109 protein-coding genes, 6 tRNA genes, 1 other RNA gene and 1 riboswitch (2 of these 117 cut by a window edge) are annotated in these 115343 nt (G+C 39.0%); of the genes, 68 read left to right on the top strand and 48 right to left on the bottom strand.

Features of this window, described 5'->3' with window-relative positions:
* From KIP84_RS14680 to KIP84_RS14665, 4 genes are all read right to left on the bottom strand, one after another.
* Positions 1-458, bottom strand: partial view of a pyridoxal-phosphate dependent enzyme gene (locus KIP84_RS14680; RefSeq protein ID WP_213688812.1) — the 5' portion only. The gene continues 424 nt to the left of window position 1, outside the view; the window shows 458 of its 882 coding nt (coding positions 1-458); it begins with the start codon at positions 456-458; its stop codon lies beyond the left edge, outside the window.
* 65 nt (positions 459-523) lie between these two features.
* Complete coding sequence (locus KIP84_RS14675) at positions 524-1639, bottom strand: HlyD family secretion protein (RefSeq protein WP_213688811.1); 1116 nt, start codon at positions 1637-1639, stop codon at positions 524-526.
* A gap of 40 nt (positions 1640-1679) precedes the next feature.
* Complete coding sequence (locus tag KIP84_RS14670; RefSeq protein ID WP_213688810.1) at positions 1680-3323, bottom strand: MFS transporter; 1644 nt, start codon at positions 3321-3323, stop codon at positions 1680-1682.
* The gene (locus tag KIP84_RS14665; protein WP_213689854.1) at positions 3320-3889 is read right to left on the bottom strand and encodes a TetR/AcrR family transcriptional regulator; all 570 of its coding nucleotides are present in this window, start codon (positions 3887-3889) and stop codon (positions 3320-3322) included. Before KIP84_RS14665 ends, KIP84_RS14670 begins: the two co-directional genes overlap by 4 nt.
* 179 nt (positions 3890-4068) lie before the next feature.
* Here KIP84_RS14665 and KIP84_RS14660 point away from each other — a divergent pair, with 179 nt between their 5' ends.
* The 3 genes from KIP84_RS14660 (at position 4069) to KIP84_RS14650 (ending at position 5359) form a co-directional block, all read left to right on the top strand.
* Complete coding sequence (locus KIP84_RS14660) at positions 4069-4692, top strand: LysE family translocator (RefSeq protein WP_068565957.1); 624 nt, start codon at positions 4069-4071, stop codon at positions 4690-4692.
* Positions 4693-4854: 162 nt separating this feature from the next.
* Positions 4855-5043, top strand: a complete 189-nt coding sequence (locus tag KIP84_RS14655) for an NF038215 family lipoprotein (protein ID WP_068565954.1) — start codon at positions 4855-4857, stop codon at positions 5041-5043.
* Positions 5012-5359, top strand: a complete 348-nt coding sequence (locus KIP84_RS14650; protein ID WP_081309825.1) for a calcium-binding protein — start codon at positions 5012-5014, stop codon at positions 5357-5359. Before KIP84_RS14655 ends, KIP84_RS14650 begins: the two co-directional genes overlap by 32 nt.
* Before the next feature lie 82 nt (positions 5360-5441).
* Here KIP84_RS14650 and metG read toward each other — a convergent pair whose 3' ends face one another.
* Positions 5442-7508: a methionine--tRNA ligase gene (gene metG / locus KIP84_RS14645; RefSeq protein ID WP_213689853.1), complete on the bottom strand. Its 2067-nt coding sequence runs from the start codon at positions 7506-7508 to the stop codon at positions 5442-5444.
* A gap of 284 nt (positions 7509-7792) precedes the next feature.
* Between metG and KIP84_RS14640 the strand changes: the two genes are divergently transcribed.
* The 3 genes from KIP84_RS14640 (at position 7793) to KIP84_RS14630 (ending at position 10646) form a co-directional block, all read left to right on the top strand.
* Positions 7793-8293, top strand: a complete 501-nt coding sequence (locus KIP84_RS14640) for a hypothetical protein (RefSeq protein WP_213688809.1) — start codon at positions 7793-7795, stop codon at positions 8291-8293.
* Between the two features lie 145 nt (positions 8294-8438).
* Complete coding sequence (gene apbC / locus KIP84_RS14635) at positions 8439-9629, top strand: iron-sulfur cluster carrier protein ApbC (RefSeq protein WP_017399777.1); 1191 nt, start codon at positions 8439-8441, stop codon at positions 9627-9629.
* Positions 9630-9773: 144 nt separating this feature from the next.
* The gene (locus KIP84_RS14630; RefSeq protein ID WP_005803256.1) at positions 9774-10646 is read left to right on the top strand and encodes a 5'-methylthioadenosine/S-adenosylhomocysteine nucleosidase; all 873 of its coding nucleotides are present in this window, start codon (positions 9774-9776) and stop codon (positions 10644-10646) included.
* 32 nt (positions 10647-10678) lie between these two features.
* Here the strand turns inward: KIP84_RS14630 and KIP84_RS14625 are convergent, their stop codons facing one another.
* A complete protein-coding gene (locus KIP84_RS14625; RefSeq protein ID WP_063098197.1) occupies positions 10679-11245 on the bottom strand; it encodes a DUF2062 domain-containing protein in 567 nt (188 codons plus the stop codon).
* Positions 11246-11607: 362 nt separating this feature from the next.
* Between KIP84_RS14625 and KIP84_RS14620 the strand changes: the two genes are divergently transcribed.
* The 7 genes from KIP84_RS14620 (at position 11608) to KIP84_RS14590 (ending at position 21084) form a co-directional block, all read left to right on the top strand.
* Positions 11608-12201: a LysE family transporter gene (locus KIP84_RS14620; RefSeq protein ID WP_005071033.1), complete on the top strand. Its 594-nt coding sequence runs from the start codon at positions 11608-11610 to the stop codon at positions 12199-12201.
* Between the two features lie 114 nt (positions 12202-12315).
* On the top strand, positions 12316-12885 hold the full coding sequence (dcd, locus tag KIP84_RS14615; RefSeq protein ID WP_003653416.1) for a dCTP deaminase: 570 nt from the start codon (positions 12316-12318) through the stop codon (positions 12883-12885).
* A gap of 304 nt (positions 12886-13189) precedes the next feature.
* Positions 13190-14530 carry a hypothetical protein gene (locus tag KIP84_RS14610; RefSeq protein WP_068565948.1) on the top strand — a complete coding sequence of 447 codons (1341 nt, stop codon included), beginning with the start codon at positions 13190-13192 and terminating at the stop codon, positions 14528-14530.
* 217 nt (positions 14531-14747) lie between these two features.
* Complete coding sequence (locus KIP84_RS14605) at positions 14748-16784, top strand: hypothetical protein (RefSeq protein WP_068565946.1); 2037 nt, start codon at positions 14748-14750, stop codon at positions 16782-16784.
* Positions 16785-16799: 15 nt separating this feature from the next.
* Complete coding sequence (locus KIP84_RS14600) at positions 16800-17525, top strand: DUF6160 family protein (protein WP_068565944.1); 726 nt, start codon at positions 16800-16802, stop codon at positions 17523-17525.
* Positions 17526-17557: 32 nt separating this feature from the next.
* Positions 17558-19969, top strand: coding sequence for a DUF6160 family protein (locus tag KIP84_RS14595; protein WP_213688808.1), 2412 nt, complete (start codon positions 17558-17560; stop codon positions 19967-19969).
* A 161-nt stretch (positions 19970-20130) separates the two neighbouring features.
* Complete coding sequence (locus tag KIP84_RS14590; protein ID WP_174724227.1) at positions 20131-21084, top strand: DUF6160 family protein; 954 nt, start codon at positions 20131-20133, stop codon at positions 21082-21084.
* A gap of 83 nt (positions 21085-21167) precedes the next feature.
* Here KIP84_RS14590 and KIP84_RS14585 read toward each other — a convergent pair whose 3' ends face one another.
* Both KIP84_RS14585 and ccsA read right to left on the bottom strand, forming a co-directional pair.
* Complete coding sequence (locus tag KIP84_RS14585) at positions 21168-22112, bottom strand: tRNA-dihydrouridine synthase (RefSeq protein WP_025465414.1); 945 nt, start codon at positions 22110-22112, stop codon at positions 21168-21170.
* 84 nt (positions 22113-22196) lie between these two features.
* On the bottom strand, positions 22197-23006 hold the full coding sequence (ccsA, locus tag KIP84_RS14580) for a cytochrome c biogenesis protein CcsA (RefSeq protein WP_068526718.1): 810 nt from the start codon (positions 23004-23006) through the stop codon (positions 22197-22199).
* Between the two features lie 140 nt (positions 23007-23146).
* On the opposite strand from ccsA, the gene ffh reads away from it, so the two are divergent.
* The gene (gene ffh / locus KIP84_RS14575) at positions 23147-24559 is read left to right on the top strand and encodes a signal recognition particle protein (protein ID WP_002120334.1); all 1413 of its coding nucleotides are present in this window, start codon (positions 23147-23149) and stop codon (positions 24557-24559) included.
* Positions 24560-24608: 49 nt separating this feature from the next.
* Here ffh and KIP84_RS14570 read toward each other — a convergent pair whose 3' ends face one another.
* Both KIP84_RS14570 and KIP84_RS14565 read right to left on the bottom strand, forming a co-directional pair.
* Positions 24609-25343 carry a pantothenate kinase gene (locus KIP84_RS14570; RefSeq protein WP_005071015.1) on the bottom strand — a complete coding sequence of 245 codons (735 nt, stop codon included), beginning with the start codon at positions 25341-25343 and terminating at the stop codon, positions 24609-24611.
* A gap of 15 nt (positions 25344-25358) precedes the next feature.
* Positions 25359-26111, bottom strand: coding sequence for a biotin--[acetyl-CoA-carboxylase] ligase (locus tag KIP84_RS14565; RefSeq protein ID WP_068565938.1), 753 nt, complete (start codon positions 26109-26111; stop codon positions 25359-25361).
* A 30-nt stretch (positions 26112-26141) separates the two neighbouring features.
* On the opposite strand from KIP84_RS14565, the gene KIP84_RS14560 reads away from it, so the two are divergent.
* The 7 genes from KIP84_RS14560 (at position 26142) to KIP84_RS14530 (ending at position 36739) form a co-directional block, all read left to right on the top strand.
* On the top strand, positions 26142-26945 hold the full coding sequence (locus tag KIP84_RS14560) for a sulfite exporter TauE/SafE family protein (RefSeq protein WP_014205929.1): 804 nt from the start codon (positions 26142-26144) through the stop codon (positions 26943-26945).
* A 256-nt stretch (positions 26946-27201) separates the two neighbouring features.
* Positions 27202-27897 carry a GntR family transcriptional regulator gene (locus tag KIP84_RS14555; RefSeq protein ID WP_002120391.1) on the top strand — a complete coding sequence of 232 codons (696 nt, stop codon included), beginning with the start codon at positions 27202-27204 and terminating at the stop codon, positions 27895-27897.
* 10 nt (positions 27898-27907) lie between these two features.
* Entirely contained in the window at positions 27908-31357 is a 3450-nt protein-coding gene (gene smc, locus KIP84_RS14550; RefSeq protein WP_213688807.1) for a chromosome segregation protein SMC, read from the top strand.
* A 1-nt stretch (position 31358) separates the two neighbouring features.
* A complete protein-coding gene (locus tag KIP84_RS14545) occupies positions 31359-32405 on the top strand; it encodes a cell division protein ZipA C-terminal FtsZ-binding domain-containing protein (RefSeq protein ID WP_213688806.1) in 1047 nt (348 codons plus the stop codon).
* 94 nt (positions 32406-32499) lie between these two features.
* A complete protein-coding gene (ligA, locus tag KIP84_RS14540; RefSeq protein WP_213688805.1) occupies positions 32500-34539 on the top strand; it encodes an NAD-dependent DNA ligase LigA in 2040 nt (679 codons plus the stop codon).
* Positions 34540-34791: 252 nt separating this feature from the next.
* Positions 34792-35256, top strand: coding sequence for a bacterioferritin (gene bfr / locus KIP84_RS14535; RefSeq protein WP_001214863.1), 465 nt, complete (start codon positions 34792-34794; stop codon positions 35254-35256).
* A 289-nt stretch (positions 35257-35545) separates the two neighbouring features.
* On the top strand, positions 35546-36739 hold the full coding sequence (locus KIP84_RS14530; RefSeq protein WP_079381147.1) for an MFS transporter: 1194 nt from the start codon (positions 35546-35548) through the stop codon (positions 36737-36739).
* 69 nt (positions 36740-36808) lie between these two features.
* On the opposite strand, the gene KIP84_RS14525 is transcribed toward KIP84_RS14530, so the two are convergent.
* Together KIP84_RS14525 and otsB are read right to left on the bottom strand one after the other, a co-directional pair.
* Positions 36809-38242, bottom strand: coding sequence for a trehalose-6-phosphate synthase (locus tag KIP84_RS14525; protein ID WP_213688804.1), 1434 nt, complete (start codon positions 38240-38242; stop codon positions 36809-36811).
* Positions 38230-39081, bottom strand: a complete 852-nt coding sequence (gene otsB, locus KIP84_RS14520; protein WP_213688803.1) for a trehalose-phosphatase — start codon at positions 39079-39081, stop codon at positions 38230-38232. Before otsB ends, KIP84_RS14525 begins: the two co-directional genes overlap by 13 nt.
* Positions 39082-39437: 356 nt before the next feature.
* Here otsB and KIP84_RS14515 point away from each other — a divergent pair, with 356 nt between their 5' ends.
* From KIP84_RS14515 to bioD, 5 genes are all read left to right on the top strand, one after another.
* Entirely contained in the window at positions 39438-40169 is a 732-nt protein-coding gene (locus KIP84_RS14515; protein WP_104075517.1) for an alpha/beta fold hydrolase, read from the top strand.
* Positions 40170-40262: 93 nt separating this feature from the next.
* Positions 40263-41543, top strand: a complete 1281-nt coding sequence (bioA, locus tag KIP84_RS14510) for an adenosylmethionine--8-amino-7-oxononanoate transaminase (RefSeq protein ID WP_213688802.1) — start codon at positions 40263-40265, stop codon at positions 41541-41543.
* A gap of 1 nt (position 41544) precedes the next feature.
* Positions 41545-42702 carry an 8-amino-7-oxononanoate synthase gene (locus KIP84_RS14505; RefSeq protein WP_213688801.1) on the top strand — a complete coding sequence of 386 codons (1158 nt, stop codon included), beginning with the start codon at positions 41545-41547 and terminating at the stop codon, positions 42700-42702.
* Entirely contained in the window at positions 42699-43448 is a 750-nt protein-coding gene (gene bioC, locus KIP84_RS14500) for a malonyl-ACP O-methyltransferase BioC (RefSeq protein ID WP_213688800.1), read from the top strand. The genes KIP84_RS14505 and bioC overlap by 4 nt, the downstream gene beginning before the upstream one ends.
* Positions 43449-44093, top strand: a complete 645-nt coding sequence (gene bioD, locus KIP84_RS14495; protein ID WP_213688799.1) for a dethiobiotin synthase — start codon at positions 43449-43451, stop codon at positions 44091-44093.
* Between the two features lie 59 nt (positions 44094-44152).
* Here bioD and rluB read toward each other — a convergent pair whose 3' ends face one another.
* The 5 genes from rluB to KIP84_RS14470 form a co-directional block, all read right to left on the bottom strand.
* The gene (gene rluB / locus KIP84_RS14490) at positions 44153-45076 is read right to left on the bottom strand and encodes a 23S rRNA pseudouridine(2605) synthase RluB (RefSeq protein WP_002120431.1); all 924 of its coding nucleotides are present in this window, start codon (positions 45074-45076) and stop codon (positions 44153-44155) included.
* A 41-nt stretch (positions 45077-45117) separates the two neighbouring features.
* The gene (gene scpB, locus KIP84_RS14485) at positions 45118-45714 is read right to left on the bottom strand and encodes an SMC-Scp complex subunit ScpB (protein WP_002120355.1); all 597 of its coding nucleotides are present in this window, start codon (positions 45712-45714) and stop codon (positions 45118-45120) included.
* A complete protein-coding gene (locus KIP84_RS14480; RefSeq protein WP_017387236.1) occupies positions 45711-46502 on the bottom strand; it encodes a segregation/condensation protein A in 792 nt (263 codons plus the stop codon). Before KIP84_RS14480 ends, scpB begins: the two co-directional genes overlap by 4 nt.
* Before the next feature lie 224 nt (positions 46503-46726).
* Complete coding sequence (locus KIP84_RS14475; RefSeq protein WP_002120255.1) at positions 46727-47344, bottom strand: L-threonylcarbamoyladenylate synthase; 618 nt, start codon at positions 47342-47344, stop codon at positions 46727-46729.
* Positions 47345-47434: 90 nt separating this feature from the next.
* Positions 47435-48097 (bottom strand): elongation factor P hydroxylase, encoded by a 663-nt coding sequence (locus tag KIP84_RS14470; protein WP_002120452.1) that lies wholly within the window; start codon positions 48095-48097, stop codon positions 47435-47437.
* A gap of 96 nt (positions 48098-48193) precedes the next feature.
* On the opposite strand from KIP84_RS14470, the gene KIP84_RS14465 reads away from it, so the two are divergent.
* The 6 genes from KIP84_RS14465 (at position 48194) to lysM (ending at position 51864) form a co-directional block, all read left to right on the top strand.
* Positions 48194-48754: a YceD family protein gene (locus KIP84_RS14465; RefSeq protein WP_002120393.1), complete on the top strand. Its 561-nt coding sequence runs from the start codon at positions 48194-48196 to the stop codon at positions 48752-48754.
* Between the two features lie 74 nt (positions 48755-48828).
* Complete coding sequence (gene rpmF, locus KIP84_RS14460; RefSeq protein WP_000290730.1) at positions 48829-49014, top strand: 50S ribosomal protein L32; 186 nt, start codon at positions 48829-48831, stop codon at positions 49012-49014.
* Positions 49015-49165: 151 nt separating this feature from the next.
* Positions 49166-50152, top strand: coding sequence for an ACP S-malonyltransferase (fabD, locus tag KIP84_RS14455; RefSeq protein ID WP_002120357.1), 987 nt, complete (start codon positions 49166-49168; stop codon positions 50150-50152).
* The gene (gene fabG, locus KIP84_RS14450; RefSeq protein ID WP_002120395.1) at positions 50149-50883 is read left to right on the top strand and encodes a 3-oxoacyl-ACP reductase FabG; all 735 of its coding nucleotides are present in this window, start codon (positions 50149-50151) and stop codon (positions 50881-50883) included. Before fabD ends, fabG begins: the two co-directional genes overlap by 4 nt.
* Positions 50884-50967: 84 nt before the next feature.
* Entirely contained in the window at positions 50968-51204 is a 237-nt protein-coding gene (gene acpP, locus KIP84_RS14445; protein WP_001279871.1) for an acyl carrier protein, read from the top strand.
* A gap of 186 nt (positions 51205-51390) precedes the next feature.
* A complete protein-coding gene (gene lysM / locus KIP84_RS14440; protein ID WP_002120434.1) occupies positions 51391-51864 on the top strand; it encodes a peptidoglycan-binding protein LysM in 474 nt (157 codons plus the stop codon).
* A gap of 44 nt (positions 51865-51908) precedes the next feature.
* On the opposite strand, the gene KIP84_RS14435 is transcribed toward lysM, so the two are convergent.
* Positions 51909-52676: a hydroxymethylpyrimidine/phosphomethylpyrimidine kinase gene (locus KIP84_RS14435; RefSeq protein WP_213688798.1), complete on the bottom strand. Its 768-nt coding sequence runs from the start codon at positions 52674-52676 to the stop codon at positions 51909-51911.
* A 97-nt stretch (positions 52677-52773) separates the two neighbouring features.
* Between KIP84_RS14435 and KIP84_RS14430 the strand changes: the two genes are divergently transcribed.
* The gene (locus tag KIP84_RS14430) at positions 52774-53448 is read left to right on the top strand and encodes an HAD-IA family hydrolase (RefSeq protein WP_130119750.1); all 675 of its coding nucleotides are present in this window, start codon (positions 52774-52776) and stop codon (positions 53446-53448) included.
* 58 nt (positions 53449-53506) lie between these two features.
* Here KIP84_RS14430 and ribB read toward each other — a convergent pair whose 3' ends face one another.
* The gene (gene ribB / locus KIP84_RS14425; protein ID WP_005070969.1) at positions 53507-54166 is read right to left on the bottom strand and encodes a 3,4-dihydroxy-2-butanone-4-phosphate synthase; all 660 of its coding nucleotides are present in this window, start codon (positions 54164-54166) and stop codon (positions 53507-53509) included.
* A 90-nt stretch (positions 54167-54256) separates the two neighbouring features.
* A riboswitch (FMN riboswitch) is annotated at positions 54257-54407 on the bottom strand.
* Positions 54408-54583: 176 nt separating this feature from the next.
* Between ribB and KIP84_RS14420 the strand changes: the two genes are divergently transcribed.
* The gene (locus KIP84_RS14420) at positions 54584-56368 is read left to right on the top strand and encodes a DUF2157 domain-containing protein (protein ID WP_213688797.1); all 1785 of its coding nucleotides are present in this window, start codon (positions 54584-54586) and stop codon (positions 56366-56368) included.
* Positions 56365-56925, top strand: a complete 561-nt coding sequence (locus KIP84_RS14415; RefSeq protein ID WP_213688796.1) for a GDYXXLXY domain-containing protein — start codon at positions 56365-56367, stop codon at positions 56923-56925. The genes KIP84_RS14420 and KIP84_RS14415 overlap by 4 nt, the downstream gene beginning before the upstream one ends.
* Before the next feature lie 45 nt (positions 56926-56970).
* Here the strand turns inward: KIP84_RS14415 and panD are convergent, their stop codons facing one another.
* From panD to KIP84_RS14360, 11 genes are all read right to left on the bottom strand, one after another.
* Positions 56971-57351, bottom strand: a complete 381-nt coding sequence (gene panD / locus KIP84_RS14410; RefSeq protein ID WP_002120296.1) for an aspartate 1-decarboxylase — start codon at positions 57349-57351, stop codon at positions 56971-56973.
* A gap of 131 nt (positions 57352-57482) precedes the next feature.
* Positions 57483-58064 carry an aminoacyl-tRNA hydrolase gene (gene pth, locus KIP84_RS14405; protein ID WP_213688795.1) on the bottom strand — a complete coding sequence of 194 codons (582 nt, stop codon included), beginning with the start codon at positions 58062-58064 and terminating at the stop codon, positions 57483-57485.
* Between the two features lie 20 nt (positions 58065-58084).
* On the bottom strand, positions 58085-58381 hold the full coding sequence (gene rplY, locus KIP84_RS14400; protein ID WP_002120443.1) for a 50S ribosomal protein L25: 297 nt from the start codon (positions 58379-58381) through the stop codon (positions 58085-58087).
* Between the two features lie 96 nt (positions 58382-58477).
* The gene (locus KIP84_RS14395; protein WP_002120445.1) at positions 58478-59428 is read right to left on the bottom strand and encodes a ribose-phosphate pyrophosphokinase; all 951 of its coding nucleotides are present in this window, start codon (positions 59426-59428) and stop codon (positions 58478-58480) included.
* Between the two features lie 36 nt (positions 59429-59464).
* Positions 59465-59539 (bottom strand) — tRNA-Gln (locus KIP84_RS14390).
* 91 nt (positions 59540-59630) lie between these two features.
* Positions 59631-59705 (bottom strand) — tRNA-Gln (locus KIP84_RS14385).
* A gap of 20 nt (positions 59706-59725) precedes the next feature.
* Positions 59726-59800 (bottom strand) — tRNA-Gln (locus KIP84_RS14380).
* A 26-nt stretch (positions 59801-59826) separates the two neighbouring features.
* Positions 59827-59901: transfer RNA gene (locus tag KIP84_RS14375), tRNA-Gln, on the bottom strand.
* Entirely contained in the window at positions 59900-60733 is an 834-nt protein-coding gene (ispE, locus tag KIP84_RS14370) for a 4-(cytidine 5'-diphospho)-2-C-methyl-D-erythritol kinase (protein WP_213688794.1), read from the bottom strand. The genes KIP84_RS14375 and ispE overlap by 2 nt, the downstream gene beginning before the upstream one ends.
* Positions 60734-60751: 18 nt before the next feature.
* Positions 60752-61330 (bottom strand): lipoprotein insertase outer membrane protein LolB, encoded by a 579-nt coding sequence (lolB, locus tag KIP84_RS14365; protein ID WP_005070955.1) that lies wholly within the window; start codon positions 61328-61330, stop codon positions 60752-60754.
* Between the two features lie 4 nt (positions 61331-61334).
* A complete protein-coding gene (locus KIP84_RS14360; RefSeq protein ID WP_213689852.1) occupies positions 61335-63044 on the bottom strand; it encodes a tetratricopeptide repeat protein in 1710 nt (569 codons plus the stop codon).
* A gap of 88 nt (positions 63045-63132) precedes the next feature.
* Here KIP84_RS14360 and hemA point away from each other — a divergent pair, with 88 nt between their 5' ends.
* A complete protein-coding gene (gene hemA, locus KIP84_RS14355; RefSeq protein ID WP_213688793.1) occupies positions 63133-64416 on the top strand; it encodes a glutamyl-tRNA reductase in 1284 nt (427 codons plus the stop codon).
* Here the strand turns inward: hemA and KIP84_RS14350 are convergent.
* Positions 64413-66281 (bottom strand): DNA primase, encoded by a 1869-nt coding sequence (locus tag KIP84_RS14350; protein ID WP_213688792.1) that lies wholly within the window; start codon positions 66279-66281, stop codon positions 64413-64415. The genes hemA and KIP84_RS14350 overlap by 4 nt on opposite strands.
* Positions 66282-66438: 157 nt before the next feature.
* Entirely contained in the window at positions 66439-67602 is a 1164-nt protein-coding gene (locus KIP84_RS14345; RefSeq protein ID WP_213688791.1) for an outer membrane protein assembly factor BamD, read from the bottom strand.
* Between the two features lie 71 nt (positions 67603-67673).
* Between KIP84_RS14345 and rluD the strand changes: the two genes are divergently transcribed.
* From rluD to KIP84_RS14330, 3 genes are all read left to right on the top strand, one after another.
* Complete coding sequence (gene rluD, locus KIP84_RS14340) at positions 67674-68726, top strand: 23S rRNA pseudouridine(1911/1915/1917) synthase RluD (RefSeq protein ID WP_005075271.1); 1053 nt, start codon at positions 67674-67676, stop codon at positions 68724-68726.
* Positions 68727-68736: 10 nt separating this feature from the next.
* Positions 68737-69474, top strand: coding sequence for a peptidoglycan editing factor PgeF (gene pgeF, locus KIP84_RS14335; RefSeq protein ID WP_213688790.1), 738 nt, complete (start codon positions 68737-68739; stop codon positions 69472-69474).
* Between the two features lie 188 nt (positions 69475-69662).
* Entirely contained in the window at positions 69663-70214 is a 552-nt protein-coding gene (locus tag KIP84_RS14330; RefSeq protein WP_005075275.1) for a flavodoxin family protein, read from the top strand.
* 48 nt (positions 70215-70262) lie between these two features.
* Here the strand turns inward: KIP84_RS14330 and smpB are convergent, their stop codons facing one another.
* Positions 70263-70739, bottom strand: a complete 477-nt coding sequence (gene smpB, locus KIP84_RS14325; protein WP_002120348.1) for an SsrA-binding protein SmpB — start codon at positions 70737-70739, stop codon at positions 70263-70265.
* Between the two features lie 134 nt (positions 70740-70873).
* On the opposite strand from smpB, the gene coaD reads away from it, so the two are divergent.
* From coaD to KIP84_RS14300, 5 genes are all read left to right on the top strand, one after another.
* Positions 70874-71365, top strand: coding sequence for a pantetheine-phosphate adenylyltransferase (coaD, locus tag KIP84_RS14320; protein ID WP_005070938.1), 492 nt, complete (start codon positions 70874-70876; stop codon positions 71363-71365).
* A gap of 1 nt (position 71366) precedes the next feature.
* Positions 71367-71630: a YfhL family 4Fe-4S dicluster ferredoxin gene (locus tag KIP84_RS14315; RefSeq protein WP_005070936.1), complete on the top strand. Its 264-nt coding sequence runs from the start codon at positions 71367-71369 to the stop codon at positions 71628-71630.
* A 27-nt stretch (positions 71631-71657) separates the two neighbouring features.
* Positions 71658-72013, top strand: an RNA gene (rnpB, locus tag KIP84_RS14310) — RNase P RNA component class A.
* Positions 72014-72077: 64 nt separating this feature from the next.
* A tRNA-Met gene (locus KIP84_RS14305) sits at positions 72078-72154 on the top strand.
* 148 nt (positions 72155-72302) lie between these two features.
* The gene (locus KIP84_RS14300) at positions 72303-73487 is read left to right on the top strand and encodes a porin (protein WP_213688789.1); all 1185 of its coding nucleotides are present in this window, start codon (positions 72303-72305) and stop codon (positions 73485-73487) included.
* Positions 73488-73540: 53 nt separating this feature from the next.
* Here KIP84_RS14300 and KIP84_RS14295 read toward each other — a convergent pair whose 3' ends face one another.
* Complete coding sequence (locus KIP84_RS14295; protein WP_213688788.1) at positions 73541-74521, bottom strand: LysR family transcriptional regulator; 981 nt, start codon at positions 74519-74521, stop codon at positions 73541-73543.
* Between the two features lie 103 nt (positions 74522-74624).
* Between KIP84_RS14295 and KIP84_RS14290 the strand changes: the two genes are divergently transcribed.
* The 7 genes from KIP84_RS14290 (at position 74625) to KIP84_RS14260 (ending at position 82307) form a co-directional block, all read left to right on the top strand.
* Positions 74625-75737 carry a tartrate dehydrogenase gene (locus KIP84_RS14290; RefSeq protein ID WP_126645151.1) on the top strand — a complete coding sequence of 371 codons (1113 nt, stop codon included), beginning with the start codon at positions 74625-74627 and terminating at the stop codon, positions 75735-75737.
* Positions 75738-75757: 20 nt separating this feature from the next.
* Entirely contained in the window at positions 75758-77410 is a 1653-nt protein-coding gene (locus KIP84_RS14285) for a BCCT family carnitine transporter (RefSeq protein ID WP_002120258.1), read from the top strand.
* Positions 77411-77421: 11 nt separating this feature from the next.
* Positions 77422-78396 carry an alpha/beta hydrolase gene (locus tag KIP84_RS14280; RefSeq protein WP_213688787.1) on the top strand — a complete coding sequence of 325 codons (975 nt, stop codon included), beginning with the start codon at positions 77422-77424 and terminating at the stop codon, positions 78394-78396.
* Positions 78397-78438: 42 nt separating this feature from the next.
* Positions 78439-79554 (top strand): carnitine monooxygenase subunit alpha, encoded by a 1116-nt coding sequence (cntA, locus tag KIP84_RS14275; RefSeq protein ID WP_213688786.1) that lies wholly within the window; start codon positions 78439-78441, stop codon positions 79552-79554.
* A gap of 63 nt (positions 79555-79617) precedes the next feature.
* Complete coding sequence (locus tag KIP84_RS14270) at positions 79618-81069, top strand: NAD-dependent succinate-semialdehyde dehydrogenase (protein WP_206258760.1); 1452 nt, start codon at positions 79618-79620, stop codon at positions 81067-81069.
* Positions 81070-81116: 47 nt separating this feature from the next.
* Positions 81117-82073, top strand: coding sequence for a carnitine monooxygenase, reductase subunit CntB (cntB, locus tag KIP84_RS14265; protein WP_206258758.1), 957 nt, complete (start codon positions 81117-81119; stop codon positions 82071-82073).
* Between the two features lie 157 nt (positions 82074-82230).
* Positions 82231-82307 (top strand) — tRNA-Met (locus KIP84_RS14260).
* A 43-nt stretch (positions 82308-82350) separates the two neighbouring features.
* On the opposite strand, the gene KIP84_RS14255 is transcribed toward KIP84_RS14260, so the two are convergent.
* The 5 genes from KIP84_RS14255 to KIP84_RS14235 form a co-directional block, all read right to left on the bottom strand.
* Positions 82351-83379, bottom strand: coding sequence for a hypothetical protein (locus KIP84_RS14255; RefSeq protein ID WP_086266018.1), 1029 nt, complete (start codon positions 83377-83379; stop codon positions 82351-82353).
* Entirely contained in the window at positions 83372-84997 is a 1626-nt protein-coding gene (locus KIP84_RS14250) for an NAD+ synthase (protein ID WP_014205965.1), read from the bottom strand. The genes KIP84_RS14255 and KIP84_RS14250 overlap by 8 nt, the downstream gene beginning before the upstream one ends.
* A gap of 385 nt (positions 84998-85382) precedes the next feature.
* On the bottom strand, positions 85383-85943 hold the full coding sequence (locus KIP84_RS14245; protein ID WP_213688785.1) for a hypothetical protein: 561 nt from the start codon (positions 85941-85943) through the stop codon (positions 85383-85385).
* A gap of 157 nt (positions 85944-86100) precedes the next feature.
* Positions 86101-86553, bottom strand: a complete 453-nt coding sequence (gene hemJ, locus KIP84_RS14240) for a protoporphyrinogen oxidase HemJ (protein ID WP_002120291.1) — start codon at positions 86551-86553, stop codon at positions 86101-86103.
* An 18-nt stretch (positions 86554-86571) separates the two neighbouring features.
* Positions 86572-87801, bottom strand: coding sequence for a beta-ketoacyl synthase N-terminal-like domain-containing protein (locus KIP84_RS14235; RefSeq protein WP_057070405.1), 1230 nt, complete (start codon positions 87799-87801; stop codon positions 86572-86574).
* A 300-nt stretch (positions 87802-88101) separates the two neighbouring features.
* On the opposite strand from KIP84_RS14235, the gene KIP84_RS14230 reads away from it, so the two are divergent.
* The 8 genes from KIP84_RS14230 to rimI all read left to right on the top strand — a co-directional run bounded on the left by KIP84_RS14230 (position 88102) and on the right by rimI (position 96996).
* Positions 88102-89421, top strand: coding sequence for an EcsC family protein (locus tag KIP84_RS14230; RefSeq protein ID WP_213688784.1), 1320 nt, complete (start codon positions 88102-88104; stop codon positions 89419-89421).
* A gap of 200 nt (positions 89422-89621) precedes the next feature.
* Positions 89622-89996: a 30S ribosomal protein S12 gene (gene rpsL / locus KIP84_RS14225; protein WP_002050319.1), complete on the top strand. Its 375-nt coding sequence runs from the start codon at positions 89622-89624 to the stop codon at positions 89994-89996.
* A 160-nt stretch (positions 89997-90156) separates the two neighbouring features.
* Positions 90157-90627: a 30S ribosomal protein S7 gene (gene rpsG / locus KIP84_RS14220; RefSeq protein ID WP_001138055.1), complete on the top strand. Its 471-nt coding sequence runs from the start codon at positions 90157-90159 to the stop codon at positions 90625-90627.
* 177 nt (positions 90628-90804) lie between these two features.
* Positions 90805-92943 (top strand): elongation factor G, encoded by a 2139-nt coding sequence (gene fusA / locus KIP84_RS14215; protein ID WP_002120436.1) that lies wholly within the window; start codon positions 90805-90807, stop codon positions 92941-92943.
* A 95-nt stretch (positions 92944-93038) separates the two neighbouring features.
* Entirely contained in the window at positions 93039-94229 is a 1191-nt protein-coding gene (gene tuf / locus KIP84_RS14210; RefSeq protein ID WP_005065785.1) for an elongation factor Tu, read from the top strand.
* Between the two features lie 204 nt (positions 94230-94433).
* Positions 94434-95315 carry a metal-dependent hydrolase gene (locus KIP84_RS14205; protein ID WP_213688783.1) on the top strand — a complete coding sequence of 294 codons (882 nt, stop codon included), beginning with the start codon at positions 94434-94436 and terminating at the stop codon, positions 95313-95315.
* 235 nt (positions 95316-95550) lie between these two features.
* Positions 95551-96426, top strand: coding sequence for a metal-dependent hydrolase (locus KIP84_RS14200; protein WP_002121736.1), 876 nt, complete (start codon positions 95551-95553; stop codon positions 96424-96426).
* Positions 96427-96534: 108 nt separating this feature from the next.
* Complete coding sequence (gene rimI, locus KIP84_RS14195; RefSeq protein WP_005075296.1) at positions 96535-96996, top strand: ribosomal protein S18-alanine N-acetyltransferase; 462 nt, start codon at positions 96535-96537, stop codon at positions 96994-96996.
* On the opposite strand, the gene KIP84_RS14190 is transcribed toward rimI, so the two are convergent.
* The 3 genes from KIP84_RS14190 to trxB all read right to left on the bottom strand — a co-directional run bounded on the left by KIP84_RS14190 (position 96982) and on the right by trxB (position 99618).
* Complete coding sequence (locus tag KIP84_RS14190) at positions 96982-97797, bottom strand: arginyltransferase (RefSeq protein WP_004703325.1); 816 nt, start codon at positions 97795-97797, stop codon at positions 96982-96984. The genes rimI and KIP84_RS14190 overlap by 15 nt on opposite strands.
* 18 nt (positions 97798-97815) lie before the next feature.
* Positions 97816-98547, bottom strand: coding sequence for a leucyl/phenylalanyl-tRNA--protein transferase (gene aat, locus KIP84_RS14185; protein WP_213688782.1), 732 nt, complete (start codon positions 98545-98547; stop codon positions 97816-97818).
* A 123-nt stretch (positions 98548-98670) separates the two neighbouring features.
* Positions 98671-99618, bottom strand: a complete 948-nt coding sequence (gene trxB / locus KIP84_RS14180) for a thioredoxin-disulfide reductase (RefSeq protein WP_002121722.1) — start codon at positions 99616-99618, stop codon at positions 98671-98673.
* A 269-nt stretch (positions 99619-99887) separates the two neighbouring features.
* On the opposite strand from trxB, the gene KIP84_RS14175 reads away from it, so the two are divergent.
* On the top strand, positions 99888-102941 hold the full coding sequence (locus KIP84_RS14175; RefSeq protein WP_213688781.1) for a DNA translocase FtsK: 3054 nt from the start codon (positions 99888-99890) through the stop codon (positions 102939-102941).
* A 149-nt stretch (positions 102942-103090) separates the two neighbouring features.
* Positions 103091-103711 (top strand): threonine export protein RhtC, encoded by a 621-nt coding sequence (gene rhtC / locus KIP84_RS14170; RefSeq protein ID WP_005803155.1) that lies wholly within the window; start codon positions 103091-103093, stop codon positions 103709-103711.
* Positions 103712-103752: 41 nt separating this feature from the next.
* Here rhtC and KIP84_RS14165 read toward each other — a convergent pair whose 3' ends face one another.
* The 6 genes from KIP84_RS14165 to KIP84_RS14140 all read right to left on the bottom strand — a co-directional run bounded on the left by KIP84_RS14165 (position 103753) and on the right by KIP84_RS14140 (position 108116).
* A complete protein-coding gene (locus KIP84_RS14165; protein ID WP_005070896.1) occupies positions 103753-104040 on the bottom strand; it encodes a PA4642 family protein in 288 nt (95 codons plus the stop codon).
* A gap of 83 nt (positions 104041-104123) precedes the next feature.
* Entirely contained in the window at positions 104124-104396 is a 273-nt protein-coding gene (gene minE, locus KIP84_RS14160; protein ID WP_000896934.1) for a cell division topological specificity factor MinE, read from the bottom strand.
* 2 nt (positions 104397-104398) lie between these two features.
* Positions 104399-105211, bottom strand: a complete 813-nt coding sequence (minD, locus tag KIP84_RS14155; RefSeq protein WP_002121719.1) for a septum site-determining protein MinD — start codon at positions 105209-105211, stop codon at positions 104399-104401.
* 66 nt (positions 105212-105277) lie between these two features.
* Positions 105278-106006 (bottom strand): septum site-determining protein MinC, encoded by a 729-nt coding sequence (gene minC, locus KIP84_RS14150; protein ID WP_005075304.1) that lies wholly within the window; start codon positions 106004-106006, stop codon positions 105278-105280.
* 120 nt (positions 106007-106126) lie between these two features.
* Complete coding sequence (locus KIP84_RS14145; protein WP_213688780.1) at positions 106127-107173, bottom strand: preprotein translocase subunit SecA; 1047 nt, start codon at positions 107171-107173, stop codon at positions 106127-106129.
* 16 nt (positions 107174-107189) lie between these two features.
* A complete protein-coding gene (locus KIP84_RS14140; RefSeq protein WP_213689851.1) occupies positions 107190-108116 on the bottom strand; it encodes an acyltransferase in 927 nt (308 codons plus the stop codon).
* Positions 108117-108362: 246 nt separating this feature from the next.
* On the opposite strand from KIP84_RS14140, the gene KIP84_RS14135 reads away from it, so the two are divergent.
* The 7 genes from KIP84_RS14135 to KIP84_RS14105 form a co-directional block, all read left to right on the top strand.
* Positions 108363-109016, top strand: coding sequence for an OmpA family lipoprotein (locus tag KIP84_RS14135; protein WP_005070886.1), 654 nt, complete (start codon positions 108363-108365; stop codon positions 109014-109016).
* 193 nt (positions 109017-109209) lie between these two features.
* Positions 109210-111249: a UvrD-helicase domain-containing protein gene (locus KIP84_RS14130; protein ID WP_005070868.1), complete on the top strand. Its 2040-nt coding sequence runs from the start codon at positions 109210-109212 to the stop codon at positions 111247-111249.
* Between the two features lie 24 nt (positions 111250-111273).
* On the top strand, positions 111274-111726 hold the full coding sequence (dut, locus tag KIP84_RS14125; RefSeq protein WP_002121799.1) for a dUTP diphosphatase: 453 nt from the start codon (positions 111274-111276) through the stop codon (positions 111724-111726).
* 199 nt (positions 111727-111925) lie between these two features.
* Positions 111926-113344 (top strand): phosphomannomutase/phosphoglucomutase, encoded by a 1419-nt coding sequence (locus KIP84_RS14120; protein ID WP_086400215.1) that lies wholly within the window; start codon positions 111926-111928, stop codon positions 113342-113344.
* Between the two features lie 15 nt (positions 113345-113359).
* A complete protein-coding gene (argB, locus tag KIP84_RS14115; RefSeq protein WP_002121716.1) occupies positions 113360-114265 on the top strand; it encodes an acetylglutamate kinase in 906 nt (301 codons plus the stop codon).
* A 122-nt stretch (positions 114266-114387) separates the two neighbouring features.
* The gene (locus KIP84_RS14110; protein WP_213688779.1) at positions 114388-115170 is read left to right on the top strand and encodes a GNAT family N-acetyltransferase; all 783 of its coding nucleotides are present in this window, start codon (positions 114388-114390) and stop codon (positions 115168-115170) included.
* A 107-nt stretch (positions 115171-115277) separates the two neighbouring features.
* Positions 115278-115343: the 5' portion of a class II glutamine amidotransferase gene (locus tag KIP84_RS14105; protein WP_213688778.1), read on the top strand. Its footprint extends 783 nt past the window's final position; only the first 66 of its 849 coding nucleotides appear in the window; it begins with the start codon at positions 115278-115280; the stop codon falls past the right edge of the window.

The following is a 115343-nucleotide window of genomic DNA, read 5'->3' as shown; positions in this document are numbered from 1 at the left end:
CAACCTTGAACTGCCAATTCATTGGTGCCGCCTTCAGGAATAATATAGGTCTGTGGAAATTGGCGTTGTAATTGTTGAAGATATTTTACTTCATCTCTCAAGCGATATTCATTGCGGGAGACAAAATGTAGATGCATTCCTAAACTTTGAGCTTTTGCTAGGGTTGGATTCAGAGGTTTGTCAGCTAACTCTTCACCACGAATAATTCCTATACTTTTTAAGCCAAAAAGATGAGCAGCATAGGCAGTCGCGGCAATATGGTTGGAATAAGCTCCACCAAAAGTCAAAATGCTCGATAAACCTTGTTGTTTTGCGGCAAGCAAATTGTATTTTAATTTATAAAACTTATTGCCCGAAATTTGAGGATGAACTAAATCTAAACGCTTAATGTCGAGATGAACTAAAGAGGGAGGGGCAATGTGTTGATAGAAAACAGGTTGGGCAATGTGATCAAACATTAGAAATTGAGAAAAATAATGATTGATCACATTGTAGCTTTTTAAATAGAGCTTTAAAAATCTGTTTACGAACTTGTATCGACAGAAGTAATTACTGACATGCCAGGGCGTAAGTGTTCCATTCCTTCCTGATTTGGATCAATGGTAATGCGTACGGCAATTCTTTGGACCACTTTGGTAAAGTTTCCTGTTGCATTGTCAGGCTTTAATACACTGAATTCAGAACCAGCAGCAGGTGAAATCTGCTCAACATGTCCTGTAAATTTTTTATGTTTCATAGCGTCGACTGTAAACCATGCTTTTTGGCCAATCCGCATATTGGTAATTTGGGTTTCTTTAAAGTTGGCAATCACCCAAGTTTGCTGTGGAATCAGATAGAGTAATTGTGACCCTGCTGCTACATATTGCCCAACACGAGGGTTCACCTCACCAAGTTGGCCATCCATTGGAGCAACAATGACACTGTAGTCTTTGGTAGTTTGTGCTTGGTCTAACTGTGCTTTAGCACTCGAAACTTGTGCTTCTAATCCAGCTTCTGCCACTTGCGCTGTTTTAAGCGCTTCTTTGGCAACTAAAACATTGGCCTCTGCCTGCTTCAGTGCTGCAAGGTTATTTTCAGCATCTGCTGCGGCTTTATCCTGCTCAGATTTAGAGGCTGCTCCACTATTTCCTAACTGTTGATAGCGTCTAAGCTGTGCTAAAGAAAGCTCATATTGAGCCCTAACTTGTTCAACTTTTGCTTGTGCAGCCACAATATCAGCTTGTTTTTGAGCAATAGACTGTGTCTGATTGGCTAAAGTATTTTTAGCTTGTTCAACTCCAGAAGCCGCTTGCGCTACTTTTTGGTCGTAAGTGGTGGCATCGATATGCATGAGCACTTGACCCTTTTTAACGTGGTCAAAGTCCTTAACTAATACATCTTTAACATAGCCATTAATTTGCGACGATAAAATCGTTGTTTTACCTTTAACATAACTATTGTCAGTTTGCTGAACGCTCGTTGCGAAAGGTCCGATTCTCCATGCCCACAAAATCACTAAAATACCGACAATGAGCACAACTAGCATCCATAATAAAGTTGAACGTTTTGTGGGAATTAGTTTACTTGCAGGTGCAGGTGCAGGTGCAGGTGCAGGTGCCTGAGCAGGTGATTGTTCCGGTTTGTTTTGATCATCTGACATATATCAATCTCAATTTCTATTTCATCAATAACAAAAGCCTTTAAGGACGGCTAATTCCTCTACGTTGTAGATATTTACTACGCGTAATGTTAAATCCACCCCATAAGAGCAGTGCGATAGCAAAAATACCGTTTAACGCAATAACATCATTGTAGGCGCGCACTTGGGCTTCACGGGTGACTACTTGATTGAGTGTGCGCATGGCCTGAGTCGTTTGTAATGCCGGGTCATTTGTTGTGATGGCTGCACTACGTTGATAGGTGGAGAGCCTTTGAGAAACTAACGGATCTGATTGTTCTAAATCTTTAATAATCTCGACTTGATAGTTTTGTGTGCGGTGTTGTTGATAGGTCGAGAAGAAAGAAGACCCAACAAGACCACCAAAAGTTTGGGTAGCAGAAAATAATACGATAAAGGTCACTACGTAAGATGGGCCTTTAGCAAGTGTTTGTGCAAAGCCAATCAGAAGCAGTGGGCCAATAAATAGACCACCAGCAAAACCGACTAAAAACTGACTTGCAAAGAAATTCACAGGTCGAACATCACTGGTTAGGTGATAATCTAGTCCACAAGCAACCAAAATCAGGAACTCTGCAAAAAGTAAATGGAAGATAATTCGTTCGCGTGAAAAAGTAAGTGCACTAAAAAGTGTTCCAGTTAAAATCCCCACTAATATGACAACATAGAGTGGAACAAATTGGTCAGGACCCATTCCCATTGTTTTTAAAAAGTTAACAGCAGCATAGCTTTGCTCTGACATTAAAAGTCGAATAGCAAAAGCACCAAAAATGAAGCGTAGGGTCGAAGCGGCACCTAACCAGCGTGTCATAATTAATGGATTGGCGCGATAGTGCTCATAGAGCAAACCCAAAACAACTAAGCTAAAACCTGCAATTAATACATAGGCAAGCCATTCACTGTTAAACCACCATAAAATTGGACCTTGCGTGAGCACAATACATAAGCAGGCAAAGCCAGGCGCTAATAAAGCAAAGGTAAAGAAATCTTGCTTCTCAAAAACATAAATTCTTAAGCTACGTGGTAACTTCAATGAAACGACCATGGCTAAACAACAAAGTGCTAAGCCGAGCTCAAACGTATATAGAACAGACCAACTATCTGTATTTACGAGAAATGGAGAAATAATCCAAGCTAACGGCACGCCAAGTTGCTGAAAACCAAAGGCAATATATATACCTTTTGCCATGTCTGCTTTTTTAAAAGCTTGCATGGTGTAATACATACCTAAAGAGCTTAATGGCGCACCAGCTAAACCTGCCACGACCCGTGCAAATAAAGCCATTTCATAGGTATGCACAAAAATATGTAAAACCAGCACGGCAATAAAAATGACAAGCCCTATTTCCGAAAATACTCTCAGGCCATACTGTTGACGGGCTTTAAATAAAATCAGGTTTGAGCTGACATTTGCCATGACATATGCCGCAGGCAGCCAAGCCGCTTCGGAAGGAGTTAGTCCATACTCACCTTGGATTAAAGGTAAATTTGCCGTAATAAAACCATTACTTAAGCTTGCCGAAAGGGCGATAAATAAACCAATAAAAAAGTAAATAAACCGCTTAGGTACAGAGTGTGCAATAGTTGCTGGTGAACCAGGTAAAGTCGGTTGCTCTTCTGGGGTCCAGTCTGGTGGTGTTTCTAAGTAACGAGGCGTTTTACTCATTCTATCCCTCGAATTTTTTGTATTTGAATACCATGAAATAGTAATTCAATTGCTCGTTTTGCTAAGCGAGTCTGTTCTTCTGGCTCATGTCCTTGAAATGAAGAACCCAACATTGCTGTGACCATTGCATAGTCATCGGCGGTCAGATCAGCTCGGCACAATTTTTGTTCTATCGCATTTTCAATCAGTGGGTTAAGTGCATTATTTCGCCGTTCATAAATTTTTAACATAATTGGATCTTGTCGATCAATCACTCTCCAAAAATCTTGCAAAATTGCGAGTTTGGGAAGTTGTCCAATATGTCCTTCAATTAAACGAAATAAACCGTCCTCGAACTGTTGAAAATGAGCTGCTTTTTGCTCTAGCTGCGTAATCGCGCGTTCTAAAAGTGCACTAATTAAAGCTTTTCGATCACCAAAGTTACGATAGAACGTCGCTCTGCCTACACCAGCGTGGTCAATCACAACTTGTAAGGGGACATTAATGCCATGAATACGAAAACATTCTTCGGCTGCATTGAGTAATTCATCCCGGTTCTGGGCAGCAATTTTTTGACGTTTACTCATGTCATCGGTTTGAGGAGTTTTAAAGGTTATATATTTAACGGACATTTTTGTCCGTTGTGAATATCTAAATTGTAAAAACATGAAAATTCAATTTTCATCATTTATATCTTCGCCATTTTTATATGTGTCATAAAAAGCTGTTAGAATACCGCGCAATTGCATGATGCTAGGTCAATACAATGTTTGAGTCCCTTATTCCTCTTTTTTCAATTGCGATGGCATTGATGCTTGGAGCAATAAGTCCTGGGCCAAGCTTTATTTATGTTGCACAAAATTCAATTTCTAAATCACGTAAACATGGTTTGTTTACCGCTTTAGGGACGGGGACAGGTGCAGCGCTTTTTGGTCTATTAGCAGTTATGGGATTGCAAGCAGTTTTATTGGCGGTGCCTTCTGCTTATCTAATTTTAAAAATTGGTGGTGGTCTATATTTACTTTGGCTGGCCTTTAAAATTATTAAACATGCTAAAGAACCAATTGCGGTGGAAAACGATGGCAAATCGAAAATGACCTATAAACAGGCATATCGATATGGCTTAATTACCCAGTTAAGTAATCCAAAAATCGCAGTTGTATTAGCCAGCGTATTTACGGCTTTACTACCAAAAGAAATCCCAAATTATTACTATGTGGCATTACCAGTGATTTGTTTTATGATTGATGCTGGATGGTATTCATGTGTTGCGATGCTGTTATCTTCAGAGAAGCCTCGAAAAATGTACTTAAAAGCAAAAACAGGGGTGGATCGAGTTGCTGGAAGTATTGTGACTTTATTGGGTTTAAAATTAATTTTCTTCAAATGATTACTCTTTAATTAAAATATCTACAAAATCCAAAGCCAGCTGTTTATAGTCTGGCTTTATTTTCGCGTAAAATATATACAAATTGAAATATCTTTTTTAGCACTTAAATACTTTAAAAGTGGTAACTTAATAAATAAAACAAAAAGAAATGAGGATCACGTTATGAAAAAACTAATGGTGAGCATTTCTGTAGTTTTTCTCATCTTAACTACAGGATGTGAGATGAGAACGATGAGTAAGCAACAACCGGCAAATGAGCGGGCCATGAGTATTGCTGGTTCTCCAGTTCACGAAAAGGACTATAAGATTTCCGATTTACATGCCAACAATCATGAGCAATCTAATTATTAAGTTACTTGCTGGATGTGCAACTTACTGTATTTTGAATATGGTAAATGCATGTGAGCCTGCTTCTTTAGATTGGGAGCTTTTTCAAGAGAAATATGATTTAAATCATGATGGCATGTATAGCCTAAAAGAGTTTCAACGTGTTGAAGACTTTTATCCCTATAACTGGCCGAGTGATAAGCGTTTTCAAGGTGAAAACAAGCAGACAGAGCTATTTCATTATTTAGATGAAAATAAGAATGGCTATTTAACAAATGAAGAGTTGGGAAATATACACGTTTTATTTAATAACCCTTGCGAAGGGTGGCCGTGGTCCTAATTTAGTAAGCCTCTTTTAAACCTATTCAAAGTCCTTAAAAACAAAAAAGCTCCCAATTTAGGGAGCTTTTTTTGAAAGCAGATTAAGAAACTTTATCGCCAGGTTTCGCACCGCTGTCTGGAGAAATAATGAAAATACCTTCACCATTTCCGGCAGCAAGTACCATGCCGTTTGAAATACCAAAACGCATTTTTCGTGGTGCAAGGTTAGCAACCATAACAACCAATTTACCTTTTAGGTCTTCTGGTGTGTATTGACTACGAATACCACTAAATACATTGCGTGGTTCAGCTTCACCAACGTCTAAAGTAAGTTGTAGTAGTTTATCTGAACCTTCAACTGTACCTGCTTCAATGACCTGAGCAACACGTAAGTCAACTTTTAAGAAATCTTCAATACCGATAATTTCAGCTTCACCAACTGCTGGAGTAGGCGCTGCTTTTTTCTCAGCTGCTTTGTCTTTTTTCACTGCCGCTTTTGTTGCTTCTGGAGCAGGAGCACCTAAAGACTCTTTAGAAGCATCAACCATAGCTGCAACAGCTTTTGGATCAACACGCTGCATAAGCGGTTGGAACTGCGTAATCTCATGGCTTACAAGAATTTGTTTGCGTGACTCGAAATCGAAGCTTTCAAGTTTTAAGAAATCTTGAACTTGTTGAGCTAAAGTTGGCAGGACTGGAGCCAAGTACACTGCGAGTTGACGGAATAAGTTGATACCCACAGAGCAGACGTCAAGAACTTGTTGCTCTTGACCTTCTTGTTTAGCAAGTGCCCAAGGCTTTTTCTCATCAATATATTGGTTTGCACGGTCAGCTAGCGCCATAATTTCACGGATCGCCGTAGAGAATTCACGTGCTTCATATGCAGCAGCGATTGAATCGCCAGCATCAATAAAACTTTGTACTAAATCAGTTTCTGCACATTGAGCAGATAACGTATTGTTAAAGTTGCTGTTGATGAATTTCGCACAACGGCTAGCAATATTAACGACTTTACCGACTAAGTCTGAATTTACTTTTTGAACAAAGTCATCAAGATTTAAGTCAGAGTCTTCAACTTTATCTGAAAGCTTAGATGCAAAGTAATAACGTAAATATTCTGGGTTTAAATGCTGTAAGTAAGTCTCGGCCTTAATGAAAGTACCACGTGACTTAGACATTTTTTGTCCATTTACAGTCAAGAAACCATTTACAAACAAGCCTGTTGGGGTGCGATAGTTCGCACCTTCAAGCATTGCAGGCCAGAATAAAGCATGGAAGTAAACAATATCTTTACCAATAAAATGATAAACATCATTTTGGCTGTCTTTTTTCCAGAAATCATCAAAGTTTAAATCTGGGCGTTTAGTTTTGATGTAGTTTTCAAAACTAGACATATAACCGATTGGGGCATCTACCCAAACATAGAAGTATTTATTTGGTGCGTCTGGAATTTCAAAGCCAAAATATGGTGCATCACGAGAAATATCCCAATCTGCTAAACCTGCTTCAAACCATTCATCTAACTTGTTTGCAATCGAAAGAGGTAAACGACCTTCATCACGCGTCCATTTTTGTAAATATTCAGAGAAGTTTGGAAGCTTGAAGAAATAGTGATCTGATGATTTTTCAACTGGTGTTGCACCACTTAAAGTCGAACGCGGGTTAAGTAACTCGGTTGCATTGTAAGTTGTACCGCACACCTCACATGAGTCGCCGTATTGATCTTCTGACTTACATTTTGGGCATGTACCCTTAATGAAACGGTCAGACAAGAACATCCCTTTTTCTGGGTCAAATAATTGAGTTACAGGACGAACTGCAATATTTCCAGCTTCACGGTTCTTAATATAGATATCTGTTGAACGTGCTTTGTTTGCATCGCTATGCGTTGAATCGTAATGATCGAAATGTACGCCAAAACCGTCAAAATCACGGATATGTTCTTTTTGAACATTCGCAATTTGCTCTTCTGGGCTAATACCATTTGCTTCGGCACGTAGCATAATTGCTGTACCGTGAGCATCATCCGCACATACATAAGTCACATCATGACCCATTGCTCGCATGGCACGAACCCAGATATCTGCCTGGATGTAACCGAGTAAATGACCCATATGAATTGGACCATTAGCATAAGGGAGGGCATTAGTGACTAAAATTTTACGCACGGATTTCATTCTCTCATTCGTATTTATAAGGTGGAAGATTTTAACTGATGCACGGAGATAAGCAAAGATTAATAATCTCCAGCTTGGCATAAGCGATTTCTATTAAAATGGATTTTGGTCAGGCATGGTTTCTCTTTAGAACAGATAAACAAATCAAAAAATATTTGAATCTTCCTGTATTGTCTTTGTTTCAAATTGCAGTTACGGTCAGAAAATAAGCCATAACGATGTATAACTAATAACTTATTCAGGTAATTTTTTAATTAACTATGAGGATAACAACGATGACTACAGAAAATAAATTAGATGAATTAAAGGCAAAAGCGGCTGATGCAAAAGTACAAGGTGAAAAAGCTTTGGACGATTTAAAGGAAAATGTAAAAGAGAAGCAAGCTGCTGGTAAAGAAGCAGTTGAAGATAAGGTAGACCAATTAAAGGCAAAAGCAGCTGATGCGAAAGTACAAGGCGAAAAAGCTTTGGACGATTTAAAGGAAAATGTAAAAGAGAAACAAGCTTCTGGTAAAGAGGCTCTTGAAGAAAAAGCAACTGATTTAAAAGGTAAACTTGAGGATGCTCAGCACACTCTACAAGATAAGTTTGATCATTTGCGTACAGAAGCAGCTCATAAACTTGACGATGCTAAAGCCAAAGCTGCGGAATTAAAGGAAGAGGCTGCTACAAAATTGGATGAGTTGAAAACGCAAGCAACCGCAAAATTTGATGAGTTGAAGAAAACTGCGACCGATAAACTCAATAAATTAAAGAACCATGATTCTGCTGAATAAGCTGATTTAAACTAAAATCTGCACTCCTTACCTAAAAGATGAGATGTGAAGTTAGTAATTATTCATCCCAAGGTGAGCGAGTGCGGAGCAATACTGTTACACTATCTCCATTAAGCTGTAATGATCTGTTTTTGGAGTAAACAATATGTCTTGGCTTTCTTCATTAAAGTCCGTTTTTTCACCCGCACAAGAGGTGAAAGAAGATGAAATCCAAACCGTACTCCAAAATTATTTATTACCGCATTCAAAAGATGCTTTAAAGGAGCGTATTAGTCAGCTTCAAGTTCAGGGTCGTGTATTACAACTTACGATTAATACATTTCCTGATGAAAAAGAGCATTTGCAGCAAATCCATGATGATTTAGCGGGTGCATTAGAAAAGTGCGGTATTGAAGAACTTAATTTACACGTGGTTCAACAAAAGCGCCCTACACAAGAAAGTTCAAATTTACCTCCTGTACTTGACGCCTCACCTAAATCAGAACCAGATCCAAATAATCCACCGATTCAAAAAGCCGCTCCGCAACAAAGAGATGTGCCACTTCACCCTCGCATTAAGAATGTTATTTTAGTTTCATCTGGAAAGGGTGGCGTTGGTAAATCGACAACTACCGTCAATTTGGCGCTTGCCTTGCAAAAAATGGGTCTTAAGGTTGGGGTATTAGATGCTGACATCTATGGTCCAAGTATTCCCACAATGCTAGGAAACGCTGGCAAAACTCCACTTATTGAAAGTGAAAATTTTGTACCTTTAGATGCTTATGGTATGGCTGTGCTTTCTATTGGACATTTAACTGGTGATAACAACACACCTGTTGCATGGCGTGGACCAAAGGCAACAGGCGCTCTAATGCAATTGTTTAATCAAACACTTTGGCCTGATTTAGATGTACTCATGATTGATATGCCACCAGGTACTGGTGATATTCAGCTTACGCTTGCACAGCGTATTCCGGTTACAGGCTCCATCATTGTGACTACTCCACAAAATGTTGCCTTGCTTGATGCCACCAAAGGAATTGAGTTATTTAATAAAGTGGGTATTCCCGTATTAGGTGTTGTCGAAAACATGTCGACTCATATTTGCTCAAACTGTGGTCATGAAGAGCAAATTTTTGGTATCGGTGGTGGTGATAAGCTTTCCGAGCAATACCATATTCCATTGTTAGGCCGTTTGCCTCTAAATGCTCAAATACGTGAACATGCTGATCAGGGTAAACCGAGCGTTGTGGCAATGGATGATGCGGCTGATAGTTATATTGAGATTGCTAAAGCAGTCTGGCAGCAGATTGAAAAAATCCCTCAACGCACACGTGATGATAAGCGTATTTTCTAATTTATTAAAACCCGGCTTTAAGTCGGGTTTTTTTATCATCTGATTAAAATAAAAAATTAAATTACTGAATCCTAATAACAAAGCTGAACTTGAAATTGGCATGTAGATTGCTACCTTACACTTTTTAAAAAGAAAGGTTAAAAAATGCAATTTAAGTATAGTTTGGGCGTAATCAGTTTATGTAGCGCTTTATTTTTAGTTGGATGTAACGATGACAACTCATCTGCTTCACAAACACCAACAGTTCAGGAACAAAAACAGAAGTTACAGCCGATCATTATTCAGGGTGCTTTGCCAGTAGAATCGGAAAAAATGGCTTCAAAATTAGAGAATAAGACTATTGAAGAAATTGGTGGGTGGAAATTCTGGAAGGGTACCTATAACGGTTATCCAATGATTATTTCTAAAACTCGCATGGGTATGAGTAACTCTGCTGCAGCAACTGCTCTAGCGATTGAGCGTTATAAACCGATTGCGATCATTAATCAGGGAACTTCAGGTGGACATGATCCTGATTTGCACGTTTACGATATTGTTTTAGGAAAATATACAACCAATATTGGTGCATTTAGAACACCTAAACAGCCAGTGGGCGGTGGTTCAGACTCACTCACATGGGTTGAGGCTTTTGATGTTTTGCCAACTCAAGAATCAAATCCAGAACCGATTGCAATACGCAAATTTGAAGGTGACCAAGAGTTGTTAATGGCAGCACATAAAGTCCGTTATGATAAAGGTGATGTGGTTGAAGGAACGATTGGTTCAGCAGATGTCTGGAATAATGAGCTAGATCGTATTCAATTTTTCCATCAACGTTATGGTACTTCTGTTGAAGAAATGGAAGCAGCATCTGTTGCACAAATCGCAAGCCAGTTTAATGTTCCTTTCCTCGGCATTCGAATCTTATCTAATAATATTACCAATAATGGAGCTTATGACCCTGGTACAGGAGAGGCTTGCCAAGAGTATGTACTTAATGTGGCCGAAGAATATATGAAATCAAAACTGCCAAAATAATGATTTAAACTTATGCAAGAAGAGTGAAAATTTTATAAAACCTCTTCTTGCTTCTTTTGACGATGTCTACTTTTCCAGTTTTTAACGACCATCCAGCGCCAGAAAATTTCTGTGCATATATATAAAATAACGGCAAATACAAAAGCTTCCACGACTAGACCTGTCATCAAGATTTTCGCGAGACTAAAATCAATGTGGCCATGGCCGAAATGAGTAATCCAACGAGAAATCTGATGCAATACACCCAGTAACATTTCTTTGTTAATCATATGCACATGAAAAATGTGAGCACCGAACCAAAAACCGATATATAGAATAGGAACTAATGTAAGCGGGTTACTTAACCAAGCGAGCATCAAGCTAATTGGTAAATTTACTTCGAATAGTAATACAGCCATCACAATAAATATGCTGTGAAAAGGAATAGGCAGTAAACCAAAAAAAGTTCCGACAAAAACAGCTCGGGTAATTGATTTTCGATTGACATACCAAAGCACAGGATTAAGGGTCTTTTTACCAAAAATCCTTAGAAATTTCATATTTGAAACTTTCTCGGGGGAGGGAAGCCAAGATTGAAAAAAATGCTTTGCCATAATCATTAAGGGTAGTAAAGCGCGATGCTCTATATAAAAAATCAGAAACAATATATGAATTGAAACTTATTAAAAGCTTAAAATTTAAACTTACCATTACTATATATTTTTTATTATAAAGACTTTTGATGGAAAAATAGACTTAAAATAAAAATACTTATGTTACTTAATGCGTAATCTATTTGAAAAGCATAACAACTGACCGTAAAGTTTTCTTCTCTAATTTTTGAAATAATTTTATAAATATTTGTTTTTATATACTTTATTTTAATTTTGAAAATAATTTGAAATACTTTGTCTTACAATTACCTTTTGCCTTGTGACAGGATATCTATTAATCTGAGATGACTATATTGTGAGGTCATTCAATGATTTCATGGCTTTTTATTGGCTTAGTAGCCACAATTTTACTTACTCCAGGCCCAACCAATACACTACTCGCTTCTTCAGGGGTACAAGTGGGTTTAAGGAAGTCAGTAAAACTTATTCCAGCAGAAGTTTTGGGTTATGTCATCTCTATTTCTGCATGGGGAATGCTGATTGGAAAAGTGTCTAGCACACTACCAATGCTGCCGCCTATTCTAAAGCTATTGAGCGCTTGCTATATTATTTTCTTAGCCATCAAGTTATGGCATACGGCAAATCAAGAAGTTGAATTAAATCAGCCAACGATTCGTGCTCGTGAGTTATTCTGCGCCACTTTATTAAACCCAAAAGCCTTACTCTTTGCCTCAGCAATTTTTCCGGTAGCTGCATGGAGTAATTTTCATATTTATTTAATTCATATGATGGCTTATTTAGCGCTTATTACCCCAATTGCATTGTTCTGGATTTTCTTGGGATCGGTTTTAGCTTCTAAAAAAGTAGGTTGGTTAAATCAAACTAACTTACAAAAAACAGCTTCACTTGTATTGGTCAGCTTTTCAATTCCAATTAGTTATTCTGCTTTATTGAACCTCTAAATGTGCAGCTGAGCTATTCTTATTTATTTGAGTAGCTCTGTGTTGTTTTCATAATTGGTTTTTTAAGTTAAAGTACGTCGAAATCAATGAATTTACCTTTTGGATAGAAAATACATGGCCATTAAGTCTGATCGTTGGATTCGCGAGATGAGCGAAAAACACGGCATGATTGAACCTTATGCAGAGAATCAAGTCCGTTTTGATGAAAATGGTGAAAAGTTGATTTCCTACGGGGTCTCTAGCTATGGTTATGATGTACGCTGTGCCCGTGAATTCAAAGTTTTTACAAACGTACATTCTGCAATTGTCGATCCAAAGAATTTTGATGACAAAAGTTTTATCGATATTGAGTCTGATGTTTGTATTATTCCGCCAAACTCATTTGCCCTAGCGCGTACAATTGAATATTTCCGTATTCCTCGCAATGTGTTAACAGTGTGCTTAGGTAAATCGACCTACGCTCGTTGCGGTATTATTGTAAATGTGACTCCATTAGAACCTGAATGGGAAGGTCACGTTACTTTAGAATTTTCAAATACAACAAATTTACCTGCACGTATTTATGCAGGGGAAGGCGTAGCACAAATGCTATTCTTTGAAAGTGATGAAGTATGTGAAACCTCTTATAAAGACCGTGGTGGTAAATACCAAGGTCAAACAGGTGTTACACTTCCTAAAACTTAATGTTTCCTCGATGAAAAGATTTTAAAAAATAATGGGTCACTTAGGTGGCCCAATTTTATAAATAAAATTTTTGTGAGAAGCGTTTATCGGAATTATGATAAACGACAGTTTCCTTTTGTAGAAAATGATATAAAATGATCAATAATTGATTTGTTTTTTTGTTCTGCATCACAGAATTTAAAAGCAAATATGATTGATATAGGCTCTCTTTGATAATGTTTAGTTAAATACATTATCAAATGTAGATAGGCCAAATAAAAAGAAATTAAACAGGATTATGCCCCCACGGATACGGAGGTCGGCCATGCGACAGTTTACGTCTCTTCGAGTAGCACTTTTGACACTCGGAAGCTTATGTTTTTCTTCAGCTTACGCTGCTTCTACACTAGTCCCTATGTCAGATTCGGAACTATCAGCAACTCGGGGCCAAGCCTTGATGAGTATGTCTTATATTGCGCCTACGGACTCTGCAAACTTAGAAAAATTGCGTGATAGTAATAGCAATGTGGGTTTTTATAAATTAGGTTTAGATGCTGATGTCGAAATTAATACTAATATACGCAAGCTTCAATTAGGGTGTGGCGGTGTTAATGGTACTGGAGCATGTGATATTGATATTGATAACTTAAGTTTGAGTGGTATTTCTGATACAAATGATGGCCGCGCTAGTTCATCTGCAAAAATAACTAATCCATTTATTGAGTTTGCAATTAAAAATCCTAATAGTACTTCGTTACGCGAAGTAACTGGGATGCGAGTAAGTGCAGAGGCTATCGAAGGTTTATTAACTTTTGGTACTGAAAATGGACCAACTAAAAGTGGTATTAATTCTTTAAGTGGTTATATGGAGGTTGCTCAAGCTGGAGGTACAGTTAAAGTAAATCCTGTAAGTGGTTTGAGACCAGCTGATGTGAATAATACTCAAATCTCTGGTGAAGCTTGTGGATATCTAGCTTGTGTACCTTTCCAAACATATGATTATACATTGAATTTAACCACAGATGCAGCTGGCAACTCAACTGATAAATTGACTGGTACTTTAGTTCTACCTCAGCAAACAATTACTGGTAAACGTATTTCTGTAGCGCCATTAAAAGCCACAGCAACGGTAAGTGGTATTAATGTATCAGGTAATATTAAGGCTATGGCGGCAGGAATTTTAAATTTAGATAAATCTGTTACAGGTTCTATTAATAATTTAACTGTGAATGTTGATATTTCAGAAGATTTGGGATTTTTCCACAAAGCTAACTTAAATGGTTCCCCTGTTTCATTATCGCTTCAGGGAAATGATATACGTTGGCCTGGTTCTAAATCGATAGCGCAGCGAGGCTGGTGGTTAGAACTTTCAAATCCAATTGATATTGGAGATATTACTCCGGCCGATTCTGTAAGTATTGCAAATAAAACAATTGAAGAGACTTTAGCACTTGTAAGTGAGAAATTAAGTACGGGTACAAGAGGCGATACAAAAGTAGACTGCGGTGCTTTAGGTCTTTTAAGTTGTATTGGTGGTAGCACGATTAATATTGGCAACTTAAATTTAGCAGGTGCAACTCCAGTACAGATGTCATTAAGCAATTTGGTTTTAAAAAATCAAAGTTTCGCACCTAACTGTCATGGAGCAAATGTAAAATTCTGCTAAAAGTTTAAACTATTTCATTCATCGGAAATTTAGATTTTTATGCCCTTTTTTTTGCATTTGTGCAAATATTGCGCATAATAGAAATGTGGAAAAGTTGGCAAAATTTTTTAGATTTGCCTCTTTGTCTAAGGTGAAAAGGAGAGATTCACCTGACCTCAAGGATTGTTAAAGAAAAATAAATATGGTGCACGGCATCGTATAAAACAGGAAGGTCAAGATGACTACACTTAATTATACGGTAAGGTTTCAAAAAACCGTTTTAGCAAGTTTAATCGGGCTTTGTATCAGCCAATCTAGTTTCGCACTCGAAGAACTTTCTGATGCAGGTTTAAGTGAAACTACTGGTGAAGGTATTGCTATCTTGCCACAGAATACTTATATGGTATTTCGTGGCGCAGGTGCTAATGAAACCTCAAATCAGATTTTAACTGATCGTACTAAAGATACAGGTTATATCAATTACGTACCTGTTGGTCCGTTAAGTATGACAGCGGCTGATACTAATAAAAATGGTTCGATTGATTCTGGTGACCGTGCAGTAGGTAAAGCTGATATTTTTCTTTATGGTTTAGCACTTTCCAAATCTGATAATGATACAAATACTCGCCTTGCTTCTACTGATGCAGCTGCTGCAATCTCAAGCTGGGGTACTGCTGTTAACCCTTGGATTTTTAAAGTTGCGACAGAAAATTCAGTACCGAATTTTAGCGCTACTGCATGTAGTGGAGCGAGTGATCCATCTTGCCAAATGACGTATTTAGCTTTAGAAGCTCCTTTATATGAGGTTGGAACGAAGGATTCGGCCGGTATAGATGCTTATAAACTTAAACTGGGCTTATGGACAGATATTTTTGTTCGAAATCCGAATAAACTAAATGGTGCTGCAGATCAATTTAATTATGGTGATTCAAATGGTTTGATTGGTACAAGTACAGACGCAAGCCGTGCAAACCGTCTTCGTTTACAAGGGGTTTGGAATAATTTTAGTTTAAATGGTAGCCGTTTACAGCTTTTTCAGACGTTGGGAGGCGCGACATCTGCAAATGGGTTAAGTCCATTTTATAATAATACTTTAGGCTTCGCTGGAGTGGTACGTTTAAATAGTGGGGATGCCTCTAATTTAAGAGCAACGATTACTTCAAATACTCCTACATCAGCAGTTGGGCCATGGGTAAACCGTTACAGCACGCAATATACTGGCGCACCAAGTAATAATTCGCCAAGTTCAGACTGGTTATATCGTATTCGTAGCCAGACTACGACTGTTACATCAACAGGTTCGTGGACCGCACCAACTGATAGTGCCATGAATAATGTATTACGTTTAAGTACACGTGAATCTGGTGCTGGGCAGGGTAATTTAGTAACGCCTGCAATTAATGGTGGACTTGCTCCAACTTTTGATGCGAATGAAGGTTTATACCTCTATAACCCGAATATTAACCTTGTGTTGGGCTCTTTATATCAACCATTGGTTTTAAGCTCGGATGGTAAAAACTTTAGTTTAGAACTAGCTCGTATTCCGAATAAACCTGAAATTTATAAGAAAATCTATACTGACTATACTGGAACTGATAGTAGTTATCTCGGTTCTACTTGTAATATTTATCAATGTGGCACTAATTTAACATTGGGTGGTAAAAGTTATCAGGGTTCTAGCGCAACGCATAGTAGTATTTCAATAGGATCGACTGTTTATAATGCGGCGAATAATACCTTAGAGGCATTTAAAGGGAATAGTACTCAAGATGCAGTCGGCATTTCATTTGGAAAATTGCCAACAGGTACAGTTGCCGCTACCACACAAACTAAAAACTTTTATCAACTACAAAATCAAGAACGTCGAGCGGGTAGTTATACATGTAGTTTAATTTTTACTTGTTATGATACTTGGCAATATCGTACAGCAACAGGCTGGACTGGAAATGCGGGTTCAGGATTAAAATTTGATTCTCAAGGAGCGAATTGGGCTAATATTGATAGTACTTCTTATTATAACCCGACAGTAAATAATACAGGTTATACCACTACAGATGCGGGTAATGGTGCACAATATGTTGTACCAAATGGTACGCCTTTACCTGATGCACTTTATAACAATGGACGTTGGTCTACAACCACGCCTAATGCTGACTTGAATACATATAAATTATCCAGTTCACAAATTAGTTCTTCGATTAGTAATAACATGGGATCTGCTGTCATTGACGGTGTTTTAATCCAGCACTTGAAACTGACAACTAAAGGTCTATAAGAGGAGGAGAATGGTATGAAAAAAATAAGTACTTTAATCTTCGCTCTTTGTGCAACGGTCACTCATGCAGAGCTACAAACTTTAGATAATGAAGCATTACAGGCGATTAATGGTCAGGCGGGTGCTGATTTATCTTTAATGCTCAATTTAAACCAGACAGCTAACGGTGTATTTGACAATGGTAGTGGTGGTGTCTGTGAGAACGTAGAGTTTTGCCATATTAGCTTGGCAATTAATAAGCGTTTTGTACAAGCAGATGCGACCAAACCAAGTGGTTGGGCCGAAAATAGTGATGGTGGTAATAAACTTTGGCTCGTATTTAAAGGCGTACAAGGTACTTTAAATATTCAAAAAATGGGTTTGGATGGCGCTGATTTAAAGTATCTGGATAAAAACAATACTGAAATGATTAAGCCTGCTATTCAACTGAGTTTTAGTGCAGCACAACCAATTTTAATTCGTAACTTTGGTTTCAATGCCTTATCGATTGAGCAAGATAACTTTACCAGCTCAACAACAGCGCAAGGTTCCAGTGCAAATATGTATGATTATGCATATTTCAAAAAACCAACTTATGCAGCGACTGCTAATAGTGCAAACCAGCAAGTTGCTACTGCAACACCATCGGCGTATGACCATGGACGTGAAACTGGTTTTATGGGCTTGATGATGAATGGGAATTTGGCTATCCAAGGAAAAGTCATGGTCTTTAGCTGTGATGGCAGCCATCCTCGTTGTTAAGGGTTAATGTAGATTTCAAAGGAACTGAAGTGATGAAAAAAAATAAAGAAAATCACAGCTCAAAGTTTATTTTAAACGCATTAACAACCAGCATATTGTTAGTGAGCGGACATGTTTTTGCGTTAGAAGCTTTAACTGATGCTGACTTGAGTGCTGTTAATGGACAAGATGGGATTTCGATTCAAACGACGTTTAATGAAATCAATATTGATAATGCTTACTGGGATGACCATGCAGGTACACCTATTAGTGCAGATCAGGTCTTAAGAGCTCAAGCGAGCGGGATAAAAGTACAAAAAAGTAATGCATCTAGTCAGCCTTTAAATACAAATTACCGTTTAGATGTAGGGAGTAACCCAACTACGGGTAAAACTGGACTCGACTTTTCTATGCAAAGCAGTCCATCACTTATTACTGTAAATAGCGTTAAAGTTTGTAATAGTTCAGCTACATGCTCGCCAACTTTAGGGCAGTTGGCTATTCAAACGACCTCTCCTTTAAATTTGGCACTTACAACCCAAGATGGGCTATTTAATGCAAATAGCCAGTCAAGCATGACGCTTGGTATTAATAATGCCAATATTTATCTAGGGCAAGTGGATGCACGCAGTCAGCTAAATCAATTAATTTTAAGAAATTTTAACTTTAATTTTGTTGGTAAAGGGGCCATGTTGATTGACCCAACGCGTGGCGTGGTTTTACAGACGAATACTGGAACTAACGTTGCTAGTGTAGGGCAAACTCCAAATAGTACCTATGGCTATGTTGATTTTAACCGTGTAGCAGATTCAGCTTCTGGTCTAACAGCAGGCACATATGTAGATAGTAGTGGAAAAGTAACTAATTCAGGCCTGAATATTGAGGTCATGTTAAGTTCTAATGTCGATAAAACTAACCCTTATGCTTTAGATGCAACCAATAGCCCCCAAAATGCGAAAGGCTTGATTCGTTTAGGTGCTAGCGGACGTATGGTAAATAGTTATTTACAAGTCCGTGGTATGGATGGTACGTCAGATAGCACAATATTAGGCACTGCAAATACCGCTACGGGCACGGGCTCAAGTAATAGTATTTTAGGTAACTCTGGAATTGCCTTTCGTATGAAGGGGGAGTTCACTAAAGATAATGATTCGATGTTAGGTTCAGATGGCAAAGCAACTACCTTAGAAATTGGTGGAGCAGGTTTAAATGCTTATGGTTTTGAGTTCGGTAATTTAACGGGGCTTAATTCAGCTACACGCGGTTATTTTGATAGTGGAAATATTTATTTAAATCTTGCTGATACAAAAACGTTATTGATTCCAAACAACGCGACTTTAAATGCAATTCGTTTAGGGTCGGGTACTTTAACGACAGCTGCGGATTATCAACATAACATTCACCGTGATACGGTCACTAATCCGTTTAGCTTAATTCTTGCGATGCGTGGAGCAGAGTTTCAAGCATTTTCAAGACGAGGTCGTTTTACGACAAGTGCAAATGTTGCTGCTGCCAATCAGTTTGCAGACAATGGTGCAAATAACCAGTGGGGCTTGGCATTACCTTTTTATAACTTAAATGCCAATGCTGCTGTATATGGTTTAGATGCGCCGGCAAATAGTGCTTATTACTATACAAAAGATGCAAATGATAAGCCTGTTCGAAATGTCGTGGCCCCATCTGGAACGACTTCGCGTTTGGGTTTTGGTATTGCTGCTGGAACTACGGGACGTGATGCGACTGGAACCAAAACAACCTCAATTTTATTAATTGATGGCTCTCCAAATGCTAATAATGGTGGTAGTCCTACTGATTATTACATGGGCTTACGTAATATCGATATGTTCCTCAAAGGTAATGGAAGTATTGGTTTAGAAAATGGCAGTCTTAATATTAGTTTAAAAGAGATGCTACTTGCTTTATCAACAGAAATTGCAGCTGGTTATTTACCAGGGGCTAAATATAAAACTTGTCCAGCGACAGGTTCATGCACTTCACCTATCGATAATTTTGCCAAAAATAATGATGTGTTATTTGGTCTAAAACTCCGTTTAGGTGGCGATCTTAACTTATCAATTGTGCCAAATAGTTCAATTGCTAATGGTAGTGCTTTAACAGTACTCGGCGATTTCACTATGCCTGCCACAGCAACTGGAAATACAGTCCAAATTAGTGATCCAATTGATGGTTCTGCCATTGGTTTTGATAATATTACCGGAAAGTTAGCGTTTAATACTGCTTTGGTAGTGGGTAAAGATACAACAAGTGGTTTAGGTAAAGTTGGCGTAAATACGGCTGTTTATTTTAACCCGGATAAGAGTATTGATGGCGCATTACGTGTCAAGGATATTAATTTCTATCCGCCTTCAACAGGAGCTGGAGCACGTTTAGGTGAGCTTGCGATTACGGGGGGGCGTTTAAATAGTAACTTTAGTATTGTGCCTAGAAATGGGGCCTTTAACTGATGAATAAAAGTGACGATTATCGTCACTTTTTTATAGAAATTTTATTTTAGTGTGATTGGATTTGCATTCGTCGGGTTATAGAGATAATTGCTTTGTACTTGAATATTATTCTGATAGTCTGAACAAATAATAAGCGTTTGTCTCTTAAGGATTAGAGCGACATGAAGAATAAAAATATAGGGTTCTGGCTGCTACTTGCCAGTAGTTCAAGTGTTTTTGCAATGCAGCCTTTGGATGATCAAAGCCTTGCAGCAGCGACGGGCCAAAATGGCTTAACTTTAGGAATTCAGGCCGATAAAGTTAAATTTAACCAGGTCGCACTCATTGATACTAACGGTATTACTTCAACTTCTTATAACAGTAAGGCTGGTTTTGTCATTGCTGGAAACTCTACTAATCCAGTTCCTGGTATAGAGTTTATTAAAGCCGCTGTATCGGGTAATCCTTCTTTTAATATTGCAATGGACGCAGATGCTGGGGGTGGAAATCCTTTTTTAAATTTAGCTATATCTATGGGGAATGATGTAAACGGAATTCGACTTTTACCTTTTTCAGTTTATTTAGCCCCAAGTACATCTTTATCTAGTCCATCCGATTATGCATTAACAAGTTATGCACCCAAATCAATTTTTAGTTCGGGAACGACAGTAAATGCGGGTGTAAAAGAAATCATTCGTTCTACTGGAAATCTAGATATTAACTTTGTACAAACCAATAAACCCCGTTTAAACATTCAACTGGGTCATGCTGCCCAGTCCGTTATGGTTAAATTTGGTGGAGCAATTCAGTCTATTTGTTCTGCTGCTACGGGTTGTCCAATTACTTTAGTGTCCGATAATACAGGTGCTACATTTGGGTTTAAGTTTGCAGGAACAAATACCTCAACTGGTTTTGTATTAGATGGTTTTTATGCAGGAGTTGATCCAACTGGATTAACTTTTGGTAATACAGGCGCATCTAGTAAATTTGATGCTTCACTTAATAATGTCACTTTAGGGAATATGGGTACTCAAAATACAACAACGTTTAATAATTTATCTAATGGTTCTATGGGGAGTTTTGGTGTCACTGGTGTTTCTGTAACTGACTTTAAAATGAAAGTAAGTGGCTTTTAAAAAAGAATAATAGCTTAACCTGAAATACGAAAGAGGGCAGTTGTGAAAACAATCGCCCTCTTTTTTTTAAAGGCTATGCCGAGTTAAATAGTATCTGATCTGGTGTGTTCTAATTGTTGAACAATTTCATCTAAAGCTTTAATACGTTTCACTTGATCCCATAATTCTTTCGCTTGAGGATAGGCTTTGGTCATCATGCCTAACCACTGCTTATAACGACCAACCATCCCAATTTCTGTTTTTGCTTGACCATTTAAAAAGCGAATTTGTAAATCAACAAGTTGTTCCCAACTAAATAATGCTTCATCCATATTTTGGCGAATGCATTGGGTTAAATCTGGAGTCGTTACCGCACCACGGCCAATCATTAAGTCTTCACAACCAGATTGTTGCTGACAGGCTCTAGCATCAGCATTGGTCCAGATTTCACCGTTAGCAATCACATTAATTTTTAAAGCTTCTTTAATAGGTAGAATTTTTTCCCAATAAGCTGGTGGCGTATAGCCATCTGCTTTAGTTCGAGCATGAACCGTTAACCAGCTTGCACCTGCATCTTCAACAGCGTGGGCATTTTCCATCGTATGGTTTTCATCGAGATAACCTAAACGCATTTTTGCTGAAACAGGAATGTGTGCAGGTACCGCATCTCTTACTGCTTTAATCAGCATATGTACCACGTCTGGTTCATCCAGAAGGACTGAACCACCACGATGTCGATTAACGGTTTTTGCAGGGCAACCGAAATTAAGGTCGATTGCAGGTGCACCCAATTCAACAACTTTTGCTGCATTTGCTGCCAGCATATCTGGGTTATTACCTAGGAACTGAACATGAACAGGGGTACCGGCTGCTGTTTTACCATCATTTTTTAGTTCAGGACAAAAACTATAATAGATGTGGTCTGGCAAAATACTGTCTGTAACGCGAATAAATTCGGTCACACACCAGTCGAAATCACCAACAGATGTGAGTGTATCCCGCATGATCGGGTCAGTTAAACCTTCCATTGGAGCGAGTATGAGTTTCACAGTCTGTGTCACCTGAGTAAAACGAAAACAGCGTTATACGGGATATGCATAACGCTGTCTAGTATCGATTAAATTTTAATTTCTCTAGCGCCCTAAGATCATCTCAAGCACAAATTTACTGCCGATAAATCCAATCGCTAAAAGTACGAAACCGATTAAGGTAAAACGAATTGCTTTTTGACCTCTCCAGCCAAGTTTGTAATGGCCGATCAGTAATGAGCCATAGATAAACCAAGAAATAATACTAAATACGGTTTTATGAGCGAGATGCTGAGCAAAGAAGCTATCAATTGTTAAAAAACCAAATGTAAGCGCAATCGTTAATAAAATGAAACCTGTAATGATTAGGTCAAATAATAAAGATTCCATCGCCTGAATTGGCGGGAGTAAGTTGACCCAAAAGCGTTTTTTTTGTTTCTTTTTGAGTTCACGGTTTTGGAACCACATTAAGATCGCATGTATGGTTGCCATCAGTAAAACTGCATAGGCAGAAAGCGAAAGAATGATATGAGTATCAAGTCCTAACGAATGCTGTTCAATAAATTGATCTGGTCGACTAAAGGCAAACCCTAAAATAAGACCAATAGCTGCGACAGGAATGCCTAACAAGTTTAACGGCAGAATAGGGCGGAAAGTACTAAAAATTAAGCTTAACAATAACATAAGCCCCGATGTAAAAGACATCAGGTTAAATACATCGTAGTTAATTCCTGCTGGTGTAAGCATGGCATCGCATAAAACTGTGCCGTGCAGTACTAATGCCAAGATAGTAACAAAAGCAAATAACCATGAGTTTGGTTCACGTTTTGACATTAAACGAATAAACAGATACCAGAAAGAAGTGGTATATGCGATGAGTGCCAAAATTGTATAAACCAAGGGGAGGCTAATCATGTCAAACCTTTTTCAGGATTAATTCATCTATATAAGATATAAATTCGCTGCGAACTAAAGTATCCTATAGCATTCTATGCATAAATTTTCTATTTCGAGAAAGATTTTTTTGCAACTAGCCATTTTAAGCGGATTTTGCAATGTTTGATACCTTAACAGAACGACTCACACAGAGTTTAAGAAATGTTACTGGCTCAGGGCAGCTGACCGAAGACAATATTAAAGATACCTTACGTGAAGTACGTATGGCACTTCTTGAAGCCGATGTCGCGTTACCTGTAACTCGTGAATTTATCGCGAAAGTTAAGGAAGAGGCATTGGGCCAAGAAGTGATGACTCAGTTATCACCAGGCCAGGCATTTGTAAAAATTGTCTATGACGAACTCACCAAGATGATGGGTGAGGCGAATGAAACACTTGATTTAAGTGCGAAACCTCCTGTTGTAGTATTACTTGCTGGTTTACAAGGTGCAGGTAAAACAACCACTGCTGCCAAGCTGGCACGTTTCTTAAAAGAACGTCAAAAGAAAAAAGTAATGACTGTTTCTGCCGACGTTTACCGTCCAGCAGCAATTAAACAGTTAGAAACTGTTTCAAATGAAGTGGGTGCAGGCTTTATTCCTTCAGATCCTTCTGAAAAGCCAATTGATATTGTTAATCGTGCAATTGAACAGGCAAAAATCCAGTTTGCTGATGTATTGATTGTCGATACGGCAGGCCGTCTACATGTCGATGCAGACATGATGGACGAAATTAAAGAATTGCATGCAGCGGTTAAGCCGACTGAAACCTTGTTTGTGGTTGATGCCATGACAGGTCAGGATGCTGCAAATACAGCAAAAGCATTTAATGATGCTTTAGCACTGACAGGTGTGATTCTTACTAAAACTGATGGTGATGCACGTGGTGGTGCAGCGCTTTCTGTGCGTGCCATTACTGGTAAGCCAATCAAGTTCTTGGGTATGGGTGAGAAGCTTGATGCTTTAGAACCATTCCATCCAGACCGTGTTGCTCAACGTATTTTAGGCATGGGTGACGTACTTTCTTTAGTCGAAGAAGTTGAACGTAAAATCGACAAAGAAAAAGCCGAAAAAATGGCGAAAAAATTGCAAAAAGGCGGTAGCTTCAACTTTGAAGATATGCTGATGCAATTTGAACAAATGAAAAAAATGGGCGGTATGATGGGCTTCTTAGACAAGTTGCCTGGCATGAGCGGTGCAGGAATTCAGCAAGCAATTGAGCAAGCGAACCCTGAAAAACAAGTCAAGAAGATGGAAGCGATTATCCAGTCAATGACTGTTAAAGAGCGCCGTAATCCGGACTTAATGAACCCAAGTCGTAAAAAACGTATTGCGGCAGGTTGTGGTATGGATGTTGCTGAAGTGAACAAACTCATTAAGCAACAAGCGCAAATGGCTAAAATGATGAAGAAATTTGCGAATCCATCTGGTATGAGCAAAATGATGCGTTCATTAGGCAATATGCAAAAGCAATTTGGCGGCGGCGGTGGCGGAATGGGACCACTGTTTGGTAACAATGACCAAAAGAAATAAATCCATAAAATAAAAGGCGCATATAGCGCCTTTTATTTTGTTCTGTATTTTAGTCTTTAGGATAATGGGCAATATATTGCTGTAATCCTTTGAGTAAAAGATCGGTTTCTACCACAGGCTCATATTTTTGTAAGAACTTGGCAAATAGTGTTGCATCACCACCAGTCAGCAGTAGCTTTTTAGGAGATTGCTGCATAATATTTTCAATGGTACTAATCAGGCCTAATAAAATACCGTGATGTACTGCATCTACAGTGTTATTGCCCGGATTTAGGTTATCAAAAGCTGAGTCTGGAATTTTAATACCCTTGGTATTTTGAATAAGAGCATCTCGCTGCAAATACAAATTAGGCAGGATGTAACCTCCTAAATGCTGTTTACCTTGAGTTAGGTCAATTGTGAGCGCTGTTCCGCAACCAATAATACAATAGTTTTCATCTGCTTGAGCTACAGCGAGTACTTGTAACCAGCGGTCAATCCCGAGCTGACTCGGGACTTCATAACCACACTGTAAACCTGCATATTCAGAATGAACTTTCGCAAAAACTACTGGAATTTCAAGCCATTTTAAAATCTGCTGAATACGTTGGTTATTTTCGGTATCGAGTACCGAAGAAATTCCGATTCGATGCAGGCCTTGATGCTTAAAGTGTTGAATTAAACCCAGTAATAAATCGGCAGGAGACTGTAAATGTAGCTCAGCTGCATGTTCAATAATTTGCTGATTTTCAGTAATCCAGTATTTTAAACGAGTGTTTCCGATATCAAGCCATAAACTTTTCATGGGGAAAATACCTGATTACTGAGTTATTTGTGGTCTTAGGCGACCTTGATAAAACTGCTGTGGTTCTGGAGTTTCAAGAATTACTGCACCTTCATTGGAAATTCCAACGAAACGGCCATGTATCAGTCCTTGACTATGTTCAAACTGAACTAGCTGATTAATCCACGCCGCATGATGGTTAAAACGTCCCGCTAAATTGTAGCAGCCATGATCAAACCAGCGAGCAGCATTTTGAATGGCAACATAGAGCTCTGAAATTAACTCAAGACGACCCATTTGCTCTAGACCTAAATCCTCTAAAGAGGTAATTGGCTGATCACTATCAGTCACTGGTGGTGTTTTTAAATTAATACCTACACCTACAATAGCCTGATGCTGAGACAGTGGTTCGACTAAAATTCCACCCCATTTGCCCTGAGCACTATATAAATCGTTTGGCCATTTCACTTGCAGATTCAGAGCTTGTAACTGGGGGATTTGCAAAATATTCAGAGCAACTTCAAGTGCTAAGCGACCATCTAAGGGTGTTCGAGTTTGCACCAATGTGCTTAAATAAATGTTTCCTTCAGGTGAAATCCATTGCCGTTGATGTTGACCTCGCCCTTGAGTTTGTTGAGCACTGCAAACCAAGCCCGTTGTAATGCCTTTTTGGGCAATTTCACGAATATCATCATTGGTCGAAGTTGTGGTTGCTTTTAATAAAACCACTTCTGGAAGCTGGTTTTTTGCGCTTAAAAGTTGTTGTAGTTGGCGAGTCTCTAAATCCATGTTGAATATGAGCAGAGTGGTAAAACATTTATGGAGTTAATCATATATTTACTCATTGGCGCAATTGCTGGTTTTACTGCCGGATTGTTTGGAGTTGGTGGCGGACTAATTATTGTACCAATCCTCTATGTCGTTTTTACCCAATTGCACTACGATCCCGCGGTAATCATGCATATTGCAGTCGGAACATCGCTTGCAACCATTATTGTGACGTCTTTTAGTTCTGTTTCAGCTCATCATAAAAAGGGTGCAGTACTTTGGCCTGTTTTTCGTAATTTAGCGCCTGGACTGGTGTTGGGCTCATTTTTAGGGGCGGGTATTGCCGACCTGATGTCTGGCCAACATTTGCAACTTCTTATTGGTATTTTTGCGGTTGTGATGGCTTATCGGATGTTTAAAGGAGCACATGTAGTTGTTGATCCAACGCGTCAGCTTCCTTCAACCCCTATGCAATTCATGGCGGGTGGAGGCATTGGTATTGCCTCTGCAATTTTTGGAATTGGGGGAGGAAGTTTAACCGTTCCATATTTAAACCGTCATGGCGTGGTCATGCAAAAAGCAGTCGCGACTTCGGCCGCTTGTGGTTTACCAATTGCAGTTGCTGGAGCGATTGGCTTTATGTGGTTTGGTGCCAAAGAACAAATCTCAGTGCCTAACACGATTGGTTATGTGCATATCTATGCTTTTATTGGCATTAGTGTCATGAGTTTTGTCACAGCGAAGTTTGGAGCAAAGGTTGCTCATGCGTTGTCGCCGCAGATGTTAAAAAAATGCTTTGCTTGCCTGTTAGTGGTGGTAGGCAGTTATTTTATTTATAAAGGTATTATGCACTAGAGACTAAAATCTTAAATTTATAAGACTGTGGTGTAAAAGCTTGAGTTTTTAGAAATTCGAGCTTTTTTTATTTATAAAATATAAGAGCGTTCCAAGCTTTTATTCATCTGATTTTGGTGTTGTTTTTAAATGAGTTGGCTTAAAATGCAATAAAATTGTCAGACAATGACATAGTTTTTAATCGATGGGATCAGTTAAAAACAAGGATGCGAAAGAAAAGCATGGATTAATGCATATAAAAAGTAGCGGGTGATTTATGAATCTCGAAGACACAGAAAGTCTTTCTGAGCAAATTGTCAAATATATTAGCGAACAAATCATTAGTGGCGAGCTAGTAGAAGGCGAACGTATTCAAGAACTACGTATTGCCAAAGAACTTGACGTTAGCCGAGGATCAGTTCGTGAAGCATTGTTATTATTAGAGCGTACTCATTTAATTGAGATTTTTCCACGTCGCGGGGCAATTGTTTCAGAAATGTCTGCACAACAAGTTAAAGCGTTGTTTGATACAAATATGATGTTATTGGGGCATATTGTACAACGCATGAGCGAAACATGGCGTGCGCATGAAGCAGATCAATTACAGTTGCTATTAGAGCAACTTCTTGAGCATGTCAAAGCAGGTGATATCGAAAAATTTTATGATGGGGTGTTCCAATATTTAGCTGAACAGCAAGATATGGTGGGTAATCCTTATCTAATGAAATTTTATAAAGAGTTATTACCTTCATTACGTCGTAGTTATTTTTTGACCTTAAATACCTCTAAGCGGGAACTACAAGAAGCATTTGCATTATTTAAACTCGTGACTGATGCAATTTTAATCCGAAAATCACAACAAGCCGCTTTATTTATGGAAGATTTTTGTCGACACTTACGTAACCTTGTGTTGGAATCGCTGACACGAATGAAACAGATTGAATTGGCTTGGGCAAGACGCTCACGCCGCTAGTTAGGGCATTATGCGTTTAAGCAGTTTAAAACTTTCCGGCTTTAAATCTTTTGCAGATAGTACAACCTTAAATTTTAAGGCGAACCGCACAGCAGTGGTTGGCCCAAATGGTTGTGGCAAATCCAATGTAATCGATGCGATCCGCTGGGTGATGGGGGAGTCAAACGCTCGTCAGCTCCGTGGTGGTAGCATGCAAGATGTTATTTTTACGGGGACTTCCAAACGTAAACCCGTTGGTGTGGCCAGTGTTGAGCTACGCTTTGATAATACTTATGGAAAGTTGGGCGGATCATATAATGCTTATAATGAGTTAGCTGTTCGCCGTCAGGTCACTCGTGAAGGTAAGTCAGAATATTTCTTGAATGGTACACGTTGTCGCCGCCGTGATATTACCGATATTTTCTTGGGAACAGGCTTAGGACCACGCTCATATGCGGTCATTGAGCAAGGCATGATTAACCGCTTGGTTGATGCCAAGCCTGAAGAAATGCGTGTGTTCATTGAGGAAGCTGCGGGTGTTTCTCGTTATCAGGCTCGTCGCCGTGAAACTTTGCAGCATCTTGAACATACAGAGCAAAACCTTTCACGTTTAGACGATATTGCACTAGAGTTAAAATCGCAGCTTAAGACGCTTAAACGTCAGTCGGAAGCAGCGGTTCAATATAAAACTTTAGAAAGCCAGATTCGTACGCTTAAAATTGAAATTTTATCTTTTCAGGCAGAGAAAAGTGTACGCCTACAAGAAGAATATACCGTTCAAATGAATGAATTGGGTGAAACCTTTAAATTGGTTCGCTCAGAATTAAGCACGATTGAACATGATTTAGAAGCAACCAGTGCTTTGTTTCAGCGACTTATTCAGCAATCTTCACCGCTACAACAAGAATGGCAACAAGCTGAAAAGAAACTATCTGAACTTAAAATGACTCTTGAACAAAAACAGAGTCTATACCAGCAAAATAGTACGACTCTCGTTCAGTTAGAGCAGCAAAGATTCCAAACTAAAGAACGTTTACAGCTTTCTGAATTGCAACTTGAAACACTGAATAATCAGCTAGAAGAACAAACAGAAGCTTTAACTGGAGTTGAGCATACAGCGACGGAGGCTGAACAAAACTTTGCTGATTTACAATCTCAGCAAAAACAAGCACAACAACAGTTTGAACAAATAAAAGCTCAAGTTGAAAAACAACAGCAGCAAAAAATGCAGATGTCAGCTCAAATTGAACAGTTGGGTAAAAATGTCCAGCGCATTGAGCAGCAAAAAGAAACTTTGCAGCATCAAGCAAACCAAATTCAATCGCATGTTCATGAAGATGAACAGGGTGAGCTTGAGCAACTGCAACAACAGTTGCATAGTGAAATTTCGATGCTTGAAACTGAAATTGAGCAGCAATTACTGCATTTAGAGCAATCTCAACAGCAACACCAGTCAAGTAAAAATCAGCAGCAAACGCTGAAAACAGAAATCCAAGTTTTATTATCAGAGCAGAAAAACTTAAGCCAGCTTGTTGCTAAACAAAGTCCAAAGCAAAACCAAGATACGCTAAGTTTAATGCAGGCTCTAGAGTTAACAGAGCAAGGTAAACCACATGCGCAGATTGTTGAGAAGTTTTTAGCAAAATGGTTACAAGCTCATATTCTTGAGACGGAACAAGTCTTTCAAGAAGGAGTTGCTCGCCAGCTAAAACCTTCAGAGCAAACAAGTAAATTTAAAGGGAACTTGGCTTGTTTAAATGAGTGGATTGCATCACCACAACTATCAATCTTTTCAAATGTAGCGATTGCACAAGATTTGACTCAAGCTTTAAATGAGCAAAAGCAGTTGCAACATGGCCAGTCTGTTTTGACTTTAGATGGCTATCATGTCGGGCAGGATTGGGCGATTGCCCTTATGTATGATGACGAAAGTCAAAGTGCACAAGGTATGCTGAGCCACCGTATTCGTCTAGACGAAATTGAACAAGCTCTTGAAAAGCAGCAACCTCAATTACAAACACTAGATCAAATTGTAGTTCAGCAAAAAGATGAATTAGCGCAATTACAGTTAGATGTGCAGCATAAGCAGCAGGCTGTGAAACAAAAGCAAAAAGACTTACAACAGCTTGATGTGCAAATTGCCAAGCAACAAACCGCAGCACAAGCATTTTTACTGCAAAAACAGCAATTAAAAGATCAACTTGGTCAGTTAGACATGCAGCTTGAAGAAGATGCAATGCAAAAAGATGATCTTGAAATTGATTTGCATGCATTAGCAATTAAGCTCGAAACCATTTTACCTGACTATAAAACTTTGCAATTTCGGGTAGAAGAATTAACAGAGCAGCTAGACGAGCAGCAACAAGCCCTGCAACATCAGCAACAAGAACGTGAAATTTTACGCCGTAATAGCACGCAGACAACTCAACAGATTGAGTTGCTTGAAAAAGATATCTCATTCTTGCAAAGCCAATATCAGCAAATTGCAGCTCAAATGGAGCAAGCGAAAAAATTTGTTGACCCTATTCAATTAGAGCTACCAAATCTTGAGTCAGAGTTTCAGCAACAATTTGCTCAAACTGAAAAGTTACAAAAGAACTGGAATGAATGGCAGCTTGAACTCAATAGTGTGCAGGAAAAACAGCAGACTTTGACCGATCAGCGTCATCAATATCAACAAAAAGATGAGCAGCTTAGAGAACAACTTGAAGCGAAACGATTGGCATGGCAAGCAGCCAAGTCAGATCGTGAGCATTATCAAGAGCAGCTTAAAGAGCTAAATGCCGAACTTCAAAAAGGCTTACAAATAGATTTAGCCGAGCACCAGCAAAAACTGGAAAAAGTGCAGAAACAGTTTGAAAAAATTGGAGCGGTTAACCTTGCCGCTTCACAAGAGTTTGAAGAAGTTTATCAGCGTTTTGATGAGCTGAGTCACCAGATTCAAGATTTGGAAAATACGGTAACTCAATTAAAAGATGCGATGAAAAGCATTGATCAAGAAACCCGTAAGCTGTTTATGACAACTTTTGATCAGATCAATCAGGAGTTGCAAAACTTGTTTCCAAAGGTTTTTAATGGTGGTGAGGCGAGTTTAAGTCTTGAAGATGACTGGCAATCTGGTGTTAAACTGATGGCAAGGCCACCGGGTAAGAAAAATAGTTCTCTAGCATTACTTTCCGGTGGAGAAAAGGCTTTAACAGCGTTAGCATTAGTATTTGCGATTTTTAGATTAAATCCGGCACCGTTTTGTGTACTAGATGAAGTGGACGCACCACTTGATGATGCGAATGTTCAGAGATATTGTAATTTGGTAAAAGAACTTTCTGAACATGTACAATTCATTTACATTACACATAATAAGCTGGCGATGACCATGGCAACTGATTTGTTGGGTGTGACCATGCCTGAACCGGGTACATCAAAATTAGTCACTGTCGATTTAGAACAGGCAAAAGAATACGGGTTAGTTTCGGAGTCATAGAATGGAAATCAATACGATTATTGGCATCGTTGTTGCCATTATAATTATGCTAATTGGCTTAAAAATGATTTTAAAAAAGCCAAACCATGCTGAACCCTCATTAGACAGTGATTTGCATATTAATCCTGATAGTAATCAACCGGTTATACCTAGGCACGTGAGAGATCAGCTTGAGAAAACTGAAGCTGAATCTGTAGCGGTGACTAGTGCAGAGCGAGTAGAACCGACTTTAAGCGAAGCTGCGCCGTCTCAAGTACCTGAAACAAAACAGTCAGAAATTGAGACCGTAGAACCCGCTAAAGCAATTCAAACTGAACAAACTCAAGCAGTTGTTGAAAACACTTCTGTAGAAGAAATTAAATCTGAACAAACAGTACCAAGCTCTACCATTCATAAAGATGGTTCAGTTGAGTTGGTTGATACAGTTTCTGTTAAACCGGAAGCTGAAGCTTTAGCAAAAGAAAATCTGGAAGCTGAAAGCGAAAAAACTGAGCCTGAGTTGAGTTTAAACCCGAATATTGAAACTGCCGAAATTGCTGAGTTTGAAGGCGAGAGTAATATTCTGGATGTGCATTTACATGAACAGCAACGTTATGATGATGAAAGTGCATTAGCGATGGCTGAACAGATTATTGCGCTAAATGTGTATCCAAACCCTCGTCGTGCATTGTCTGGCGATAAAGCGCTTAAAGTGCTGTTAAAATATGGTTTACGCTATGGTGAAATGTCTTGCTTCCATCGTTATGAAAATACCGATGAGCCAAGTGTACTCATGTTCTCTGTATTACGTATGACAGACAATGGACCAGCTGGTTTTGATCTTGAAACTCTATCTACTGAACAAGTTCAAGGGTTAGCATTTTTCCTTGCGCTTCCAAACAGTAAAGCCGTGACTGGTTTTGACATGATGGCGAGTATTGCAGGTTTAATTGCTCGCGAAATTGATGGCAAAGTTTACGATGAGAATAATCTTGAATTTACGCCACAGTTAAAAGAGCACTGGCGTCATCATGTGATTGATTATCGTCCGGCACAGGCGACCGCCTAGTTTTAATTTTTTACGTTCGTTGCGATAATTGCAACATATCTAGTCGCAGCTCAGGGTGGAGAAATTTCCACCCTTTTTTATGGTGAATAACATAATGGCAACAACTTCCGTGATCGAACAGATGCGTCAGCTTATTCAACTGATTGCAAAGCATAACCATGCCTACTATGTCATGGATCAGCCGACAATCTCGGACAGTGAATATGACCATTTATTTCACCAGTTAAAAGCTTTAGAAGAGCAATATCCTGATCTTGTTCAATCAGATTCACCAACTACAAAAGTAGGTGGACAAGCACTTTCTAAATTTCAAAGTGTGACTCATGTAGTTCCGATGCTTTCTTTGGGGAACGTTTTTAATCAGGAAGATTTATTCGCATTTGCACGTCGTGTTGAGGAGCGTTTGCCTAATCAAAAAGTACAATACGAAGTCGAACTAAAACTTGATGGTCTTGCGATTTCTCTTTGGTATGAAAATGGTGTGTTAATACGTGGCGTTACACGTGGTGACGGAGAAACTGGGGAGGACATTACCCAGAACGTTAAAACGATTCGTAATTTGCCTAAAGTGTTACATTCAGATCACTTTGAAATTCCACGTTTGCTGGAAGTTCGTGGTGAAGTACTTATGCCAAAGTCTGGTTTTGAAAAACTCAATGCTGAACAGGAAGCCAAAGGCGATAAAACATTTGCCAACCCGCGTAATGCCGCAGCTGGTAGTTTAAGACAACTCGATCCTAATATTGCTGCGGCTCGACCTTTAGCATTTTATGCTTACGGCATCGCTCAATGTGAACCTAATCATGGCTTAACTACCATGCATGACAGTCTGCAATGGCTCACAAAACTTGGATTTGAAATTGCTGAACGTCAATATCTTTGTAATTCAATTCAAGAAGTACAGCAACGTTATGAGCAAATTCAGCAAGAACGTTCAGATTTACAAGTTGAAATTGATGGGATGGTTGTAAAGGTTGATGACTTAAAGCAACAGCAACAACTTGGTTTTTTAAGTCGTGAACCACGTTGGGCAACTGCTTATAAATTCCCTGCACAAGCTGCATTAACTACGGTTGATCAGATTGATTGGCAAGTAGGGCGTACAGGTACTTTGACTCCTGTAGCGCGTTTAAACCCTGTATTTGTGGGAGGAGTTACAGTTTCCAATGTAACTTTACACAACATTGGTGAGATCCATCGCCTAGATGTACGTGTTGGTGACACGGTGAGTGTTTATCGTACAGGCGATGTTATTCCTAAAGTAGAAAAAGTCTGGCCAGAATTCCGTCCTGTTGATGCCGAAGTTGTATATTTACCTGAAAACTGTCCTGTTTGTGCCTCACCAGTGGTAATGCCTGAAGGGGAAGCTTTAGCACGTTGTTCTGGTGGTCTGTATTGTGCTGCACAGCGTATTGAAGCGATTCGTCACTTCGTATCACGTAAAGCTCTGGATATTGAAGGTCTAGGTGATCGTTGGGTAGAGTCTTTATTACACCTCGATTTGCTCAAAGATGTTGCCGATATTTACCATTTGCACGAACACCGAGAAACTTTACTCGGGATTGAAAAAATGGGTGAGAAATCGGTACAAAATCTAATTGATGCCATTGAAGCCAGTAAGAAGACAACGCTTGCGCGTTTTATTTATGCTCTGGGAATTCGTGGGGTAGGTGAAACAACAGCTAGAATGTTAGCCAATACTTTCCAAACTTTGGAAGCGCTTAAAGCTGCTGATGTTGAAGCTTTAAAGAAAACACCAGATGTTGGCGATATTACTGCAGAATGGATTGCTGACTTTTTCTTGGCACCGCACAACATAGAAGTGCTTGATCGCTTAATTGCGGCAGGAATTCATTGGGATGCACCGACTGCACCAACACGACAGCCATTAAATGGCGAAAGCTGGGTATTAACAGGCACTTTAGAGCAAATGACCCGTGATCAGGCGACTCAAATGCTACAAGCATTAGGTGCACGTGTAAGCGGTAGTGTATCGAGTAAAACCAAATGTGTTGTTGCGGGTGAGAAGGCTGGTTCGAAATTAGAAAAAGCAGCAAAACTAGGTATTGCTGTTATGAATGAGACTAATTTCTTATCACTTATGGCAAGCTACGGGCAGACTTTAAGCGAATAGATCTACCGAAATAAGAACCATTGATTTTAGTTACAAATTTATAAATTGATGGTTTGAGCCATATTTTAACGCTTGTCTGAACTTATAAATTGGACAAGCGTTTCTTTTTGCAGAGGAAATTTAAATAACTTAAACTGCAAATGCGTATGTTTCTCATTTTAATTTGATAAAAATCATAAACTTAACCATTTTTTGTTTTGCAATCACTTTTAAGATTGCCCATAATAGTTCTCATACGATAGGAGATTTATTATGCGTGGCAATCCAGAAGTCATAGACTATTTAAATATGCTCATTGGCGGAGAATTGGCTGCCCGTGATCAATATCTAATCCATTCTCGTATGTATGAAGATTGGGGTTTAAATAAAATTTATGAACGTATTGATCATGAGATGCAAGAAGAAGCTTCTCATGCTGATGCGATCATTCGCCGTGTATTGTTTTTAGGTGCTAAACCAAATATGCACCGTGAAGATATCAATGTTGGTACAGACGTTGTATCTTGTTTAAAAGCTGATTTGGCGCTTGAATATCATGTTCGTGAAAAGTTGGCGACAGGTATCAAACTTTGCGAAGAGAAGGGCGATTACATTAGCCGTGATATGTTGCGTCAACAATTATCAGATACTGAAGAAGACCATACATACTGGTTAGAAAAGCAATTACGTTTAATTGAGTTGATTGGCTTGCAAAACTATATTCAATCTCAAATTTAATAAAAAACCCAGCTAAGGCTGGGTTTTTTTATTGGCTCATTTTAATAAAATGAAGTCTTGACTTAGATGTTGATTTTATCAAATTGAACATATTCAAAGCCTTACTATATAAGGCTTTGGCAGTTACAAAAAAGTCAGAAAAATTGTATCACACCCCCTGTTTTTTTTATGGAATTGTTTATAATTTCGCCAACAAAACCCTTGCCTAGAAATTTAATGAGGCAAGGGTTTTTCTATGGAAAATCGGTTGGTATGGATCGCCAATGATTTTATGGTGAGTTCGCGAAATATGTTATTTACCAAACCTGCTGTTTTAGATACAGCTACTCTCCTAAGCACACAGCGTCTTGCAACACGACTAAGCTTTTTTAGCTTAGGTTTTGCGACTGCAGCTTGGGCACCTCTTATTCCTTTTGCACAGCAGCGTTTAAACCTAAACCATGCCGATTTTGGTTTACTTTTGCTGTGTATGGGTATCGGGTCAATGATTGCTATGCCTGCGACTGGTGCTTTAGTAAAGCGCTGGGGATGTCGTCCGTTAATTGCTTTGGCATTGATGTTGTTAATGGTTTTATTGCCTAGCCTTACGATGTGGAGCAGCATTGTGACGATGGCTGTAGCATTGTTTATTTTTGGATCGGCAGCAGGATGTCTTGGAGTAGCTATCAATTTACAAGCAGTAGTTGTTGAAAAACATAGTGTGCGAGCTCTTATGTCTAGCTTCCATGGAATGTGCAGTCTTGGTGGTTTAACAGGCGCTATGCTTGTGACAGCATTATTGGCAGTAGGGCTTTCACCCTTAATGAGTACGTTATCAGTCGTTATGATTTTACTTGTTATTGGTGGTGTTGCTATTCCTTCTTGTTTAACGTCTTTTGAACAGGATGAAAAGCCACATGAAGATACCACTCAAGCACCGAAAAAATTTTATCGTCCTGATGGCATTATTCTGCTTATTGGTATGATGTGTTTTATTGCCTTTTTATCCGAAGGTGCAGCAATGGATTGGGGTGGTATTTATTTAACAAGTAAATATCAGCTTAACCCTGCTTTTGCTGGTTTAGCTTACACTTTCTTTGCACTTAGCATGACCACTGGTCGTTTTGCGGGTCATATCTTGCTTAAGCAATGGGGTGAAAAAAATATTGTGACTTATAGTGCAATTGGAGCCGCTATTGGTATGGCTGTTATTGTAACGGCACCAGTGTGGCAAGTGGTTGTATTGGGTTATGCACTGTTAGGATTAGGTTGTTCTAATATTGTACCAGTGATGTTTTCTCGTGTTGGTCGACAAAACAATATGCCTAAAGCAGCAGCACTTTCTTTAGTATCAACAATTGCCTATACCGGTTCATTAAGTGGACCAGCTTTAATCGGTTTAATTGGGGAATGGACTGGTTTAAGTACAGTTTTAACAGGCGTCGCTGTATTACTATTTATTATTGCTTTACTTAACCGCTTTACATTAGTAAAGACAAATTAATTTATAAATAATAATCACCAAATAGCGAACATCGAGAAATTGAATTTCTCGATGTTCTTTTATTCAGATTTATAAAACCTGATAAATAGATTGATAATTATCTTGTAATAATCGCTGAGGCTTCATTAGTAAAGTTGGTGTCTTTTCTAAATCATCCAAGAAATTATTTCGCCAATTGGTAAGATCAGATGATGTTAATCCCTCTATCAATTGTTGATAACGATTAATACGCTCAGCTTTAGACATTTCTAAAGCCATTTTTAAAGTATCCATCATTGCCGCTCTATCTTGTGGGTCAACAATCAAGGCTTGAGACATCTGCTCAGCAGCACCAGCATATTTAGATAAAATGAGCACACCTGGATTTTCTGGGTCTTGAGCCGCAATATATTCTTTAGCTACTAGATTCATCCCATCACGTAGTGAACTAATCCAACAAATATCTGAATGACGATAAATGTGCATGAGATTATGGTGTTGTACCGTGTCATAGCAGCAATCTACAGGTCTCCAGTCTTCATGCGCAAACTCTTCGTTAATTAACTCCAGCTTGGTTTTAAAACGTTGATATAAGCGTTGATAAGCTGGAATATCGGTACGAGAAGGGATCGCCACTTGAAGATGTCGAACTAAGCCATGATATTCAGGGCTGGTTTCCAAAAAGGTTGCAAATGCATTAAATCTTTCGAGTAAACCTTTTGAATAATCAATACGATCAACTCCAATAATAGTTTTTTGACGTGGTATTTCTTCAAAATTAAACACCGAAGAGGTAGCCAAATCTTGCTGGGCTTGTTTTTGTATAAGTTCAGGCTGAACACCAATTGGGTATGATTTAATTAATATTTGACGTTTTTTATAGCTAATACTGTTGCTTTGAATTTTTTGAGCTTCGAGTAAATTCAGACAAGTCTGCATGCAGGCATTTTGGTCAATCTGAGTTTGTAAGCCAATAACATCATATTGACTCAAGTCTTGAATTAACTCACGGGCTACTGGAATTTTGTGCCAGATATTCAGACTGGCAAAAGGAATATGTAAGAAGAAACCAATTTTGTTTTGCATGCCTAATTCACGGCAATAGCGAGCCACACTAAAAAAGTGGTAATCATGCACCCAAATAAGATCTTCATGCTGAGCAAGCTCTTTTAGCTTTTGAGCAAATAAGCGATTAACCTTTTGATAGGTCTTATATTCTTCTGCATCATATTCAATTAGATCATCTCTATGATGCATTGCTGGCCACAAAACTTTGTTAGCAAAACCACAATAATATTGGGCATATTGCTGATGAGTGAGGGGGCAGGTAATGTAGTCAATTCCTTGAGAATAAGCCTGCTCAAATTCTGGCGCTTCGCTATCGGTAATTTGCTGCCCATTCCAGCCTAACCAGATGCCGTTACTATCATTTAGTGCATCTTGTACAGCTACAGCAAGACCACCTGCCGAAGCTTTACCCGATGGCATACTTATTCTGTTCGATAATACGATTAATTTAGACATAATTTTTCTCCATTCTGATTTTGGCTATTTTTGACATATAAGCTTTTTATTCTGTTTTGAAATAAAAGAAGAAAATCCGCGACATTATCAATATCTTTTAATCTATATTTAGCTTGTGTTTCGCCCGGACCTACTTTAATACTAAGGCCAGATTGCTGATTAATGTAAGTGAAACCAGATTCATCTGTTAAATCATCACCTATAAAAATAGGTAGCACAGCAGGTAAATCAAGATGATTTAATATAGTTTCAATTGCTCTACCTTTATCAGCTTGGTTTGGGATTAATTCAACAACAAATTTTCCTCTATTTATTTTTAAGTGGGAATAGTTGAGATTAATTTGCTGCATAATATTAATAGCATTATTTTCTAAATTAGGGTTTTTACGATAATGTAAGGCAATAGAATATCCTTTATCCTCAATTAATAATTCAGGGTATTTCTCACAAGATTTCATAATATCTTTTTTTAATTTTTTGAAATTAATACTGCTTAAATCAGGTTGAATATAATTTCCTGAATCAAAATAAATATCTAAACCATGTAAACCAGCAATTGGAACTTCAATAGGATGTAGTAGTTTGCTTGCTGTATCTACATCACGACCTGTTACAGCAATAACAGGTATATTTAATTTAGTAATTTTTTTTATAACTTCTAATGTAGTCTGTGGAATAAAACTATGCTCAGGATTAATTTTAAAGGGTGCTAGTGTGCCATCAATATCCAAAAATAAGCAGTAATTTTTATCTAAAGATAAGTTATTTATAATATCGTTGGGTGTAACAAAAGATGTATTTTTTTCTCTCCCATCTGATATTGTGTTTTGACTGTTCATATTAGCCTTCCTAATACTTTTTGATCAATAATTAATCTTCTAGCATTAAAATGAATTGATGAGTCATTTCTTTTAATAAAAAAACATAAGTATTAACATTAATTACATTGCATAATGGATTTATAGGCGAAGTGTGGAGTATGTTGTTTTTTGATTGGCTTCAATGTTTAGATAATTAACTTTTTGTATGTTTACTATGAATAATGCGGGTATTATTTATCAATATATTTCAGAATATTATCTCATTATAAATGCTTAATTTTATGCGCTAAAGTTTACTTTTTATATTGATTTTAAAAGATATTTTAAATCGATATTATTATATAATCTTTATAAAGTTGGCTTTGGACAGGCATATGAAGTTACAAAATAAAATTTTATTAATTACAGGTTGGGGAGTAGGAGAGGAGCCTTTGCAGTCTCTTAAATTGCAATTGGAAAAAGCTGGCTATCAAACACAACTTATTAATATTTTTAATATTTTAGATGGTAACTATTGTGCCCAGCTTGATTTAGTTGCTGAGGTTGATGTAGTAATAGGTTGGTCTTTAGGTGGACAGTTAGCAACTCAACTGGTTAATACTTTTTATGAACAAACAGGGCAAACTAAAACGTTAATTACGCTCGCTTCAAATCCATGTTTTGTTACCAACGATAATTGGCAAACTGCTATGCCTGCTGATGTGTTTAGTCAATTTAAAGCTTCTTTTTTTCAAAACCCGCAAGTCACTTTAAAGCGTTTTTATTATTTAATTACACTCGGTTCATCTCAGGCCAAACAAGATTGGGTAAGCATACAAAACATAGCAAATCCGCCTTCAAGTGAATTGCTATCAGTGGGTTTGAAAATGCTTGAACAACTAAATTTGGTAGATAACTTAAAAAGCTATCCAGGTCCGCAGCTTCATGTGTTTGCCGAGCAAGATAATGTTGTTCCTTGCAAAATTATTGAAAATTTCAAGAATATCACGACAGAAAACATGAATTATAAAGTGCTAGAAGGCGCTACTCATGCTTTTCCATATCTAGAAGTGGACCGAACAATTGAAGAAATCTGCCAATTTTTAACAATTCATCAGCAAAGTTAATAAGCTTTGGTTGATCTCGCAATTTTCTTTCATTCTTAACAGGTTTAACATGTGCTAAATGAAAGATTTAATTGCTGTAAAAGGGTATAGAGGATGACCGATAATTTTGATTTGGAACATATTTGGCATCCATATACCTCAATGACCCAACCTTTACCAACGTTTAAAGTTAAACGTGCCTATGGGGCAACGATTGAACTAGATGATGGTAAGACTTTAATTGATGGTATGTCATCATGGTGGTGTGCAATTCACGGCTATAACCACCCTGAACTCAATCAGGCAGTGACAGATCAATTACAGAACATGTCGCATATCATGTTTGGTGGTTTAACTCATGATCCTGCAATTGAACTTGGAAAAATTCTTTTAAAAATTACGCCGCCAAGTCTCGATAAAATTTTCTATGCAGATTCAGGTTCGGTAGCCGTTGAAGTTGCTTTGAAAATGGCTGTGCAATTCTGGACAGCACAAGGCCAACCACAAAAAACAAATTTTATTACTACCCGTTCTGGTTACCACGGTGATACCTGGAATGCGATGTCTGTTTGTGATCCAGTGACAGGCATGCATCAAATTTTTGGTACAAGTTTACCGAACCGTCTTTTTGTAGCAGCTCCGCAAACCAAATTTCATGAAGAGTGGAATCAAGAAGATATTGCTGAGCTAGAGCAAGCTATTCAGCAAAATCATGAAAACCTTGCTGCACTGATTATTGAGCCGATTGTTCAAGGTGCAGGGGGGATGCGTTTTTATCATCCTGAATATTTACGTCAGGCGAAAGCACTTTGTGAACAATATAATCTGTTATTAATTTTTGATGAAATTGCCACTGGTTTTGGTCGCACGGGTAAGCTTTTTGCTTGGGAACATGCACAAGTTGAGCCAGACATTATGTGCATAGGTAAAGGGCTAACAGGCGGCTATATGACGTTATCTGCTACCTTAACGACAAAGCATGTTGCAGAAACCATTAGTCGCGGTGAGGCTGGAGTATTTATGCACGGCCCAACTTTTATGGCCAATCCACTTGCTTGCGCGGTCGCTTTAAAAAGTACCCAATTATTAATTGAGCAAGATTGGCAAGCTAATATTGAGCGAATTGAACAACAGCTTAGCCAATATTTAAAGCCTTTAAGTCAGCTTGATTATGTTGCCGATATGCGAGTGCTGGGTGCAATTGGTGTAGTAGAACTCACCTTTAATGTTGATATGAAAACCTTACAGCAACAATTTGTAGACCGCGGAATCTGGATCCGTCCTTTTGGAAAATTGGTTTATGTGATGCCACCGTATGTCATCACGCATCAAGAGTTAAGCGATTTGCTCGAACAATTAGTTGAAGTTGTTCAAACGATGCGGGGAGCGAATTAAGATGTCATTGCTTGAACATTTTTCTGCCGAATTGGATGAGTTAAAGCAACAAGGTAACTTTAGACAATTTACCCAAAATGTGCAGCACGGACGTTTTATTACGATACAAAATAAAACGATGCTCAACTTAGCTTCAAATGACTATCTCGGGTTGGCTGCTGATATCAATCTTCGTCAAGAGTTTTTAGATAGCTTTCCAATCGAGCGTAGCTATTTTAGTTCTTCATCTTCACGTCTATTAACGGGCAATTTTGACGAATATGAACAATTAGAAAATAGCCTAAGCCAAGCATTTGGTGGTCGGGCGGCACTATTATTTAATAGTGGCTACCATATGAATATCGGTATTTTGCCAGCTGTTGCTGATAGTAAAACTTTAATATTGGCGGATAAGTTAGTTCATGCCAGTATGATTGACGGGATCCGTTTATCTGGCGCTCAGTATGTGCGTTATCGACATAATGATTTACAACACTTGGAACAACTCCTCCAAAAATATCATGATGATGACAAGATTGAACGAATCATTGTGGTCACAGAAAGTATTTTTAGTATGGACGGTGATGAGACGGATTTAGCCGCTTTAGTTCAGCTAAAAAAACGTTTTGCTAAAACTATGTTATATGTCGATGAAGCGCATTCAATTGGCGTTCGTGGTCAGCAAGGTTTAGGGTGTGCTGAACAATATAATGTGATTCAGGAAATTGATTTTCTAGTCGGTACATTAGGCAAAGCATTAGCAGCGGTCGGTGGTTACATTATTTGCGATCCAATTATTAAAGATTATCTCATTAATAAAATGCGCCCACTTATTTTTAGTACTGCACAGCCACCGATTGTTATGGCATGGGCAAACTTTATTTTTCAAAAAGTATTACTCGCTCAATCTCAGCGTGAACACTTAAAGAATATTAGCCAATATCTTCAACAAGCTGTTTTACAGAAGGGCTACGATAGTCCATCGACCAGCCATATCATTCCTGTCATTGTTGGGGAGAGTCAGGCTGCTATCAATAAAGCGATGCAGGTTCAGGCAAGTGGTTTTTATGCCATGCCTGTGCGTCCACCAACAGTACCTAAAAACAGTTCGCGTTTGCGTATTTCTTTAACGTCAATGGTGCAGCAACATGAACTTGAAGAATTGGTGAGTTTTCTGTGAGTTTGAATAAAAACTTGGTTGCCCAGCGTTTTGCCAAAGCAGGGCAAAGCTATTCAGAACATGCAATTGTTCAAAAACAAATTTGCCAAAATTTAACAGGTTTAGTTCAGCAGTTCTGCCCGCGTATGATGTCGCGTGTTTTTGAAATTGGTTGTGGTTCTGGCAACTTAACTCGTCTTCTTGCTACATCTTTTCAGTTTGAAGAGTTAATTTTGAATGATCTATATGCAGATGTGCAGCAACACTTTAGTCATCAAGAAAATTTAAAATGGTTAATTGGGGATGTTGAAACTTTAGATTTTCCCCAGCAGCTCGATATGATTGTTTCAGGTTCAGCTTTACAGTGGATGCAAGATTTACCGCACTTGCTCAAACGTTTTAATGAAGCTTTAACTGAGCGAGGTTGGTTATGCTTTTCAACATTCGGCTCTCAGAATTTAATGGAAATTAAAGAGCTAACAGGACAAGGTTTAAGTTATTGGTCAGTTGAAAATTGGAATAGTGCCTTAATTCAGGCTGATTTTGAGATTTTGCATTTGTCAGAATCAGAAACTCAACTCTATTTCGATTCTCCTAAAGCTGTGTTGCAACATTTAAAAGCAACAGGTGTAACGGCAACGGCGCAGCATCGTTGGACTAAGCAAACTTTACAACAGTTTTATCAAGATTATGATCGGTTTAAGTGTGTCGAGGGATATTCCCTAACATATCATCCGATTTATTGTATTGCCCGGAGAGTGAAGTAAATGAGTGGCCAGATCTATTTTGTGAGTGGGATTGATACCGAAATTGGTAAAACCTACGCGACAGGTTTCTTAGCAAAATTATGGACTGAGCAGGGTAAAAAAGTGATTACCCAAAAACTCATTCAAACAGGTAACGCTGATGTTTCTGAGGATATTGAAAAGCATCGTGAAATTATGGGACAGGGCTGGTTTCAAGAAGATCATGACAAGCTAACCATGCCTGAAATCTTCAGTTATCCTGCTTCACCTCATCTTGCAACACGTCTTGATAATCGAGAAATTGATTTTCAAAAAATTGAAGATGCGACCCTAACATTGGCAGAGCGTTTTGAAATCGTATTGTTGGAAGGTGCGGGAGGCTTAATGGTGCCATTAACCACCAGTCTGCTTACCATTGATTATGTCGCTCAGCACCAGTTTCCCGTTATTTTAGTAACATCGGGTCGTTTGGGAAGTATTAACCATACTTTACTTAGTCTTGAAGCACTTAAGTCTCGTGGGCTGAAGTTGCATGCCTTGGTTTATAACCTAAAAGATGAATCAAAAGATCCATTAATTTCTCAAGATACTTCAAATTATTTGAAAGATTACTTAGCTATTCATTTCCCCGAAGCTGAATGGATTGAACTGGCAAAAATGAATTAAGTCAAAAGGCTATAAAAAACCGCTCAAATGTGAGCGGTTTTTTACATCTTTTTAATAGCTTAGAATTTCTTCGAACCGCGGTTAAAACCAGTCGATTTACGTTGATTCCCTGTGTTAACAGGAGCTTCTTTTTCATCATCACGACGTTGTTGACGTAAGTAACCGCCACGACGCGCAGCCATTGGTTTTTCAGTCATACGATCAGTACGGCGTTTTGCCATACCAAATAAACCTGTACCTTGACGTGGTTTTAACTCAACCGATTTAGCTAAGTTGTCGATGTCAGTTTTGTCGAGTTCCATCCAACGACCAGTACGTAATTCGCGCGGTAAAATAACTGTGCCGTAGCGTGTACGTAATAAGCGGCTTACTTTAAGATCTTGCGATTCAAAAATACGACGTACTTCGCGGTTACGACCTTCTTTTACTACAACTTGGTACCAGCGGTTAATACCTTCACCACCAATTTCAGAGAATGATTCGAATTTGGCAGGGCCATCTTCGAGCTCTACTCCGTTGACCATGTTTTGGCGTAGTTTTGGCGTTACTTCACCCATTACTCGAACAGCGTATTCACGTTCGATTTCATTAGATGGGTGCATTAAGCGGTTAGCAAGTTCACCATCATTTGTGAATAGTAATAAACCAGTACTGTTAATATCCAGACGACCTACCATTACCCAGCGGTCATTGGCAATTTGTGGTAAATGATCAAATACGGTTGGGCGTTTTTCAGGATCATTACGTGAACAGATTTCACCCTCAGGCTTATAATAAATTAGTACGCGACGACGAATTTCGTCTTCAATCTGAAACTGAACTTTACGGCCATCAATGCGTAATTCATCGCCTGGTTCAATGCGCTCACCCACTTGGGCAACACGACCGTTTACACTCACGCGTCCTGCGGCAATAACCTCTTCCATATATCGGCGGGAACCTAATCCGATTCGCGCTAATACTTTTTGCAATTTTTCACTCATGACAGCACAACCTTAGACATAATGATCAACAGTCCACCTCTTTATGATTTCGGTGCATTTGCATCGAGAGCCATAAAGGCTTCCTTGGCGTTCTGTAGGGGAGGCAATTGGCCTAGAGAGGCTAGACCAAAAGCATTCAGAAACTGAGGCGTTGTAATTAGCAACGCAGGTCTTCCGGGTAAATCTCTAAAACCGGCTTCTTTAATCCAGTTCCAGTCAAATAGTGTTCTAAGAATCTGACTATTATTAGATACACCACGAATTTGTTCAATATCAGCTCGGGTAACCGGTTGATGATAAGCAATGACAGCCAGGGTTTCTAGTAATGAAGGCGACAGTTTTGTTGGTCGCTCTGGCCAAATTTGCGCAATAATACTACGATATTTAGATCTTACCTGAAAGCGAAACCCTTGTGCTGTTTCAATCAGCTCAATAGACCGACCATGTTGCAATAGCGCGAGCTGTTGCAAAAGTTGACGAAGCTGTTGTTTATTATATTGATTGTTAAATGCTTCTTTTAAGCGGGCAATTGAAACAGGCGCTTCACTGGCAAAGATAATTGCTTCAAGTTGTAATAAGACTTCATGATGTATGTCAGCTAATGACAAATCACTATTATTTTGTTCAAAACTACTCATATTGAAGATCCTTGAATTGCTAACGGGGCTTCAATACCAGTGGCAATAATTTTAATTTTCTGTTGGCGAGTCAATTCTAAAACTGCCATAAAAGTAACAACCATTCCCATACGACCTTGCTGGGGATTGAGTAATTCTTTAAAACTTAACACGTCACCAGACTCTAATTTCTCTTCAATATATGCAATACGTTCTTCGAGTAAAACAGGTTCTTGAGCAACAACATGGGTAATAGGTTCGGGGCGATTAAATACACAGAACAACGCATCATGTAGCGCAGAAATATCGTAACCTTCATAAACAGGAGAGATATGCCCTAAGCTTACATTGGCGCTAAATGTATCGCGCTCAAGAATTGGCATTTGGCCTAAACGCTCAGCTGCTTGCTTAATGCGTAGATAGGTTTCAAGACGATCAATAAGCTCCTGCTTAGGATCTTTTTCAATACTTATAATTGTAGGTTTTGGTAGAAGTAGGCGAGACTTCAAGTCAGCCAATAAAGCAGCCATCACCATATAATCTGCTGTTAACTCGATATTTAAAGATTTCATGCTATCCATATAGGCCAAATATTGAGTCGCTATAGGAGCAATATCGAGTTGAATTAAATCGAAACCGTTTTTCTGAATCAGATAAATTAAAAAATCTAATGGACCTTCAAACCGCTCGAGCAAAATCTCAAATGCAGCTGGAGGTATATAGAGATCTTCTGGAATTTTGTCATGCCACTCATCTAAAACACGGATGTGTGGAGCGTCTTCCATGGATTGATGAAGTGATTGATTCATTACGATTATAAGCCACGCGAATTTTCAAAAGCATGAGACTTGTTATTCAAGTCCTAGACAGCTGTAAGTAGAAGAACAGCAGATAGTGAAAATCATTCTAAATGAATTGTGTCTTTTAATAAATTACTTAACGACTAAAGTGTAAAAAAAATCCAAAATAAATAAAGAGTATTTTTTTGAGTGATAATACTTTTTTTTAAAATATTGGTAAAAAAAGTAAGTGCTTATTCAAAAGCACTTACATCGCCAACACCACGGCGGATAATTTCAGGATGTTCGCCCGATAAATCAACAATACTTGTACTTGTTAAGGTACCAAAACCTCCGTCAATAAATACATCAATTCGTTTATCTAACTGATTTTCAATATCGTAAGGGTCATCTAGAGGGTCTTCTTGGCCCGGTAAAATTAATGTACTGGTGAGTAGCGGCTCACCAAGTTCTTGTAATAAAGCCTGACAAATCGGGTTACTTGGAATACGTAAACCAATCGTTTTCTTTTTAGGGTGCATCAATCTACGAGGAACTTCACTTGTTGCAGGTAAAATGAATGTAGTAATAGCTGGTGTGTTCGCTTTCAATAAACGATATGTCGCATTATCAACTTTTGCATAAGTTGCAATATCAGATAAGTCACAGCACATAATGGCATATTGATGTTTAGGCCCTAAGCCACGAATCTGTGCAATACGTTCCATGGCATTTTTATTACCGATTTGACACCCAATTGCATAGGCAGCATCGGTAGGGTAGACCACAACATCTCCTGCTCGGATACGTTCAACCGCTTGGGCAATGAGGCGTTGCTGTGGATTTTCAGGATGTACATGTAAATGCATCATATTTTAGAGACTCCATCACGCCAGTGTTAAAAATAATTATTAGGCTTTTTAAATGGCCTAGGCAAGCAATTAACGTAGCTTTTTTGTCAATTAATCAAGGAGTTCACGTTTAAATTCATTTAATTGTAAAGGTGTACCCGAACGTGTACATTGGCAAATAAAACCAATAAATGCTGCTGCATCACGTGGCAACTTAGCCTCACCCGAAAAGTAACGTTGCACTTGAGCATAAACGTTATCTTTAAATAGTTTGCCATCACCGCTATCACCTGTAAGGTTATCGAGTGAAACCCTAAATTTTCTGCCAAAAGATTGTGCAAATAACCATTCAATTGCTTGAGGCTTAATTTCTACTTGTTCAAATAAACTTTGTTGCTCTTGGGTGCGACCATCAGGTGCATACCAATAACCTAAATCTGGTAATAGACGTCTTTTTTCACCTGCAATAGACCAGTGACTAATTTCATGCAAAGCACTATTAAAGAAACCGTGAGCAAATTGGATCTTGGCTGGTTCTTTATTTGTCGCTGGGAAATATTCAGGTTCAAAATCACCACGAACTAATGTCACATTATGGTGGGAAAACCAGTGATTAAAGTGTAAAATAAGCCAATCAACTTGCTCAGACTCCGATTTTGAGCTTGACCATGGTGAGAGTTGCACTAGGTCAGGTACAAGAGTGTTCTGATGAGTTGAATGGGTGCAAACGAGTAATGAAGTGTTAACTTCAGGTTGCGGCTGCAACAGGTGCATTGCTTAATTTACCCCGAGTTCTGTCTAAAGAAGTGCAAAATTGTATCTTAATCTTTGACAGAGTACCGATGAATTTGTAGAATTGCCGCCTTAATTATGTCAGCAAATACCTTTCCGGCACAGATTGAGCCGTTTAAATGGGCTGAACAAGGCTTTACATGGTCAGGTCAACTGCCCTTGTCTCGCTTTGCTCGTATCGCTCGTGAAGCTGTTGGATCAATTGATAACCAATTGATCAACATAGACTGTAAGCTATCAATGGATGCATATCATCGCATTGTGTGGATGGACGGTCACATGGACACGAAAGTTCCAATGGAGTGCCAACGTTGTTTGGAACCTGTTGAAATGCCTCTTGTCTTAGACTTCCATATTGCATTAGTGGATGATGAGTCACTGATAGAGCGCTTGGATGAGGATGCTGATTTCATCGTTTTAGGTGAAAGTGAGTCTTCGACGAAAGGTGATTATGATACGCCTGCCTCGATTAACTTACTCGCATTACTAGAAGATGAACTGTTATTGTTGATGCCTTTATCTCCCAAGCATGATGCTTGTGAACATAAACATCAACCTACCATTCAGAATGTTGTCGAAGAAAAACGGGATAATCCGTTTGATGTTTTGGCAGGTTTGAAGGGTAAACTTAACTCATAATTTGTGTTATAATTGTGAGATAAGACAACTGAATTTGTTCTGATCCATTTTTTCGATCTTTGTAAGGAGCCATCATGGCCGTTCAGCAAAACCGTAAAAGTCGCTCTCGCCGTGACATGCGCCGTTCACATGACGCTTTAACCGAGAATGCATTAACAGTAGACCAAGCAACTGGTGAAACTCATCGTCGTCACCACGTGACTAAAGACGGTTTCTACCGTGGTCGTCAATTATTCGCTAAAGCAGCTGATGCTGAATAATTGCATGATATGCATTAAGCGTGATGCTTAAGTATAGAAAAAATGGGAGCGAAAGCTCCCTTTTTTTGTTGTTTTTCGCAATTATAAATATATAAATAACATGTTAAATTTCCGCTCCAGAAATGAGTGAAAACCCAAAAAAGGATTTCTTATGTCTGCTAAACGTCTTGAACAAGTAGCTTTAGCCACAAAAACTGCATTTGTGTTTCCTGGTCAAGGTTCACAAAAAGTCGGTATGCTTGCTGAACTAGCAGAACAGTTTAGTGGGGTCGGGCAAACTTTTGCAGAAGCTTCAGATGCTCTTGGATTTGATCTTTGGCATATTGCACAAAGTGGCGAAGGTCTCGACCAAACAGAAAATACCCAACCTGTGTTATTAACTGCCAGTATCGCTTTATGGCGTGTATGGCTTGATTTAGGTGGTCTGGCACCTAAATACCTTGCAGGACATTCACTAGGTGAATACAGTGCATTGGTAGCTGCAGGCTCTATGAGCTTGGCGGATGCAGTTAAATTAGTTAACTTGCGTGGCAAGCTCATGCAAAGTGCTGTACCTCAGGGTCAAGGGGCTATGGCTGCAATCCTTGGCTTGGCTGATGAGAAAGTGGTTGAACTTTGTCAAACCGTGAGTGCATCAGGTGAAGGTTCTGTAGAAGCTGCAAACTATAATTCACAAGGTCAAGTTGTGATTGCAGGAAGTACAGCTTCTGTACAAGAAGTTATGGCTTTGGCAAAAGAGCAGTCAGCTAAAGCAATTGCTTTACCAGTATCAGTTCCTTCTCATTGTTCGTTGATGAAACCTGCCGCTGAGAAATTTGCAGAAGCTTTGGAACAAACTGCCATTGAGCTACCTACCATTCCTGTAATACAAAATGTCAACGCGGGAATAGCTACCGATGTTGCTCAATTGCGTCAGGCATTAACTGCACAATTGTACCAATCAGTACAATGGACACGTACCATGCAGTCTCTACAAGACCAAGGTATTCAATACATTGTTGAGTGTGGTCCAGGTACAGTATTGAGTAACCTCGCAAAGCGTTTACCAAATATTGAAAAAGCTTTTTCTATTGATAGTAAGAGCAAAATGGAAGATGCCCTAAATGCTGTTTTAGTGGCAGAAGGAAAAATTGCATGACACAAGAACGCAAAGTTGCATTAGTAACGGGCGCGAGTCGGGGTATTGGCGCTGCCATTGCCCAGCAACTTATTCAAGACGGTTATTTTGTTGTAGGTACTGCGACTTCTGAATCTGGTGCACAAAAGTTAAGTGATAGCTTTGGTGAACAAGGTGCAGGTTTGGCGCTCGACGTGCGTAATCTCGATGAGATTGAAGCAGTTGTTTCTCATATTGAACAGAACTATGGTCCTGTACTTGTTCTAGTTAACAATGCAGGTATTACGAAAGACAATTTGTTGCTTCGTATGTCTGAAGATGATTGGGATGACATTCTCAACATTCACCTTAAAGCAGTTTATCGTTTATCTAAACGTGTGCTTAAGGGTATGACGAAGGCACGTTTTGGTCGAATTATTAATATCAGTTCTGTTGTAGCTCATTTTGCAAACCCAGGCCAAGCGAACTATTCTGCTGCTAAAGCAGGTATTGAAGCATTCAGCCGTAGCCTTGCAAAAGAGATGGGTAGCCGCCAAATTACTGTAAACAGTGTGGCGCCAGGCTTTATTGCAACAGAAATGACAGATGCACTTAGTGAAGACATTCGCAAAAAAATGAGTGATCAAGTGGCTTTAAATCGCTTAGGTGAGCCACAAGATATCGCAAATGCGGTGAGTTTCCTTGCAAGTGATAAAGCAGGTTACATTACCGGTACGGTATTACATGTAAATGGTGGTTTATACATGGCCTAACGCCGATGTATAAACTTTTAAAAATTTTTATATTCAATTAAACTAGTGGCAAATTAAACGCCACAAGCAATGAGGAGAATTCCTGTGAGCGATATCGAACAACGCGTTAAACAAGCGGTTGCAGAACAACTTGGTCTTAAAGCTGAAGAGATTAAAAACGAAGCATCTTTTATGGATGACTTAGGTGCTGACTCTTTAGATTTAGTTGAACTTGTTATGTCTTTCGAAAACGACTTCGACATCACTATCCCTGATGAAGATTCTAACGAAATCACTACAGTTCAATCTGCAATTGACTATGTAACTAAAAAACTTGGTTAATTCGCATATTGCTGAATAAAAAGAAGGCCACCGTAAGGTGGCTTTTTTTATTTTAGAAAAAATTTAAGAGATACATATTTTTACAAGATCAACCTCAATTGATAGCAGAGGTATAAATTTTTTGAAGTATAACAATAAAGGTCAGTTTAATGACTTTACTATAAACAATAATATGAGGACTAAAAGATGGGTCTTTTTGATTTTGTAAAAGGTATTGGCAAGAAAAATACCGCACCAGCAGAACCACAACCAGCTCCAGCAACACCAGCAGAACCTTCTGCACAAGAAGTTGCAAATAAATTATTAGGTTTAATTAAAAGTTTGGGCTTAGGGGTAGAAGGCTTATCTGTAACCTATAACGGTACTACTGATACCGCAATTATTAAAGGGCAGGTAAAAAGCCAAGCAGATAAAGAGAAAATTATTCTTATTGTTGGAAACATTGATCATGTGGCTCAAGTAGATGACCAGATGACAGTGGCAACTCCTGAACCCGAAAGTAAATTTTATACCGTGAAATCAGGTGACAACCTTTCAAAAATTGCGAAAGAAGTTTACGGCGATGCAAATCAATATCCAAAAATCTTTGAAGCAAATAAACCAATGTTAAAAGATCCAGATGAGATTTTCCCAGGACAAGTTTTACGTATTCCTCAATAATTGAGGTTAATAAAAAAGGCGCTTAAAGCGCCTTTTTTGTGTTTTTAAAAACGCTTTGGAATCTTTTGTCCATTTTGTACAGGGGCTTCTGCATTTTTTAAAACACCGAATAACCATGTTTCAGCATGTTGTACAGCAATTTTTAAAGAATCACCTAAAGCTAAGCGCCCTGCGATAAAGCTCGCTAAAGAACAACCTGAGCCATGATATTCACCTTCAAGGCGAGGACAGCTACTACTCGCTGCAAGCTCACCATTAATATACAAACTATTTTTAATATGATCTGGAGTATCTTCGTGTCCACCTTTAACTAGAACAGCTTTAGCACCCATTTCAAAGAGCTTTTGAGTGGCTTGATCCAAATCGGTAATACCTGTTAAAGCCCTTAATTCAACGGTATTTGGAGTAATAATTGTGGCTAGAGGAATAAGCTCAACAAAAGCTTTAACGAGAGTTGCCTGATCACCTAAAGAGCCGCCACTGTTTGCGACTAAAACAGGATCAAGTACATATTGATAGTCAGGATGAGCACGTAAAAATTCAGCTAGTGCCGCAATATTATCTGTTGTGCCAAGCATGCCTGACTTAACACATTTAATGGGTAAGTCACCTACAACTGCATTTGCTTGTGCTAATAAGAGTTCTTTTGAGGTTGCTTCGAAGCCAAATACTTGTTGTGAGTTCTGAATGGTGAGGGCAGTACATGCAATTGCTGCATGGGCACCACTTTGTCCAATTGCTTCGATATCGGCTTGTAAACCTGCACCACCTGAAGGGTCTAAACCCGAGAAACAAAGTACGGTTGGACGCACGGTTATTTCCTTTTCAATTTAAATTTACGTTAGTATAAGAGAGTTTGATTAAACTCTCGACCAATTGAATTAAATACTTTACTGGGTTAATGATTGAATGGCTATAAAACATATTTTGATTGATTTAGATGGAACCTTAACAGACCCAAAAGTTGGAATCCATACTTCAATTCGCTATGCAATGGAGAAATTAGGCTATCCATTGGCTGCCGATTTAGATATTGATTGGACAATTGGCCCACCCTTAAAGCCATCACTCGCAAAATTATTAGCTACTCAAGATGATGCTTTAGCTGAACAAGCTTTACTTGCTTATCGCGAGCGTTTTTCGGTGGTTGGCCTGTTTGAAAATGAAGTATATCCATCTGTTGCAAAAACACTTAGTGCATTAAAAGAAGAAGGATATCGTTTATTTGTTGCAACCGCTAAACCAACGATTTATGCAAAACGTATCTTGGACCATTTTGAATTAAGTCAATACTTTGTACATATCTATGGAAGTGAGTTAACGGGTGAGCGCACTAATAAAGCTGACCTTATCCATTATATTCTTGAGCATGAGCAATTAAACCCAGAAGAGTGTTTAATGGTCGGTGACCGCCAATATGACGTTTTGGGTGCTCGTCATAACGGTATCGAGGCGGTAGCGGTGACTTATGGTTATGGAACAGCAGAGGAACTTGCTCAAGCACAGCCTAAAGCAATGATTAAGCAATTCTCTGAACTTTTAGACTATGTTGAAGAACTGGCAGCACAAAAGAAAGTTTCTTAAATATTATTAAATTTTAATTTGAAGGTTTGGCTTTGATCTAAAGCCAAACCTTTTTTATTTAAATACCGTGTTGCTGGCGGTATTGAACAAGTTCTTCAATCGTAATCACCGTTAAGTGATGAGTTTGAGCATATGCTAAAACTTGAATGCCCGATGCCATCGTGCCATCTGGATTGGTTAATTCACATAATACGCCAGCGGGTTTAAGTCCAGCTAGTCTTGCTAGGTCAATTGTGCCCTCAGTATGACCTCGACGAGTAAGGACTCCACCATTACGTGCACGTAATGGGAAAACGTGACCCGGACGATTTAAGTCACTTGCAACAGCACCATCTTTAATAGCGGTTTGAATAGTTGTTACACGGTCTTTAGCAGAAACACCAGTGGTAACGCCTTGAGCTGCCTCAATGGTCACTGTAAAAGCGGTATGAAACTGGCTTGAGTTTTGAGAAACCATTGGCGGAAGTTCTAGATGATCTGCTAGCTCTTCTGTAAGGCATAAACATACGATACCTGAACCATCACGAATCATACGTGCCATTGTTTCTACCGTTAAAGTTTCGGCTGCAACAATTAAATCTGCTTCATTTTCGCGATCAAAGTCGTCCATAACCAAGACAGGCTTGCCTTGACGGATATCTTCTAATGCTTGTTGAATGCGTTGCTCAGCAGGAGAGAGGGCTGAGAAAAAAAGTTCTGGTTGAATTAAGCTAGACATAATGAAACGCTCTCGTAAAAATACGGTTGAACATTTCAGGACTGATGTAAAAACAGGCTGGCACTGAAATAAAACGGATTTATCCCAGTTCGTCGTCTTCTTTCATCCGGACTATACCGTCGGCTTTGGAGTTTCACCAAATCTGCTCAAATTACACAATTTAAGCTCGTGGGCTTGTTAATCTATTTATAAAAATTAACTTTACCACCGGTGGGGAATTACACCCCGCCCTGAAGCGATGGGTTTTATTATAGCGCGCTTGATAAAATTGGCTAGATGCTTTTATAGAATGCTAAGTTTCTTTATGAATAAGCATTTTCATAAATCGAAATAGGCTTTTTAACAAGAGCTTACTTGTTGATATGAAAATGGAATGCTATGTTTTTTATAGAAAATTATAAATAAAATAGGTGTTTCATGCAGATAAGAGACTATTATCCTCTGACCAATAGCTCGTTTATTCAGCATCTCCATATTTTCAGTTATGTATTTATGGCAGTAAGTATCCTTTATCTAATTGCTGCCAACTGGTTGATGCTTCCAGACAGTATTCAACTTACTATCCCGCCCGTTATATTAGTTGTAACAGCATGGTTCAGCACAAAAGATACTTTAAGCGATGGGGTTAGGCAGACCTTACATAGCGTTTGTGGTTTGATGATAGGTTTAAGCTTGGCTGTAATTGGACAAGTTTATCAAACTGGTGCAGACAGTTATTTGCTTTTTTTAATTTGGACATTGCTTTTACTGCCGTGGTTATATCGACCAAATATTGGAATCTTTGCTTTAATTTGTATTACCAGCCAACTCACACTTTTTTTATTTTTTAAACAGACTTTTTGGTCAGAAAAATTTCCTTATGTATATCTATTTGCTCTGAACTTATTAAGCCTTATTGAATTTTGGGTGTGTATAAAGAAATATCGTGCTTTACGATTTGTCTTTATCGCTTGGTTCGCCGTTATTTCGATTATTGGAATGATTCAATATTTATCGAATGAGAATATTCCTTATCTAATTTCTGCTTTCTTTTCGGGAATAATCGCTTTTTATTATTTCTTCAAAAAAGATGATCAGCTATGTGCTAGTTTGATGGCAGCTGTTTTGGGTGTGACTGCAACTATATGGCTTGTAGATGGGATTAATAACTTATTTAAAGACTCTAATGAGTTCATATTTTTATTGATTGCAGGCATTATTTTTATTTGGTTTGCGCTGATTAGCTATCTTTTAATAAAAATTTTTCGTCAAAGCCGTTTTTATGTCATTCCATTGGCAATTGGTGCTTGGCTTGCTGGCTTGGCACTTGCAGCTTTTACGCTGGTGTTTTGGGAGACTATTTCTTTAGTTATTGGAGTTGTTTTTGTTGGATTGGCGTTTATTCTTTTAAAGAAATCACAAAGCTATTTCTTTCGGCAATTTGCCTATTGTTTGTTTATCAGTGGGCAGACCGCTTTCTTGTTTCATCTTGGTTTAGAAACAGATCAAATTCTATGGGTTTTAATTGCACAGATTTTTATTCTATGTATTAGTTATTTTCTTAAACCACATTGGTTCTTCATTTTAATTCAAATGCTTGCTACGTATGGCATAGCTTTTATCTATTTGCTACAACTGGACCATTTATTGTGGTCGATACATTCTACTCAGACTTATTTAAATTTAACTTTGCTCAGTTACTTGGTTTTTAGTTTGGTACTCTTACCTAAGAAGAAATCAATAGCTCTATATGAGCGTAGTATTTTTTTATGCGTGCTGGTCGTAATTCTTGTAGCTTCTTTTTTTGATACTTTTATGGGGCTGGTACCAGAAAATTCGATAGATCAGCAGTTATGGGTTTTATATTTGCTACCTGTTGTCTTGTTACTTTGCTTTAGTGTTCTTCATTTATATCGGCAACTTAATACACTCACTTTTTTCGCCTTTTTAATATTTGGTGTGTTACTTATTGTGTTGGGATATTTTGAAATTTTCATCCTGCTTATTATTTTAACGTGGGCATTAAAAAAGAAAGATTATATTGTGTATGGAGTGAGCTTAACAATATTCGTTTTTGTGTTCTGGCAGCTCTATTACAACCTACAAATACCTTTTCTAACTAAGAGTGCATCTATTTTTATTTCGGGCATTGTTTTGTTGGCTCTGTCTTGGTTACTTCAACGTGAAAATAAAAATGATCTTGTTAAAGGAGAGAAAGAATGAAAAAATATTTTTCTCTTATTCTTGCATTAGTCACCATATTATTTTTTGCAGGTTTAGTGGCGAAAAACGAATGGCATTTGCACCATAGTAAAAGTATTTTCATTGAGCTTAAGCCAGTTGATCCTCGTTCAATTTTACAAGGTGACTATATGGCACTGGCTTATGAATTACATTTACAATCTCTTAAAGCTCTTGCAGGAAGTGAAGGTGAGGCTCTGGAACAGGTGATTTTTAATCGCTCTTCCGTTCCCGCAAAAGTTATTTTGGATTCACAAAATCGCGTAGTTCGTACCATTTTAGATATCAATAATTCATTTGCTGGGCAGAGGTTAATTTTAAAAAATCCTGAAAATCGTTTGCAGGCTTTATATCCTGCCTCGCGCAGTTTCTTGTTTGCAGAAGGCTTGGCTCAATGTTATGAAAAAGCCAAATATGCTGAATTTAAGGTAAATCCTGAAGGAGAGGCGATATTGTTCGAATTACGAGGAGAGCAGCTTCAACCATTAAATTGTGAAAAACAAAAGAACTGGTGGGAAGGAACTATTAAGGACTTATAAAATAATAAAAGCCCGTCAATGCGGGCTTTTTATTCTTAAAATAAATTAGGCAACTTGAACAGGAATGCAATTCGCTGTGTGGTTGACTGTATTATTTGGATTAGCATATACCAAACGTGGTTTATGAATATTTGCTTCAGCTTCAGTAAAATCACCAAATGTAGCAATAATTACTAAATCGCCAACGTCTGCTTGATGTGCAGCACCGCCGTTTACTGAAATAATTCCAGAGTTATCTTCACCACGAATCGCATAAGTTGTGAAGCGTTTGCCATTGGTTACATTCCAAACATGAATTTCTTCATATTCACGAATACCAGCTAAGTCCATCAATACGCCATCAATTGCACAAGAACCTTCATAGTGAAGTTCAGCATGGGTTACAACTGCACGGTGAATTTTGCATTTTAATAAACGAGATAGCATGGCTAGCGTCTCCTGAGTAGACCTAAGATGTAGATCTTATGGTGAAATCTTTAGCTTTTGCGGTTGGCAAAGTGGCTGATGCGCATTTTGCTCCTAAAAAAGCAAGATAGCAAGCATGATTGTTCAACAATTTAAGTGGGTTTATATGCATTAATTTGATTCATGGCCTGTGGAACTTGTCCGTGAACAAGTAGCTTCACTTTAGAAAGGGCATGATCAATTGCTGCATCCATCAGACTTTGTTCACTACTTGGTGCTTTTCCAAGTACGTGACCTGAAACTTTCTCTTTCGAGCCAGGATGTCCGATACCAATACGTAAACGGTGAAAATTTGGACCAATATGAGGGACAATGTCACGTAAACCGTTATGACCACCGTGTCCACCGCCTGTTTTAAGACGAATTACACCTGGGTTCATATCAAGTTCATCATGAGCAATCAAAATTGCTTCGGGAGCAATTTGATAAAATTTTGCAAATGGAACTACACTTTGTCCAGAACGGTTCATAAATGTAGTGGGTAGAAGTAGACGGACATCGTGTCCTTCTATATTACCACGTCCACTGATTCCGTGAAATTTCGGATCATTTTTTAATGTAATGCCATATTTGTCAGCAAGCTGTTCAATGAACCAAAAACCTGCATTATGGCGGGTTTGGGCATATTCTGAACCAGGATTGCCCAAACCAACAATTAGCGAAATATTTGACACTAATCTACGCCTTTAAACACTTATGCGCGTTTGAAGTCAGCGTGCATAGGAGTGTTTTTAGATGGGTGACGTTGTAACGCTTGGATTTTAACGTTTTCAACTTTGTCGCCCACTTTGATTTCTACAACTTCTTCAAAGAAAGCATTGCTTTCTAAAGCTTTTACAAGCTCACGAAGTTCTAAAGTAACAGTTACAGGCTCAGCGTTGCCACCATAAATGATAGCTGGAATTAAAGCTTCGCGACGAAGGCGGCGGCTCGCACCTTTCCCTTGTTTGTCTTCAGCACGCGCTTGAGCGTTTAATACGAAGTTTGCCATGAGTAAATCCTCATTAAAGTTTAAAAGACTAAACTTGCGACCAGTTTAGTGATAGAAAACCCCAGCCAAGGCTAGGGTTTATAAAAAGCTGCAATATTATAAACTATCGAACATTGCACTGATAGACTCTTCGTTATTAATACGACGAATCGTTTCAGCAACCATGCTAGCAACAGAAACCTGACGGATCTTGCCTAAGGTCAATGCTTCTTCAGAAAGAGGAATGGTATCAGTCACAACCAGTTCATCAATAACTGAATTACGTAAGTTTTCAATAGCCTTACCTGATAGTACAGGGTGAGTTGCGTATGCAACTACACGACGTGCACCAAATTGCTTAAGCGCATCAGCTGCTTTACACAATGTACCAGCAGTATCGACCATATCGTCTACGATAACGCAATCACGATCTTTTACGTCACCAATTAAGTGCATAACTTGCGACTCATTGGCTTTTTGACGACGTTTATCAATAATTGCTAAATCGATGTCACCCATCTGTTTGGCAACAGCACGAGCACGTACTACACCACCAACGTCAGGAGAAACCACCATAAGGTTGTCATGTTGTTGTTGACGTAAGTCAGCAAGCAAAGCAGGAGTACCGTAGATGTTGTCGACTGGAATATCGAAGAAACCTTGAATTTGGTCAGCATGTAAGTCGATCATCACGACACGGTCAATACCAACAGTGGTAAGCATGTCTGCGACAACTTTAGCTGTAATCGGCACACGTGCAGAACGTGGACGACGGTCTTGGCGAGCATAACCAAAATAAGGGATAACAGCGGTAATACGACCAGCACTTGCACGACGCAAAGCATCTGCCATAACCAAGATTTCCATAAGGTTATCATTGGTAGGGGCACAAGTAGGCTGAACGATAAATACGTCTTTACCACGAACATTTTCAGTAATTTCTACTGAAATTTCTCCATCAGAAAAGTGACCGACTGATGCAGCACCTAGAGGGATATGTAAGTGACTTACGACTTTTTGAGCGAACTGTGGATGAGCATTTCCACTAAAAACGACAAGATTGGGCATGAAGCACCCTTGGCGGTTGGTATGTAATGAAATAGATGGCAGGGGCGGCTGGATTCGAACCAACGGATGCCGAGATCAAAACCCGGTGCCTTACCACTTGGCGACGCCCCTAATGCGGCAGAACTTTAATATTTTTGCAATGCAATGTCAAGATTAATCAACAAAAAGCATAGCAATTAAGTCTGTCTTTAAAATAAGAGAATGGCAGGGGCGGCTGGATTCGAACCAACGGATGCCGAGATCAAAACCCGGTGCCTTACCACTTGGCGACGCCCCTAAATTCGATGATATATATGATGGCAGGGGCGGCTGGATTCGAACCAACGGATGCCGAGATCAAAACCCGGTGCCTTACCACTTGGCGACGCCCCTAATATAATCATCATTACAGGTGAGGTTGGCAGGGGCGGCTGGATTCGAACCAACGGATGCCGAGATCAAAACCCGGTGCCTTACCACTTGGCGACGCCCCTAACGTGTAACCTTAAAATGATTAAGAGGAGATTCTTTTAAACTACTTACCAAGTAAGATTTACATGGTGAATGCTTAAGAATTTCATCAATATTCATTTCATTCGTTACTTCAATAAAAACACAAGCACCTGTACCTGTAAGCTTTGCTTGACCAAATTGATCTAAATATTGCATTGCTTCTTCTACTTCAGGGTATAACTGCCGAGCCAGTGGCTCAAAGTTATTTCCAAAATTAGAAGGTTCTAACTGATAGGCGCAAAATTTAGTGGTCTTAGAGTCTCTTGTCAATGTTTTTTGTGAAAAAAGCAATTGAGTGCTGATAAAACAATCAGGTTTTAAAATAATGAACTGTTTTTGATCTAAGTCTATGAATGATAAATGTTCACCGATGCCTTCAGCCCATGCATTTTTACCATAAATAAAAATTGGAACATCGGCACCGAGCTTAACACCGTAGTCCGCAAGTTGTTCTTGCTCTAGGCCACATTCCCATAATTGATTTAACACAATAAGTGTTGTGGCGGCATTAGATGAACCGCCGCCTAGACCCGCACCCATTGGAATATTTTTTTCAATTTTGATGTCCAAGCCACAAAGTTTTTTTGCATGTGGTTTTAGTATTTGAGCTGCTCGATAAATCAAGTTTTCTTCAGCTCGAACTTCACTCAACCCATCAATTTTGATTTCTTCGCCCAAAGTCGGTGTAAATGTCATCCAATCATATAAATCAATTAGTTGGAAAATGGTTTGTAGCTCATGGTAACCATTTTCACGTCGGCCTGTAATATGTAAAAACAGGTTGAGCTTAGCAGGGGAAGGAACTCGAATCATAGATTTATATAATTAGACTTAGCGGTTTTGGATGACCATTGTAATACGGTTTTCTTTATCTTCAGCAAGAGCTTGCTTTAAAACCAGTTTGTTTGGCAAAGTTTGTTCACCATCGTAACTGAAATTAACTGTCCAGCCATCTTCAATCAGTTGACTCACTCGATTTGCAGCGTCTTTCGTAATTTGAGCATTTAGCGTTGCTGGTTTTGCTAAAATCCAGCTTGTTAAGTGTGTAATTGGTGCTTGCCAACCCGTTGCACGTTCTAAAAGTTCTTCTGGAGAGGCTGCGCTAATAAGTCCTGTTTTAGAGCTGTTTAAAGTTACTTCGCCCGGTTTACCCTGAATTTGGGTTTTTCCAACGCCTAAAATACCGCTTAATTCGATATCAAAATTATCTTGCTGTTGAAGCCAGGTAAAAAACGCACTACCAGTTTGCTGTGGTGTACGAACCCCAATCTTACCTTGTAAATTAAAGTGTTTTTCGTCTTGAACTTGTTGGGTGACCGCAGGTTTTGGTTGAGTAAAATGCTGACAACCGGTTAGAAATAATACACTTGATCCACAGATCGCTGTGCACAGTTGGGCAAATTTGCTCATATATTTAACTCTTTTTTGCAGATGTAGGTAAAATTAACGCATCAAGCTGTTGTAATTGTGGATCATTGGCATGTTTTTGTTTCAGTTGTTGTAACACTACGCTAAATTGCGTGAGTGACCCTTGCATATACAAAGCTTTAGCATAACGAACGCCAATATTTATATTATGGCTAAGTTCATACGCTTTGCCTAAGGCTTCCGCCGCAGCTTCATAATCGTTCTGTAAAAATGCAATATAACCTAGCGTATCAAGAATTGAGGCCTGTTCAGGCGCATATTCTAATGCTTGCTCTGCATACTGACGTGCTTCTTTTAAACGACGGTTTTGCAGTGCCAGTGTATAAGCATATGCATTTAGATACGTTGGGCTGTTGGGCTCAAGTTGTAATAATTGTTTTAAGGTTTTGTCCAGCTTGTCGCGGTCCGTATATGGATCAAGTAATAAAACTTCCGCATAAATTAGTTCTGGGTCGTCGGGTAGGTTTTTAATTGCTTCATCTAATAGATTTAGTGCAGCTTTTTTATTGCCCATTTTCTTTAAGATTTCAGCTTGGGCTTGATATAAGAAACTTGCATGTTGGGGATAATTTACTCGTTCTTGAGTAAGGAACCGTAAAGCATCATGTAAGTTTTCTTGTTTATCATATATTGCGATCAAGTTTCGTCTAGATACCACATATAAACTGCCATCAACTAAACGATAGTAAGCTTTTGCAGTTTCATAATGCTGTTTACGCTCTGCATTAATGGCTAAGTAGTAATACGCTTCATTTTGATATTTTGCCGAGTTTCGTAGGTCAACAAGATATTGTTCTGCTTTGTCATATTGCTTTAAATCAATACTCGTTAAGCCTGCAATAAATAAGGCTTCTTCAGCTTTAGGGTTGGTTTCTATAATCTTTTCAAGTTTTTCTAACGCAAGCTGAGATTGGTTAATTTGTATGAGATAGCGGATTTCAGCTAATCGAATATCTAAATTTTTCTTATTTTTACGACTCGACTTTGCATACCATTTAAGCGCACCTTCTTGATCGCTGAGAGTAATAAGTAAGTTTGCTTTCATTAAAATAAAGCTCGTTACTTTAGGACGTCGACGTAATGCTTTGTTAATGTTGGTTAGCGCAGTTTGTAATTGGCCATTTTGAGCTTCTAAATTGGCGATGAGTGCCAAAATAGAAGGATTGTCTTTTTCTGCGCTAGAACGTAAAGCTGTTAATAGTACTTCTCGGTCTTGCGCATTTTCTGGAGCAATGCTGGCTAAAATTTGTTCTAAATCGGCAGTGGGATCTATCTTTAAAATTTTATCTAATGTCTCAGCAGCAAGCTGATATTCGTGCGTTTTTAAAGCAATGTGTGACAAATAAAATAAAGCTGGTACATCTTTAGGCTCTTGAGCTACCCAATGAGTAGCAATATTTAACGCAGCTTGTAAATCATTATATTCAAGTGCAACGTCTAAAGCTCTCTGCTTAATTGATGTAGAGTTGCTTTTAATTGCGAGCACTGTGTAATTATGCAAAGCGTTTGGAATATCATCATAAGCTAGAGCAAATTCAGCGACCATTGTTTGCTCTAGGGCCTGATCAAATGAATGCACGGCATAGGTCTCTTGCACAGGACGTGCATAGACATACGAGGACATGCTACCTAACAACAAGAATGTGGTAGAATACTGTCTTATCGAAGCACCGTTAAAATTAATACGGCTATTCATTTGACGCAATTTTTATTGATCCAAAGTAATGCTTTTTATGACACCGATGTTGCACAATAGCATAAATTTAGCGAAATGATGATCTGATATGTCTTTCTTTGCATTGGGTGTCAACCATCAAACAGCTTCTGTAGAACTCCGCGAACAAATTGCTTTCAATGCAGAGCGATTAAGTCGTTTGCTTGCCGAACAACGCCATCACCAAAACTTAAAGGATTTGGTGGTCGTCTCGACCTGTAACCGTACAGAAGTTTATGCCATGGCAGAAAACGCCGAAAGCCTTCTAAAATGGTTAGCCGATGCCAATAATATTGATGTAAAGCAGTTAATTCATCATGTTTATCGTTACGAGAATACGCAGGCCATTACACATTTAATGCGAGTGGCGAGTGGTCTAGACTCTCTCATGCTTGGTGAGCCGCAAATTTTAGGGCAGGTTAAAAGCGCTTTGGCATTATCTAAAGAAGCTCAAACGGTCTCTCCTGAATTAAATAGTGTTTTTGAATACGCTTTCTATGCAGCTAAACGGGTACGTTCCGAAACAGCGGTAGGTAGTCATGCTGTTTCGATGGGGTATGCTGTTGCACAATTGGCCTTACAAGTTTTTAGTAAGCCTGAAAAGCTTACCGTAATGGTTGTTGCTGCGGGTGAAATGAATAGCTTGGTTGCTAAACATTTGGCTGAAATGGGTGTCGCGAAGATTATTATTTGTAATCGTAGCCGTGAGCGTGCTGACCAGCTGGCTCAGGAGATTGCACATCAGGTTGAAGTTGAAATTATTGAGTTTTCAGCATTAGCAGAAAATTTATATCGTGCTGATGTCGTGTCGAGCTGTACTGGAAGTTTATATCAAGTTATTGCTTATTCTGATGTTAAGGCCGCGTTGAAGAAACGCCGCTACCAACAAATGTTAATGGTTGATTTAGCGGTACCACGTGATATAGATCCTAAAGTTGAAGCACTTGATGGGGTCTATTTATATGGTGTCGATGATTTACAAAGTGTGATTGATGAAAACCTTGCTCAACGTCGTCAGGCGGCTGTTGAAGCAGAGGTAATGGTTAATCAATTAGCGACTCAGCTTATTACGCATCAAAAGGTTAAAGAGGCGGGTAGCACAATTCATGCTTACCGCCAGCATAGTGAAGAAATTAGTCAACAAGAGCTTACGCATGCGTTAGAAGCTTTGCATCATGGTGAGAATGCCGAACAGGTGTTACAGCAATTTGCTTACCGTTTGACGCAAAAACTTATTCATCCCACATCTATCTTGTTACGTGAAGCTGCTAAAGCAGAAAATCCTGATTATTTTGAATGGCTACAACAGCATTTACAGGATGTATTTGATCATGAGCGTAAGCCAAAACATTAAGACAACAGCTTCAAGCTAATTTGTTTTGTTAACTCATTGAGCTGTTGTCTTAGATTTCTTGATTCAATTAAAGAAATCGGTGATTTCAGTTTTTGACGTAAATATCTTTCTTGCAGACTTAATGAATATTCTTTAGCTAACTTGTCAGCTACTTCAGGAGCCTGTGTTAATGCTTGAATATTTGTTCTTTGCATAATATCGGCGATTTCATGACAGTAACTACTACACGCACCAAGCACATAATAAGTTGCCAGCTCTTGGTCATCTGGTAAATCATCAAAAATACGATTTAAGATAGCCAGTACTTTGGCTAATAATTCATCTTGGTGAATATAAGCCCGTAATCCTTCAAAATGAATATAAAGAAAAGGATGATGCATTAAAATTGCAATCGCAAAGTCTTCATCTTTTGTATGGATGTTAAATGAGAGCGAGGCATCGTGGCTGATTTGTGGGGTAAAACGTTTACCAAGTCCGAGTTTTTCCCGGAAAGATTGAGTAAGCAAGTAGCGGAAAGAACCTTGTTTAGGTAAGAGTTCAGTTAGTTCTCTGAGTTCTCCCATGACTAAACTTTTCCCTTCAGGCGTACTGATATCGTGTTGACCTGTTAAGTGCGCAAACACGAAATCGGACAGAAGAGGGGCTTGTTGTAATAGTTTTTGGAAATTTTCGAGTCCTTCTCGACGGATGAGAGAGTCGGGGTCGTGATCATTGGGTAGAACAAAAAATTTTAGTTCACGACCATCATTAAGAAGTGGTAAAGCAATTTCTAAAGTTCGGCGCGCTGCTTTTTGACCTGCTGCATCACCGTCAAAAGCAATCGTAATACGACTATTTTGTTTAAATAAAATATTAAGGTGTTCAGTATTACTTGCAGTCCCTAAAGTTGCCACAGCTCCGGTAATGCCATATTGCTGAAGCGCAATGACATCCATATAGCCTTCAACCATTAACCAATCGCTAGATTTAAGCTTTCTACCTTCATAAAGTCCATAGAGTAGCTGATTTTTATGAAAGACTTCTGAGTCTGGCGAGTTAATGTACTTAGGTTTAATTTCGTCATTTAAGGCACGCCCACCAAAACCAACCACTCGGCCTTTAGGGTCGCGAATTGGGAAAATGACGCGGTCACGTAACAAATCAAAATCACGCCCATTATCACTTGAGCGGATAAGTCCAAGTTGTTTTAATCCGTCAATGTCATAAGGAAAGGCTTTTTCTAGATGTTGCCAGTCTTCTGGAGCATAGCCTAAGCGCCAAAATTGAATCGTCTGGTCAGTTAAACCACGCTGTTTGAAGTAATTTTTAGCTTTCTGACTTGTTGGTAATTGATGTTCATAAAACTGAGCAACATTTTCTAGTAAGTCATATAAATTACCTTCTTGAACTGGTTCATCAAAGCTAAACGGCTGTTCGAACTGAGCAAAAGGGTCATCAAAAAATACAGGTTCAAGTGTGTTGTAGCTTTCATCCGATGGCTGCTGTGGAATAGCAGGCTCTGCCGCATTTGTTTTGGTAACGGGTGGCTTTGTAACCTGACGGGTATAAGATAGTTTTTTATTTTCAGTATTATCTTTAGGTAATTCAATTCCGGTACTGCTCGATAACTCTTTCATTACCTCAATAAAGTTTCGGTTATCAATATCCATAAGAAAACGGATTGCATTTCCGTTAGCCTGACAACCAAAGCAGTGATAATACTGCTTGTCACGGTAAACATGGAATGATGGCGTTTTTTCTTGATGAAAAGGGCAACAGCCGGAATATGTACGTCCGGTTTTTTTCAATTTCACACGCTGACCAATCAGATCGACAATATCTGTGCGATCTAAAATTTGATCAATCGTATGCTGTGGAATTGCCATAATTCAGATAACCGTATTAAAACTTGATGAGACAGTGAGTCAGAATATTCTGACATGATGAATCGAGATATGCCCAATAAATATTTTAATATTTTATAAAAACAAACAGGCAAGTGATATCACTTGCCTGTTTGTTGATGTTTTTTAAAGCTTAAACTTATTGAGCAGCGTCATCTGCACCTTGTGTTGCCTCATCTGATTGAACATCAGTTGAAGCTTCAGTAGAGGTTACAGCTGGTGCAATAGTTGTATTTTCTGCTGCTTGTGACTCAGGTTTGTCTAATAAACCGAAGCTTAAACGGTTTGTCCAACTACGTTCAGACTTAGGAGCTTCAACAGGTGTTTGTTCTGGTGCTTCAGTTTCTTCTTTATCTGAATTACCAATTAAACCAAAACTAACACGGTTGAGGAAACCACGTTTTGGAGCTTCTGCTTCAGTTGTGTTCTCTGGCGTTGCAGCAGTCGATTCACGACCGAAAATACCTAAAGTTGCACGGTTGATCCAGTTACCTTCTTTACGAGCAGCACGCATGTTAACTGTGCCGTCTTTTTTCACAAGGCTTGGATAATTAAGTTTTAAAACTTCAATATATTGCTGCGAAGTAGCTTTATCACCTAACTTGTCATAGCTATATGCCAAAGTGGCTAAAGCTTCTGGAATTTGAGGTGTTTGTGGATAGTGTTCAATCACCCATTGCGAACGTTCTGCAGCGGCGATCCAAGCTTTACGTTTAACGTTGAAGCGGGCAGCAGTCATTTCATTTTCGGCAAGTTCTTGCCCAATGAATTTCATACGCTGAGCAGCATCGACAGAATATTGGCTACTTGGGAAACGACGAATTAAATCAACAAAGTTTTGATACGCAACTTTTAAATAACTCACATCACGATGTGACTGTTGCAAAGAGGTATAACGCATCAAACTGTCGTAGTTTTGCTCCATATTCGCAACAGCACGAACATAATAAGCATAATCCACATTTGGATGTTGAGGATTTAAACGAATAAAACGTTCTGCTAAGGCAATCGCGCCTTCATAATCTTTTTGTTTAAATTTCGAATATAGAAGTTCAAGTTGTGCTTGTTGAGCGTATTGTCCAGTCGGATAATAAGTATCGATTGCCTCTAAAGACTTGGTCGCATCAAGATATTGACCACGGTCAAGCGACTTTTGGGCTTTTTCGAAGTAAGCTTGTTCACTAGATTGAGGGCCAGTATCGACCACTTCTTTTTTACTTGGATTGCTGCTACAGCCCACAAATGCAGACGCTACGCCTAAAGATAAGGCAAGCATCGTAATTTTATAACGTGGTAGCGACATAAAAACTCCTCTGTTATGTTGGGCAATGAGCTACAATTGCGCTATTAAACCACTTTTATCTCAATGATCAAATGACTTCAGCACAATCTTCAAACACAAACTTCTCTGAAACCGACTTCAATTTACTTGAAGATTCTGAGGATGCAGATAACCATACTTCTGATACAACTGCAACACGTTTATCGTTGCAAGTTCAGCTAGATGAAACCTATCTGGGACAACGTATCGATCAGGTAGCAGCTTTGGTATGGAGCGAGTTTTCACGTGAAAAGCTCAAGCAATGGTTGAAAGATGGCCATCTGTTGGTGAATGGTAACATTGTCAAGCCTAAGCACCGTTGTGAAGGAACTGAGCTGCTTACGCTTGAAGTAGAGCTCGAAGCCCAGACGACGAGTCAACCCGAAAACATTCCACTTAATATTGTCTATGAAGACGATGATATTTTAGTCATTAATAAGCCAGTAGGCATGGTGGTACATCCAGGAGCAGGCAATAGTTCTGGAACTTTAGTGAATGCTTTGCTTTACCATTTCCCAAAATTGGCAGAACTTTCGCGCGCTGGTTTAGTACACCGTATTGATAAAGATACCAGCGGTTTACTGGTTGTCGCTAAAAGCCTAGAAGCTCAATTTTCTTTAAGTAAACAGTTGGCAAATAAAACGGTTTATCGTGTATATGACTTGGTTGTTTATGGAAATATTATTGCTGGCGGTACGATTGATGAACCAATCAAACGTCATCCAGTAGACCGTGTAAAAATGGCAATTTTACCGGGTGGACGAGATGCAGTAACTCACTACAATGTAAAAGAACGTTTTAAAGATTTTACTCGTGTACAAGCTCGTCTTGAAACAGGACGAACACATCAGATCCGTGTGCATTTTAGTTATATTGGTTACGGTTTGATTGGTGATCAGGTTTATATGAACCGTGTACGTGTGCCAGCTGGTGCATCTGAATTGCTCATTGAAACTTTACGTGGTTTTAAACGTCAGGCATTGCACGCAGCGAAATTGGGCTTGAAACACCCTCGTACTGGTGAAGAAATGCTGTTTGAAGCGCCGTGGCCTGAAGATTTTACACATTTAGTGAATGTGTTGCGTTCAGAAAACGCTGCATATTAAGGACGTGCATATGGAATTTGTTCAAGGTTTACCTCAAGGCGTATTTGTAGGGCAGACACGTGTTCAACATCCTTTGGCATTACCAACGGATCAACTTGAATTATCTGGCTTTAATTTGGCTTTACATGTCAAAGATGAGGCACCACGTGTTCAACAGCATCGAATGATATTGTTAGATGAGTTTGCGAAATTTGGTGTTAAAAAAATGACATGGATGACTCAAACGCATAGTACGATTTGCCATACTGTAAATGAACAAATTCCCTTTAAAGCTTTAATTGGTGATGGTTTAGTTACTCAAACTAAAGGCCATGCTTTAATGATGATGACGGCCGATTGCTTACCTGTCGTGTTGGGAAATGCCGAAGGCAGTGAAGTTGCTAATTTGCATGCGGGGTGGCGTGGTTTAGCAGGTGGCATTATTGAAAATACAGTTACGGCTATGCAAAATCCCCCGACTTGGGCGTGGTTAGGAGCTGCAATCAGTCAACCTTGTTTTGAAATTGGGGCCGAAGTAAAAACTGCTTTTTGTGATAAATATCCAGAGTTGGAAACAGCTTTTGTTGAGGGCGTGGCTCCAAATAAATTTCATGCAGACTTATATGCCATTGCACGTTTTATTTTACAAAGTCTAGGTGTGCAACAAGTCTTAGGTGGAGATCAATGTTCTTATCAACAGGGTGATGAGTATTTTTCTTATCGTCGTGATGCGAAGACAGGACGTATGGCTACGTTTGTTTTTATGTAAGTTTTGATAACTTCCTTAAATGACTCTCTTATTTTATATTTATTAGAAATAGGAGAGTTTTTTATTTAATTTGAAAATATTTCTATAGTATGCAGTAGTGAAAACCTTATATTTCATATTTATAGATGAAGGTTTAGCAAGTGTTAATAAAATGATAAAATAGAAAAAATCGCTAAAATTTTAATCTTATGTCTTTGCCTGAAAAACATCTCTCTATTGTCTACCACAGCCCATATGGTCATACCGCGAAGGTAGCTTCCGCTATTGCTGCTGGTGCAGAGGTGATGGGTGTAAAAGTACATTTAATGAATATTGAACATATTGATTGGGATGCACTTGATGCATCGCACGGTATTATTTTTGGTTCGCCTACCTATATGGGGAGTATGACCGCTGACTTTAAAAAGTTTATGGACAGTACTTCTAAACGTTGGAAAGAGCGTTTGTGGCAAGGCAAACTTGCAGCTGGCTTTGCAAACTCAGGTGGTCTAAGCGGCGATAAATTAGCGGTATTACAACAATTAAATATTTTTGCGATGCAACATGGCATGCTTTGGTCAGGTTTACCTTTAATGACGACTGGGCATAGTGAAAAAGATTTAAATCGATTATCGAGTTGTTTAGGTTTAATGACGCAGTCAGATAATGCACCTGTTGAAATTACTCCTCCACAAGGTGATTTAGATACAGCTAAATGGTTTGGCGAATATATTGCTGGCCTCTTATATAGATTAAATTAATAAATTCCGCGATATAAAAAAGCCTCTAAAAAGAGGCTTTTTATTTAATTACTTATGAAATATACGAGCTTTATCACGCTGCCAATCGCGATCTTTTTCAGTCGCACGTTTGTCGTGAAGCTGTTTACCTTTCACAAGCGCGATTTCAAGTTTAACCAAGTGACCTTTCCAGTAACATGCTAAAGGAACACATGAGTAACCTTTTTGGTTAACTGAACCTGTTAGCTTTTCTAGTTCTCGGCGTGATAATAATAATTTACGTGTACGTGTAGCTTCAGGTACTACATGAGTAGATGCTGAAAGGAGCGGTTGAATTTGTGCACCAAATAAAAACGCTTCACCATTCTTAAAAATGACATAACTTTCTGTCAAACTCATGCGACCAGCACGTAAAGACTTTACTTCCCAGCCGAGTAAAGACATACCAGCTTCAAATTTTTCTTCGATAAAATAATCATGGCGGGCACGTTTGTTTTGTGCGATGGTTCCGCCATTATGTTTTTTCACTACTGTCGCTTTCGCCATAATTCAAACTTCCACAATTGCCCCTATTGTGCCGTAAACTGATGCTAAGGTGAAGTTTTTCCTGCACGTCAATATTTCGCCTGATGTATAACTTTTGCTAAAATAGGTTCACAATACAATTAGAGTACTAGCGGATGTCTAAAACGCGTGTAATTTATCCTGGAACATTTGACCCCATCACGAATGGACACGTTGATTTAGTTACTAGAGCATCAAGAATGTTTGATGAGGTTGTAGTAGCAATTGCAATTGGACATCATAAAAACCCTTTGTTCAGTCTAGAAGAGAGAGTTGAACTGGCACAAACTTCACTCAGCCATTTATCAAATGTTGAATTTGTAGGCTTTGATGGTCTACTGGTTAATTTTTTCAAAGAGCAAAAGGCAACAGCAGTACTTCGTGGTTTAAGAGCAGTTTCTGATTTTGAATATGAATTTCAACTTGCCAATATGAACCGTCAACTTGACCCACATTTTGAAGCAGTATTTTTAACACCATCTGAGCAGTATTCATTTATTTCTTCGACATTGATTCGGGAAATTGCTCGTTTAAAAGGGGATGTAACCAAGTTTGTTCCGCAAGCTGTGGTTGAGGCCTTTGAACGTAAACATCAACAAGGTTGGTAAAGTGTCGTTATATATCACCGATGAATGCATAAACTGTGATGTTTGTGAACCAGTTTGCCCAAATGAAGCTATTTTCATGGGTGAAGTGATTTATGAAATTCATCCAGATTTATGCACTGAATGCGTTGGTCATCATGACCAGCCGCAATGTCAGTTATTTTGTCCAGTGGACTGTATTCCTAAAGATCCGCAGCATGTGGAAACGGAAGATGAGCTATTCGACAAATATAAAAAATTAATTGCTCAAAAAAGCACAAGCAATTAGTAAATAAATTTGTTAATATGCGCCCCTGAAGTGAGCTGGATGGTCGCTGCTGTGGAGGTCTTCGTGACTGAAGCAGGGGAGGAAAGTCCGGGCTTCATAGGGCAGGGTGCCAGGTAACGCCTGGGCGGTGAAAGCCGACGGAAAGTGCAGCAGAGAGTAGACCGCCTCATTCGTGAGGTAAGGGTGAAAGGGTGCGGTAAGAGCGCACCGCGTGTCTGGTAACAGTTCACGGCATGGTAAACCCCACCAGAAGCAAGACCAAATAGGAATCCTGAGGTACGGCCCGTACTGGATTCGGGTAGGTCGCTTGAGCGTATGAGTGATTGTACGCCTAGAGGAATGACCATCCTCGACAGAACCCGGCTTATAGGCTCACTTCACCTCATTTTATTTAAAATTTTTCTTGACGTGCGTTAAAGAAGTTAAGATAATGCGCGCACAGTTTTCGGCTATGTAGCTCAGTTGGTTAGAGCACCGCACTCATAATGCGGGGGTCACAAGTTCAAGTCTCGTCATAGCCACCATTTTATAGACCACGCTCCTGCGTGGTCTTTTTTTATGCTCATTTTTTGATTAAACACAGTTTGTAAAGACCGACTTTATAGTTATGGCATTGTTTGTCTAGATCAATTTCTTCATGTTCTTATAACACTTAACAAGGATGTTGAAGACATGAAAAGGTCATTATTATTTTTAGGAATTTTAAGTTTAACGGCGGGAGTAGAGGCTTCTGCGGCTGATTTAAGTTGGGGAGATCCAACTTTGGATTCGGGACAGTTTAAAGTTTCTGGCGCAGTACGTTCTCGTTATTTGCATAAAGATTATGTGGTTGATGCAAATGAAGGTTCTCAAAATGATGACTGGCGATTAACTGATATTAAATTAGTGCTAGGTTATGAAAATCCAGATTGGATTGCAGGTGCGGATGCCCGTTGTTATCAATATGATCGCTTATGTGATGCGATTTTTCTAAAAAAAGCTTGGGTAGGTTATAAATTATCTGATCAGCAGAGAATCACGGCAGGTTTGCAACCCGTTGATTTTGGCTTTGGTGAATTTTGGGGAAGTAGTTATTACGAAACGCTTTTAAATACTGTTGGTTTAGAAGATATTGATAATTTGGGGATCAAATATAAATTTGCAGATAATAAATATAATTTAACTTTAGGTTTCTATCCAACTGATGGGGGAAATTATAAAGGAACTTCAAAGGACTCAAGCAGATATAGCGGTAATTTCGTTGAAGCTGATGATTTAACCACAGGAACTAATATTGAAGAAAAGAATATGTGGATTGCTCGAGCGTCTAGAAAATTTGAGCTTGATAAGGCGCAAAATTTTTCGACCGAGTTAGGTGGTTCAGTTTGGTACTCTGATTTAGAAAATAAAAGAACTGATGAAGATGGTCATCGTAAGTCATGGAATATATTTGCTCAAACGCAATATCAAGCATGGCAATGGATGTTCTTAGCGGGCAAGCAAGATGTTACGAATGGCGACGATTTATTCCCTAATAGTTCAACGATTGGTGCGTTCGACTATCCATATCAAGTTGCTAATAAAGGCAAATATCTGGTCAATGAAATCAACTATACCTTTGCTCAGCCATTTCACAAACTTGAAAATATTAAACCTTATATCTCTCATAGCCGCTTCTTTAAAGATGAGAATGGTTATAAAGACTCTGAACGCTTAATTGCAGGGGTTTATTTTAATTACAAAGCCATTGGTATTCAGGGGGAATATATTATGAGTAAAAACGATCCAATGGTTGGTGGTGGGGCTGATGGCCTTGCACAAGGTAGTAGTAATGATTGGGATAAATTATTTTATCTTTCAATTGGGTACTATTTTTAAAATTTAAAAGCAATTTATTGCCCTAAGTGAATAGGCCTCACTTAGGGCTTTTTTTATAGAAAGACTTTTTCAGGCGGCAGTTCTCGTTTAACTGCCGGAGAAATGAGTTGTCCTCGGGTTAGGTTTTGAATGTGCTGTAAACGATTGAGCAATTCGTTTTGAATAAACAAAATACAGGTTTGTAATTTAGATGAGCTTTTAAGTCGTGATGGATAAACCGCCCATATATCTGCATCTTGCCAATATTCGGGCAAAATGTGTTGGAGTTGACCTGTAATTAATTCATCTGCAACATCCCAAATTGATCGGAAAATAATCCCGTGGCCTTCTATGGCAAGTTGATGAATAATTTCGCCGTTATTCGAAACAAAACGTGGTTTGATATGCACTGAGACATCTTCAGAAGCATGCCTAAATTTCCATAGCACAGACGATTGATCACGCTCACTAATCGTCAAACAATCATGTGTTTGCAAGTCTTCAATGCTGTCTGGTACGCCGTGTTTAAGTAAATAGCTCGGTGCTGCACATAAAATTCGAAAATTAGAAGCTAACTTCTTCGCAATCATGTTTGGCGCAATTTCATTACCAATTCTAATATCCAAATCAATACTGTGTTGAATCAAGTCCTTGGTATTGTCGATGGTGTCAAAATGAATCTGAAGTTTTGGATAGAGCATCATTAATTTAGACAAAATTGGTGCGATATGCTTTCTGCCAAAACCAAAGCTACTAATAATATCCATACGACCGGTAGGCGTACTGAGTGGGTTATTTACCAGTTCACAGACTTCATCAAATTCTTCAAGAATATTTGAAACTCTCTCAAGGATGAGTTTGCCATCTTCTGTCAGACTAACGTGACGCGTGCTGCGATGAAAAAGTTTGCAGCTTAACGTGTTTTCTAAAATATTAATTCGCTTGCTAATAAAAGCAGGCGAAGTCCCTAGTTCCTCAGCAGATTCGACAAAACTTTTTAGTTTGGCGACTGTGCAAAAAACCTTTAAATCCGATAGGTTAGGTAGATTGTTCACGATCCGTGTCCATTGGAGTGATAGTTCTGTTGTTGATCATTTTTGCTTAAAACATCATGTTTAAGCCATACAAGGATATTAGTCGAAGGTGTGAAGGAAGCTTATGGCAAAAAGATATAAAGTTGCCACGATTGCAGGCGATGGCATTGGTTTAGAAGTTCTACCAGAAGGCATTAAGGTTGTAAAGGCAGCAGCAGAGAAGCATGGTATTGAGCTTCAGTTAGATGCTTTCGATTGGGCAAGCTGCGATTACTACCTTGAGCACGGCAAAATGATGCCAGATGACTGGTTTGAAACTTTGCAGGGCTACGATGCAATTTATTTTGGCGCTGTAGGCTGGCCAGATAAAGTACCTGACCATATTTCACTTTGGGGGTCGTTGCTCCAGTTCCGTCGCGGTTTTGACCAATATGTGAATTTACGTCCAGTGCGCTTAATGCCGGGTGTTAAATGTCCCTTAGTAGGTAAAAAACCAGGCGATATCGACTTCTACGTGGTCCGTGAAAACAGTGAAGGTGAATATTCAGCCATTGGTGGTAAGGCTTTTGAAGGAACAGATCGAGAGTTTGTTTTACAAGAAGCTGTATTTACGCGTCATGGTGTAGATCGCATTTTGCGTTATGCATTTGAGTTTGCAAATCAGCGTGACGCGAAAAAAATTACAGCAGCGACCAAGTCTAATGGTATTGCGGTCAGCATGCCCTATTGGGATGAACGTGTGGATGCGATGGCAAAACAATATCCACAAATTCAGGCCGATAAACAGCACGTTGATATTTTAGCAGCTCGTTTTGTTTTACAACCTGAACGCTTTGATGTGGTTGTTGCATCGAATTTATTTGGCGACATTCTTTCCGATTTAGGCCCTGCATGTACAGGAACTATTGGTTTGGCTGCTTCGGCAAATTTAAACCCAGAAAGAAAATTCCCATCATTGTTTGAACCTGTACATGGTTCAGCACCAGATATTTACGGTAAACAAATTGCCAATCCAATCGCTGCGATTTGGTCGGGTGCCATGATGTTCGAATTCTTTGGTGAAGAAGACGAACGTTGCATTCAAGCAGGTCAGGACATTATGCAGGCGATTGAGCATGTATTAATTAATGGGCCAAAGACAGCCGATATCGGCGGTCAGGCAAAAACTTATGAGGTAGGAGATGCAATTGCATCGTGTGTAGCCCAAATTAAAATGGACGTGTTCGCTATGGAATAACGCCATCCAAAAATGGATGTATGGATATGGATAATCAAAACACAAAAATTTATACGGATAAAGTTCTTGCTGTAACCAGTTTACTGTTTGTATTTATTTCAGTTGCTGGTTTGGCGATTTATTCGCAAGAGTCGATCAAGATCGCTGCAACATGGATGCAGTGGACGACATCGGTATTTACCACCCCAGTATTACTGTTTGCTTTTTTAGCCATTATTTTTACTTTTGGTCTAGCTTTTAGTAAATACGGCAAAATCAAACTAGGTGAAGGAAAGCCTCAATACACCACGATGTCATGGATTTTTATGTTCATCTTGTCAGGTATCGGGTCTTCTACATTGTACTGGGGCTTTTTGGATTGGGCTTACTATTATCAAACTCCGGGTTTGAGCTTACCGCCTGAGTCAGCAGAAGCATTGAAATATAGCGTGGCTTACTCGTTTTTTCACTCAGGTTTAAGTGCATGGGCAATTTATGCTTTGGCATCAATTTCTTTGTGCTACAGCTACCATGTTAGAAAAAACAAAGGCTTAAGTTTGGCTTCAGTGATTGAAGCGGTAACAGGCTTTAAATCAACAGGTGTGGTTGGGCGTTTAGTCGACTTAATGTTCTTGCTTTGCATGTTTGGTGCATTAACGATTTCGTTGGTACTCACTGCTGTGACATTTACCAATATTTTGTCTCAGCTCACAGGTATCCCAAATACTTTTATGACTAAGGTCATCATTATTTTGGGTGTTTCGGTTCTGTTTGCACTTAGTTCGTATGTAGGTATGGATAAAGGCATGCAACGTTTAAGTCACATGGTGTGTTTAGGCGTGGTGTTATTTGCGATTTATGTACTGTGCTTTGGTCCAACTCAATTCATTTTGAATAATTCATTAATGAGTTTCGGGTTAATGGCAACCAACTTTGTTGATATGAGTCTGTTTACCGACCCAATGGGCGATGGCAAGTTTACTCGTGAATGGACTGTTTTCTACTGGTTATGGTGGATTTCATATGCACCGGGTGTGGCACTCTTTGTAACGCGTGTTTCTAAAGGCCGTACTATTAAAGAAGTGATCTTTGCCATGGTGATTGGCGGCAGTGTTGGTCTTTGGTTTATCTTTGGTGTGTTTGAAAACTACAGCGTTTATAGCTTTATTCATGGGGCTGTAAATGTACCGCAAATCTTAAGCCAACAGGGTGGTGAGGTTGCAATTGGACAATTGCTCAGCCTATTACCTGCTGGAAAGCTGATGATGTGGATTTTTCTCGGCATTATGGTGGTGTTCTTGGCAGCACATATGGATGCGGTCGGATATGCAGTTTCAGCAACATGTACACGCGGTTTAAGTGAAGGGCAAGATCCATCGCCAAATGCCCGTCTGTTCTGGTGTGTCATGCTGACTTTGGTTCCGATTGCCATGATCTTTAGTAAAGCACCTTTAGACACCATGAAAACGGCAACTATTGTGACGGCTTTACCATTCATCGTGATTATTCTGATTCAGACCTATGGCTTAGTGAAATGGTTGATTCAGGATTATGCCAAAGTCCCATCACATTTAATTGAGCAACAAGGTTATGATGATGCGGAAATTGGTTTAAACCAGGCTCAAGATGAACATGCAAAACGGATGCAGCTAGAGCTTGCAAGCTCAATCAAACTGGACAGAAAAACCAGCTAGAGGGAACGGTAATGACTACATGTGAACAGACTACGTATGCCTTAAGTGAAGAAATGCAAAGCCTTGTGTATTGGAGCAGCATTTATTCACCAGCAGATGCAGATATTGACTCAGTCCGCGCGGCCTATGACGCGATGTGTCGACACTACACTTTGCCTCGTGATGGCAAGATCGAAGTAGAAGATAGAGTTGTTGCAAATGCGGAGCATTCAGTGCCTGTTCGCATCTATTCACCAAAAACTAACCGACCTGAAGCTGGTTGGCCATGTGTATTGTATTTACATGGTGGCGGTTGGATGGTGGGTGGCCTCGATTCACATGAGTTTATTACCAGTTATTTATGTCAGGACTTAAATGCAGTTGTCATTGGTGTGGATTACCGCATGGCACCAGAGCATCGCTTTCCGGCAGCTTTTGAAGATTGTTTAGCAGTTTATCAATGGCTTAAAGAGTATGGTTCTGATTGGCAGATTGATAGCGGAAATATCGTTCTAGCAGGCGATAGCGCAGGCGGTAACTTAGCAGCTGCCCTAGCAGTGCATCTACAGCATAGTGGTTTGCAAGCTCAAGGTCTGGCATTGGTTTATCCGTGTTTAACTACAGCGCTTGATACACCAGCCGCACAAAAGCATGCACATGCGCCGTTACTCACAACGGAAGATATGCATTTTTATTTAAAGGAATATGCACCGAATTCACAAGATTGGCAGGATTTACGTCTAGCGCCTTTATTGGCAACTGATTTTTCAGATATGCCTACAAGTTTTGTGGCGGTTGCAGAGTATGACCCTTTAAGTGATGACGGTTATTTCTTTACCCAAAAATTGGAACAAGCAGGTATCCCTAACGAGTTCTATTTAGGCAAAGGTTTATTACATGGCAGTTTACGTCTGATGCGTGATTGTCCTGAAGTTCAACAGTTATATCAAAACATGCTGAGTGCGATACGTCGCATGTTTGGCAGTGTCGAAAAGATATCAATTTAATATCGAGTTATTTGGACGAAAAGAATTTAATGGAGTAATAACATGAGTGCAATTGAAAAATTACCTGAAGATTTTTGCGCAAACCCAGATGTTGCATGGACTTTTCCTAAAGTTTTCTATACTTCATCGCAAGTATTTGAGCATGAGAAAGAAGCAATCTTTGCTAAAAGCTGGATTTGTGTTGCACATGGTAGTGAATTGGCCCAACCGAATGACTATATTACCCGTAAAGTAATTGGTGAAAATATTGTCATCATTCGTGGTAAAGATAGTGTTTTACGTGCGTTTTATAATGTGTGTCCACACCGCGGTCACGAGCTTCTAAGTGGCAGTGGTAAAGCAAAAAATGTAATTACTTGCCCATACCATGCATGGACTTTTAAGCTAGATGGTAGTTTAGCTTTGGCACGTAACTGTGACCATGTCGAATCTTTCGACAAAGAAAACTCAAGCATGGTGCCTTTAAAAGTTGAGGAATATGCCGGCTTTGTTTTCATTAATATGGATGAAAATGCGACATGCGTAGAAGACCAACTTCCTGAATTTGCTGAGCGTTTAAATCAAGCATGTAGTGTAATTAAAGATTTAAAATTGGCAGCACGCTTTGTGACAGAAACTCCAGCAAACTGGAAAGTTATTGTCGATAACTACTTAGAATGTTATCACTGTGGGCCTGCACATCCGGGCTTTGCTGACTCAGTACAAGTCGATAAATATTGGCATACCACACATCAAAACTGGACTTTACAGTATGGTTTTGCACGTTCATCAGAGAAGTCATTCAAGCTTGATCCATCAATAACAGATCCTGAGTTTCATGGTTTCTGGACTTGGCCTTGTACTATGTTCAACGTACCGCCAGGCAGCAATTTTATGACTGTGATCTATGAGTTCCCAGTAGATGCAGAAACGACTTTGCAGCACTACGATATTTACTTCACGAACGAAGAACTCACTCAAGATCAGAAAGACTTAATTGAGTGGTATCGCAATGTATTCCGTCCTGAAGATTTGAACTTGGTCGAAAGCGTACAACGTGGTTTGAAATCACGTGGTTATCGTGGTCAAGGCCGTATTATGACTGACAAGCAACGTTCAGGAATTAGTGAACATGGTATTGCTTACTTCCAGCATTTAGTGGCGCAGCATCACAAATAAAACAAATGGATTTATTCAGGTGTAAAGATGACTTACACCTGATTCTTCAGTTAGGAAGATGATATGTCGAGTTTACAAAGCACAGAATTATTTCAGCAACAAGCCTATATTAACGGGCAATGGCTAGCTGCACAGTCAAATGCAACAGTTCCAGTGACTAACCCTGCAACAGGCGAAGAAATTGGCACAATTCCAAATATGGGAGCGGCTGAGGCGACTCAAGCAGTTGAGGCTGCTTATACGGCTTTACAAAGTTGGAAAGCTTTAACTGCCCAAAACCGTGCAGATATTTTATTGGCTTGGTACAAACTGGTTCTCGAACATACCGATGAACTTGCTTTAATTATGACCATTGAACAAGGCAAACCTTTGGCAGAAGCGAAAGGTGAGGTGCGTTATGCTGCATCATTTATTCAATGGTTTGCCGAAGAAGGCAAGCGTATTTATGGCGATGTGATTCCAACCGTCAATAATCAGCAGCGTTTTATTATTAGTAAAGAACCTGTGGGTGTTGTGGCTGCTATTACGCCGTGGAATTTCCCAATCGCCATGATTACGCGTAAAGCAGCACCAGCTTTAGCAGCTGGATGTACGATAGTGATTAAGCCAGCGAATGAAACGCCTTACTGTGCTTTAGCGATTGCGAAACTTGCAGAAAAAGCAGGTATTCCAGCTGGTGTAATTAATGTTGTTACCGGTAAATCTCAAGAAATTGGCTCAGTATTTACTTCACATGAAAAAGTGAAGAAATTGACTTTTACTGGCTCAACGCCAGTGGGACGCCTACTGATGCAGCAGTGTTCAAGCACCATTAAAAAATTGGCGCTTGAGTTAGGCGGTAATGCTCCACTGATTGTGTTTGACGATGCCGATTTGGATAAAGCTGTACAAGGTGCGATTTTTGCCAAGTTCCGTAATGCAGGCCAGACCTGTGTTTGTGCTAACCGCATTTATGTACATGACAATATTTATCAAGCTTTTGCCGAGAAGTTTGTACAAGAAGTACAAAAGTTTAAAGTCGGTAATGGACTTGAAGATGGTGTGCAAATTGGTCCATTAATTAATGAAAAAGCAGTGTTAAAAGCACAGCAGTTGATCGATGACGCAGTGAGCAAAGGCGCTAAGATTGCCTGTGGTGGTAAGCAGCATGCTTTAGGACAAACCTTTTATGAACCATCAGTTTTAACTAACGTTGACCGTACAATGGAAATTGTCCAAGAAGAAATTTTTGGTCCAGTTGCGCCACTCATTCGCTTTACAGATGAAGCTGATGTCGTTGCTCAGGCCAATGACACGATCTTCGGTTTGGCTGCGTATGTTTATAGCGAAAATATTTCACGTCTGTGGCGAGTGTCAGAACAGCTTGAATATGGAATGGTCGGTATGAATGCCACAGCAATTTCAAATGAAGTTGTACCATTTGGTGGTGTGAAACAATCAGGTGTTGGGCGTGAAGGCTCAAAGTATGGTCTTGAAGAATTCATGACTATTAAATACATGTGTTTAGGGCTTTAAGGATAAGCCCTAACAACAAGAATATGCAGTAAAAGAAGGATTCTAATATGGCTAGTCATTATGAAATGTTCCCGGCGGTTGTTACTCGTGTGGAGCAGCTAACCCCTTTAATCAAACGGTTTACGTTCAAACGTCAAGATGGGCAGAACTTTCCTCGATTTAGTGGGGGAAGCCATATTATTGTCAAAATGAATGAACAGCTTTCAAATGCATATTCATTGATGAGTTGTACACAAGACCTATCGACTTACCAAGTCTGCGTTCGTAAAGATGTGGAAGGTAAGGGTGGTTCAGTGTTTATGCATGATCAGTGTAATGAAGGCTGTGAAATTAAGATTTCAGAACCAAAAAATTTATTTCCATTAGCCGAAACAGGCAATAAACATATTTTAATTGCAGGTGGAATTGGCATTACACCATTCTTGCCTCAAATGGATGAGCTTGCGGCACGCGGTGTTGAATACGAACTACATTATGCTTATCGTTCGCCTGAACATGCGGCTTTGTTAGATGAGTTAAAGCAGAAACATGCCGAGCATGTATTTAGCTATGTTGACTCAGAAGGTTGCTCATTGAAGCTGGATGAATTGATTTCATCACAACCTAAAGGCACACACGTGTATGTCTGTGGGCCGAAACCCATGATTGATGCTGTGATTGATTGCTGTAATAAGTATCGTTATCGCGATGAGTACATTCACTGGGAACAATTCGCTTCAACAGTTCCTGAAGATGGGGAAGCATTTACGGTTGTACTTGCCAAGTCTAATCAGGAAATTGAAGTACAAAGTAATCAGACGATTTTACAAGCTATTGAAACATTAAATATTGATGTGGAATGCTTATGTCGCGAAGGCGTATGCGGTACATGTGAAACTGCTATTTTAGAAGGTGAAGCAGATCACTTTGATCAATACTTAAGTGATGCAGAAAAGGTTTCACAGAAGAGCATGATGATTTGTGTGTCGAGAGCTAAAGGTAAAAAACTAGTATTAGATCTTTAATATATTTCTGTGGCCGATCAATTGTTTAAAGCAAAAAAATGCTAAAAAAAGAACAAATAATGATGAACTGAATCTTATTTGTTCAATTGATGGGCATTAAGGGTTTTTACCTATTGACCTGCTATACAGAACTATAGATAATGCGCACACAGTTTACGGCTATGTAGCTCAGTTGGTTAGAGCACCGCACTCATAATGCGGGGGTCACAAGTTCAAGTCTCGTCATAGCCACCATTTTAAAAACCACGCTCCTGCGTGGTTTCTTTTTATCTACTTTTTACTCATTGAAATGTTTTTCAATTATATCGAGTGTTTTTGAACTTTGATAAAAAGGAGCTAGTAGTGCTTGAAGTAACGGTTCTAAAATACCGTGCTCATTGAAGGCATCCATAACCTTCGGATAAAAACGTAAAGCTTCTGTTTGTAAGTCGCTTTCGGTTAAACCAATTTCACTTAATACTTCAAATAAACTTTGGTCTTTATAAAAATCATAAAAAACTTCAACGCCATACAAAATAAGATCTTGCATAAATTCTGATTGACGTAATTCTTTCCAGTATTCGTAAATTAAAACAAAGAACTCTTCAACATCGAGAGGAGTGAGTTGTTTCATAAACTCATACATTTTTTTATGTCTGATATCTTCCCAAACATGACGCACTAGACTTTCTAAATCTTCACTCGATAAAAGACTTAATTCTGTAAGTTGCTCGTGAATAAAACTGGCAATCCAGGTTTCAAGTTTATGCTCAAGACGTTGCTGCTGCAAAAAGGAAAATTTTTTGAGTTTATGTTGCCATTCAAAATGATAGTCATCCACTCTAGAGGCAGTTAGAAGTTTTGGTAATTTTTGTTCTAGAGTCGAGGTTGCAATATATTGGCAAAGCTGTTGTACAGAAGGGCTAGTTCTTAAAAACTGGTTGAGATAATGAGGAATATGTTCCATTTCCAAAAATTTGGAGAGCCACATTTCAAATTGGTGGTCAGAGACCAAATCTTGTAACTGAATTGGCGATTTCATCGCAGATAAATAAATACGCTGCGCGATTTCCCCAATAAACTCAAGTAAACCAGCACCTAGCTGCATTTCAAAAGCATAGCGTTTCACAACGGCTTGTAGTTGCTCTAAATCAACAACTTCATGAAGCTTGATTTCGTCAGCATGTTGCATAAACAACTGAATGAATTGCTGGAAATAAATAGGTGAGTTTTCTATAGATAATTGTTTTTTGAAAAATTCCACCTGCTCAAGCAAAAGTGCTTGAGCAAGTGCTGTAGTTTTTGATGAGTTTTTCTGCTCAGTCATTCGCTGTCCAACCGTTGACAATCGGATAACGTCGTTCGCGACTAAATGCACGAGAGGTAATTCTCGGGCCAATCGCACCTTGACGACGTTTGTATTCATTACGATCAACTAAACGGATGACTTTTTCAACAACTTCTTTATCAAAACCTTTGGCAATAATATCGGCCTGACCTAAATCTTCTTCAATATATGCGTAAAGGATGGCATCCAATACATCATATGCTGGTAAAGAGTCTTGGTCTTTTTGATCTGGGCGAAGTTCTGCAGAAGGTGGGCGGGTAATCACACGCTCAGGAATAACCGGAGTTTCGCTTAAGCTGTTACGGTATTTTGCTAATTCAAACACGATAGTTTTATAAACATCTTTTAGAACCGCAAAGCCACCAACCATATCTCCATAAAGTGTGCAGTAGCCAACTGAAAGTTCAGATTTATTCCCTGTAGCAAGGACTAAATTACCAAACTTGTTTGATAAGCCCATAAGCAACGTGCCACGAGCACGCGCTTGTAAATTTTCTTCAGTTGCGTCAGCTGGTGAATTACCAAAGAAAGGATACAAGGTTTGCATGAAGCTATTTACGATTGAGTGAATTTCAGCAATACCGAAAGTTACACCCATACGGCGAGCTTGTTCAGCCGCATCTTCTACACTAATTTGAGAAGTGTAAGTATAAGGCATCATTACAGCTTGTACTTTTTCTGCACCGATTGCATCAACAGCAATCGCAAGTGTAAGGGCAGAGTCGATACCGCCAGAAAGACCTAAAATCACACCTGGGAAGCCTGAGCGCTCTACATAGTCACGAGTTGCCATGACTAAACCTTGATAGATCTCTGCAAATGTTTCTAATGCAGGAGCAGATTCAGTGACTTTATATAACTTTGTATCACGGTCAAATTCAGCAATATAAATGTCTTCTTTAAAGCTCGGTGCTTGTAAAGCAATTTCACCATTTTGATTGCTGACAAAACTTGTGCCATCAAAAATTAAATCGTCTTGTCCGCCCACTTGGTTAACATAAACAATATTTAGATGAAGTTGTTTTGCAAGTTCACTTAAGGTCTGTATACGGTGTTGTGGTTTGCCGACTTCATATGGTGATGAGTTGAGTACAAGAGCAGTATCAACATTTAATTGGCTCAACTGTTTGACCGTATTAATTGACCAGATATCTTCACAAATTAATACACCAAACTTATGCCCAAGATATTCAAACACCAAATGCTGATGGCCTTTTTGGAAATAGCGTTTTTCATCAAAGACGCCATAGTTTGGTAAATTGTGTTTGTTAAAAACACCCAAAACTTGACCGTCTTTCATGACAGCAGCAGAATTATAACGTTGACCATCTTCTGTCTGGTTTACGAACCCGAAAACCATAACAATATCTTTAACTTCGGCAAGTTGTGCAAAAGCCTTTTGCATACGTTTATTTAAATTTGGACGTAACAATAGATCTTCAGCTGGATAACCAATAACAGAAAGCTCGGGAAAAATAATCAGGTCAGCGTCTTGTTTTTTCGCCTGATTTACTTGCTCAATCATCTTTTGGGTGTTTGAGTCAATATTGCCAATATGCGGAGAAAACTGAGCAAGGGCAACTTTAAAACTTTTCATTCAAACCTAATCCTAGATCATAACGAATATAGATACACACAGTGTTGATTTTTATGGATATAATTTTTCAACGATGTGTATGATACGATAGTAAACAATTAAAATAGTAAACAAAAATGTCAAGATCAATAATATATACCAATCCCATATTTTCTGCGTAAAAATAACGAGATTTTCTGTATAGAATAGAAACAGGCTTCATTATTTTTATTGTTTGTATACTGCCTTATCACAAGCTAATTTGGAATAAGTCTGTTCTATTTTTTTCAATAATTTGAATTGAATAAGCGCACTTTTATAGTTTAGATAAGTATTTCTGATTTATAAGAATTCTCATTTACATTACGCAAAAAATGTTACGTTCAAAGTGAGATTGATTATTTAGTTACAAATGAAGTTGAGGTGAACAGATAATATTTGGGATTTTTCCAGAGCAAATGTCGCGCGCAATTTCGCCTTGCTGTTCAATATTATACCTACTAAATGCCTTGTCAGGGTGGTAGGTATATTTGTAGGGATTGTAACTTTTAAAGCTTAGGTAATAGGCTGATTGTAATAAAGCACCTTTAAATAGTACATGAATGCCTTTTTGATATTGCATGACATGTGTGAGTTCGTGAATAAAAATACCCTGCATAAACTTGGACTCTAGAGCGTAATTTTCACTGTAATCAGCAGGATTGACATAAATATTCCCATTTGGGGCCATGAAAATACCGCTACTCTGCCAAGGGAGGTAGCGCGTAGCAATAATTTTAGGCCGTTCACAATCGAGCATGTCGCCAAAAACCATTTGTGCCAATAATTTTTCTTGAGCCGTCAGATGTCTAATCGGATAGTTTTTTAAGTGACGGAAAATAAAAAGTATAAGAAGAATAAATTGTGTATGGATTAAGCGTTTAAGGGCATTAAAAGTTAGCATAGCTTTGCCATTAAATGAGTTCATCTATTTATTTAGCATAGTATAGATCATGTGTTGCTAAATAAAGAGCCATGGCTATTCATTAATTTTATAGTTCTGTTTTTATAAATATTTAAATGAATTTCATGTTTTTATTATTGTGAATATAAGACTTCTTAGAGAAGAAAAGCAAAAGCCCCAATTAGAACTGAGGCTTTACAACAACTAAAATCACAACAGCAAATAAAATTAAGGTTGGCATTTCATTAAAAAAGCGCCAGAACTTATGTGATTTATAGTGAGCATTTCCGATGAGCTTTTTACGATAATAGCCACATACCAAATGATAAATCACTAATAGAGCCACTAATCCAACTTTGAGGTAAAACCAAGTCGCTTGATGGTAATGTCGAGTTGCATCACCCCACTCTACAAGGAAATGGGCGGTAATTAATGTAGCAATCATCGAAGGCCACATAATTCCACGATACAACTTGCGTTCCATTACCTCAAAGCGTTGATGACTTGCAGCATCTTCACTCATCGCATGATAAACATATAGACGTGGTAAGTAGAACAAAGCAGCGAACCAGCAAACCACGGCAATAATATGTAATGCTTTTACCCACAAAAAAGCATCAGAAGGTGCATCCATCGATAATCCTAGGTGGGATTATGCATCCCACTTCTTGAAAATAAGGCAAGCGTTAACACCGCCAAAGCCAAAACTGTTACTCATTACAGTATTCAATTTTGCATCACGTTTTTCAAGTACGATATCAAAAGGTTTTGCGCCTTCATCAAGTTCAGTCACGTTGATGTTTGGTGCAATAAAGTCATTTTGCATCATTAGCACAGAGTAAATAGCTTCTTGTACACCAGCTGCACCCAAGCTATGGCCTGTCATAGATTTGGTTGAGCTAAGAGGAGGTACGTTACCTTCACCAAATGCACGTTCCATTGCTTTAAGTTCTGTAATGTCACCAGCTGGAGTAGAAGTACCATGTGTATTTACATAGTCAATTTTCTCTACGCCATGTTGCTTAGCCTCTTCAAGTGCCATTAATACACAACGTGTAGCACCTTCACCACTTGGAGCAACCATGTCCGCGCCATCACTGTTCGCAGCATAACCTACTACTTCAGCTAAAATGTTCGCACCACGTGCTTGCGCATGCTCAAGTGATTCAAGTACTACGAAACCACCACCGCCAGCAATAACGAAGCCGTCACGGTCTGCTGAATATGGGCGAGATGCTGTTTCTGGAGAGTCGTTATATTTCGAGCAAAGTGCGCCCATTGCATCAAACAATAAACTTTGAGACCAGTGATCTTCTTCACCGCCACCAGCAAGCATAAGGTCTTGTTTGCCAAGTTGAATTAAGTTGTACGCATAACCAATTGCATCTGCAGAAGTTGCGCAAGCACTTGTAATAGTATGTGAAATACCTTGTAGTTTAAATGCAACACCTACGTTTGCAGTAATGGTGTTTGACATGTTACGTGGTACGAAGAATGGACCCACTTTACGTGCGCCTTTAGTCTCTAATAATTCTGTCATTTCAACAACAGAAGCAGTTGAGCCACCACCTGAACCACCTGCAATACCATAACGTGGGTTACCGCTAAGTTGTTCAGGAGTAAGGCCTGCATGTTCAACTGCAGCTACAGCAGCGTTGTATGCATACATCGCACATACGCCCATGAAGCGTTTTAATTTACGGTCGATATTATCAAAGTCTTGTTCTGCAGCAGCGCTGACATGACTTTTAAAATTGAGTTCAGCATAAGTTGGGTTAAAACGTGTCCCGGAGATTCCATTTTGAAGTGAATGAGTAACTGCTTCTAAAGAGTTACCGATACATGAGTTAATACCCATACCAGTGATTACAACACGTTTCATCTACAGGTCCCTTTATGGTGATATTTAAGAGTCTATCGTGTTCAACAGCTATGAAAATGAATAGGAGAATATAGCTGTGAGAAAACGGGACTCATGTTTTTCGTTGTTAACATGATAGCAGAAAGGATTTTTATTTCTTATGGCAAATCTTTATGACAATTTTACATTTAAAAAAAATAACCAAATACATAGTATGTTGCACTTAGGGTTAACTAAAATACACACATTCAAGTTGAGATAAATCCACATTCCACCTAGTATTTATCTCTAATTAGATAAATTAAAAAATCGAGGTACTTGATGACAAAATTTAATAATAATCAATCTGACAATTTGTTTTCTCAGGTCTTCGGAGTGGCTAAAAAGCTCAGTTCTACAGGATTGAGTATCTTGCAACAGAACCAATCAGGTGACGTCAGTAAGGTAATTGAACCAATCCCAACTGGAAAAACTGTTGAAGGTAGATCGAGAACAAAAAGCCCATTTGAAGTTGAGCAATATGAAAGTCCTCAACAAATGCTAAGAGAACATTTACCAAAAGTCACACGTCAGGTATTTGGTCGACATTTTAAAAAAGTAAATGGTGTTGCTACATTTCTTTCGCCAGATTGGGATGAAAAAATCTCAGGCCATTTATTTAATTGGTTAAATGACTTTAGTTCAAAAAGTACCTTAACTGAAAAAATCCTAGAAGAAGCGGGTGCTAAAGATTTATTTGAATTAACTAAAGATACAGGTCGTTCTCAACGTCTAAGTCAGGCGCTTATAGAACAAAACAAGCTCATTGCGACTGTACAAGGTGCAATTACAGGTGTATCAGGCGTTGTTGGTGCAGCTGTAGATATTCCAGTATCATTGGTTTTGGTCTTAAGAACTATTTACCAGACAGGAAGGTCACATGGCTTTGATCTGCTGGAGGTAGCAGACCAAGATGTTGTTGAGTTTATTTTTAAAGAAGTTGACATTAGCCTGATTGCAGAGAAACAAACTCTCTTGTTGGCTTTAAAAACATTGCGAAATATGTTGGAAACTCAAGATATTCATCAATTTCAGCAAGTATTAGGTTCAACCACAGATATAGATACTTTAAAGAGCTGGCTAACAGATGAAGAAGGGGAGTTTAAATGGGAATGGTTAAATCATATTCCTAAACTTTCAGCTTTTGGTAAGTTTACTCCAGTTGCAGGGGCTGTTTTAAGTGCAGTATATAGCTGGAAATTACAAGAAGATGTAGGACATAAAGCTCAGGCAATTTTTGGAGCTGCAAGACATTATTTAAACGAACATCCAAGTGAGCATTTATCTCCGCTACAGGCTTATTATGCTGCAGTTACACTCATTCAAAAAGCAAGCCCAAGACTTTTAAATGTAGGTGAAGATGGCAACATTCATGCTGCTCATCATCATAAAGTAGAAAACCACGAGGTAATCTCGAAAGTATCTATTGTGTTAAAACCTACAGAAAGCGAAAAAAGTGAAGAGAAAGTTCAGGAAAATGTTCATAAGGGCTTAGAAAAACTTGCTGATAAACATGTGACAGAACATGAGCATACTGAGCAAAAGCCTGCTCTAACACCAGAGGATGATGACGAGATATTGGAAGATAAAAAATACTCTTAACAATACGCTTACAAAGTGAAGGTTTAAAAAGTAAAAATAGCCTCTATTTAAATTTGTAAATCGTGCTGTCAAACATTGATATGGTCAACATTTGGTAAGTATTGCCATGTTGACCATTTTTGCATCTTGGCTTACAATTATGTGCCCTTAAAAAGAGGTATTTTCTTTTTAAGGTTTTTTAATAACGGGAGAATTGCCATATGGCAACAACGAATCAGTTGATCCGTAAGGGTCGTACGACTTTGGTTGAAAAATCCAAAGTTCCTGCGTTGAAGGCTTGTCCACAACGTCGTGGTGTTTGTACACGTGTTTATACAACTACACCTAAAAAACCTAACTCAGCTATGCGTAAGGTTTGCCGTGTTCGCTTAACTTCAGGTTTTGAAGTATCTAGCTACATCGGTGGTGAAGGCCATAACTTACAAGAGCACAGTGTTGTTCTTATCCGTGGTGGTCGTGTTAAAGACTTACCGGGTGTACGTTACCATACCGTTCGTGGTTCATTAGACTGTGCTGGTGTTAAAGATCGTAATCAATCACGTTCTAAATACGGTACTAAGCGTCCTAAGAAGTAATTCTAGGAAACTAGTCGAATAAGCCCTTTAGCGTTTCGCTTGTTTGAATTCTTCATAGATTTGTAATTCAAGCGACGTATAGTAAGGCCAGCGTCGTGTACATGACACTTGTACAAACTGCTGGATCATCCTGAAGTGTCATATTATTAGGTGTATTAAAATGCCAAGACGTCGCGTAGTCGCTGCTCGTGAGATCCTTCCAGATCCAAAATTTAGCAGCCAAACAATCGCTAAATTCATGAACCACGTAATGCAAGATGGTAAAAAATCTATTGCAGAAAGTATCGTTTACGGTGCTTTAGAACGCGTTCAAGAAAAAAACAAAGTAGACCCAGTTGAATTTTTCGAGACTACTCTTGAAAAAGTTCGTCCTATGGTTGAAGTAAAAGCACGCCGTGTTGGTGGTGCTACTTATCAAGTACCTATGGAAGTGCGCCCATCCCGTCGTACTGCCTTAGCTATGCGTTGGTTAGTAGATGCTGCTGCTAAGCGTTCTGAAAAAACGATGGCTTTACGTCTTGCTGGTGAGTTGCTTGATGCAGCTGAAGGTAAAGGTGCAGCAATCAAAAAACGTGAAGATGTGCACCGTATGGCTGAAGCTAACAAAGCCTTCTCTCACTACCGTTTCTAAGCGGATAAAACAGGCCTTATTCAGGAGAATATTCATGCGTACAGCAGCTCGATTCAACATTGCTCTCTATCAAAGTGGGGGCTTTGCAGGTATTTAAGTTGCCTGTTTGGATATTCGCGCGCATCAATTTAATTGGTGCGTCCTGTTTTAAATATAACATTTAGGAATGTAGACATCATGGCTCGCCAAACCCCAATTACTCGTTACCGTAACATCGGTATTTCTGCGCACATTGACGCAGGTAAAACAACTACAACTGAACGTATTTTGTTCTACACAGGTGTATCTCACAAAATTGGTGAAGTACACGACGGTGCAGCAACAATGGACTGGATGGAACAAGAGCAAGAGCGTGGTATTACAATTACCTCTGCTGCTACGACTTGTTTCTGGTCTGGTATGGGTAACCAATTCGAACAACACCGTATCAACGTAATTGACACCCCGGGACACGTAGACTTCACAATCGAAGTTGAACGTTCTATGCGTGTTCTTGACGGTGCGTGCATGGTTTACTGTGCTGTAGGTGGTGTACAACCTCAGTCTGAAACTGTATGGCGTCAAGCGAACAAATATAAAGTGCCTCGTTTAGCATTCGTGAACAAGATGGACCGTACTGGTGCAAACTTCTTCCGTGCTGTTGAGCAAGTTAAAACTCGTTTAGGTGGTAATCCTGTTCCTATCGTTGTGCCAATTGGCGCTGAAGATACATTCCAGGGTGTTGTTGACCTTATCGAAATGAAAGCGATTATCTGGGATGAAGCATCTCAAGGTATGAAGTTTGAATATGCTGATATCCCAGCTGACCTAGTTGATACGTCTAACGAATGGCGTACAAAAATGGTTGAAGCTGCGGCTGAAGCTTCTGAAGAATTAATGGACAAGTACCTAGAAGAAGGTGATCTTTCTAAAGAAGACATCATCGCTGGTTTACGTGCTCGTACATTAGCTTCTGAAATTCAAGTAATGCTTTGTGGTTCTGCGTTCAAGAACAAAGGTGTTCAACGTATGTTGGATGCTGTAATTGAATTCTTACCATCACCTACAGAAGTTAAAGCGATCGAAGGTATCCTTGACGACAAAGACGAAACTAAAGCGTCTCGTGAAGCATCTGACGAAGCTCCGTTCTCTGCGCTTGCGTTCAAAATCATGAACGACAAATTCGTAGGTAACTTAACATTCGTACGTGTTTACTCTGGTGTTCTTAAACAAGGTGATCCGGTTTATAACCCAGTTAAAGCTAAGCGTGAACGTATCGGTCGTATCGTGCAAATGCATGCGAACGAACGTCAAGATCTTGATGAAATCCGTGCAGGTGATATCGCAGCGTGTGTAGGTCTTAAAGACGTTACAACTGGTGATACATTATGTGATGAGAAAAACATCATTACTCTTGAGCGTATGGAATTCCCAGAGCCAGTAATTTCATTGGCTGTTGAACCAAAAACTAAAGCAGACCAAGAAAAAATGTCTATCGCTTTAGGTCGTTTGGCTAAAGAAGATCCATCGTTCCGTGTTCGTACAGACGAAGAATCTGGTCAGACAATTATTGCTGGTATGGGTGAACTTCACCTTGACATCATTGTTGACCGTATGAAGCGTGAATTCGGTGTTGAAGCTAACATTGGTAAACCAATGGTTGCTTACCGTGAAACGATCAAAAAGTCTGTTGAACAAGAAGGTAAGTTCGTACGTCAAACTGGTGGTAAAGGTAAGTTTGGTCACGTATATGTACGTCTTGAACCGCTTGATGTTGAAGAAGCTGGTAAAGAATACCAATTCGTTGAAGAAGTTGTTGGTGGTGTAGTACCTAAAGAATTCTTTGGCGCGGTTGACAAAGGTATTCAAGAACGTATGAAGAATGGTGTATTGGCTGGTTACCCTGTTGTTGGTATTAAAGCGACATTATTCGACGGTTCTTACCATGACGTCGACTCTGACGAATTATCGTTCAAAATGGCAGGTTCTTATGCCTTCCGTGATGGTTTCATGAAAGCGGATCCTATCCTTCTTGAACCTATCATGAAAGTTGAAGTAGAAACTCCAGAAGACTACATGGGCGATATCATGGGTGACTTAAACCGTCGTCGTGGTATGGTTCAAGGTATGGACGATCTTCCTGGTGGAACAAAAGCAATTCGTGCAGAAGTTCCTCTTGCTGAGATGTTTGGTTACGCGACTCAAATGCGTTCTATGTCTCAAGGTCGTGCGACTTACTCTATGGAATTTGCTAAATATGCTGAAACTCCACGTAACGTGGCTGAAGGCATCATCGCTAAATTCCAAGCTGGCGGTAAAAAAGGTGACGACGAGTAATCTTTCGATTACTATAAGCCCAAACTAATTTCTTAGTTAAAAACCAAGTGCTCATGGGGTGACCCTCCATGAGTAGTTTATAAAGGAAGATCATCATGGCTAAAGCCAAGTTTGAACGTAATAAGCCACACGTAAACGTGGGCACAATCGGTCACGTTGACCATGGTAAAACAACTTTAACTGCTGCGATTGCAACAATTTGTGCAAAAACTTACGGCGGTGAAGCGAAAGATTACTCACAAATCGACTCAGCACCTGAAGAAAAAGCACGTGGTATTACAATTAATACTTCACACGTAGAATACGATTCTCCAATTCGTCACTACGCGCACGTTGACTGCCCGGGCCACGCCGATTACGTTAAAAACATGATTACTGGTGCTGCTCAGATGGACGGCGCGATCCTTGTGTGTGCTGCGACTGACGGTCCAATGCCACAAACTCGTGAACACATCCTTCTTTCTCGTCAGGTTGGTGTACCTTACATCATCGTATTCTTAAACAAGTGTGACCTTGTTGATGATGAAGAATTACTTGAATTAGTAGAAATGGAAGTTCGTGAACTTCTTTCTACTTATGACTTCCCAGGTGATGACACTCCAGTTATCCGTGGTTCTGCGCTTAAAGCGTTGGAAGGCGATGCTGGTCAATATGGTGAGTCTTCAGTTCTTGCTCTTGTTGAAGCGCTTGACTCTTACATCCCAGAACCAGAACGTGCTATCGACAAAGCATTCTTAATGCCAATCGAAGACGTATTCTCAATTTCTGGTCGTGGTACTGTAGTAACAGGCCGTGTAGAAGCTGGTATCGTTAAAGTTGGTGAAGAAGTAGAGATCGTTGGTATTAAAGATACAGTTAAAACAACTGTAACTGGCGTAGAAATGTTCCGTAAACTTCTTGACGAAGGCCGTGCAGGTGAGAACTGTGGTATCTTACTTCGTGGTACTAAGCGTGAAGACGTACAACGTGGTCAAGTACTTGCTAAACCAGGTACAATCAAGCCGCACACTAAATTCGACGCAGAAGTATACGTACTTTCTAAAGAAGAAGGTGGTCGTCACACTCCATTCTTAAATGGTTACCGTCCACAGTTCTACTTCCGTACAACTGACGTAACTGGTGCAATCCAATTACAAGACGGCGTTGAAATGGTTATGCCAGGCGACAACGTTGAAATGTCAGTAGAATTAATCCACCCAATCGCAATGGACCCAGGTCTACGTTTTGCGATCCGTGAAGGTGGTCGTACTGTAGGTGCTGGTGTTGTTGCGAAAGTAACTGCATAATCACTTTCAGTGAAAAAAAGCGCTCTAAAAAGAGCGCTTTTTTTATATTTAATTGTCTAACAATCACTATAAAGGCTGGCCCTAACTGATATTTCAATGTCCTTATTTCCCCTTAATCCTTTTTATTAACTTTGTATGATAAGAATCAAGAAAACGAACAATAAAGTTTGAGTAACTAGGGTTACTTACTAAGGAGCTTTGGGTATGAATGCTAAAGTGAATATTACGAATCGTGCAGGCGCAAGCTTTCCAGTACGTCGTATGAATTTTGACTTTAATGATGTACCAGAATATTGGATGAATGGTTCTGCTGGACTCACACATTTTATGACCGCATTGTCAGCATTGTTTCCGGCTGGTGAGAAATTCTTTATAGATAGTGTACGAGCAGTACGTTATCACCCAGCTATTAAAGATGATGAAGCGCTCCAAAAAGAGATTAGTGCTTTCATTGGACAAGAAGCAATGCATACTCAAGAGCACGTAAACTTCAATGCTTCTGCTCAAAAGTTTGGTCATGATGTAGAAACGTTAGAGAAATTTACCGATACGGCAATTCAAACAGCAATTAAAACTTTTGTAAAAATTGTCAAACCTTTCGGTATGACGAAAGAAATGGTTGATTTGACTGCTACAACGGCTCTTGAGCATTTTACCGCTACTATTGCTTCGCAATTATTGGTCAATAAGCACATTCAAGAGCTTATGACAGATGAGACAATGTCAACAATGTGGTACTGGCATGCGATTGAAGAAAATGAGCATAAAGCCGTAGCTTATGACGTGTACGAAGGTGTGTTTGGTAAAGGCATAAAAGCTTATGCGTTACGAACCAGTTCTTTGGTATTTGCTATGACTTTAATCTTTTTAATCCAGTCATCCTTTGTGCTTCGTTTATTAAAGCAGGACAACAAGTTGAATTTAGATGAACTGTCAGTAATTTATAAATACGGATATAGTCTATCTAAAGGTATTATTAGTGGTATGGCTAAAGAAATGTTAGCTTACTTTAAACCTGGCTTTCATCCGAATGACCTAGATACTGTTGGGCTATTGAAAACATGGAAAGCAAAATTAGGTTTATAGATTTAATTCATGATTTATAAAGGGCCCGATAGTGGCCCTTTTTATTTTTCTATAACTATTTTAAAGAGATCATGGAGCAGATATTGCACCTTTATGTGTCTATGAATGACCTCATCTGATATTTCTCTGTCCTCATCTGCACTTAATTGGTACATCGAAAGACGTATGATTATAAATATTAAGAAAATAAATAAAGTTATATGTGAATTAGCTATTCACTTAAAAGGAGTCTGAGATGAATGCTAAGGTAAATATTTCCAATCGTGCTGGCGCTAGTTTCCCTGTGCGTCGTATGGATTTTGAATTTGCTCAGGTCCCACGTTATTGGGCAAATTATGATGCAGCATTAACACATTTTATGACAGCATTATCGGCCCTTTTTCCAGAAGGTGAGCAGTTCTTTGTAAATAGTACGCGTGCCGTTCGAAATGATCCAAAGCTCGCTGATCCAGATCTTCAAAAAGAAATTAGTGCTTTTATTGGTCAAGAAGCGATGCACTCCAAAGAGCATTTAGCATTTAATGCTTCAGCACAGGCTTATGGTTATGATGTGCGCCATATGGAAAAGCAAACAGGAAAAGTCATTAAGATGGGTACAGCTGTTGTAACCAAATTAATGAAACCTTTTGGCTATACCAAAGAAATGATTGATTTGACTGGAACCTGTGCTCTAGAGCATTTCACATCGACCATTGCAGCTGAACTTTTACAAAACCCTGAAATTCAGGCCATGTTCCAAGACGACACTATGTATCATTTGTGGATGTGGCACGCAGTTGAAGAAAATGAACATAAAGCTGTGGCATTTGATGTGTATACAAGTATGTACGGACAAGGTCCGAAAGCTTATTTTATGCGTTCAACAGCCTTGATTATTGCAATGGCATTAATCTTTGCAACTCAGTCTTATTTTACTGCTAAGTTACTTAAGACTGATGATAAATTAACTTGGAAAGATACGAAATACATGCTTAAGTTTATGTATGGTCGTAAAGGTTTTATGACTCGTCAAATTCCAGAATTGCTTGATTTTTTAAGACCAAAATTTCATCCAAATGATTCTGATACCACAGCATTGTTGGCAACTTGGCGTGAAAAATTAGGACTTTAAAATTACTTTAAAAAAAGGGCAATTCAATTGTCCTTTTTTTTTGCTCGTTTTTTCTTGGGAAGTTTTTATAATACGCACTACTTTAGAATCTTCATTGCGTTGAAACTCATGATTCGTACTATGCAAAACATTGATGTGGATATTGTCGTTCAAATTGAAAAATCAGTTCAGACACATCCGTGGTCAAGACAGCAATTTATTGAATCTTTGAATTCTTATCAATGTACAGTGATTGAGTCACAAAACAGAGTGGTTGGATTTTGTATTTTACAGCCTGTTTTAGATGAAGCTAATTTGTTACTCATGGCCGTTGATCCTCAAATGCAAGGGCAGGGTTTAGGATATGAGTTATTAAGTGCATCAATTGAAAAATTAGAAAATCAACCAGTACAAATCTTTTTAGAAGTCCGTGAAAGTAATAAAGCCGCTATTGGTCTATATGAAAAAACAGGCTTTCACCAAATTGATCTGCGTCGCAATTATTATCCTACCCAAGATGGTGGGCGTGAACATGCAGTCATTATGGTAAAAACCTGTACAGATGATTTCGCATCTTTATTTAATGATTAAATTATTCCATTCAGAAGGTAACGTAGTCATAAGAGACGTACCTAGCTGTTGAATTTCTTCTGGTGATAATGACCTGTTTAAACGGCGCCATTGTCCATCGAGCAGAAGTTCTAAAGGTGTATATTGAGATTTATAGTTCATTTTAGCTGAATGCGGCACCCAATAGCCTAAGTAAAGATATTCTAAACCGAGCGATTTCACATATTCAATTTGGTTAAGAATAGAGTAAACACCAAGTGATCTGCGATGCTCATCGGGATCAAAGAATGTATAGACAGCCGATAGTCCATCATCCATTAAATCACAAGTAGAAACGCTAATGAGCCGATTGTCTTTCCAAAGCTCAAGAAAAAAACTATCTGTGCAGCTATGTACTAAAAACTTTTCAAACTGGTCTAAGCTCGGCGGAAACATATCACCATCTGCATGGCGTTCATTAATATAGCGTTCGTATAAATCATAATGAATTTGTGCTGCTTGTCGCGTAGGTAGAACAGTCATGGTGAGATCTTGATTTCGTTTCCATGCTTTTTTTTGCATGCTGTTCATTTGAAAATCGGCAACTGGAACACGACAAGACAGACATTGTCTACATAGGTGACATTCAGGGCGATAAACAAAGTCGCCACTACGGCGAAAGCCTAAACGAGAAAGTTCCGAAAGAGTGACCACATCAATTCGATGGATGGGATCTAAAAACACCATGCGTGCTGATTTATTTTCTAGATAGCTGCAATCATGAGGTGGAGTAATATAATACTGCAGATCATTTAAAAGGGACTTCGGGTGATATGATTTCATGATTGGTCCCTCCTGTTATCATTCCATTAATTTTGCATCTAATGCTATTGTTTTACTTGAAAATACACGTTCTTGATACTTTTTCCAATTGATAGAGGGGTGAATAATTACATCTTGTAACGATTTTAAGTAGTCTTGACGAGAAAGTGTACTGGCTCCCAGACTAATTAAATGACTGTTTACGAGTTGGCAGTCTATCCATGGTAGCTGATTTTCTTGTCCTATGAGCATTAATGTAAAAAAAGCCATTTTTGAAACATCGGTTTCGTTGCTAAACATTGACTCACCAAAACATCCTTTGCCAATCGTAACACCGTATAAACCTCCTACAAGTTCCTTTTGTTGCCATACTTCAATACTGTAACCATAACCAGCATTAAACATCTCACAGTAACCTTGAATAATATCTTCGCTAATCCATGTTTCATCTGCATAACTTCTTGGCAAAGAGCAAGAGCGAATAACTTGTTCAAAGGCATGATTAACCGTAATTGCATAGTCATGTTTTTTCATATTTCTCAGTAATGACTTGCTGGGCTTGTAGTTTTGAGGGTAGATCACGCAACGAGGTTCTGGGCTCCACCAACAAATAGGCTCATCTTCATTAAACCAAGGAAAGAGACCATGGGTGTATGCTTCATATAGGGTAGAAGGGGAGAGGTCCGCTCCGATACAAATTAAACCATGCCCATCTGGATCGGCTTCAATCGGGTCAGGAAAAATGAATTGAGAAAGTGGAAGTGTATTCATAAAAATAAAATAAGATGAGCTTTAAGGTTATGCTATAAAAATTAATATATGTCAGCTAGTCATTATTCTAAAAAAACAGCCGTTATAAGAACGGCTGTTTTTTAAACTCTAGAAATCTATTAATTAAAGATTATCTAGATATTTTTCAGCATCTAGAGCCGCCATACAGCCAGACCCAGCAGAAGTAATCGCTTGGCGATAAATGCTGTCAGCGACGTCACCAGCAGCAAAAACACCAGCTACAGAAGTCGCTGTTGCATTACCAGAAGTACCACTTTGCACTTGGATGTAGCCATCACGTAAGTTTAATTGGCCTTCAAACATTCCAGTGTTTGGCTTGTGGCCAATTGCTACGAATAGACCATGAACCTCTACGTCTTGCTTAGAATCATCTTGAGTTGATTTAAGGCGAACACTAGTTACGCCAGTATTGTCACCCAATACTTCTTCAACTTCGTGGTTCCAGATAATGCTGATTTTGCCTTCTTTTTCTTTGGCAAATAAATGATCTTGCAAAATCTTTTCAGAACGTAAAGTATCACGGCGGTGTACTAACGTTACATGTGAAGCAATATTTGATAAATAAAGTGCTTCTTCAACAGCAGTGTTACCACCACCTACAACCATTACTTTTTGGTTTTTGTAGAAGAAACCATCACATGTTGCACATGCGCTTACACCTTGGCCCATAAAGTTTTGTTCAGACTCTAAACCAAGATATTGAGCTGTAGCACCAGTTGCAATAATCAAAGCGTCACATGTGTACTCTTCCATGTCACCTTTTAAAACAAAAGGACGTACATTTAAGTCCACTTCGTTAATATGGTCATAGACGAGTTCTGTACCAAAGCGTTCAGCATGTGCTTGCATACGATCCATTAATGCAGGACCTGTTAAACCTTCAGGATCGCCCGGCCAGTTGTCAACTTCGGTTGTTGTTGTAAGTTGCCCACCTAGTTGTAAACCTGCAATTAAAGTAGGTTTAAGGTTTGCACGCGCTGCATATACTGCTGCACTATAGCCCGCAGGGCCAGAACCGAGAATAATTAACCGAGAATGACGAGCACTCATTGAGGGTATCCTTATTTATTTCGAGAATTTTGAAAATTATACGTGAATTTGCCGATCAATAGCGTTAAATCAATGTGGATAATATTGATCAGGTCAATCGAATTAAGTTATATAACAATATAGAAGTGCCTTATGTTAACAACAACTGTAAAGAATCATGCACCTTTTTTGTAAGAACAGGTGCATAATATAAAGTTCATTCGTTGAAGATCTAAAATGTAGTTCTTCACATCTCTAAACCAATAATTAAATGGGTTACAGGACAGTATATGACTGCGGTGTCAAGTGTTTATGCACAGCGCTTATTGATGACATTATTCTTGGTTTCTTTTGGTATTTATATGTTTCTGGCAACAGTAACATATACACCATTTGACCCGGGCTGGATGCATATTTCCAGTGATACTCAGCAAGTATCCAATGCAAGTGGTATTGCTGGCGCATGGATTGCAGATTTGCTGTTTGGTTTTTTAGGATGGGCAAGTTTGCTTATTCCAATTTTCCTTTTCATTGAAGCAATTCAGGTTTGGTGGCCACGTAGTTTCCTAAACCGCCCATTTCGTTATGCTGCACAATTCTTCTTAATTTTAGTTGTATCTAGCTTACTTTATTTACACTGGAATGTGCCGGCAGATACTTTAGATAATGCAGCTGGGGGAATTATTGGTTATGAGTTAGGTCAAAGCCTATCTCAATTGTTAACAATTTACGGTGCAACCTTATTTTTACTGGTTTTCGGGGTCGTGTTGTTTACTCTTGCATTTGGGGTGCAATGGAGTAAAACATGGGTTACGCTCAAAGCTACACCAAGTTATTTACAAGATTTATTTTATAAGAACGTATCTCCGAATGAATCGGATTATGACTTAACAACTCAACCGGCCAACAAAGCAGCCGCAGTTAAAGTTGCTGATAATGCAGAAACGAATGCGAATGCTTCAGATGAGAAAGAAGCATCAGTTCAATCTGAATCAACTCAACCGCAATCTACCACAACGCGACATGATGCAGTTGCTGAGCGCTTATTTGCAGATGTGCTAGCGAAAGAGCAGAGCCGACCTGAACCTGTTGCAGATACCCCAGTTGCAAATACTCAGAACTTTGAGCATACGCTTGAACAGGCCCATAAACTTGAACGAGATAGCCAACGTTTAGTTGCGACTGGCGAAGTATGGCGTGCTTTACAGCGTGATGATGCGAGTCATAAGCAAGAAATTGATGCGCTTTTAAGAGCAGCTGATGATTCGACAGAGATAGAACAAGTTCCTACTCATGAGCAATTTCAGCAAACAATTTCTCAAGTAAATCAAAATCAACCATCATCTAAACAAGACTTACATGGTCTTGATTGGAATGATGATGAGATTTTTGATGAGTTGCTTGCCGCGGTTCCAAACAGTAAAACTGCAACAGATGTGCATACACCATTTGTTCAAGATCATCATGTAGAGGCGGAACCAACTTCGCAATCTGTTAATATTGCGAATGAAACATCTTCAAATATTTCAAATTTAAATCAATCACCTAAAAATTTAGCAAACGAACAAATCTTTGAAGATTTTGATGATTTATTAATAGATGAAGACATTGCCCCAACTGAACCTGTGAGAGCAAGTAGTTATGCGCAATCTTCAGCATTTGTAAAAGCTCCTATTCAAACGACTATTCAGGCCGACAAACTTTCAAAAGAAGAGTTTATTGAAGCTTGGCAGGAGACTGCTGGAAAACCGCAGGAAAATGCTGATTTTGATGAAGACGATTTCGATTTTGATGCACCGTTAACAGATGCATCAGGTCGCCCAATGTCTCGTGCAATGCAAGTTGCTAAGAAGCGTTTGGATTTGCCAACTTTACCAGGTCTTGATTTACTCGATAAGGTCGATCCAAATAAGAAAGTCAACTTTACTGAAGAGCAACTTTCACGTTTGTCTGAATTGCTTGAAATTAAATTACAAGAATTTAACGTTAAAGCACAGGTGGTAGAGGCTCAACCAGGGCCAGTTGTAACTCGCTTTGAGTTAGATTTGGCACCCGGTGTTAAAGCTTCTAAGGTCACGAATATCTCACGTGACTTGGCGCGTTCAATGTCGATGGCATCTGTACGTGTGGTCGAAGTTATTCCTGGTAAACCATACATTGGTATTGAGGTGCCAAACAGTGCCCGTGAAATGGTACGTTTGATTGAGTTATTGGAAACACCAACATATCGTGACCCAAGTGCATTAATTAGTATGGCGATGGGTAAAGATATTTCAGGTAATCCTGTACTCACTGATTTAGCGAAAGCACCGCATATGTTGGTTGCTGGTACCACAGGTTCTGGTAAGTCAGTTGCAGTAAACTCGATGATTTTATCGATGTTGCTTAAATATACTCCTGACCAATTACGGTTAATTCTAATCGATCCAAAACAGCTCGAACTTGCAAACTATAATGATATTCCACATTTATTAACTCCAGTCGTTACTGACATGAAAGATGCAGTGAGTGCATTAAACTGGTGTGTAAATGAAATGGAACGTCGTTATAAACTTATGTCGTTCTTAAAAATTCGTAAATTAAGTGACTACAACCGTAAAGTTGAAGAAGCGATTGCGAATGGTGAAGACTTAATTGATCCGACTTGGAAGCCAAGTGATTCAGCGACACAAGAACGTGCACCTCGTTTAACGCCATTACCATCTATTGTCATTGTTGCGGATGAGTTCGCCGACATGATTATGCAAGTGGGTAAAAAAGCAGAAGAAATGATTACCCGTTTGGCGCAAAAATCTCGTGCTGCTGGTATTCACCTCTTGCTTGCAACTCAACGCCCATCTGTTGATGTTATTACCGGTTTGATTAAAGCCAATATTCCAACGCGTGTAGCACTACGTGTAAACAGTAAAATTGACTCACGTACTATTTTGGATGCTGGTGGTGCAGAAGACTTGTTAGGTCATGGTGATATGCTGTTCTTGGGCCCTGGTAAAATTGAGCCGGAACGTGTGCATGGTGCTTTCATTAGTGATGATGAAGTAAACCGTATTTGTGATGCTTGGCGTGAACGTGGTGAGCCTGATTATATTGATGAAATCTTGACTCCATTTGATGAAGAGCCTGCATCACGTGGCTTTGAAGAGGGTGAGGGTGGTTCTGACCGAGATGCACTTTATGATCAATGTGTGTCATTCGTATTAGAAACTCGAAAAGCGTCTACATCTTCGCTACAGCGCAAATTTAGCCTTGGTTATAACCGTGCTGCTCGTATTATTGATCAAATGGAAGAGAACGGCATTGTGAGCTCAATGGGCCCTAATGGTAAGCGGGATATTCTAGTTTAATACGTATAATTTAAGCCTCTTCGGAGGCTTTTTTATAACTTAAATAAAGTGAACCTATTTATAAATGACTTAAAGATTTTATCGTCTAGTAAAAAATGCTAATGTATTTTCCCTAAATAAATAACAATGAATTAAATCAGGAGAAAGACATGCTATTAGCTCTGATTACTTTAGCCTTTATTCACTTTTGCGCACTTATTACTCCCGGGCCTGATTTTTTCCTTGTATCTCAAACTGCCATTAGCCGGTCTCGTAAAGACGCTATGCTGGTCGTTGCTGGTATAACGGCGGGTGTTATGTTTTGGGCGTGCTTGGCACTAATGGGGCTAAATCTTATCTTTGAAAAAATGGCTTGGTTAAAGCAAGGGTTGCTCATTGCTGGTGGCTTATATCTATGTTGGTTGGGCTATCAGATGCTACGTTCAGCTTTTTCAAAAAATGAGCAAGAGGGCAATGTTGCTGTTGAGCTCCCAAAAGCACCTTACTTATTTTTTATTAAAGGTTTGATAACCAATTTATCAAATCCAAAAGCTGTTATTTATTTTGGTAGTGTTTTCTCTTTATTTTTAGCTAATCCTCAACTTGATCAAGTTCACTGGCTACTCTTTATTATTGTCACGGTCGAGACAATTTTATGGTTCTGCTTTGTGACTTTTATTTTTTCACTACCAAGTTTTAGAGCAGCTTATCGTAATTTTTCAAAATGGATTGATGGCATTTCGGGTGGTATTTTTACCGTATTTGGTATTTTCCTGATTGGTAATCGATAAGTCTAGATAAGAAAAAAGCCTCTTTTAGAGGCTTTTTATTTTTAAGCAAACTTTGCTAGAACTTCTAAAAATGGTGCTGATTGACGCGGAAACTTAGCAATTACATCATGGATGCGTTGGCCTTCAGGGTCTTTGGCATTAATATCGCGTCCGTCCGCAATAAATTGCTTTAAAAGACGCTCATAGTCTGTTGGGCGCATATGTTTGAATGCATGGTAGAGCACATGAAAATCTGCATTCACACCACTTGGAGGAAGTTGGTTGAGGTAGGCAAAAACACGCTCATCGGACCATTCTTCATTGAAAGTTGCTGGCTGTGATAATGCCATGACAATCTCCTCATTTTAAAAAAGGCAAAATAACTTGCGTTATTTTGCCTTGATTCTGATTTATTGAATAGTCAGAAATAGAATTATCGTTCTTCAGGTAAATTGATATTCATTTCTAACATTTCGATATTAGCTTCAGAACGAACTTGCATTTGGATATGCTGTTCACCTACACCGCTAACATAACGACTAACCACTTGCATGATTTCTTTTTTCATCTGATCAATTTTGTCTTGGCTTAAACGGCGGCCTAAACCTTGTTCAGAAGCAACAATAACTTTCAAACGATCTTTGGCAGTTTGAGCACTTGATGGTTTTTCTTCGCTGCTAAATAATTTACTCCAGAATCCTGCCATATCTACGCTCCAAATAGTCGTGCTAACCAGCCTTTAGGTTGAGCTGTGATGTGTCGATAAGGACGGTCTTCGCCAAGGAAGCGTGCAACCAAATCATCATACCCCTGACCAGCTTTAGTTTCTGAATACAGAATAACTGGCTTACCTTCGTTTGATGCTTGTAATACACTTGGACATTCTGGAATAACACCTAATGTCGGTACGCGTAAAATATCTTTAGAAATATCATCAATTGTCAGCATTTCCTGACGGTCAGCACGTTCTGGGTTAAAACGTGTAATACATAAATGTTTACGTATACGCCCTTCGTTGTGTTCAACTTTCTTGGTTTTGCTATCTAACATACCAATAATACGGTCAGAGTCACGTACTGAAGAGATTTCAGGGTTTGTTACAATGATTGCTTCATCTGCATGATACATGGCTAAAATTGCGCCACGCTCGATCCCTGCAGGTGAGTCACAAATGATGTAATCAAACTCTTGAGATAACTCATCAATAACTCGAGCAACACCTTCGTCGCTCAACGCATCTTTATCACGTGTTTGTGAAGCCGGTAAAATATAAAGGTTTTCGATATCTTTATCGCGAATAAGGGCTTGTTGCAGACGTGCTTCATTATTAATAACATTAACGAAATCATATACAACACGACGCTCACAACCCATAATCAAATCAAGGTTACGTAAGCCTACATCAAAATCAATCACAACAGTTTTATGACCACGAAGGGCTAAACCTGTTGCAAAAGATGCGCTCGTTGTAGTTTTACCTACACCACCTTTGCCTGATGTTACGACAACAATTTTGGCCACCGAATCCACTCCTATTATGGTCATACACCCTTAAAAGGGCTGTTTTTTGGTGATTTGCTTAATAAATTAAAGTTCTAGAGCTTCAAATTCAAGCTCTTGCTTTTCATTTAAATAAATATGTACTGGTTTTTTTACCACATGTTTAGGGATATCATCTGCGACACAATACGTTCCGGCAATGGAAACGAGCTCCGCCTCTAAAGATTGGCAAAAAATGCGTGCAGCTGCGTGCCCGCCCGCACCAGCAATGACTCTACCACGAACTGTGCCATAAATATGTATATTTCCTGAAGCGATCACCTCGGAACCACTATTCATGCCAGCCTTTAAAATAATATCGCCGTTATCTTGTACAAGGGATTGGCCTGTACGCAAAATTTCATCATGATAAGAGGTAATATGAGCGACCGCTATCTTGTTTAGTGGTTTTTTTGTTTCTGCTGAAGACGAGGCAGGAGCTGTAGCAGGTTTTTCCACAATAGCCACTTGTTCAGCTGTCGCTTTAATGCGTTGTAATGGTTGATCTGCCGGTAAAACAGGGAATTGAATAGCGCGAGCCTCATCTCCTAAAATACCGTCGATTACCGCCATTGGTTGTAAACCCAAGCTCACCAGAAGTTGAATCAATGCAATTAACTCTTGCTCAACTGTACTGTCAATAATCACTAAAGTTCCTTGATAGGAACCTTCATTTAAAATATTTGATAATTGCTGGCGGATCACATCATGATCATTGGTATCGAAGGTTATCCTGCTAAAGTTAACCATTCTGCCGGTAATCCGTATATCAGCCATAAGTCTTCCTTCAAGGCATTAAACGAGCTGTAATATCGTTAAGTTTATTGTAAATAGGGCAAATGCTAGAACAATTCGTGCCAATTCTCTAGCGTGATTCATAAAAAATTAAATAAATGCTTATTCTTTGATTCGATCATACTCCGCAAGGGTTTGTTGCCATTGTTTGACCTTGACTTGTTTACGTACGGACTCCAGTGTCTCGAACACGACAGATTCAACCAATTGCTCAAGCTGACGATTATTAATATTGATTTCACTTACTCTTTGAGAAATTAATTGATAAGTAGGGTTCGGACTATTTGGTGAGCCCTCAATTAAAGGTTCAATTAAACCTGCACTAATATTTTCACCTAATCTTTGACCAATGCTTTGAATTTGCTGTTCAATGCGGCCCCCGACTAAAGGAATTAATCGTAATAATTGAGTTAGCTCAGGCGTATCAATAATGGCTTGATCTACAATTTTGCCCACACCTTTTGTAATGGCAGGCTTTTGTTCTTTTAAAGCGGTGGCTAAAGATTCTTGTAATAATGCAGTTAGAGCAACAGTAAATTGCTCACGATGATGATTAACCAAGTCGTGAATAATCTGTTTATGGCTAGAACTTGTTTCAAGTTCATATCTAATACCATCAATCACGGTAATTACAACGCGGTCAGATAATTCTTCCATTACGACGCGATAATAAAATAGCCCAGTTTTTCGCCAGCTTTCAGGAACAACTGGATAGCCCAACTCATGTAAGCGATAAGCAATAATCCCAGCGCGGAATAAACGTAAAAAACGGAGCTGAGGAATAATAGCTAAAATTTCATACCAGTGAATAAACGGGAAAAAGAACCAACGCTTATGGTGCTTGTTGATGATCGCAATAGCCCAGCGTACAAGCAGCTCAATAATTAAAAAACCAATAAACCAAGCTTCTGATGTAATCACCCACGGATGTAGTGAAGTACGATAAAAGCTGAGTACTTGGGGCAAATGAATATGTTCGAAGAACCATGCCCCAATACTGCTCATTAAAAAGAAATTAGTTGCAAGAGAGAACAAGTTAAAAATGATAATAAACACCATAAAGATGTCGTAGACCAAAAACAGCTTAAATGAAAGGCTGTTTGGGTCTACATGATGATATTTCGTTTTTTTCCCAGAACTGTTTTGCATAATAACGGGCGCTTTCTTAAATATTTACAGTGGTATATTGAGACTTCATTTGTTCAATAAGTTGATCTTTTTCAGTCCAAATGTCATGAACCCATTGCTGAAAACGTTCACGATAAGCCGCATCATCTTCATAATTGCCGCCAAGCACCCACTTTGGAATTTCAATTTTACGTAAGTTAACCGCAATTTTTGAAACATCTCCGAGCCAGAAATCACTATAACCCGGTACACCATCAGGATAGACGATAGTCATATCAACTAGGGCATCGATTTTGTCACCCAAGATATTTAATGCAAGTGCTAAGCCACCTGCTTTGGGTTTTAGCAAATGCTTATAAGGTGATTTTTGCTGATCATGTTTTTCTTGAGTAAAACGAGTCCCTTCCAAATAATTTAATAGTGTGAAGGGCTGACTTAAAAGCTGCTCACAAGCTTTACGTGCTTCCATCATGTCACGGTCTTTAAGTTCAGGATTCTTCGCGATCTGTTCTTTAGTGTGACGCTTCATCATTGGGAAGCCTAAAATTTTAAATGCTTGCCCAACAAAAGGAATAAAGATGAGTTCCCATTTAGTAAAGAAACGGGTAAGGGGCATACGGGTTAAACCAAAATATTGGTTTACGGTCGTATCTACCCAACTTTGATGATTACAGGTCATTAAATAACGACCTTGCATATTCAGATCAAGTCCTTCATCAATGGTAATGTCCCATTTTAGATTAGGAAGAACATGGTCAATTAGCCAATTATTTACCCCTAACCAGCTATTTGTAATTTGAATATTAGTTTCATCTATTTTTGATGATTTCTTTAAAAGCTTGGTCAGACCTAATGCAAGAACAGGAGGACCATGAAAAAAAGTACTTCCTGTAATGACTGTACCTACAGTGAGTCCACGTGTAATTTTTTTTAGCGCAGATTGTTTATTGGGTGCAGTTGGCATATAAATGACCCCGAATGTCTCAAATCCATAGAAAAGTTGTTCAACTATAACTGTCATAATATGAAATACAACGATATCTTAGACAACAATGAAGAAATTGTGATGAGGTTGCATCTTAAAGTGCATCAAAATATTACAAAAAAGTAACTAAACTGTTTATTATTAACAAAATATCAATGTTTTATACTTCCTTTTTGTTTCATTATTCATTCAGACAACAAAACACACAAAGTGAGGAGGCATGCAATGCGTGCATTAGTTATTTCAACAGTGGTAGGGGCAGCAGTAGTACTTTCTGGTTGTCAAACAACTGGTAATAATCTTGGTGGCGTTGAATACGATAAAGCCGCATTAGGTACTTTAATTGGTGCAGCAGCTGGTTATGGTATTTCTAAATCAAATGCAAACTCTAGCCGTCAAAACAACCGTGCTGCGGCAATTGGTGCAGTTCTTGGTGCTGCTGGTGGTGTATATCTTGACCAGAAAGAGAAAAAATTACGTCAACAAATGGCGGGTACTGGTGTAGACGTTGGCCGTAACCCAGATGGTTCTGTTCAATTGATCATGCCTGGTAGCATTACTTTTGATACAAACAAATCAAACATCAAGCCAAACTTCTACGCAACTTTAAACAAAGTGGCTCAAACTTTGGCTGAAGATAACAAGAGTGCAATTCTTGTAACTGGTTATACTGATAACACTGGTAATGACTCTATCAACATTCCATTATCACAAGCACGCGCTCAATCAGTACGTAGTTATTTAGCTAGCCAAGGCGTATCTGCTAGCCGTATCGACGCGCAAGGTTATGGTTCATCTAACCCGATCGCAGATAACTCAACTGCATCTGGCCGTGAACAAAACCGCCGTGTAGAAATCAGCATTTATGCAAAACAATAAGATCTAGTTTATTGTTTCAAAAACCACCTTCGGGTGGTTTTTTTATGGGTGCAGTACAAGAAATAATCACGACATTCTGCGGCGCATAAATTGCATTATTAGACATCATTTATACATATCCGTAGATTTACTATTGGGATTCTAAAAAAGAGATGACTATAATCATGCTCGAAAAATTAAGAGGTAATACACGATGTCATCTGCCAGTCAATTGAACAACAAGCAAGAAGAAGCCATGAAATATACTCAGGGCCCTTTATTGGTGCTTGCTGGCGCTGGTTCAGGTAAAACATCGGTAATTACCCGTAAAATTGCTTATTTGGTGCAGCATTGCCGTATTCCAGCGCATCGTATAACTGCAATGACCTTCACAAACAAAGCTGCACGTGAAATGAAAGAGCGTGTGACCAAGCTTCTCTCACGTGAAGAAGCAAAAGGTCTATCCGTATCGACCTTCCATACTTTTGGTTTAAACCTTTTACGTTTAGAACTTAAAAATTTACCTTTAAAAGCTAATTTTTCGATTTTAGATGCAGATGACTGTAAACGTATTTTGATGGATCTTATGCATCGCGACAATTTATCGGGTGCAGAGAGTAAAGAATTAATTGCTAAAGCAATGAAGAAAATTTCAGATTGGAAAAACGATCTGATTTTGCCGGAACAAGCACATTCGACTTGTGAAACACCGGAAGATGTCCAGTTTGCTCATCTTTATCAACTTTATGAACGTAATTTACGTGCCTACAATGCCGTCGATTTTGATGACCTCATTGTTATGCCAACACGCTTATTGCAAGAAAATGCAGAAGTACGTGACAAATGGCAAAACCGCGTTCGCTATTTATTGGTTGATGAATATCAAGATACCAACACCGCGCAGTATATTTTGGTCAAACTTTTAGTTGGAGTAATGGGGCAGTTTACCGCGGTAGGTGATGATGACCAGTCGATTTACGCATGGCGTGGTGCTAAACCTGAAAATATGGCATTGCTTAAGCAGGATTTCCCAAATTTACATATTATTAAGCTTGAACAAAATTACCGTTCGACCAGCCGTATTTTAAAAGCTGCGAACTGTGTGATTCAAAATAATCCACATATTTTTGACAAGAAATTGTGGAGTGATAAAGGGCATGGGGAAGTCATCCGAATCATTACATGTCGTAATGATGACGATGAAGCAGAGCGCGTGGTAAAAGACTTACTGACTCATAAGCTAATGAACGGTAAGAACTGGAAAGATTATGCCGTTTTGTATCGCGGAAACTTTCAGGCACGTGTATTAGAAACCCAGCTTCGCCAAATGCAAATTCCGTATAAACTCTCTGGCGGTACATCGTTCTTCGCCCGTGCAGAAATCAAAGACGTGATGAGTTATTTACGTCTTATTATTAATCCAGAAGATGACAGTGCTTTCTTACGTATTATTAATACACCTAAACGTGCAATTGGCCCTGTTACTCTAGAGAAGTTAGGTTTATTTTCACAAGAAAATAATTTGTCTTTACTCGGTGCTTCTGCTGACCAGCGTTTAAGCATGGTGCTTCCTAAAAAGGCAGAAACACAGCTTCATGAGTTTGCCGATTTTATCGCGACATTTACTCGTGAATTGTTAGAAGATGATGAGCCTGTGCCTAAAGTTCGTCAAATGATGAATGAAGCGGGTTATATGGATTACGTTCGAGAACAGTCAGCAACACCTGCACAAGAGAAAAGTAAGCTCGATAACATCGAGAACTTATTTACCAGCATTCAAAATCTGATTAATCGTGCTGAAGATGTTGATGAAAAGAATATTGAAAGTGTTATCCGAAAACTAGTTTTGCTCGATCTGTTAGAACAGCAGCAGGAAGAAGAAGATACAGACAAAGTTAACCTTCTTACTTTGCATGCAGCAAAAGGTCTGGAATTCCCATATGTGTACATTATGGGACTTGAAGAAGAACTATTGCCTCACAAGAACTCGATTGCAGCAGAAACCATTGAGGAAGAGCGCCGTCTCATGTACGTGGGAATTACACGTGCACGCCAAGGTTTAACGTTAACTTTAGCGGAACAGCGCAAAAATGGCGGACAGATGAAACAAATGACGCCTAGCCGTTTCCTTGATGAGCTTCCACAAGATGAGCTCGAGTGGTTAGGGCGTAAAAAGAAAATTGCGGCTAATGTTGACCCTAAAGAACAGGCTCAACAATATCTGGCAAATTTAAAAGCTTTATTAAAGCGTTAATTTTTTTAATTTTTAGGAAATCCCATGAAAGTTCAAGTGAAATTGCTCGATCCGCGTTTAGGTAAAGAATGGCCTTTACCTTCATATGCAACAGCAGGTTCAGCGGGTTTAGATTTACGTGCCTGTTTAGATGAAGCAATTGATATTGAACCAGGACAAACTGTTTTAGTTAAAACAGGTATGGCAATTTATATTCATGATGTAAATTTTGCTGGTTTAATTTTACCGCGTTCAGGTTTAGGTCATAAACACGGTATCGTGCTTGGCAACTTAGTTGGTTTGATTGATTCGGATTATCAAGGTGAATTGATGGTTTCAGTTTGGAACCGTGGTCAAACTACATTCCGTTTAGAACCAGGTGAGCGCTTGGCACAGTACGTTTTAGTGCCAGTCGTACAAGCTGAATTTGAGCAAGTAGAAGAATTTGAAGAAACTTTACGTGGCGCTGGTGGCTTTGGTCATACAGGTAAACAGTAAGTTTTTCTAAAATATTAACGAAAATCAAACGCCTGTTGAACAGGCGTTTCTTTTTATATCTTGAATGTTACAATGGATTATATTACAACACGCTTTACTCATATTCTTTTAACTTTTTTAGCAAACAAACCTTTCAAAAATTTTGAATAATCTATGTTTTTGCGATAGATCGAATTGATCTTTAAATAGAAGATACGCTATGAATGTAAGACACTCATTTCCAAAAAGTATTTTTCGTGCTTACGATATTAGAGGCAAACTTTCTTACTTAACCACGGACGTTGTCCGTTCAATTGCCTACGGATTGGCACAACAATACAAACAAGCAAAACAAACTCAATTAGTGATTGGCTATGATGCCCGTCTCACAAGCCCAGCCTATGCACACTTAATTGAAGAAATTTTAATAGAACAAGGTTTAAAAGTGACCAATATTGGTTGCTGTTCATCACCAATGATGTACTACATTGCACGAGATTTTGGTGGCAATGGCATTATGGTGACAGCAAGTCATAACCCAAAATCTGATAATGGTATTAAGTGGATTTTAAAAGGCGAACCGCCGTCTCCGGAAATGATTCAACAGGTGGGTGAAGAAGCCCAAACTTATGTACCAAGCCATTCAATTTCTGTACTTGAGTTAACCTTACCGCAATTTAAAGCTGAATTTTGCCAGCAATACCAACAAGCCATTTTTAAAGATATTCAGTTAAAACGTCCTTTAAAAGTTGTTTTAGATGGTTTGCATGGTTCAGCTGGGCATTGTTCAAAACTAATCTTAGAAAAAATGGGTTGTGAAGTCATTGCTTTACGCACTAATCCAAATGGAGAGTTTCCAGATCACGCACCAGATCCATCACATGCAGCTCATTTAATTAGCTTGCGAAAAGCCGTGGTCGAGCAGCAGGCTGATATTGGTATTGCTTTGGATGGCGATGGAGACCGCGTTGTTTTAGTCGATGAAAAAGCACAGATATTGACCGCAGACCGCTTATTGTCGCTTTTTGCGCAAATGTGCCTTGAGCAGCATCCAGAGCAAGAGATTGTTTTTGATGTGAAATGTTCACGTATGGTTCAAGAGACTGTCGAAAAACTCGGTGGAAAAGCAAAAATGATCCGCACGGGAAGTAGCTTCCTACGAGCTTATTTATCTCAGTCGAATGGACGTGCCATTTTTGGTGGAGAATATGCAGGTCATTATGTGTTTAATGATGGCCGTGGTTTTGGCTACGACGATGGTTTGTATGCTGCATTACGTGTAATGGAGTATTTTACCCAATCTAATGCCGCTACAATTTCTGAGTTATTTGCCCCATATCCAGAAAGATGTTGTACAGAGGATACTTATATTGGTACGTATCAGTCTGATCCAAAGTATGTATTACAAGATATTGAGATTTTAAGTCATCGCTTAGGGGCGCGTATTAGTAAAATTGATGGCGTACGTCTTGATTTTGATGATGGTTTTGGCATTATTCGAGCATCAAATACTGGTGAATACTTTACAGTACGATTTGATGCAGATAATCCTTTACGATTAAAGGAAATCCAGCAAAAATTTGTAGATATGTTGCAAGAACACTATCCGCAAATTGCACAAGAACTTTCAGAGGCCTAAGTAAGGAGAGGCGTAATGCCACAACATCAGCATATCGGTGTCGACAAAGCAAAAATCTTGATTGAAGCTTTGCCGTATATTCAACGCTTTACTGGTAAAACGCTGGTGGTGAAATACGGTGGCAACGCAATGACTGATCCGGAGCTTGAAAGTTCATTTGCTCGAGACATTGTTTTACTTAAAACTGTAGGATTAAATCCGATTGTTGTTCACGGTGGTGGGCCACAAGTGGACTCATTCTTAAAGCAGTTAGGCCGTGAATCTGACCGTATTGATGGTATGCGTGTAACTGATGCTGCAACCATGGAAGTGGTTGAAATGGTGTTAGGTGGGAGCGTAAATAAATCAATCGTTAATTTGATTAATAAACACGGTGGACGTGCGATTGGTTTAACAGGTAAAGACGGCAATTTACTTCGTGCCCGCAAATTGCTTATGGAAAAGCAGGAAGAAGATGGTTCTATCAAACATATCGACTTGGGTATGGTTGGTGAAGTCACAGGCGTTAAAACAGATGTATTGGAAATGTTCACCCAAAGTGACTTTATTCCAGTGATTGCACCGCTAGGTGTAGACGAAGAAGGCAATACTTATAATATTAATGCTGATTTAGTTGCAGGCAAGGTTGCAGAAGCATTAGGCGCTGAAAAATTAATTTTGCTCACCAATATTAGCGGTGTGCTTGATGAAAATAAAAATCTGTTAACTGGCCTTACGACACAAGAAGTTGATCGCCTCATTGAAACAGGTGTGATCTATGGCGGTATGATTCCTAAGGTAGGCTGTGCGCTTGATGCTGTTAAAGGCGGCGTTGTGAGTGCGCATATTGTTGACGGTCGCGTGCCACATGCCACATTACTTGAGATCTTTACTGATCATGGTGTTGGAACGCTGATTTCTAACCGCACTAAAACAGCTTAAGAAATCCGTTACTCTCAATAAAAAGATCACCCTAGGTGGTCTTTTTTTATACCATCTTGATTTGGTCATTTTTTTGTCATGAGCTTTGACTAGTGTAAGGGGTGTCACTAGGAGCGTTCATTATGCTGGAAAAATTTAATCAATATCGCCAAACCTGGACTTTACCTTTAAATCGTCATAAAGCAATAAATCAGACGCAATTTCGTTTTGAGTGGGTTGATAATTTAAAAGAATTACAAGATGTACAACGGTTTCGTGCACAACAATTTAGCCAACAATTCGGAATCAAGTTTGAAGATAACTTAGACCAAGATATTTACGATTTTGGTTGTGAACATGCGGTCTTGCGTGAAAAGTGGACTGGAGAAATTGTAGCGTATACGCGTCTAAAACTATTTCAAGGCCATGAAATAGCACAGAGTTATAGTGCACATGAGTTTGATATTGTTCCTCAATTATCCCATCTTCCAAATGTGTTAGAAATAGGCCGTACTTGTGTACATCCTCGCTTCCGTAATGGTAAAGCGTTATCTATGCTGTGGTTAAACCTTGCACCGAAAGTGCTATGGTCAATGCGTGCTAAATATTTAATGGGCTGTGTCAGCATTCATTTGCAAGATAATTTGGCTAGAGCGTACTACACGTATCGTCAGATTCAGCAGTTACCAGAAAGTAAAACGATTGATATCCGTTCGAAAAAAATCTATGAACCTGAATATCCTGAGTTTAGCTTTCCACAAGATGAACGTATGCCGAAGCTGTTCCAAATGTATCTGAGTATGCAATCAAAACTATCGAAACAGGCTTTTTTTGATGAAGAGTTTAACTGTTTGGATTATTTTGTATTTCTTGAGGTGAATAAAGTCGCGACCTCGTTTGTCATGAATAAAATGGTGCAGCGTTAATCATATTTCCTATTTTGTAATAGCCAGCACATATTGAGATTTGCAAGCACTTTTACTCTCATGCACAATAGAGCGATGGGGTAATTAGAAGTAGTTTAAAAAGCGATATGTGCCAGCTATTAGGAATGAATTGTGCAACACCAACGGATATTACTTTTTCCTTCCGTGGTTTT

It is taken from the genome of Acinetobacter sp. BHS4 (genome assembly GCF_018454425.1).
Taxonomy (GTDB): domain Bacteria; phylum Pseudomonadota; class Gammaproteobacteria; order Pseudomonadales; family Moraxellaceae; genus Acinetobacter; species Acinetobacter pittii.
The sequence above is the reverse complement of the archived record's forward strand: the minus strand, read 5'-3'. Positions and strand labels throughout refer to the sequence as shown.

Excerpts from the sequence above, each read along its gene's own strand:
- KIP84_RS14675 (WP_213688811.1), bottom strand. The coding sequence starts at position 1,639 with ATGTCAGATGATCAAAACAAACCGGAACAATCACCTGCTCAGGCACCT.
- KIP84_RS14670 (WP_213688810.1), bottom strand. The coding sequence starts at position 3,323 with ATGAGTAAAACGCCTCGTTACTTAGAAACACCACCAGACTGGACCCCA.
- KIP84_RS14665 (WP_213689854.1), bottom strand. The coding sequence starts at position 3,889 with ATGAGTAAACGTCAAAAAATTGCTGCCCAGAACCGGGATGAATTACTC.
- KIP84_RS14660 (WP_068565957.1), top strand. The coding sequence starts at position 4,069 with ATGTTTGAGTCCCTTATTCCTCTTTTTTCAATTGCGATGGCATTGATG.
- KIP84_RS14655 (WP_068565954.1), top strand. The coding sequence starts at position 4,855 with ATGAAAAAACTAATGGTGAGCATTTCTGTAGTTTTTCTCATCTTAACT.
- KIP84_RS14650 (WP_081309825.1), top strand. The coding sequence starts at position 5,012 with ATGCCAACAATCATGAGCAATCTAATTATTAAGTTACTTGCTGGATGT.
- KIP84_RS14640 (WP_213688809.1), top strand. The coding sequence starts at position 7,793 with ATGACTACAGAAAATAAATTAGATGAATTAAAGGCAAAAGCGGCTGAT.
- apbC (WP_017399777.1), top strand. The coding sequence starts at position 8,439 with ATGTCTTGGCTTTCTTCATTAAAGTCCGTTTTTTCACCCGCACAAGAG.
- KIP84_RS14630 (WP_005803256.1), top strand. The coding sequence starts at position 9,774 with ATGCAATTTAAGTATAGTTTGGGCGTAATCAGTTTATGTAGCGCTTTA.
- KIP84_RS14625 (WP_063098197.1), bottom strand. The coding sequence starts at position 11,245 with ATGATTATGGCAAAGCATTTTTTTCAATCTTGGCTTCCCTCCCCCGAG.
- KIP84_RS14620 (WP_005071033.1), top strand. The coding sequence starts at position 11,608 with ATGATTTCATGGCTTTTTATTGGCTTAGTAGCCACAATTTTACTTACT.
- dcd (WP_003653416.1), top strand. The coding sequence starts at position 12,316 with ATGGCCATTAAGTCTGATCGTTGGATTCGCGAGATGAGCGAAAAACAC.
- KIP84_RS14610 (WP_068565948.1), top strand. The coding sequence starts at position 13,190 with ATGCGACAGTTTACGTCTCTTCGAGTAGCACTTTTGACACTCGGAAGC.
- KIP84_RS14605 (WP_068565946.1), top strand. The coding sequence starts at position 14,748 with ATGACTACACTTAATTATACGGTAAGGTTTCAAAAAACCGTTTTAGCA.
- KIP84_RS14600 (WP_068565944.1), top strand. The coding sequence starts at position 16,800 with ATGAAAAAAATAAGTACTTTAATCTTCGCTCTTTGTGCAACGGTCACT.
- KIP84_RS14595 (WP_213688808.1), top strand. The coding sequence starts at position 17,558 with ATGAAAAAAAATAAAGAAAATCACAGCTCAAAGTTTATTTTAAACGCA.
- KIP84_RS14590 (WP_174724227.1), top strand. The coding sequence starts at position 20,131 with ATGAAGAATAAAAATATAGGGTTCTGGCTGCTACTTGCCAGTAGTTCA.
- ccsA (WP_068526718.1), bottom strand. The coding sequence starts at position 23,006 with ATGATTAGCCTCCCCTTGGTTTATACAATTTTGGCACTCATCGCATAT.
- ffh (WP_002120334.1), top strand. The coding sequence starts at position 23,147 with ATGTTTGATACCTTAACAGAACGACTCACACAGAGTTTAAGAAATGTT.
- KIP84_RS14570 (WP_005071015.1), bottom strand. The coding sequence starts at position 25,343 with ATGAAAAGTTTATGGCTTGATATCGGAAACACTCGTTTAAAATACTGG.
- KIP84_RS14565 (WP_068565938.1), bottom strand. The coding sequence starts at position 26,111 with ATGGATTTAGAGACTCGCCAACTACAACAACTTTTAAGCGCAAAAAAC.
- KIP84_RS14560 (WP_014205929.1), top strand. The coding sequence starts at position 26,142 with ATGGAGTTAATCATATATTTACTCATTGGCGCAATTGCTGGTTTTACT.
- KIP84_RS14555 (WP_002120391.1), top strand. The coding sequence starts at position 27,202 with ATGAATCTCGAAGACACAGAAAGTCTTTCTGAGCAAATTGTCAAATAT.
- smc (WP_213688807.1), top strand. The coding sequence starts at position 27,908 with ATGCGTTTAAGCAGTTTAAAACTTTCCGGCTTTAAATCTTTTGCAGAT.
- KIP84_RS14545 (WP_213688806.1), top strand. The coding sequence starts at position 31,359 with ATGGAAATCAATACGATTATTGGCATCGTTGTTGCCATTATAATTATG.
- ligA (WP_213688805.1), top strand. The coding sequence starts at position 32,500 with ATGGCAACAACTTCCGTGATCGAACAGATGCGTCAGCTTATTCAACTG.
- bfr (WP_001214863.1), top strand. The coding sequence starts at position 34,792 with ATGCGTGGCAATCCAGAAGTCATAGACTATTTAAATATGCTCATTGGC.
- KIP84_RS14530 (WP_079381147.1), top strand. The coding sequence starts at position 35,546 with ATGTTATTTACCAAACCTGCTGTTTTAGATACAGCTACTCTCCTAAGC.
- KIP84_RS14525 (WP_213688804.1), bottom strand. The coding sequence starts at position 38,242 with ATGTCTAAATTAATCGTATTATCGAACAGAATAAGTATGCCATCGGGT.
- otsB (WP_213688803.1), bottom strand. The coding sequence starts at position 39,081 with ATGAACAGTCAAAACACAATATCAGATGGGAGAGAAAAAAATACATCT.
- KIP84_RS14515 (WP_104075517.1), top strand. The coding sequence starts at position 39,438 with ATGAAGTTACAAAATAAAATTTTATTAATTACAGGTTGGGGAGTAGGA.
- bioA (WP_213688802.1), top strand. The coding sequence starts at position 40,263 with ATGACCGATAATTTTGATTTGGAACATATTTGGCATCCATATACCTCA.
- KIP84_RS14505 (WP_213688801.1), top strand. The coding sequence starts at position 41,545 with ATGTCATTGCTTGAACATTTTTCTGCCGAATTGGATGAGTTAAAGCAA.
- bioD (WP_213688799.1), top strand. The coding sequence starts at position 43,449 with ATGAGTGGCCAGATCTATTTTGTGAGTGGGATTGATACCGAAATTGGT.
- rluB (WP_002120431.1), bottom strand. The coding sequence starts at position 45,076 with ATGAGTGAAAAATTGCAAAAAGTATTAGCGCGAATCGGATTAGGTTCC.
- scpB (WP_002120355.1), bottom strand. The coding sequence starts at position 45,714 with ATGAGTAGTTTTGAACAAAATAATAGTGATTTGTCATTAGCTGACATA.
- KIP84_RS14480 (WP_017387236.1), bottom strand. The coding sequence starts at position 46,502 with ATGAATCAATCACTTCATCAATCCATGGAAGACGCTCCACACATCCGT.
- KIP84_RS14475 (WP_002120255.1), bottom strand. The coding sequence starts at position 47,344 with ATGATGCATTTACATGTACATCCTGAAAATCCACAGCAACGCCTCATT.
- KIP84_RS14470 (WP_002120452.1), bottom strand. The coding sequence starts at position 48,097 with ATGCACCTGTTGCAGCCGCAACCTGAAGTTAACACTTCATTACTCGTT.
- KIP84_RS14465 (WP_002120393.1), top strand. The coding sequence starts at position 48,194 with ATGTCAGCAAATACCTTTCCGGCACAGATTGAGCCGTTTAAATGGGCT.
- rpmF (WP_000290730.1), top strand. The coding sequence starts at position 48,829 with ATGGCCGTTCAGCAAAACCGTAAAAGTCGCTCTCGCCGTGACATGCGC.
- fabD (WP_002120357.1), top strand. The coding sequence starts at position 49,166 with ATGTCTGCTAAACGTCTTGAACAAGTAGCTTTAGCCACAAAAACTGCA.
- fabG (WP_002120395.1), top strand. The coding sequence starts at position 50,149 with ATGACACAAGAACGCAAAGTTGCATTAGTAACGGGCGCGAGTCGGGGT.
- lysM (WP_002120434.1), top strand. The coding sequence starts at position 51,391 with ATGGGTCTTTTTGATTTTGTAAAAGGTATTGGCAAGAAAAATACCGCA.
- KIP84_RS14430 (WP_130119750.1), top strand. The coding sequence starts at position 52,774 with ATGGCTATAAAACATATTTTGATTGATTTAGATGGAACCTTAACAGAC.
- ribB (WP_005070969.1), bottom strand. The coding sequence starts at position 54,166 with ATGTCTAGCTTAATTCAACCAGAACTTTTTTTCTCAGCCCTCTCTCCT.
- KIP84_RS14420 (WP_213688797.1), top strand. The coding sequence starts at position 54,584 with ATGCAGATAAGAGACTATTATCCTCTGACCAATAGCTCGTTTATTCAG.
- KIP84_RS14415 (WP_213688796.1), top strand. The coding sequence starts at position 56,365 with ATGAAAAAATATTTTTCTCTTATTCTTGCATTAGTCACCATATTATTT.
- panD (WP_002120296.1), bottom strand. The coding sequence starts at position 57,351 with ATGCTATCTCGTTTATTAAAATGCAAAATTCACCGTGCAGTTGTAACC.
- rplY (WP_002120443.1), bottom strand. The coding sequence starts at position 58,381 with ATGGCAAACTTCGTATTAAACGCTCAAGCGCGTGCTGAAGACAAACAA.
- KIP84_RS14395 (WP_002120445.1), bottom strand. The coding sequence starts at position 59,428 with ATGCCCAATCTTGTCGTTTTTAGTGGAAATGCTCATCCACAGTTCGCT.
- ispE (WP_213688794.1), bottom strand. The coding sequence starts at position 60,733 with ATGATTCGAGTTCCTTCCCCTGCTAAGCTCAACCTGTTTTTACATATT.
- lolB (WP_005070955.1), bottom strand. The coding sequence starts at position 61,330 with ATGAGCAAATTTGCCCAACTGTGCACAGCGATCTGTGGATCAAGTGTA.
- KIP84_RS14360 (WP_213689852.1), bottom strand. The coding sequence starts at position 63,044 with ATGAATAGCCGTATTAATTTTAACGGTGCTTCGATAAGACAGTATTCT.
- hemA (WP_213688793.1), top strand. The coding sequence starts at position 63,133 with ATGTCTTTCTTTGCATTGGGTGTCAACCATCAAACAGCTTCTGTAGAA.
- KIP84_RS14350 (WP_213688792.1), bottom strand. The coding sequence starts at position 66,281 with ATGGCAATTCCACAGCATACGATTGATCAAATTTTAGATCGCACAGAT.
- KIP84_RS14345 (WP_213688791.1), bottom strand. The coding sequence starts at position 67,602 with ATGTCGCTACCACGTTATAAAATTACGATGCTTGCCTTATCTTTAGGC.
- rluD (WP_005075271.1), top strand. The coding sequence starts at position 67,674 with ATGACTTCAGCACAATCTTCAAACACAAACTTCTCTGAAACCGACTTC.
- pgeF (WP_213688790.1), top strand. The coding sequence starts at position 68,737 with ATGGAATTTGTTCAAGGTTTACCTCAAGGCGTATTTGTAGGGCAGACA.
- KIP84_RS14330 (WP_005075275.1), top strand. The coding sequence starts at position 69,663 with ATGTCTTTGCCTGAAAAACATCTCTCTATTGTCTACCACAGCCCATAT.
- smpB (WP_002120348.1), bottom strand. The coding sequence starts at position 70,739 with ATGGCGAAAGCGACAGTAGTGAAAAAACATAATGGCGGAACCATCGCA.
- coaD (WP_005070938.1), top strand. The coding sequence starts at position 70,874 with ATGTCTAAAACGCGTGTAATTTATCCTGGAACATTTGACCCCATCACG.
- KIP84_RS14300 (WP_213688789.1), top strand. The coding sequence starts at position 72,303 with ATGAAAAGGTCATTATTATTTTTAGGAATTTTAAGTTTAACGGCGGGA.
- KIP84_RS14290 (WP_126645151.1), top strand. The coding sequence starts at position 74,625 with ATGGCAAAAAGATATAAAGTTGCCACGATTGCAGGCGATGGCATTGGT.
- KIP84_RS14285 (WP_002120258.1), top strand. The coding sequence starts at position 75,758 with ATGGATATGGATAATCAAAACACAAAAATTTATACGGATAAAGTTCTT.
- KIP84_RS14280 (WP_213688787.1), top strand. The coding sequence starts at position 77,422 with ATGACTACATGTGAACAGACTACGTATGCCTTAAGTGAAGAAATGCAA.
- cntA (WP_213688786.1), top strand. The coding sequence starts at position 78,439 with ATGAGTGCAATTGAAAAATTACCTGAAGATTTTTGCGCAAACCCAGAT.
- KIP84_RS14270 (WP_206258760.1), top strand. The coding sequence starts at position 79,618 with ATGTCGAGTTTACAAAGCACAGAATTATTTCAGCAACAAGCCTATATT.
- cntB (WP_206258758.1), top strand. The coding sequence starts at position 81,117 with ATGGCTAGTCATTATGAAATGTTCCCGGCGGTTGTTACTCGTGTGGAG.
- KIP84_RS14255 (WP_086266018.1), bottom strand. The coding sequence starts at position 83,379 with ATGACTGAGCAGAAAAACTCATCAAAAACTACAGCACTTGCTCAAGCA.
- KIP84_RS14250 (WP_014205965.1), bottom strand. The coding sequence starts at position 84,997 with ATGAAAAGTTTTAAAGTTGCCCTTGCTCAGTTTTCTCCGCATATTGGC.
- KIP84_RS14245 (WP_213688785.1), bottom strand. The coding sequence starts at position 85,943 with ATGAACTCATTTAATGGCAAAGCTATGCTAACTTTTAATGCCCTTAAA.
- hemJ (WP_002120291.1), bottom strand. The coding sequence starts at position 86,553 with ATGGATGCACCTTCTGATGCTTTTTTGTGGGTAAAAGCATTACATATT.
- KIP84_RS14235 (WP_057070405.1), bottom strand. The coding sequence starts at position 87,801 with ATGAAACGTGTTGTAATCACTGGTATGGGTATTAACTCATGTATCGGT.
- KIP84_RS14230 (WP_213688784.1), top strand. The coding sequence starts at position 88,102 with ATGACAAAATTTAATAATAATCAATCTGACAATTTGTTTTCTCAGGTC.
- rpsL (WP_002050319.1), top strand. The coding sequence starts at position 89,622 with ATGGCAACAACGAATCAGTTGATCCGTAAGGGTCGTACGACTTTGGTT.
- rpsG (WP_001138055.1), top strand. The coding sequence starts at position 90,157 with ATGCCAAGACGTCGCGTAGTCGCTGCTCGTGAGATCCTTCCAGATCCA.
- fusA (WP_002120436.1), top strand. The coding sequence starts at position 90,805 with ATGGCTCGCCAAACCCCAATTACTCGTTACCGTAACATCGGTATTTCT.
- tuf (WP_005065785.1), top strand. The coding sequence starts at position 93,039 with ATGGCTAAAGCCAAGTTTGAACGTAATAAGCCACACGTAAACGTGGGC.
- KIP84_RS14205 (WP_213688783.1), top strand. The coding sequence starts at position 94,434 with ATGAATGCTAAAGTGAATATTACGAATCGTGCAGGCGCAAGCTTTCCA.
- KIP84_RS14200 (WP_002121736.1), top strand. The coding sequence starts at position 95,551 with ATGAATGCTAAGGTAAATATTTCCAATCGTGCTGGCGCTAGTTTCCCT.
- rimI (WP_005075296.1), top strand. The coding sequence starts at position 96,535 with ATGATTCGTACTATGCAAAACATTGATGTGGATATTGTCGTTCAAATT.
- KIP84_RS14190 (WP_004703325.1), bottom strand. The coding sequence starts at position 97,797 with ATGAAATCATATCACCCGAAGTCCCTTTTAAATGATCTGCAGTATTAT.
- aat (WP_213688782.1), bottom strand. The coding sequence starts at position 98,547 with ATGAATACACTTCCACTTTCTCAATTCATTTTTCCTGACCCGATTGAA.
- trxB (WP_002121722.1), bottom strand. The coding sequence starts at position 99,618 with ATGAGTGCTCGTCATTCTCGGTTAATTATTCTCGGTTCTGGCCCTGCG.
- KIP84_RS14175 (WP_213688781.1), top strand. The coding sequence starts at position 99,888 with ATGACTGCGGTGTCAAGTGTTTATGCACAGCGCTTATTGATGACATTA.
- rhtC (WP_005803155.1), top strand. The coding sequence starts at position 103,091 with ATGCTATTAGCTCTGATTACTTTAGCCTTTATTCACTTTTGCGCACTT.
- KIP84_RS14165 (WP_005070896.1), bottom strand. The coding sequence starts at position 104,040 with ATGGCATTATCACAGCCAGCAACTTTCAATGAAGAATGGTCCGATGAG.
- minE (WP_000896934.1), bottom strand. The coding sequence starts at position 104,396 with ATGGCAGGATTCTGGAGTAAATTATTTAGCAGCGAAGAAAAACCATCA.
- minC (WP_005075304.1), bottom strand. The coding sequence starts at position 106,006 with ATGGCTGATATACGGATTACCGGCAGAATGGTTAACTTTAGCAGGATA.
- KIP84_RS14145 (WP_213688780.1), bottom strand. The coding sequence starts at position 107,173 with ATGCAAAACAGTTCTGGGAAAAAAACGAAATATCATCATGTAGACCCA.
- KIP84_RS14140 (WP_213689851.1), bottom strand. The coding sequence starts at position 108,116 with ATGCCAACTGCACCCAATAAACAATCTGCGCTAAAAAAAATTACACGT.
- KIP84_RS14135 (WP_005070886.1), top strand. The coding sequence starts at position 108,363 with ATGCGTGCATTAGTTATTTCAACAGTGGTAGGGGCAGCAGTAGTACTT.
- KIP84_RS14130 (WP_005070868.1), top strand. The coding sequence starts at position 109,210 with ATGTCATCTGCCAGTCAATTGAACAACAAGCAAGAAGAAGCCATGAAA.
- dut (WP_002121799.1), top strand. The coding sequence starts at position 111,274 with ATGAAAGTTCAAGTGAAATTGCTCGATCCGCGTTTAGGTAAAGAATGG.
- KIP84_RS14120 (WP_086400215.1), top strand. The coding sequence starts at position 111,926 with ATGAATGTAAGACACTCATTTCCAAAAAGTATTTTTCGTGCTTACGAT.
- argB (WP_002121716.1), top strand. The coding sequence starts at position 113,360 with ATGCCACAACATCAGCATATCGGTGTCGACAAAGCAAAAATCTTGATT.
- KIP84_RS14110 (WP_213688779.1), top strand. The coding sequence starts at position 114,388 with ATGCTGGAAAAATTTAATCAATATCGCCAAACCTGGACTTTACCTTTA.